Origin of the sequence: Sodalis sp. RH19 (genome assembly GCF_047324215.1) — a bacterium.
Lineage (GTDB): Bacteria > Pseudomonadota > Gammaproteobacteria > Enterobacterales > Enterobacteriaceae > Acerihabitans.
Genome location: NZ_CP178734.1, coordinates 3,453,874 through 3,569,216, shown reverse-complemented (window position 1 = coordinate 3,569,216; position 115,343 = coordinate 3,453,874). Strand labels below are relative to the sequence as shown.

Below are 115,343 nucleotides of genomic sequence, written 5' to 3'. Positions count from 1 at the left end.
CTGGCGGGCCGCACGGTCTATTTCGATATCGACGTATTGGCAATTGATCCGCAGCAGGAGGATAAACATGCGCATCTTACTGGCTAACCCGCGGGGTTTTTGCGCCGGTGTCGACCGGGCCATCAGTATTGTCGAACGCGCGCTGGAGATTTACGGCGCGCCGATCTACGTGCGTCACGAAGTGGTGCACAACCGCTATGTGGTGGAGTCGCTGCGCGCCAGCGGCGCCATTTTTATCGAGCAAATCGACGAAGTGCCCGACGGCTCTATCCTGATTTTCTCGGCCCACGGCGTATCGCAGGCGGTGCGCGCCGAGGCGAAAAACCGCGATTTGACGGTATTCGACGCGACCTGCCCGCTGGTGACCAAGGTGCATATGGAAGTGGCGCGCGCCAGCCGTAAAGGAACGGAAGCCATTTTGATTGGTCACGCCGGGCATCCGGAGGTCGAGGGCACCATGGGGCAATACAATAACCCCAACGGCGGCATGTACCTGGTGGAGTCGCCCAAGGATGTCTGGAAACTGCGGGTGAAGGACGATGCCAACCTGTGCTTTATGACCCAGACCACGCTGTCGGTGGACGATACCTCGGATGTTATCGACGCGCTGCGCGAACGGTTTCCGTTGATTATCGGACCGCGTAAAGACGATATCTGTTATGCCACCACCAACCGCCAGGAAGCGGTGCGCGAGCTGGCCGCCGATGCTGACGTGGTGCTGGTGGTCGGCTCGAAAAACTCGTCTAACTCCAACCGGCTGGCCGAGCTGGCCCAGCGGGTGGGCAAACCGGCCTATCTTATCGATACCGCGGCGGATATCCAGGAAAGCTGGCTGCAGGGTATCGATACCATCGGGGTAACCGCCGGCGCTTCCGCGCCGGATATTCTGGTGCGGGAGGTGATTGCGCGTCTGCAGGGGCTCGGTGGCGAGGGGGCGGAGGAACTGATCGGGCGCGAGGAGAATATTGTGTTCGAGGTGCCGAAGGAGCTGCGGGTGAATGTGAGGGTGGTGGAGTAAGACCGGCTTTTGCTTGCGCCGCATGCCCTGTAAATGACATTTCCAGTCGCCCGCGGCGGTTTGATGCGGCGACGCGGTAAACCTGTTCTTATCGTGCCCCAGGACGTGCAAGAGAGGGGCTTCAAATCCCTTTTGGCGATCGATCAATTTGGCGGCAGTCAAATTGATCGTATTCAATGGGATGTGCCGGTTTTTTATCCCTGTTCTACAGTCTGAACCGGTATTCCGGGGCGCCGACGGCGCTGGTATAAACATGCAGCAACGCGCCGTCGAGCGCGCCGGGAGGATCGAGATTTTTGCCGGCGCTGGTGATAAATAATTCATTACGCCCGGGGCCGCCGAAAGCACAGCAGCTCGGTTGGCGTACCGGTAACGGCAGATCCTCGATTAGCGTCAGTTCGCCATCGCCGATGGCGTAGCGGCTCAGGCAGCCATGGCCGAAGCGCGCGTTGATCAGTTCTCCGGCCGCGGTCAGCGCCGAACCGTCGGGGGTCTTGTCTCCGGCATCGAATACCCGCAGGCGGGCGGTATTGATGGCGGCGGCGTCGCTGGCGTAAAACCGCTTTTCGGCGCTGTCGGCAAACCACACCCGGTCGCCATGCCACGCCAGGGTATTGGGGATGGTGACATGGCCCATCATGCTCCGCGGCCGCGCTTCGCCGGCGGCAAAGCGGTACCAGCCGCCGATAGGACGCTCTTCCGCCAGGTCCATGGTGCTGAACCATAATGAGCCGTCGGGGGCGATGGCCGCCTCGTTTGGCCGGGTGCCGGCGGCGTCGGCCGGGTAGGGGCACAGGAGCTCAAGGCGTGGGGTATCCCGGCCGGCGCTGCTCTTTTCATAGTGATAAAGCAGTATGCCCTGCTGCGCCACGATCAGGAACTGCTCTTCCCGCTCGGTCGGCAGCGCCGCGCTGAACAGACAATCCAACCGGCGCTGTTCGACGCATCCCCGGGAGGGCCAATAGCGCAACAGGCGCTGTTGCAAAATATCTACCCACAGCAGCGATTGGCTACGGCTGCACCAGACCGGCGTTTCGCCCAGGGCGGCGCGATAATCCCCAATGGCCTGGATTGTTGAGGTAAAAAAAGGACTCATCCTGTCTCTCCGTGGCGAGTGTTCGGCTGTAGATATCCAGTATAGCCGCTTCGCGCCGGATCATCCGCGCCCGGCACCGGCCGGGAGATGAATAAACATTCATTTCTCCCGCGCTGCGGCCGCACCCGGCCCGGTCCATTGCCGTGACTGATGAAAGCCGGCTTCTGACATATAATGCTAATTCCAGGGGAAATCCGCTGGCGGCAATCCGGGACGGCGGTTACCCTAAACTGATTTTATCATGCCAACCAACAGAGAGTGTCTATGAGCGTAACACCAGTTCGCATCGCCATCGCCGGTGCGGGCGGCCGTATGGGCCGCCAACTGATCCAGGCGGTACTGCAATCGGAACAGGCGTGCCTGGGGGCGGCGCTCGAGCGCGCCGGCTCAAGCCTGATTGGCGCGGACGCGGGGGAGTTGGCCGGGCAAGGCGCGTTGGGGATAAGGGTCGGCGACAGCCTGGAAGCCATTAAAGATGACTTTGATATCTTTATCGATTTTACCCGGCCGGAAGGCACCCTGACGCATATGGAATTTTGTCGGCTGCATGGCAAAGGCATGATTATCGGCACTACCGGTTTTGACGAGGGGCAGAAGGCGCGAATCGGGCAAGCCGCCGGGCAGATCGGCATTGTCTTTGCCGCTAATTTCAGCGTGGGGGTCAACGTTATGCTGAAATTACTGGATAAGGCCGCCAGGGTTATGGGCGACTATTGCGACATCGAGATCATCGAGGCGCACCACCGTCACAAGGTGGACGCGCCTTCTGGCACCGCGCTTGCCATGGGGGAAACCATCGCCGGGGCGCTGGGCCGCAACCTCAAGGACTGCGCCGTATACAGTCGCGAGGGCCATACCGGCGAGCGTGTGCCCCATTCCATCGGCTTCGCCGCCATACGCGCCGGGGACATTGTCGGCGAACATACCGCGATGTTTGCCGATAACGGCGAACGTATTGAGATTACCCATAAGGCTTCCAGCCGCATGACCTTTGCCAATGGCGCGGTCAGGGCGGCAATATGGCTGAAAGCGCAGAAAGCGGGCCTTTATACCATGGCGGATGTGCTGGATCTGGCAAGTTTATAACTCTATTTTTTACTGCCACCTGAAGTCTGCCATTTTATCACTATGATTAAATAGAGATAATTTTATTTTATTGGAATTATCTCTTAAAAAATCGTTTTCAATGGAAATGGAGGGCCAAATGGCTTTAAGTTTGGCTTTCAGCGGTTATTTTTCTTGATGATTGCCATTCTGGGCTGATTATTGCGCTTTCGCGCCTGCGCCGGTTCCTTTTAACAAATTTCTGGCCACGCAACCGGTTACTCATGCCCTAAATGAGTGCTTTTTAGCGGTTTCAAGGTGTGTAACCGGCTTAATTGCCATTATTTAGTAAAAAACATCAGCCCGGGGTGGACAAATGACCAGCTCATCATTAAAATGCGCCCAATTTGCCGAAAATCTACCTTGAAGGTGTTTTTTGCATTGATTAAGATCGTTAAATCTGAATTAATATGCAAATACAATGACTGAATATTCCTTGGAGGGTGTTTTGATAAAGTCAGCGCTGTTGGTTCTGGAAGACGGAACCCAATTCCACGGTCGGGCCATTGGGGCAGCGGGAACGGCAGTGGGGGAAGTGGTCTTCAATACATCGATGACCGGCTATCAAGAAATCCTCACCGATCCTTCCTATTCCCGCCAAATCGTTACTCTCACTTATCCCCATATCGGCAATGTCGGCACCAACGAAGCAGATGAAGAATCGTCCCGCATCCAGGCCCAAGGGTTGGTCATACGCGATTTGCCGCTTATAGCCAGTAATTTTCGCAGTACCGGTTCCCTGTCGGACTACCTCAAGCAAAATAATATCGTCGGTATCGCCGATATCGATACCCGCAAACTTACCCGCCTATTGCGCGAAAAAGGCGCCCAGAACGGCTGCATTATCGCCGGCGACGCGCCTGACGCGGCGCTGGCCTTGCAAAAAGCGCGCGAATTCCCGGGACTGAAGGGCATGGATCTGGCCAGGGAAGTCAGCACCGCCGAGCAATACAGCTGGACCCAGGGCAGTTGGGCATTGCATGCCGGCCTGCCTGCGCCGGCCGCGCCGGACGCGCTGCCCTACCATGTGGTGGCGTACGATTTCGGCATCAAACGCAATATCATGCGTATGCTGGTGGATCGCGGCTGCCGCCTGACGGTGGTGCCGGCGCAGACGCCGGCCGACGTCGTCCTGGCGATGGATCCCGACGGCATCTTCCTCGCCAACGGCCCGGGCGATCCCGAACCCTGCGATTACGCCATCGCCGCCATCAAAACCTTTCTCGAGACCGAGACGCCGATCTTCGGCATCTGTCTCGGCCACCAACTGCTGGCCCTGGCCAGCGGCGCCAAGACCGTCAAAATGAAGTTCGGCCACCACGGCGGCAACCACCCGGTAAAGGATATTGACGCCAACCGGGTCATGATTACCGCCCAGAACCACGGTTTTGCGGTGGATGAAACCACGCTGCCGGCGAATCTGCGCGTCACGCATACCTCGCTGTTCGACGGTTCGTTACAGGGATTGCACCGCACGGATAAGCCGGCGTTCTGTTTCCAGGGGCATCCGGAAGCCAGCCCCGGCCCGCATGACGCCGCGCCGCTGTTCGACCATTTTATCGAGTTGATCAAGACTTACCGTTCCCAGGCAAAATAATCAGGAGCAAGACCATGCCAAAACGTACAGATATATCCAGTATCCTGATTCTGGGCGCCGGCCCGATTGTCATCGGCCAGGCGTGCGAGTTCGATTACTCCGGCGCGCAGGCGTGCAAGGCCCTGCGTGAGGAAGGCTACCGCGTGGTGCTGGTGAACTCCAACCCGGCCACCATCATGACCGATCCCGATATGGCGGATGCCACTTATATCGAGCCTATCCATTGGGAAGTGGTGCGTAAAATCATCGAAAAAGAACGCCCCGACGCCATCCTGCCGACCATGGGCGGGCAAACCGCGCTGAACTGCGCGCTGGACCTGGAGCGCGAAGGTGTTCTGGCGGAGTTCGGCGTCACCATGATTGGCGCCACCGCCGATGCCATCGACAAAGCGGAAGACCGGCAGCGTTTTGATAAGGCGATGAAAAAAATCGGTCTTGAGACCGCGCGCTCCGGTTTTGCCCACAATATGGAAGAGGCGCTGGCGGTGGCGGCGGACGTGGGTTTCCCCTGCATTATCCGTCCGTCGTTTACCATGGGCGGGTCGGGCGGCGGCATTGCCTACAACCGCGAGGAGTTCGAGGAAATCTGCGAACGCGGCCTCGATCTGTCACCCACCACCGAGCTGCTGATCGATGAGTCGCTGATTGGCTGGAAAGAGTACGAGATGGAGGTGGTGCGCGATAAAAACGATAACTGCATCATCGTGTGCTCGATTGAAAATATTGACGCCATGGGCATCCATACCGGCGATTCCATTACCGTGGCGCCGGCGCAAACCCTGACCGATAAAGAATACCAAATCATGCGTAACGCCTCGATGGCGGTATTGCGTGAAATCGGCGTGGAAACCGGCGGCTCGAACGTGCAGTTTTCGGTAAACCCTAAAAACGGCCGGCTGATTATCATCGAAATGAACCCGCGGGTTTCCCGCTCCTCGGCCCTGGCCTCCAAGGCCACCGGTTTCCCGATTGCCAAGGTGGCCGCCAAGTTGGCGGTGGGGTATACCCTCGATGAACTGATGAACGATATCACCGGCGGACGCACGCCCGCCTCGTTCGAGCCGTCCATTGACTACGTCGTCACGAAAATTCCGCGCTTTAACTTCGAGAAGTTCGCCGGCGCCAATGACCGCCTGACCACGCAGATGAAGTCGGTGGGCGAGGTGATGGCCATCGGCCGCACGCAACAGGAATCGCTGCAAAAAGCCCTGCGCGGTCTGGAGGTGGGCGTCACCGGTTTTGACCCCAAGGTCAGCCTGGACGACCCGGAAGCGCTGACCAAGATCCGCCGCGAACTCAAAGACGCCGGCTGCGATCGCATCTGGTATATCGCCGATGCTTTCCGCGCCGGGCTGTCGGTGGACGGCGTCTTTAACCTGACCAATATCGACCGCTGGTTCCTGGTGCAGATAGAAGAGCTGGTCACGCTTGAAAACGTGGTGGCGGAGAAGGGCGTCGGCGCGCTGGACGCCGAATTCCTGCGCCAGCTGAAGCGCAAGGGCTTTGCCGATGCCCGCCTGGCGACGCTTGCCGGCGTGTCGGAGGGGGAGATTCGCAAACTGCGCGAAGAGTACAACCTGCATCCGGTCTATAAACGGGTCGATACCTGCGCCGCGGAATTCGCCACCGATACCGCCTACATGTACTCCACCTATGACGAAGAGTGCGAATCCAATCCCAGCCGCGACCGGGAAAAAATCATGGTGCTGGGCGGCGGGCCAAACCGTATCGGCCAGGGCATCGAGTTCGACTACTGCTGCGTCCACGCCTCGCTGGCGCTGCGCGAGGACGGTTACGAGACCATTATGGTCAACTGTAACCCGGAGACGGTCTCCACCGATTACGACACGTCCGATCGCCTTTATTTTGAACCCGTTACGCTTGAAGATGTGCTGGAAATCGTGCGCATCGAGCAGCCGAAAGGGGTGATTGTCCAGTATGGCGGCCAGACCCCACTTAAACTGGCCCGGGAGCTTGAAGCGGCGGGCGTGCCGATTATCGGCACCAGCCCCGATTCCATTGACCGCGCCGAAGATCGCGAGCGCTTCCAGCAGGCGGTGGAACGCCTGGGACTCAAGCAGCCGGCCAACGCCACGGTGACCACCATCGACCAGGCGGTGGAGAAGGCGGCGACCATCGGTTATCCGCTGGTGGTGCGTCCTTCCTATGTACTGGGCGGCAGGGCGATGGAAATCGTCAACGACGATGTCGATTTGCTGCGCTACTTCCAGACCGCCGTCAGCGTCTCCAATGACGCGCCGGTGCTGCTGGACCGTTTCCTTGACGACGCGGTGGAAGTGGACGTGGACGCCATCTGCGACGGCCAGCAGGTGCTGATTGGCGGCATTATGGAACATATCGAGCAGGCAGGCGTGCACTCCGGCGATTCAGCCTGTTCGCTGCCGGCCTATACCCTTAGCCAGGAAATACAGGACGTGATGCGCCGGCAGGTCGAGCAACTGGCGTTTGAACTGCGGGTGCGCGGGCTGATGAACGTGCAGTTCGCGGTTAAGGCCAATGAAGTCTATCTGATCGAGGTCAATCCGCGCGCCGCGCGTACGGTGCCGTTTGTTTCCAAAGCCACCGGCGTGCCGCTGGCGAAGGTTGCCGCCCGGGTGATGGTGGGGCAATCGCTGGCCGACCAGGGCATTACCCAAGAGGTTATCCCGCCGTATTACTCGGTCAAGGAAGTGGTGCTGCCGTTTAATAAATTCCCCGGCGTCGACCCCATCCTGGGGCCGGAAATGCGCTCCACCGGCGAGGTGATGGGCGTGGGCCGCACCTTTGCCGAAGCCTTCGCCAAAGCCATGCTCGGCAGCCAGTCCCGCATGAAAAAATCCGGCCGGGCGCTGCTGTCGGTGCGCGCCGGCGACAAGGGCCGGGTAGTGGATTTGGCGGCGAAACTGCTCAAGCACGGCTTTGAACTGGATGCCACGCACGGCACCGCGGTGATATTGGGCGAAGCGGGAATCAATCCCCGGCTGGTGAATAAAGTGCATGAAGGGCGGCCGCATATCCAGGACCGCATTAAAAACGGCGAATATACCTATATCGTCAATACCACCGCCGGACGCCAGGCAATCGCGGACTCGAAGCTTATCCGCCGCAGCGCGCTGCAGTATAAAGTGCACTACGACACCACCATGAACGGCGGCTTCGCCACCGCCATGGCGCTAAACTCGGACCCCACCGAACGCGTGATTTCAGTTCAGGAAATGCATGCGATGCTGAAGGGATAGCGGCATATCGCCATATCCTGGCCAGGCGCGTGGCCGGGATACGGCGGCAAAATACGCTTATCCGTGCGGGACGCTCCAGGAGCGTCCCGATTTTTTTATCCCAGGGCGACCTTGATTCCCAGGGCAATCAGCACCCCGCCCAGCAGCTTGTCCACCAATTTTTGCGTTTTGGCGAGGGCGCGGCGCACGGGACCGCTTTGGATTAATAGCACCAGCAGCGGCCACCAGACTAGCGCCAGCAACAGGATAATACCCGCGTACCAGAGTTTTTCGGCAACGTCCGATTGCACCTGCAGCACTTGGGTAAACACCGCCAGGAAAAACAGTGTGGCCTTCGGATTGAGTAAGTTATTCAAATAGCCCTGGATAAAAGCGGTTTTCAGGCTTACCGGCTGATGCGGGGCATCGTTGAGGCTTATTCTGCCGGCGCCGCGGGATAGCAGCGCCTGGATGCCGATCCAGATCAAATATCCGGCGCCGGCGTATTTCAGCAGGTTAAACAGCCAGGGTGTGGTGGTAATCAGCACTGCCAGCCCGGCGACGCAATACGACATATGGGTGGCGACGCCGCAGATCACACCAAGGGATGTCATCATGGCGGCCCGTTTGCGATAGCGGGCGGCATTCCTGATCACCAGAAAAAAGTCGGGGCCGGGAGAAAGCATGCCAAGGGTGGCGATGGAGGCGACAAACAGTGAGGTTTCTAACATGACGGACTCGGCAATCAACCAGTAAGCGCTTCAGGATAACGCCGGCGCAGGGGAAGCGCACCCTCGATTTGGTTCAGCACTTATGTACCGTATCGCGGCAGCGCAGGAACGCGGCGGGACGGGCGCGATCCCGTTGCCGGGAGAACGCCGCGCCGCCGCCGGCGTTTACAGCAGATCCTCCATCCTGAAGCTAAAACCTCCCGTCCGGGACGGTGGTTCCGTCGTTTGCCCGTGTGTAGCCCTATTTTCGCCTTTAAGGATCACATCCGCCCGGCCGCGCCGGGTAACGCACAGGACTTGCCCTTGTTCCAGGGACTCAAGCGCTTGCGCCAGGTTGTTGCGCAGCGCGGTGTAACTGATGGTTTGCATATCAGCATCCAATATAATGATGAATTATCCCTTAGGTTGGCCTTGTTTTGTTCAGTTAAGCTTAACATCGGGCATTTCAAAGCGCGGCGAAATGATGCCGTATAATGTCCAGCCGAGGAACGTGACGATCGCACCCCACATCATCGCCTCTTGCCCGGAGCTGTAGAGCGCATAAAAGCTGTATAGCGCGCCGAGAAAGGCGATGCCGTTGGTGACTCGCGCCCTGGCCGGCGGCAGGCCCGCGGATTTCTGGATCACCACGGTGGCCGCCATCGACAGGATATAAGGAATAATGTTGGTGACCACCGCCAGGTTCACCAGCACGTTGAACTGTTTGTTCAGCGACGGGCTGATGGTCATCAGCGACAGACCGGTCTGGATGGCGACGATGATAAGCATGCCTTTCACCGGCGCGTCCGCCTTATTCGTGTGGGAAAACACCTTGGGAAAATAGCCGGCGTCGGCGGAGGATTTGAAGACCTGGGCGATGGTAAACTGCCAGCCCAGCAGGGAACCGACGCATGACATGATCATCAGCGCCATGATGATTTTGCCGACGAAAGGCGTAAACATATAGGAAAACGCCAGCCCGAACGGCGCGGTGGAATTCGCCAGCGCCAGGTTGGGCACGATGCCGGCGATAACATTGGTGGAGACCACATAGATAACCGCTGCCCCGAGCGTGCCGCCCAATACGGCGATCGGCACGTTGCGTTCCGGGTTTTCCACCACGTCCATATTGGCGCAGGCGGATTCCAGCCCCAGGAACGCCCAAAGCGTCATGGCGATGGAGGAGCCTATGGCCTCGAAGGTGGGGATGGCATGGGGATTCCAGGCGGCCATGTAGGCGGCGCCGCTAAACCAAAACCACCCGATCAGGGAAATGCCAACAACTGGAATAATGACGCCCCATATAGTGATACTGCTGATGTTCCCGGTAATGCGCGCGCCGCCAAAATTGGCCATGGTGGCCAGCCACAGCACCACGATGGTGGCCAGGCAGATGCCAAGCGGCGTGAGGGTTTGTCCCACCAGTTCCGTACCGTAGCCAACGGCTGAAATGGCAATGGCGACATTGGCGATCAGCAGGGAAACGCCATAGGTGTAATTGGCCATGAAGTTACCGGATTTGCCGAAGGCATATTCCGCATAGCCGCCCATCCCGCCGGGCTTGCGGCTGAACATGCCGCATTTGGCGAACGCGTAGGCCAACGCCATCGACCCCAGGGCGGTAACCAGCCAGGAGACAATGGACAGGGTCCCGACCTCCGCCAGTTTGGTGGGCAGCATGATAATGCCGGAACCCATCATATTCACGGCGGTCAGGACGGTGAGCTGCACCACGCCCATTTTATTTTTCGTTTTATTCATGATCATGGTCCTTTTTGTTTATTGTTTAACGACATAACCATAGGCGTGCTGTATTCCATCCCGATCGCGCTCAAGATAAACCCCCTGCAGCTCCGGCGAGAAGCCGGGCAGCAAATTGATGCCTTCCTCCAGCGCCAGGAAATACCGTTGCACGGCGCCGCCCCACACTTCGCCGGGCACCATGCAAAGCACTCCCGGCGGGTAGGGCAGCGCGCCCTCGGCGGCGATGCGGCCTTCCGCCTTGCTCAGCGGCACCAGTTCAACATGACCGCGCACGAACTCGCCGTTGGCATCCTGCGGATTCATCGCCACCCGCGGGAAGTTCCCCTGGCGGAACATGTCCTTTTGCAGTTGTTTAACGTCGTAACTGACATATAAGTCATGCATTTCCTGGCACAGGCGTCGCAGGGTATAACCCTGGTAGCGTTGTCCATGGCTGGCGACAATGGCGGGCAGGACGTCGGATAAGGGCGCATCTTGCAGTATAAAACGTTCAAAACGGGCGATCTGGGCGACCAGGTGCTGCATTTTAGCCATATCTTCCGCCGGCGTAAGCAGGAACAGAATGGAGTTCAGATCGCATTTCTCGGGCACGATGCCGTTTTCACGCAGAAAGTTGGCCAGGATGGTCGCGGGGATACCGAAATCGGCATACTCGCCGCTGGCGGTGTCAATACCGGGGGTGGTCAGCAGCAGTTTGCAGGGATCGACAAAATACTGGTTTGGCGCATACCCGTCGAACCCATGCCATTTTTCACCGGGCACGAAATTAAAGAAACGCAGGTCCTGCGCCATTTCGGCGGTGTCAAAATCCTGCCAGGGACGCCCTTCCACGCTTACCGGTACAAAGGGCCTGATCATCGAGCAGGTATTCAGCAGGATCTTTCGGGTCTCGATGCCCAGGGCGACACAATCCGCCCACAAGCGTCGGCCGCTTTCGCCGGCATGCATCCTGGCATTGACATCCAGCGCCGCGAACAACGGATAAAAAGGGCTGGTGGAGGCATGCAGCATAAAGGCATTGTTAAAACGCTTATGATTGCAATATCGCGCCTGCCCCTTGATATGCCGGTCCTTTTTATGAATTTGCGAGGTTTGGGAAAATCCGGCCTGCTGCTTATGCACCGACTGGGTCACGATAATGCCCGGATCGTTTTCGTTTAGCTCCAGCAGCAGCGGGGAACAATCCTTCATCATGGGAATAAACTGTTCATAGCCGACCCAGGCCGAATCAAACAGGATGTAATCGCAGAGATGGCCGATCTTATCCACCACCTGGCGCGCGTTATATATCGTGCCGTCATAGGTCCCCAACTGGATAACCGCCAGACGGAACGGCCGGGTTTCGCCGGCGCGTGCGGGGGCCACGCGGCGAATTTGCGCGCGCAGATAATCCTCCTCGAAACAGTGGGCATCGATGCCGCCGATAAAACCGAACGGATTACGGGCGGTCTCCAGGTAAACGGGCGTCGCGCCCGCCTGGATCAAGGCGCCGTGATGAACGGATTTATGATTATTGCGATCGAACAGTACCAGGTCGCCCCGCGCCAGCAGGGCATTGGTCACCACTTTATTCGATGCCGAGGTGCCGTTAAGGACAAAATACGTTTTATCGGCGTTAAAAACTTTGGCCGCATGCTGTTGCGCCGCGCAGGGCGCGCCTTCATGAATTAACAAATCGCCCAGCTTAACGTCGGCATTACACATATCCGCACGGAACAGCGTTTCGCCGAAAAAATCAAAAAACTGGCGTCCCACCGGATGCTTACGGAAAAACTGCCCGCCCTGATGACCCGGGCAGGCAAAGGAGGAATTACCCATTTCCACATATTTCTTTAACGTGGAAAAGAAAGGCGGCAATAATTCTTTTTCATATTTTGTCGCCGCGGACTCCACCTGTTTGCCGTAAAAATCGGCATTGCCGTCGCCCAGCTCAAATACGCCGTTAACCCTTGTCAGGTCATGATTCGCCAGCTCTTCGTGGCAGCCGATGGCGACAAAAATAGGGATGTCGAGACCGGTAAGTTTGATGGCGTCAATGGCGCCGCCATGGGTTTCTGATAAGGATAATACTACCGCCGCAATATCTGAGAAATCTGTATTAAGTATATCAACCGTCTCCCTTTCGCTATTAAAACATGATTTTACCGCGGCATTGGCGACAATTTTCAAGGGTTTCATTCTATTATATTCTCCTGGAACAGGGACAAAGGATTGCCTTCGGTTAAATAGGAATCGACAGTCCCATAGTTATTTTTTAAGCATAATGATGCGTAATAGTACCTGCCGTACTATTAATAAAATGATGGCCAGAATCATGGCGAATCATCATCTCACAGCCGTGGCGGGCTGAAGATCTTCCGGATGCTGTTCAGTACGGTTCATGGACAATAGCGGCCCGTCAGGATGCGTTAAAACATCTGGCTGGCGGTATTATCTATGGAGAGACGGCAATGACAGTCCCGCAGAAGAGGGTGCCATGTCCAAGGGAAATTTATCTGAAAGAGAAAAAAGAGAAAGAGAAATAGTCACGGCATCGGGGCATCATTAAATGCCTCACTCTGCGTATATGCGCCATTTTCCGGTTATTGTTTTCCATTATGGTTACCTGTTAGTGGGTAAGCAACGAACTGACAGGCGCTATACTATCGGCCATGGAGCCGTTTTCTGTGATCAATCTCATGATTATGGCGGTTCTTTATGGCCTCTATTTAGGCTTAAAAAATAAAAATCCAGCGGCGGCAAGATTGTCTTTTTTAAAACGAAATAAATGGAGCGCATGATAATTCATTTCATTTTGGCGGGGGAAATATCTGAAAAACGAGTGCGTAAATTTAAGCAGTTGAATATGATTAAAGACATGTACAGGTAAGGCATCAAAACAGGATTAAATCGCCTCAGCGCCCATGATATTGGATTATCGACCAGGCTACCGTCCCTTGGGCGGTCGCCAATGCTGTTTAACGCGTGATGCCCATAGAAGATCATCTGCATGATAATACGTAATTATTGCATATATCGGAAACAGGAATATCCAGGCTTTGGCGCTGCGCAGGCGTGGATCGGCCCACGCCGGGGGGATAACGCCACACGCCCGATAGCACGAAATGCTAAACCCTAAAACGCGCCGGTAGATCGGTGTCATGTACAGCATCGGCGTTGAGAAGAAAGCCGGAGGAGTATTGTTTGCCGGGGTAGTTAATTTTATGTAGATATTAAGTTAATTTTTTAAAAGCCCCGCGGCGAATATCACCCGCCGGTATTTAGAACATTATGGCTTTCGTCATGGCATAATTATGGCTTGCCGCCGTTTTTGTTACATGTTAAGAAAAGAGCGTCCATTAAGCGTAGGGTTATCGGAGTGTGGTTGGGTATGGTGCATGTCGATGGGTAGTGAAATAACGCAAGATCAGCAGCGGGTTATCACCCGGCTGTGTATTGAATGCGCGCTCCTGCTGCTGCAGCATGGCGCGGAAAGCATGATCGTGGAGCAGTTGTCGACACGCCTGGGGCGGGCTTTGGGTGTCCAGCGGGTGGAAAGCTCTATTTCAGCCAATGCCATAGTATTGACCACCATTATTAATGATTTTTGCCTGACATCGACGCGCAAAAATAACGATCGCGGCATTAATATGCATGTGGTCACGCAGGTGCAGCATATCGTAATTATGACCGAGCATCGTTTGCTGGATGTCGCCGACGTGACCAAACGCCTGGCCAATATCAAAGCGATGCGCTACCCCCGCTGGCTAATGGTCATCATCGTCGGCCTCTCCTGCGGGTGTTTCAGCCGCCTGAATGGCGGGGGATGGGATGCCTTTGCCGTGACGCTGTTTGCCAGCGGACTGGCCATGTACGTGCGCCAGCTGTTGACCGCCCGGCAAATGAATCCGCTGATCAATTTTTGTATTACCGCGTTTGTCGCCACCTCCGCCTCCGGGCTGCTGATGCGGCTGCCGGTGTTCCAGGGCACGTCGCTGGTGGCGATGCCGGCCAGCGTCCTGCTGCTGGTGCCGGGTTTCCCGCTGATCAATGCGGTGGCGGATATGTTCAAGGGCCATGTCAATACCGGCCTGGCGCGCTGGACCATGGCCAGCCTGCTGACGTTATCGATTTGCATCGGTATTGTCCTGGCGATGGCGGTGTGGGATTTCCGGGGATGGTCATGAATCTGTTGCTGGCGTTACTGGAGGATATGCTGCTGGCGGCCGTACCGGCCCTGGGTTTCGCCATGGTGTTCAACGTGCCGGTGAAAGCGCTGCGCTATTGCGCGCTGCTCGGGGCCATCGGCCACGGAACGCGCATGTTGCTTATCCATTTCGGCATGAATATCGAATGGGCTTCCCTGCTGGCCGCGATTCTGATAGGCATCATCGGCATTCATTGGTCGCGCTGGCTGCTGGCGCACCCGAAGGTGTTTACCGTGGCGGCCGTGATCCCCATGTTTCCCGGCATCTCCGCCTACAGCGCGATGGTGGCGGCGGTGGAAATTTCCCATTTAGGCTATAGCGACGCGCTGATGTCGATCCTGGTTACGCAATTCCTCAAGGCGGGTTTTATTGTCGGCGCGCTGTCGATCGGGTTGTCGCTGCCGGGATTATGGCTATACCGAAAACGCCCGGGAGTATAGGTGTTAGGCGCTTTCTGAATTTTGTGATGGACGTCTGCCGAGGCGCTCGACGGTCGGCGGCAGTTTCCGTATAGTGGCAGCAATTTGACAGCTTGTAAGAGTTTATATGAAAATTAGCCTGATTGCCGCGCTGGCCGTCGATCGCGTGATTGGCCTTGAGAACGCCATGCCCTGGCATCTGCCTGCCGATATGGCCTGGTTTAAGCGCAATACCCTGCATAAACCGGTGATCATGGGCAGGCGTACCTATGAATCCATCGGCCAGCCCCTGCCGGGGCGGTTGAATATCGTCCTTAGCCGCCATCCGGCGGCGGACGACCGCGTCACCTGGGTGACCACGCCGGAACAGGCCCTGGCCGCCGCCGGTGAGGCGCAGGAAGTGATGGTGATTGGCGGCGGCAAGATCTATGCGCATTTCCTGCCGCAGGCCGCGCGTCTTTACCTGACGCATATTGATGCCGAGATTGACGGCGATACCTATTTCCCGGAGTACGAACCGGATCAGTGGCAGTCCACTTTCAGCGAATTCCACGATGCCGATGAGAAGAACAGCCACAGTTTCTGCTGGGAAATACTCGATCGCCGCTAAGCGCAGACGTCGGCGTTAACGCCGAATCAACGGCCATCCGGTCGTTGATTCCCCTCCACTTACATGAGCGACGTCGCCTCGACGCCGCTCTCATCCTGGCGATTGGAGGGCTGGATAAAGTAGCGTTTATCTTCCCAGCGCAGCATGGTCAGGTGGCCGCCCCAGCAGCAGCCGGTGTCCAGCGCATACACATTCGCCGGCGTGCCTTTACCCTCAAGCGACGCCCAGTGACCGAAGGCAATGCTGTAGTTCTCCGCCACCGGTCCCGGGATCATAAACCACGGCCGCAGCGGGGCAGGGGCGCTGCCGGGCGCATCCTTGGCAATCATGTCCAGCTGGCCGTTGGGGAAACAGTAGCGCATCCGGGTCAGGGCATTGGTGCTAAATCGCAGCCGCGCCAGGCCGCTTAGCTCGGGCGACCAATTGCTGGGCATATCCCCGTACATCGCGTCCAGGAACAGCGGGTAGCTGTCGCTGCTGAGTATCGCTTCCACTTCCCGGGCGCAGGTCTTGGCGGTGTCCAGATCCCACTGCGGGGTAATGCCGGCATGGGCCATCACCAGTTTTTTTTCTTCGTCCACCTGCAGCACCGGTTGCCGGCGCAGCCAGTTGATCAGCGTATCGGCGTCGGGGGCTTCCAGCAACGGGGTAATACGATCACGGGGTTTATTACGGCTGATGCCGGCGTAGACCGCCAGCAGGTGCAGATCATGATTGCCCAGCACCATCCGCACGCAGTCGCCGAGTTCGCGCACAAAACGCAACACTTCCAGCGAAGCGGGCCCGCGCGCCACCAGATCGCCGGTGAGCCAGAGGGTATCCGCCGCGGGATTGAAGGTCACTTGGGACAACAGTGACGTCAGCTCGTCGTAGCAGCCATGAATATCCCCGATTAAGTATGTCGACATAATTAGTGTATAAGTGTTGGGATTGCTAAGCGAAAGACGGGAATGGCAATACGAAAAGACTGCCCCTCATGATCCAGCATTTCATAGTGGCCTTCCATCGTGCCCAAAGGCGTTTCGAGAATGGCCCCGCTGGTATATTGAAACTCGCTGCCGGGCAGGATGATCGGCTGCTCGCCGACCACGCCCTCGCCTTGGACCTGTGTTTCCTTGCCGTTGGCGTTGGTTATCAGCCAATAACGCCCGACCAGCTGTACGTTATGCCGCCCGAGATTACGTACGGTAATAGTATAAGCAAAGACATAACGCTCCTGTTCGGGCATAGACTGTGTCTCGACATACATACTTTGAACCTGTACACAAACGCGTGGCGAATTAATCATGACAGCTGCTCCTGTTATTCCTGTTGCGAAGGGTGCTCCGCCAGCCAGTTCGCCAGTTGGCAGTACTGCGCCACGGTAATATTTTCAGCGCGCAGGATCGGGTCGATGCCCAACGCCTTTAATTGCTCCGCGGTAAAAAGGTTACCCAGGCTGTTACGCACGGTTTTGCGGCGCTGGTTAAACGCCTGGCTGGTAATGCGCGCCAGCACCTGCAGGTCGCTGACCGGGTAGGGCAGCTCGGCGTAAGGCACCAGCCGTACCACCGCGGAGTCCACTTTTGGCGCCGGCCGGAATGAGGTCGGCGGCACTTCCAGCACGGGAATGATCTGGCAATAATACTGCGCCATCACGCTCAGGCGGCCATAGGCTTTGCTGTCCGGGCCGGCGACCAGCCGGTTGACCACTTCTTTTTGCAACATAAAATGCATGTCGCGGATTGCCTGAGTATAGCCGAAAAGGTGAAACATCAACGGCGTGGAAATATTGTACGGGAGATTGCCGAATACCCGCAACGGCTGCCCAAGCTGTCGCGACAGTTCGGCAAAATCCACCGTCATGGCATCCTGCTGCACAATGGTCAGCTTGCTGTTCAGGAACGGATGCGTCGCCAGGCGGGCGGCCAGATCGCGATCAAGCTCGATGACCGTCATATGATCGATGCGTTCCGCCACCGGTTCGGTCAGCGCGCCGAGGCCGGGGCCGATTTCCACCATGGCCTGATCGGGCAGGGGATGGATGGCGGAGACGATGGAATCGATGATATTGCCGTCATGAAGAAAATTCTGACCAAAACGTTTGCGGGCCAGATGGCCCTGGTGAACAAGTTTACTCATTACGGTTATTTATCATTTTAATGGCGAGATTTAACGCCGTTTTGATGCTGCCGGCCTCCGCCAGACCAGTGCCGGCCAGTTCCAGCGCGGTGCCGTGATCGACGGAGGTACGTATAAAAGGTAAACCGAGGGTAATATTGACCGCGCGGCCAAAACCCTGGTATTTCAGTACCGGCAGGCCCTGGTCGTGGTACATCGCCAGCACCGCGTCGGCATGTTGCAGGTATTTGGGCTGAAACAGCGTGTCGGCCGGCAACGGCCCGACCAGGTCATAGCCTTCCCCGCGCAGGGCGTCCAGCGTGGGGATGATGATATCGATCTCTTCCCGGCCCATATGCCCGCCTTCGCCCGCATGGGGGTTCAGGCCGCAGACGTAGATACGTGGACGGGGAATGCCGAACTGCGCGCGTAAATCATGATCGAGAATGGCGATCACTTCCCGCAGGGTTTGCGCCGTGATGGCCGCCGGCACCGCCGATAATGGCAGGTGGGTGGTCGCCAGCGCCACGCGCAGCGATTCGGTGGCCAACATCATGACCACCTGTTCGCGCCGGCTGCGCCCGGCGAAAAATTCGGTATGGCCGGTAAAGGCCAGACCGCCGTCGTTAATAATGCCCTTGTGCACCGGGCCGGTAAGCAGGGCGGCAAACTCGCCGTCCAGGCATCCGTCGCAGGCGCGCGCCAGGGTGTCCACAACATAGCCGCTGTTGGCGACATCCAGCGCGCCGGGCGTAACCGGGGCGGGGGCGGTAATGGCCAGTACGCTGACGCTGCCGGCAGGCCTCGGCGCCGCCGGCTGCTGCGGCTGATAAGGGTAAAGCCGCAGCGGCAGCCCGAGGCGGCGCGCGCGGGCGAGCAGGACATCCGGATCGGCGCAGACCACCAGTTCCACCGGCCAGGCCTGCTGCGCCAGCATGGCGACCAGATCGGGACCAATCCCGGCGGGTTCGCCGGGAGTGATCGCCAGCCGCGCTTTATTGCGCATCGCCATCCATGATTTTGACGTAGGCGCCGGCACGCTGTTCCTGCATCCAGGTCTGCGATTCTTCGGCGAATTTGCGGTTGAATAGCAGGCGATAGGCCTGATCTTTTTTGGTGGCGTCGGTACGGTCAACCTGGCGCGTGTCGAGCAACTGGATCAGATGCCAGCCGAAAGAAGAATGCACCGGCTGGCTGATTTCGCCTTTCTTCAGGCGCATAAGCGCGTCCTGGAACGCGGGATCGTAAGCCTGCGGAGCGGCCCAGCCCAGATCGCCGCCCTGGTTGGCGGAGCCGGGGTCCTGTGACAGCAGTTTGGCCTGGGCGGCGAAATCGGTCTTGCCGCTTTTAATCAGCGCCAGCACCTCGTTAAGCTTGGCTTCGGCCTGCTGGTCGGTCAAGACCACCGACGGGCGCAGCAGGATATGCCGGGCATGGACTTCCGTGACCGAGACCTTTTCATCGCCGCCGCGGATATCGTTGACCTTCAGGATGTGGAAGCCGACGCCGGAGCGGATCGGACCGATAACCGCCCCTTTGGGCGCTCCCTGCAGGCGTTCAGCGAACAGGCTTGGCAATTCTTCCAGCTTGCCCCAGCCCATTTGGCCGCCTTTCAAAGCCTGCAGATCCGCTGAGTAGCTGATGGCCAGCTTGCCGAAATCGGCGCCGCCCTTGATTTGCTGCACCAGCGAGCCGGCCATGGCTTCCGCTTTATCCACCTGCTCCTGCGTCGGATTTTCCGGCAGCGGGATCAGGATATGGCTTAAATTGTATTGCGCGCCGTTGCCGGTTTGCGCCGCAATCTGCTGGGCCAGGGAATCCACTTCCTGCGGCAGGATGGTCACGCGGCGGCGTACTTCGCCGTTGCGTACTTCGGCAATCAGCATCTCCTTGCGGATTTGCTTACGATAGGTGTCGTAGCTGATACCGTCATAGGCCAGGCGGCTGCGCAACTGATCCAGCGTCATTTTATTTTGCGCGGCAATGTTGGTAATGGATTGGGTCAGCTGTTCGTCCGTGACGGTAACGTTATTGCGCTGGGCGATGGACAGGATGATATTGTCCATGATCAAACGTTCGATAATCTGACGACGCAGCGTCGCGTCATCGGGCAACTGCTGTTTTGCATCCTGGGCATTGCGTTTCACCGATTGCAGCAGTCCGTCCACATCACTTTCGAGAACGACACTGTTATCGACCACGGCAGCAACTTTGTCCACCACTTGGGGCGCTGCGAACGCGGTTCCGGCGCACATCGCCATGCAGAGAATAAGCGTTCTCCAGTTTTTCATAACTTTTCCATTTATATCAGCCGCATTCGCGGATTCTAGATTAACGTTCGCTGGTCTGAAACGGCCTTAAAACGCCCGTTGGTACGGCAGTATGCCGGAACCCAGCAACTTGTCGGTACCGAGACCGTAATCGCTGCTCAGACCGCGCAGTTGTATATTAAACGTCACGGCATTGTCGTAATTACTGGTGTTACTGTTGTAGTTCCAACTGGTGATCTTGCGATCGTAGCCCACCGTCGCCGCCCAGCAACAGGTGTTGTACTGCACGCCAATCAGCTGTTCGGCGGGCTGGCTTGCCTTGGTATCATAATAATACGCGCCGACAAGCGACCACCGGTCGCGGATTGGCCAGCTGGCGATGGTGCCAATCTGCGCGATCCCCTGCTGATAGCCCGGATGCGAAATGTTGGGCAACATGGCCTGGATATATTCGGGACTGGCATAACGGTAGTTCAATTGAACCATCCGGTTATCGTCGCGACGGTATTCCAGGACCGCGTCGCCCAGCGCCACGCTGTTCAGCCGGGTATCATACTGTACGCCGCCGCGCGCGGCCCACTGGTTATTGATCTGCCAGAAGGTGTCGCCGGCCCAGACGACGCTGCCCGTTTCGGCATCCTGATCCAGGCTGCTGTTGGTCGAACCGGTGCGCGGACGGGTAAAGTAATAGATTTGACCCAGCGAAGCGTTAAAACGTTCAACCAGGGCGTCATCATAAAGCCGGGTGGTTACGCCGCCCGATACCTGGTTGGCGGAGGCGATGCGATCGAGGCCGCTGTAGCTGCGGTCGCGGAACAGGCCCGTATAGTCGGTCTGCAGCAGCGTGGAATCGTACACGTTGATATTGCTCTGGTCGCGGTAGGGCACATACAGGTATTGCACCCGCGGTTCCAGGGTCTGGGTATAATCCTGCGCCCAGTCCATATTCCGTTCAAAAATCATTTTGCCGTCGGTCTTGAACTGCGGCATCACCCGGTTGACCGTGCCGTCCAGCCGGCTGTCGGGATTATTGGTATTGTAAGTATCGAGATTGTCCTGCTGATAATGGGTGGCCATCAGCTTGGTTTCGGTGTTCAGGCTGCCCCAGCGGTTGGCCAGCGGCAGGCTGATGGTCGGTTCGACATGCAGCCGCGTGGCCTCGGGGTTATTGCTGCTGACGCTGGTAAACTTGGCGGCCTGGCTGACGATGCGGGTATCAAACGGGCCGACATCGTTCTTGTAATAGGTGACGTCAAGCTGCGGCGCCGCGCGGTAGGCGCTGCTGTCGCCGAAATTAGAGAATATCTGGAACTGCTTGCTGGCCAGGGTGACGTCCCAGTTCTCGTCGGAATAACCGACGCTGAATTTCTGCGTGGCGTAGCCGTCGGTAGTGGAACCGTACTGCGAGGTCAGATCGGTAAAATAATAGGGATCGCTGACCCGGGTATAATCGACGTTGAAACGCCAGACGTCATCCATCACGCCGTTGTGCCGCCAGTACAGCATCCAGCGGTCGGTATTGCTGTCGGAGGGATGATCGGTGGCGTATTCCGAATCGCTGGGCAACCAGTCGAACTGCACCAGGCCCATCCCCGGCGCGGTCAGGTAGCGGAATTCGTTTTGCAACTGGGTGCCGCGTTTACTCATATAATGCGGCGTAATGGTGGCGTCGTAGTTTGGCGCCAGGTTCAGGTAATAGGGGGCGGAAAATTCAAAACCGCTCTTGGTGCCGTATTTGGCATTGGGGATCAGGAAGCCGGAACGGCGCTTATCGCCCACCGGCAGCTGAAGGTAAGGGCTGTAGAACACCGGCACCTTGCCGATCCTGAAGCGGGCGTTATAGATTTCCGCCACCTGTTCTTCACGGTCGTGGATGACTTCCGAGCCTTGTACGCTCCAGCTGTCGTCCCCGGGCAGGCATGAGGTAAAGGTGCCGTTTTCCAAGACCGTGTAGCGGTTTTGGCCGCGCATTTTCATGGTATCGGCATCGCCGCGTCCCTGGCGTCCCACCATCTGGTAGTCGCCCTGGTAAACGTCGGTGTCCTTGGTATTCAGGTTTGACCAGGCCTTAGGTCCATTGAGTTTGATCTGGTTATCGCTGTAATGGACGTCGCCGGTGGCCGTGGCGGTACGCACCGGGTCTTGCTGGCCGGACTGTGTCTGCTGTAGCTCCACCTGTTTGGCATTGAGCGTGCTGTTGCCCTGTTCCACGTCCACGTTGCCGGTAAACAGCGCGTTATCCGGGTAATTGGCCGTCGTATGGTCCGCCTGGATATGCACCGGCAGTTGATTCGGGTCGCCCGTGACCAGCGGCTTGGTATAGGCAGGCACGCCCAGCATGCATTGATCGGCAAAATCCGCCAACGCATGATGGCTATAAAGCGCCGACCAGATCAGGCTGGCCAGCAATGTAGGGAAACGTTTCTTCATATGCTTTTCGGGTGTTCCGTCATCTTGGGCTTCATGCCGTCAAACGGTCAGAGACTATCTCACTCACCGGAGTTGCGCCAGTGTTAAATCCTGCCGTTTATCCGCGCACCGTTAGGCACAGCGATAAATGACAGGTATGATAAAGCAAATTTGCAGTGACGGCATGATGAATTGAGGAGTATATGCGGTATTGGGGTAAGGTGTTGGGCGTTATTCTGGGTTTTCTATCCGGAGCAGGGTTTTGGGGCGTGGTGTTAGGCTTCCTGATTGGCCATATGATTGATAAGGCGCGCGGTGCACGCGGCGGCGGCGGCGGTTTTTTCGCCGATCAGCAGACCCGGCAGAATGTCTTTTTCCGCACCACCTTTCAGGTCATGGGGCATCTTACCAAATCAAAGGGGCGCGTTACCGAGGCGGATATCCAAAACGCCAGCCTGATGATGGATCGCCTGCGGCTTGACGGCGCCGCGCGCACCGCGGCGCAGCAGGCCTTCCGTGAAGGCAAGGAAAGCCAGTTTCCGCTGCGCGCGTCGCTGCGCGAGTTTCGCCAGGTCTGCTTCGGGCGTTTTGATCTCGTCAGGATGTTCCTGGAAATCCAAATCCAGGCCGCGTTCGCCGATGGATCGTTACATCCCAACGAGCGGCAGGTGCTGTATGTGATTGCCGAGGAACTGGGCATCTCGCGGGTGCAATTCGATCAGTTCCTCAGCATGATGGAGGGCGGCCAGCAGTTTGGCGGCGGCGATTACGCGCAGGGCGGCTACCGGCCCGGCGGCGAGCGCGGTCCCACGCTTGAGGACGCCTGCAAGGTGCTCGGCGTCAACAGTACCGACGACGCCATCGTCATCAAGCGCGCCTATCGCAAGCTGATGAGCGAACATCATCCGGATAAGCTGGTGGCGAAAGGGCTGCCGCCGGAAATGATGGAAATGGCCAAGCAGAAAACGCAGGCCATTCAGGCGGCCTACGATCTGATTAAGCGCGAGAAAGGGTTTCACTGATCGTCCGCCGCATGCATTACGGCGGGCCGCTCAGAAATCCGCTTCGCAGCGGAAATGAATGGGCGAGTGGAAGGCCGGGTGGGTAATGGCCAGCTCCTGGGCATGCAACAGCAGCCGGCCGGCCATGGCCTTGGCCTGCGGCGTGGCGTAAAAACCATCGCCCAGGATCGGATGACCGATAGCCTGCATATGCACCCGCAGCTGGTGCGAGCGCCCGGTGACCGGCATCAGCAGCACCCGCGCGGTGAGATCGGCGTCATAAGACAATACCCGGTATTGCGTTTGCGCCGCCTTGCCGGTGGCAAAGCACACCTTTTGCAGCGGCCGGTTGGGCCAGTCGCATATCAACGGTAAATCAATCAATCCCTCTTCCTGGGCGGGGTGTCCCCATACCCTGGCAATATAGGACTTGCGCGGCTCGCGTTCGCGGAACTGGCGTTTCAACTCCCGCTCCGCCGCCTTGGACAAGGCCACGACCATCACGCCGCTGGTGGCCATGTCCAGCCGGTGCACGGACTGCGCCAGCGGGAATTGCGCCAGGACCCGGGTCATCACGCTGTCGTTATGCTCAGGCAAGCGGCCGGGAACCGACAGCAGGCCGCTGGGTTTGTTGACCGCCATAATATGCGCGTCCTGGTACAGGATATGCAGCCAGGGTTCGGTGGGCGGATTATAGGGTTCCATGCTGCTCCGGTTTGCCCGGGGCGTCGCCCCGGGTAGGTCATGCTTACTGATGGGTCACCACGATCAGGCGAATGGCATCCAGCCGCCAGTTTGCCTGGTCCAACTGCTCGAGCACCTGCTGGCGGTTGGACGCCAGCGTCTCCAGCTCGTCCTCGCGAATCGCCGGATTGACGGCCTTTAACGCCTCCAGGCGATGCAGTTCGGCGCTCAGGCTTTCGTCCGCCTGCCGCCGGGCGTTGTCTATCAATACCTGGGCCTGTTTCGCCACCAGCGCTTCGCTGCTTTGCAACAGCTTATGCACCTCCGGCTGCACCGCGCTGACCAGTTTACCGGCGGTATGACGCTTCACCGCGTTGAGCTGGCGATTAAACTGCTCGAATTCAACCTGGCCGGCCAAATCATTGCCGTTCTGATCAAGCAGCAACCGGACCGGCGTGGCGGGCAGGAAGCGGCTCAACTGCAGTTTTTTCGGCGCGGGCGCCTCCACCACATACACCAGTTCCACCAGCAGGGTGCCCGCCGGCAGCGCTTTATTGCGCAGCAACGATACCGCGCTGGTGCCGCTGTCACCCGATAATACCAGATCCAAACCGTTGCGGATGATCGGATGCTCCCAACTGATAAACTGGGTATCTTCCCGGGACAGCGCCTGCTCGCGGTTAAAGGTAATGGTGCATCCTTCCTCGGGCAGGCCCGGGAAATCAGGCACCAGCATATGCTCCGAGGGTGTCAGCACGATCAGGCTGTCGCTGCGATCTTCCTGGTTGATGCCTACGATATCAAATAAGTTAAGCGCGAAATTCACCAACTGGGCGTCGCTGTCCTGGCCGGCTATGGCATCGGCCAGCGCCTGCGCCTGTTCACCACCGTTGGAATGCTGCTCCAGCAGACGGTCGCGTCCCTGTTCCAGTTGCAGTTTCAACAGGTCGTGCTGGCGGCGGCAGGCGTGGATAAAGTCATCCAGGCCGTCGAGTTTGGCGGGTTCGCCCAGGTAGCCGATCAACTGCTGGTAGTATTGATCGTACAACGTCCGGCCGGTGGGACAGGTATGTTCAAACGCGTCCAGGCCTTCATGATACCAGCGGATCAGCACCGCTTGGGCCGTTTGCTCCAGATAAGGCACGAAGATCAGAATATCGTGGTTCTGGCCGATGCGATCCAGGCGGCCGATGCGTTGTTCCAGCAGGTCCGGATTGAATGGCAGATCGAACATCACCATCCGGCTGGCGAACTGGAAGTTACGGCCCTCGGAGCCGATTTCCGAACAGAGCAGCACCTGGGCGCCGTCGTCTTGCGCGGCGAAATAGGCGGCGGCGCGGTCGCGGTCGAGCAGCGACAGACCTTCGTGGAACACCGCGGCGCGGATCCCTTCGCGCTCGCGCAATACCTGTTCAAGCTGCAGCGCGGTGGCGGCATGGGCGCAGATCACCAGCACTTTCTCCTGCCGGTTTTGCAGCAGGAAATCCATCAGCCATTCGACGCGGGGATCGAAGTTCCACCAGGTGGCGTTCTGGCCCTCGAACTGCTGATAAATCTGTTCGGGATACAGCATGTTGCGCGCCCGATCGTCCAGCGTCAGTTTACCGCCCATGATGCCGGCCACTTTAATGGCGGTCTGGTATTGCGCGGGCAGCGGCAGCCTGATTTGATGCAGCAGCCGGCGCGGGAAGCCTTTCACCCCCTGGCGGGTATTGCGAAACAGCACCCGGCTGGTGCCGTGGCGATCCATCAACATAGCGATCAGTTCATGACGCGCCGCCTGGGCGCGCTCATCCTCGCCATTGGCGACGGAAAGCAGGGGTTCGATGCTTTGCTCGCCTATCATATCGGCCAGCAGGTTCTTGGCGTCCTTGTCCAGCGCCTTGCCGTTCAGCAGCAGGGTCACCGCGTCGGCTACCGGGCGGTAACGCTGTTGCTCCGCCACGAACTCCTGGTAGTCATGGAACCGATCGGGATCCAGCAGCCGCAGCCGGGCGAAATGGCTTTGCAGCCCCAACTGCTCCGGGGTGGCGGTCAGCAATAAGATCCCGGGAATACTGCGCGCCAGCTGTTCGATGACCTGATATTCGCGGCTGGGGGCCTCCTCGCTCCAGGAAAGATGATGGGCTTCATCCACCACCATCAGGTCAAAATCGGCGTCGGCCAGCTTTTCCAGCCGCTCGTGGTTACGGCGGACAAAATCCAGCGAGCACAGCACCAGTTGTTCGGTTTCAAACGGATTATCGCTGTCCTGCATGGCCTCGGAGTAGCGCTCGTCATCGAACAGCGAGAACAGCAGGTTGAAACGGCGCAGCATTTCCACCAGCCATTGATGCATCAACGACTCGGGAACGATGATCAGCACCCGCTCGGCGCGGCCGGTGAGCAACTGCTGATGGATAATCATGCCGGCCTCGATGGTCTTGCCCAGGCCCACTTCGTCCGCCAGCAAAACCCGGGGAGCGTAGCGCTGTCCCACTTCGGAGGCGATATGCAACTGGTGGGGAATCAGGTTGGCGCGGATGCCGCGCAGTCCGTTCCAGGCCTGGCGGAACTGCTCACTGTGAAACTTGCGCGCCCGATAACGCAGGGCAAAACGGTCCATGCGATCGATCTGGCCGGCGAACAGTCGGTCCTGGGGTTTGCTGAAGGTCAGCTTGCTGTCGAGCAGGACTTCCCGCAGGGCCGTATCGGCCTGGCCGTTATCCAATCGGGTGCCGATGTAGGTCAGCAGGCCGTCTTCTTCACGCACGGATTCCACGCTGAGCTGCCAGCCCTCGTGGCTGGTGATGGTATCGCCGGGATTAAATATCACGCGGGTGATAGGCGCATCCGCGCGGGCATAAAGACGGTTTTCACCGATAGCGGAAAACAGCAGGGTGACCATGCGGGCATCCTGTGCCACCACGGTTCCCAGTCCTAATTCACTTTCCGTATCGCTGATCCAGCGTTGACCTAAGGTAAAAGGCATAAATTCTCGGCTCGGTGTTATGTTAGGCAAAAATACCGGCAATAGCGCGGCTTACCGCGGCCTGGTGCCACGGCGGTGAAAAATGCGGCAAGAGTGATGCTGAGGTCTGAAAAGGCGCTATGTTAATGGATGAGTGTCGCTTCGTCACCTACCAATCCATCACTTTCGCATCAAAACAGTCCCATCTGACCTGATATAAGCGTAGCAAAGTCATCACGCAGGAAGGGGAGGATGGCATCCGCCACCGGCTGGAGCTGTTTGGCCAGGTAGTGATTATAGTCCGGCACGCTTTGCCGGATTTCCAGGGGCTCGGGACCATGGGCGGTCATGATATAGCTTATCCACCCGCCGTTTTGGTACTGCTGCTGCCGGCCGTGACGGGCGTTATACTCATCGGCGATAAGCGCCGCGCGGGCCTGGGGCGGCACGTTTTTCTGGTATTCGCTTAACCTGCGCCGCAGGCGTTTGCGATACACCAGCAGGGCGTCCAGCTCGCCGGACAGGGTGCGGCGGACATAATCGCGGACAAAATCCTGATACGGCTGGCGCCGGAAGATGCGCTCATACAATTGTTGCTGGAACTGCTGGGCCAGGGGCGTCCAGTCGCTGCGCACGGTTTCCAGGCCTTTAAATACCATGCGTTCGCCCTTGTCGTCCTGTACCAGGCCGGCATAACGTTTTTTGCTGCCCAGCTCCGCGCCGCGAATCGTAGGCATCAGGAAACGGGTGAAGTGTGTCTCGTACTCAAGTTCCAGCGCGCTTTCCAGCCCCATGGTGTCGCGCAGGTGCGTTTGCCACCATTGATTGATATCGCTGACCAGGCGTTGACCGATGGCATTGGCCGCTTCGCTATCGTGGGCGTGTTTCAGCCAGACAAACGTGGAGTCGGTATCGCCGTAGATTACCGGATAACCCCGGGCTTCGATAAGCTCGCGGGTGCGGTGCATAATGTCATGGCCGCGCAGGGTAATGGAGGAGGCCAGCCGGGCGTCGAAAAAACGGCAGCCGGGCGCGCCCAGCACGCCGTAGAAAGCGTTCATGATAATTTTCAACGCCTGGGATAAGGGCCGGTTATTTTCCCGTTTCGCCCGTTCGCGCCCGAGCCAAAGCTCCCGAACGATGTCCGGCAGGCAGTGATGGGTGCGGGAGAAGCGCGCGCCGATAAAACCCGCGACCGTCCCGTCCGGCGCGTCCCCGGCCATGCCTTCGATCAGCCCCACCGGATCAATGAGAAAGGTGCGGATAATAGAGGGATAAAGGCTTTTATAATCCAGCACCAGCACCGAGTCGTACAGGCCGGGGCGGGAATCCATGACATAACCGCCGGGGCTGGCCTGCATCGGTACATCGCCAAGATTGGGCGCCACAAAACCCGCCCGGTGCATTCTGGGCAGGTAGAGCCAGGTAAACGCGGCCACCGATCCGCCGCTGCGATCGGCGGCCAGCCCGGTGACGGTGGCGCGTTCCAGCAGAAACGCCAGCAGGCGGGTATGGTCAAAAATACGCGTCACCAGCTCACAGTCCTTGAGATTGTAGCGGGCCAGCGCCGGCTTATCTTCCTGGTACAACCGGTCGATTTCGTCCATGCGCTGGTAGGGCGTCGAGATATCCTTTCCTTCGCCCAGCAGCGTCTGCGCCACGTTTTCCAGGCTAAACGAGGAAAACTGCCAGAAGGCGGATTTCAGCGCCTCGATGCCGTCGATAATCAGGCGGCCGGCGGCGCTGGCGAAATAATGTCCCGCCTTGGCGCCATGTTCGCGCCATTCCAGCGCCGCGCCGCCGCGCCCGAGCAGCAAAGGCTGATGGTAGCGTTCCGCCTGTTTTTGCAGGATACGTAAATCGAACTGCACCAGGTTCCAGCCGATAACGGCATCGGGGTCATGGTCGGCGAACCACTGGTTCAGGCGCTGGATCAACGCCGCGCGGGTGGGTACGTATTCAAGGAATCCGGACGACCCGGCGCCGGCGGCCGGGGGCTCGCCCAGCATATAAACCCGCCGCTGCCCGCAGCCTTGCAGACCGATGCAATAGAGTTCGCCAAAACGGTTGGTTTCAATATCCAGCGAAACCAGTTTCAGCGCGGGCCGGTAATCAGGCGACGGCTTAAGCCGCGCGTGGGTGATAACGCCGTTTTCCTGCACATGGCCGTCAAACCAGACCGGGGCGGTGATAAAACGCTCCATCAGATAACGCTCCGGTGGGCGAATGTCGGCTTCATACAGCGGTATGCCGGACTCGTGGCACCGTTTTTCCAGCCGGCCTAAATCGCGATAGTGCCGGCAGTAAACGCCGACCACCGGGCGACGATGAAAGTCACGCAGCGCCAGCGGAAGCAGCTCGCAGCCGGGGATGGCGGCCGCCAGGGTTTGCGCGCGCGGCAGGCACTCCGCGGGCATAAACGCCACCGCTTGCTGCGGCGGCAGGCTGATTTTCCGCGCGCCGCCATCGGTCGCCAGCCAGAAATCGATGACGGCGCCGTCGGGAGTATCCCGCCAGTGGCGGGTAAGGACAAAACCCTGGCCGGGCAGGGATTGGTCTGGCATGGCGTCTGGATATCCGGTTAAAGTAAATGAAGCGTCGCCTTATCTCGGGCAACCTGATAATTATGATTATTTATACAGTATTTGTCCAGTTGCGCCGCGTCCGGACAAGCGCAGCCAAATCTTCATACAATTGTTACGTTGACCGGCGGGCCTTCTAGCCCTGACAATCCATCGGCTTATAGAAACCTGAGGGGGTTATGCTGGCTTTTTTCGAACACTGGGTTACGCAGTCATTGGCTTTTTCGCTTTTTGCCGTCTCGTTGGTGGCATTTCTTGAATCCCTGGCTTTTGTCGGGCTGTTATTACCGGGTACGGTGATGATGGCGACGCTGGGCGCGCTTATCGGCAGCGGCGCGATGGGATTTTATCCCGCCTGGGCGGCCGGCATTATCGGATGCTTTCTTGGCGATTGGATTTCCTATGTTATCGGCCATGGCTGTAAAAAGTCGCTGAAACGCTGGTCTTTCCTGAAAAAAAACCGCGCCACGTTGAATAAAATCGAACATGCCCTGCACCGGCATAGCGTGTTGACGATCCTGGCCGGCCGGTTTATCGGCCCTACCCGGCCGTTGGTGCCGATGGTGGCCGGGATGCTGGACCTGCCGCCCCTGAAATTCGCCTTGCCCAATGTTATCGGCTGCCTCACCTGGCCACCTGCGTATTTTATGCCCGGCATCCTGGCCGGGGTGGCTATTAATATCCCAGACGGACAGCACTCCGGGCAATTCCGTGGCCTGCTGTTAGGCGTGGCCCTGTTGGGCTGGCTGGCCGGCTGGCTTGGATGGCGCTGGTTGCGAACCGATAAACGCCAGGCCGATCGCCTCACCCGCTGGCTGCCGCTGTCGCGATTGCGCTGGCTGGCCCCCCTTTGCCTCCTGGCGATGGCGGCGGCGCTGGTTGCGCTTATCCAGCATCCGCTGATGCCGATCTACGCGGCTCAATTCTGGAAAGTGGTCAGGGTGTGACCGACGGCTTCAGTATTTGGAGAATAAGGTATATATCGCCTTACCTAAATCCGGCTGCGTTCCTATAATCGAGGAAAAATTCTCCGCCAGCACCGTTCCGGTACTGGTGAGTAATTCACGGAACTGCGGGGCGGTAAGGTTTTTTTTATTGGCGATGGCAATACTTGACAGGCATGCCGCCACACCCGCCACGATGGGATTGGCCGGCGAATTGCCGGAAAAATTATTGATGTACCAGGCATTGGTTTTATTGAGCAGCGTGGCATAACCGTATGAGGTCGTTACCACAAAATCACCCCAGCTCGAACTGTCTATGCGCGAACCAAAATTACTGTAGGCGGCCCTTAGTCCCGTCCTTGGGTCGAGGGCTCCGACAATAATAGCGCCTGAATCCCTTTGATGACGATTGAATTTGCCGTTAAGTATCGGATGGTCTAAATTAATCGCGCCATTCCCCGCCGCCTCAATAACGTGGATACCTTTGGATGTTAACGCGGAGATCATATCAAACCAGGCAGGTTCAAATTCGACCGGAAGATAACATTCCTGATTATAATAAGATCTATTTCCTCCTTGATGCTGCATACCTATTTGGATAACGTCTCCCGCCTTAAGACGGTGATAAAGGTTATAGAGATATTGCAGGCCCCGGGCGGCATAACCCACCTTCGCCCGGCTGGCGATCCCCATAATGCCATACCCCAGCTCCAGCCCCGCCATCACACCCACGGACGCGGTATTGTCGCAGCCGACGGTGACGGCGCCTTCGACAATAGCGCGCTCCGGAGGAAGGTTAATATGACCGGTGAACCAGGCATCAGGCTCGTTGGTAATGATGGTGACATTTTCGCCCCTGCCCCCGGCGTAACTTAGACCGGCGGTGCCGTCGACACCGCCGAGCCTGAAGCTATTGAAACAATGCCGGGCAGGCCAAAGATAATATTGTAAAGGGACGAAGTTATAATTTTCGACGCCGTTAAGCGTTTTTGGCTCATCATCAAGGGTGGGTTGCTCGGTGTGAAGAGCGTTATAACTTCTTGCGCCCCGTAGCGATACGGGTTCGGTAGTGGGATAAACCGTCTCGACTGAGCTGAATAGCGCAATGGCGTGAAGTATTTCATTAATATATTCAACAGCGTTGACATTCTCATTAAAAAATTTGATTTTGAAATAGCGATCCAAGCCAAATGTTTTATTCATTTCTTTGGCCGCATCATCACGGGGACTGCCGGATATGTCAAATAAAGGGGAAACTCCCATGGTTTCAAAGTTAAATTTGAGCTCGTGCTCAATTTTTTGCGCTTCTGAAAAGTAATACGCGCCGGCATTGTTTCGTTTAAGTTGAAACACGATGTTAGTGTATTTGACGCCCTGCTGGGCAAAGAAGTCAATTTTTTTAAGAATTTTGTCACTCATTATAGTTAACCCCCGATAATAAAATCGTATTTGACGGTTGACGATTCATCCCGTCATTTATGATGTTTGGTCTGATAAGAAGTAAAATTTGCACAAAGGCATTGCTGCCGCGGTGATTCAGTTTCTCCTGATGTTTAAATTAATGGTTTGCATAAATTTTTAATGAGAAAAAGATGACAGTCACTATTGTCCCTTCTTGCGCAGGGTGCATGACCTACTGTCGCGTAAAGTTAAATTCAGCTGTGTTAAATAAGATTCTTTAAAACTTAATGCAGATTGTACTCAATATACAATAATCGAAGTGGATGTTTAATAAGTGATTTTTATATATGATTTTTATTTAATATAAACTCTAATTGCAATAAATCAAACAACATTCTCAAATAATAGTGTGAAGCAAGTCAATATTTATTCTAATGTTAAATTATCTTAACTTTAAAATGCTATTTATACGTAATTTCTTATTTTTCATTAAATTCAAAGAAAAAAACATGGATAATAATAAAAAAAAGCTTATGTGTGGCGAAAAAACGGCGACCAGCAAAAGCGCAGGCCGGTTTTTCTTCCGCCGCGGAGGGACGTAACAGCAGTGGTTGTAAAACGTAATGGGGGGTGGTGTAATATGTTTGACAATATAATCATGATGTTGTGCGCGGGGTATTCAGTGGGGTGATACCGGGATGGGGCCGGATGGCGGCTTTTTGGCGTGAAAGGCCAGCATCCCAACTCCCTTATAGGCGGGCTGAAACGCTGGCGATAAAAATCACTACTCGTAAATTGCGGGCATTGCCAGGCGGCATGCGAAAACGCATGACGCTTTTCTGCCGTATCTTGATTATTTTATTTATGAGTTTCCCCAGCATTGACGATAAGCTGTTTACAAATACGTTCATTAGTACAACATAATTAAAATGCTATTACTGCCGATGCCTGTAACCACTGGGGTGCAACAATAAGCCCTTACCAATGGATGCTCTGTGGCATTTCCAGGCGACATTTAATTCCATCTCATAATAGTAACAATTTATTTGGCATAATGTGAATCGGCTCAAGAATGCTATTTTTGGCTATTTGCCGCGATCTTATTCCAGCACGCGAAGCCATCGCGTCATTATGCGGCGCCGGGCATCGGTGATGTTAATCCTCTCCGGCCAACCGCGGGCGCGGGTCCGGCGCGTGCGGCGCAATACCCAGGACGGCGGCTTCGCCGGCTTCGCCGCTCGCCAGGCGCGCGGTCGGGCCGTCGTAATAAATGCGGCCATCGACAATCAGCAGGGTGCGCGGCGCGATGCGCACGGCGTCATCCAGGTTGTGCGATACCATTAACAGGGTCAGGCCGCGGCTGGCGCACACGTCGTCCACCCGTTGCAGCATATCGACACGCAAGGCGGGGTCGAGCGCGGAAAACGGCTCATCAAGCAGCAGGATGGGGCGGTCGCGCACCAGACAACGCGCCAGGGCCGCCCGCTGCCGTTGCCCGCCGGACAGTTGCCCCGGCAGGCGGTCCAGCAGTTTCTCCAGCCCTACCTGTGCCGCCACCGCATTTAACGCTTCCCGTTGCGCCGGAGTCAACGCCAGCCCCGGATGCAGCCCAAGGCCGATGTTTTCCGCCACCGTCAGGTGAGCGAACAGGTTATGCTCCTGGAACAGCATGGAGACGGGGCGCCGGGCGGGCGGGGTGGCACTGTGATCCTGGCCGTTTAACCACAGGCTGCCGCTGTGCAGGGGCAGAAAACCGGCTATCAGGTTGAGCAGGGTGCTTTTGCCGGCACCGCTGGGGCCCAGGACGGCGACCTTTTCTCCCGCCGCCAGCCGCAGGTCAAAACGCATCGGCAAATGTTGGTAAAGATAGGTCGCTTTATCCAGTTTTATCATGCAGCCCCGTGAGTTTCTCGATTAGCGTAAATAATAAAAAGCACAGCGCCAATAGGAACAGCGCGGTAACGGCCCCGTCCTCGCTGCGATAAGCGCCGATTTGCTGGTAAAGATAGAGCGGCAGGGTCCGGAAATGTTCATTGCCGAACAACGCTACCACGCCAAAATCACCCAGCGACAGGATAGAGGCGAACGCCATGGCGCGGCCAATCGGCTGGCGCAGCGCGCGCCATTCCACCCAATGTAGCCGCGTCAGGCCGCGCATATCCAGGGACAGGCATAAACGATTATACCTTTCCGCCAGGTCCAGCATCGGCGTTTCCAGAATTTTCAGGGCGTAGGGAATGGCCATCAGCGCATTGGTCAGTATGACCAATGCATAGGGGGAGCGGGGCAATCCCAGGGTATGGGTGGCGATCAGGAAGAAACCGGTGGCCAGCACAATGCCCGGCATCGCCAGGATCAGCATGCCGCTAAGATCGAGCAGTTGCGCGGACCAGGGACGTTGACGCAGCCTCAGCTCGCGGCTGCTCCATAGCAGCATCAGCGTTAGCACCACGCACAGCAGGCCCGCGCCCAGGGCAATGCGCAGCGACGTCAGCAATGCCGACCACAGCGCCGGCTGCGACAGGACCCGCGCCATGCCCGTATTGACACCGCCGGCCACCACGGCCAGCAGGGGCGGCGCCAGCAGCACCAGCGCCAGGACAATAACCAGCGCGTCGGTCAAACGGCGCGCCAGATTATCGCCGGGATTGCGCCACTGGGAAAAATGCGTCGCGCCGACGGGAAACGCGCGGGTCAGCCGTTGGCTGGACAAGACCAGCCCCAGGCAACAGATCATTTGCACCAGGGCCAGCAGCGCCGCGCGGCCGGGATCGTAGTCATAGCTTAAGGCCTGGTAAATCGCCAGCTCAATGGTGGTCGCCCGCGGTCCGCCGCCCAGCGACAGCACCGTGGCAAAACTGGCGAAACACAGCATAAATATCAGCGCCGCCGCAGGCAGCAGTTGACGGCGCAGATAAGGCCACTCAAGAATGCGGAAGAAATGCCAGCCCGCCATGTCCAGCTGCGCGGCCAGCTGGCGCTGCTCCACCGGAATGCCTTCCAGCGCCTGCAACAACAGGCGGGTGGCCAACGGCAGGTTAAAAAATACATGGGCCAGCAGGATCCCCCGCAGGCCGTAGGGTGAAAAACCGTAGGGAATATGCAGCCAGAGGCATAGCTGCGCCAGCCAGCCGTGGCGACCATACACGCTCAGGATGCCGAACACGGCCACCAGCACCGGCAGCACCAGCGTCATGGCGCAAAAGCGCAGCAACAGCAGGCGTCCCGGAAACCGCCGGCGGTAAAGCGCCCGCGCCAAAAAAACGGCGGGCAGCACCGATAGCAGCGCCGACAGCAGCGCCTGCCAAAAGGTAAAACGCAGGACATGCCACAGATAGCTGTCCGACAGCACGTCGCGCCATTGGAGCGTCGGCGCGTTCAGCCACAAGGCGCCGACCGCCGTCAGGGCCACGGCCGTAAGCATCAGCGCGGCCAGCAGTCCCGGCCATAACCAGCGCGGTATCATCGGCCAGGCATCATTGGCTGACGGAACGCAACCAATCCTGGGTCCACGCGCCGCGTTTGGCCGCCACGTCATCCGCGCTGAAATTCAACGTCTTGGCCGGCAATACGTCAAAGCCGGCCGGCAGCGCGGTTTTGATCACCGGATACATCCAGTTGCCGGTGGGAATGGTCTGCTGGAAAGCCGGGGAAACGACAAAACGCATAAACTGCTGCGCCAGCTGCGGATTTTTACTGGCGGCTAATTGTCCGGCCACCTCGACCTGGAGATAGTGGCCTTCGCTGAAGGTCGCCGCCGCATAGTTATCCTTCTTTTCCTCGTTGATATGATAGGCCGGCGACGTGGTATAGCTGAGCACCATGTCCGCTTCTCCTTTCAGGAATAAGCCATAGGCTTCGCTCCAGCCCTTGGGCACGGTAACGGTTTTTTTCGCCAGCCGTTGCCAGGCCTGGGGCGCTTTATCGCCATATACCTGCTGCACCCAGAGCAATAAGCCCAGTCCCGGGGTACTGGTGCGCGAATCTTCGTAAATGATTTTCAGCGCCTGCGGCCCGTCTATCAGTTCATGCAGGCTTTTGGGCGGATTTTTCAGCTTGTTCTTGTCATAGACAAACGCAAAATACCCGTAATCAAAAGGCAGGAAGGTGGGATCATGCCACGCCTGCGGCAAGGTCAGATGAGCGGTGTCGACGTTATGCGCCGTAAAGAGATGCGTATCCTGCGCGGGCTTAAGCAGGTTGTTATCCAGGCCCAGCACCACATCCGCGTCGCTGTTCTTGCCTTCGATGCGCAGACGGTTGAGCAGGGCGACGCCATCTTCCTGCACGACATATTTCAGCTCGCAGCCACAGTCTTTTTCAAAGGCGGTTTTTATCGCCGGCCCCGGGCCCCATTCGGAGGCAAAGGAATCATAGGTATAAACCGTCAGGACGGGTTTTGCCAACGCCGGGGCGGCGGCGAGCAATAGCAGGCAGGGTAACCATTTTTTCAACACTTTGCGCTCCTGGAAAAAAAAGGCGGCAAAGGCGTTTGAGGCGGCAGCGGGACGCACTCTCAAATCCCTTCGCCGGTATTAGCCGGATCAGGTTCGACGGGTATACTCTCAGCTTGCGCGCCGGCTAACGCTATGCCGGACGCTTCGCACCCCGTTGAGAACAAATGCAAGTGTAATGGTTTTATCCCTGGCTTAACAGCCTGTCTTACGTGTCTTATGTGTCTTGCGGGTCCGGCGGGGCGAACCAGGCGGATTTGAAATCAAACCATCCCAGCGTATTCATCCTGACCCCGCGCATGCTGCGCTGGCCCTGTAGAATCAGCCAATGATGGAACAGCGGGTGCAGGCGATGGCCGGTGATAAGCGATTGGCACCATTGCGCCATGGACAGGCCCTTGCCGCGCCATTTCTCCAGCGCGTCGCTAAGGTCGGCCGGCAGGCAATGATGCATCAGCGGCATCTCGTAAAAGCTGGCGAACAGGGAATAATCCAGCGGCAGGTAAAAATTAGCGCTGCCGAGCCATAAATCGCTCTCGGCCTCACCGTTATGCCAGGCGGCATAATCCACGGTATTGATCACCAGCGCGATGTCCTGCCGGGCCAGCACCGCACCGAGCGCGCGGCAAAGATCATCGAATTCCGAATGGGCGCGATAAACCGTCAGGGTGATGCTGCGCAGCTCCGCGGGCCTTGGCCGCGGTTGCGCGACCCGGCTATGGCGCCAGCGCGGCAGGATACCGTAGGCCGGCGACCAGTAATGCTGGTAGACCGATCCCGCCTCGGTCAGCATGGCGATGGGATCGATATTTTCACTCAGCCAGCGGCGGGTATCATCGTTTTGCATCAGCGGCGAACGGGCATCAAACAGCAGGAAATAGCAGCCTTCCTCCAGCCGGGTTTCCAATTGACCCGGGGTGCTGTTATCCGCCTGGAGCTGGACGCCGGAATAGCTCAGCTCGGCGGTGAGTTCCGGCAAGATCCAGATATTCACTTCATCAATCAGTGCGCGATAGCCGAAATAATCATCAAAGGCGCGAATCTTCAATAAGCTTTCCCGGTTGTCGATCACCGCATAGGGTCCGGTGCCGACGGGACGGCGGACGAAGTCCGGCATCGTCTCCCATTCCTGCGGCAAAATCATGGCCGGCACGCTGCCCAATAGCCAGGGCAGCCAGTCGTCCGCGGCGGTCAGGGCGACATCAACGGTATTGGGGATGGCGGACGAGACGGCTTTTATATGGCAAAACAGCGGATTTCCCCGCAGGCGCAGCAGCGAGCTGCACACATCCTGCGGCGTCAGTTCCCGCCCATGATGAAAATGGATCGCCGGACGCAGGTAAAAGCGCCATAACAACGGCGAAATTTGCTGCCAATGATGGGCGAGGTCCGCTTCCAGTTCCCCATTTTCCTCATTTATTTTGGTCAGGCCGCTGAAAATCTGCCGCACGATGTGGTTCTCAGAACGCCGCAAAGGACTGCCGGGCAGCAGGTTCAGCAGCGGGCGATAATACAGTACCCGCAATATGTGCTTGCCCTGGCGGAAGCTGCGGCCCAGATGGGAAAGCAGCATCTGGCGTACCCTGTCCTTATCGCCCACCAGTTGGACCAACTGCTCGATGCGATCCTGCTCCAGCAGATCCTCCGCCCGCTGCTGTTGCAACGCCAGGCCGGTATAGTGAAAGGTCAGCTGCGAGCGCTTGCCGCGCCCGGCTGTCGCCTGCCACTGCAGCCAGCCCATTTCCTGCATGGTTTTCAGCAGCGTACGCACATGCCGGCGCGTACAGCTCAGCGCCTGCGCCAGTTCGTTCAGGGTGGTTTCCTGTGTCTTGCCCTGGCAGCTTTGCCACAGGCGGATAAATTGTTGCTGCAGGCGTGGCGAGGACATAAAAGAGGAACACTCCTTAAAAAGTCATCTGTTTTTCTTCCGGTATCTTAAGCCGATACTGGTCGTGTCGAAAGGGCAGAATAGGGATTGTAACGATGAAAATAGCCAATTTGCGCCGGTTTTATCAGCATTATTTTATCGCCATCTGCGGGCGCGGCGTGATCCGTCCCGACAGGGGCCGCAGCGGACAGCGCATGGCGCTGTTGTTACAGGTAACCCAATGGCATACGGATTCACTGTCCGAGCAGGAATACCGGGAGTGGATGTGATGTCTCGTGGCGGGGGGTGATATAAAAGTCCTGCGGTATTTTCGCTTGCCGTAAGTTTGGTTTTATATGTTGAGCCGGGCGCTGGCAAGCGACAAGGGATGGCAGTCGCGCCATCCCCTTGACCCCGCGCTCCCGGCAGATCGCGCGCCGCAAGCGGTACCTTCCTGCGCCGGATCCACCTTTTCGCACCGGCCCGTATGCGCTCCCGGCGCGAACGGGCCTCTCGCCGCGTCCAGCGGCTCGTGCCGGTGGAACCGGCTCCGTCAGCGCGCTCAATGCCGGCCAAAGGGCCGCTCCCCTTATCACCGGCGTTCACATTCCAGGCATTTAAGTTACCGGCGTACAAATTCCCGGCGTTCAAATAAAGACTTTTTAATTACAGACGTTGGTTTTGACGTTGTACCGGGATATTGTGACGCCAGGGACCGCGCAGCGGCGCACGATCTGCCGGAAGCCCGGGAGTCAAGAGGGATGGGCTAGCATCCCTCTTGTCGCTTGCCTGCACCAGGCAACAGGGAACGCCGCTGCTAGCGGCAAGAGAAACCTGCTCCCAGCGTACCCACGCCGTCGCCAGCAATCGACACTTAGTGCAAAAACGCCGGCTGGCTCGCCTCATAATCCGCAATCGCGCCTTCATGCTGCAACGTCAGTCCGATACTGTCCAGCCCGTTGATCATGCAATGCTTGCGGAACGCATCGATCTCGAACGGATAGCTCTTCTCGCCGGCAATGACCCGCTGGTGTTCCAAATCCACCGTGAAGGTGATGCCTTCATTGGCCGCGACCAGGAGGAACAGTTCATCCACCTGCTGCGGCGACAACGTAATGGGCAGCAGTTGGCTGTTAAAGCTGTTGCCGTAAAAAATATCGGCAAAGCTTGGCGCGATGATCGCCTGAAAGCCGTAATCGGCCAACGCCCAAGGCGCATGTTCACGCGACGAGCCGCAGCCGAAGTTTTCCCGCGCCAGTAAAATGCTGGCGCCGCGATAGCGCGGTTTATTCAGTACAAAGTCGGGATTGGGCACCTTGCCGGCGTCGTCGAGAAAACGCCAGTCATTAAACAGATGCTGGCCGAAACCGGTGCGGGTGACCTTTTGTAAAAACTGTTTCGGAATAATGGCGTCGGTATCCACGTTAGCGGCATCCAACGGCGCCACCAGCCCGGTATGTTGGGTAAATTTTGCCATAAAACTGTCTCCTTAATTCAATTCGCGAATGTCGGCAAAATGACCGGTAACCGCCGCCGCCGCCGCCATGGCCGGACTGACCAGATGAGTTCTGCCGCCGCGACCCTGGCGCCCTTCGAAATTACGATTGCTGGTGGATGCGCAACGCTCGCCTGGGTTAAGACGATCGTTATTCATGGCCAGGCACATGGAGCAGCCGGGTAAACGCCATTCAAAGCCGGCGTCCAAAAAGATTTTGTCCAGGCCTTCGGCTTCCGCCTGGGCCTTGACCGGTCCGGAACCCGGCACCACGATGGCCTGTACGCCGGTGGCGACGCGGCGCCCCTTGGCTACGGCGGCGGCCGCGCGTAAATCCTCGATGCGCGAGTTGGTGCAGGAACCGATAAACACTTTATCGATAGCCACGTCGGTCAGGCGGATGCCGGGCTGCAAATCCATATAAGCCAGCGCCTTGGCGGCGGAGTTGCGTTCCGCCGGATCGCTGAACGAGTCGGGCGACGGGATTATCTGGTTAATGGCAATCACCTGACCCGGATTGGTACCCCAGGTGACCTGCGGAGCGATATCGTCGGCGCGCAGGGTGACCACGCTATCGAAGACCGCGTCGTCGTCGGACTTCAGGGTATTCCAGTAGGCGATCGCCTGCAGCCAGTTATCGCTTTTCGGCGCGAACTGGCGGCCTTGCAGATAGGCGTAAGTCGTGTCGTCCGGCGCCACCAGACCGGCCTTGGCGCCCATTTCTATCGCCATATTGCACAGCGTCATGCGGCCTTCCATGCTCAGGGAGGTGATCGCCTCGCCGCAGAATTCCACCACATGGCCGGTACCGCCGGCGGAGCCGGTTTTACCGATGACCGCCAGCACGATATCCTTGGCGGTAATGCCGGGGGCGGCGCGGCCGGTAACCTCAATCTTCATGGTCTTGGCCCGGCCCTGTTTCAGGGTCTGGGTGGCCAGCACGTGCTCCACTTCCGAGGTGCCGATGCCGAAGGCCAGCGCGCCGAAGGCGCCGTGGGTGGCGGTATGGGAATCGCCGCAGACGATGGTCATGCCCGGCAGCGTCATGCCCTGCTCGGGACCGATCACATGTACGATGCCCTGGTAGGGATGGTTCAGGTCATACAGCTGGACGCCGAATTCCGCGCAGTTTTTTATCAGTTCCTGCATCTGGATACGGGCCATCTCGCCGCTGGCGTTAATGTCCCTGGTTTGGGTGGAGACATTATGGTCCATGGTGGCAAAGGTTTTTGACGGCTGGCGCACGGGACGGCCCATGGCGCGCAGGCCGTCGAACGCCTGCGGCGACGTCACCTCATGCACCAGGTGACGATCGATATATAATAAAGGCGTTTCTTCCGGCGCTTCGTAGACGACGTGCGCATCATATAATTTTTGATATAACGACTTGCCCATACTCTTCATGCCCCCTGGGTAATATAACCGGCGATAATACTGCCCATCTCATCGGTGCCGACCGCGGCGCCGCTGCCGGCCAGATCGGCGGTACGGTGTCCGGCTTCCAGCGCCTGGTTGACCGCCCGCTCAACGGCGGCGGCGGCTTCATCCAGGCCCAGGCTGTAGCGCAGCAACAGCGCGGTGGACAGGATTTGCGCCACCGGGTTGGCCAGGTTTTTGCCGGCGATATCCGGCGCCGAACCGCCCGCGGGCTCGTAGAGACCGAAACCTTGTTCATTGAGGCTGGCGGAGGGCAGCATGCCCATCGAGCCGGTGATCATCGCGCATTCATCGGACAGGATGTCGCCGAACAGATTGGAGCACAGCAGCACGTCAAACTGGGACGGGTCCTTGATCAACTGCATGGTGGCGTTATCAATATATAAATGCGCCAACGCCACGTCCGGATAATCCTGGGCGATTTCAGTGACGATTTCGCGCCACATAATCGAGCTTTGCAGCACGTTGGCTTTATCGATCGAGGTCACTTTGCCGCGGCGCTTGCGGGCGGATTCAAAGGCGATGCGGGCGATGCGCTCGATTTCAAAGCGGTGATAGACCTCGGTATCGAACGCGCGCTCATGCATGCCGCTGCCTTCCCTGCCTTTCGGCTGGCCGAAATAGATGCCGCCGGTCAGCTCGCGTACGCACAGGATATCAAACCCGCGGGCGGCGATATCGGCGCGCAGCGGACAGAAATCCTCCAGACCCGGATACAGCCGCGCCGGACGCAGGTTGCTGAACAGTTTGAAGTGTTTACGCAGCGGCAACAGCGCGCCGCGCTCGGGCTGCTGGGCCGGCGGCAAGTGTTCCCATTTCGGGCCGCCCACCGAGCCGAACAGAATGGCGTCGGCCTGCTCGCAACCGTTGACCGTGGCGGCGGGCAGCGGGCTGCCGTGGCGATCGATGGCGGCGCCGCCGACGTCGTATTCGCTGGTGGTGATGCGTACGTCGAAACGCTGGCGCACGGCGGTTAAAATTTTGTAGGCCTGCGCCATGACTTCAGGGCCAATGCCGTCGCCCGGCAATACCGCTATATGATATGTCTTGCTCATGTTCACACCGTTTCCTGGTAATCCCGTTTATTGTTTTGCCCTTGCAGACGCTGCAGTTCGATTTCGACCTGCCGCGCGCGCCAGATATTGTTCATCACGTGTATCATTGCCTTGGCCGAGGATTCGATGATATCGGTGGTCAGGCCGACCCCGTGGAAGCGGCGTCCGTGATAATCCACCACGATATCCACCTGGCCCAGCGCGTCGCGGCCGTGGCCTTTTGCGGTCAGCTGATATTTCTGCAGCGTGATGGGATAGTCGGTGATCCGGTTCAGCGCCTGGTAGACCGCGTCCACCGGACCATTGCCGGTTGCCGCTTCGGATTTGGTTTCCTCGCCGCACACCAGCTTGACCGACGCCGTGGCCATATCGTTGGAGCCGGACTGGACGCTGAAATAGTCCAGGCGGAAATGTTCGGGTTCTTCCTGTTGCTTGCTGATAAACGCCAGCGCCTCCAGGTCGTAATCGAATACCTGGCCTTTTTTGTCCGCCAGCTTGACGAAGGCGGCATACAGTTCGTCCAGATTATAATCCTGTTCCTGGTAGCCCATTTCCTGCATGCGATGCTTCACCGCCGCCCGGCCGGAACGCGAGGTCAGGTTTAACTGCACTTCCTTCAGACCGATGGTTTCCGGCGTCATGATTTCGTAGTTCTGGCGGTTCTTCAGCACGCCGTCCTGATGGATGCCGGAGGAGTGGGCAAAGGCGTTGGACCCCACCACCGCCTTGTTGGCCGGGATGGGCATATTGCACAGCTGGCTGACAATCTGGCTGGTACGGTAGATTTCCTGATGATTGATATTGGTGTGCACGCCCAGGATATCGGCGCGCACTTTAATCGCCATGATCACTTCTTCCAGCGCGGTGTTGCCGGCGCGCTCGCCGATGCCGTTCAGGGTGCCTTCGACCTGCCGGGCGCCGGCCTGCACCGCGGCGATGGAATTGCCGGTCGCCATGCCCAGATCGTCGTGGCAATGCACCGAGATAATGGCTTTATCAATATTGGGCACGCGTTCATACAGGGAGGTGATGATGCCGCCGAACTGCACCGGGGTGGTGTAGCCGACGGTATCGGGAATATTGATGGTGCGGGCGCCGGCGTTAATCGCCGCTTCGACGATACGGCACAGGTTATCGATCGGGGTCCTGCCGGCGTCTTCGCAAGAGAATTCCACATCGTCGGTGTAGTTGCGCGCGCGTTTGACCGACTGCACCGCCATCTCCATCACCTGTTCGAAGCTGCGCTTGAGCTTGGATTCAATATGCAGCGTGGAGGTCGCCAGGAACACATGGATGCGGAACGCCTCGGCGACGCGCAAGGCTTCGGCGGCCACATCGATATCTTTTTCCACGCAGCGGGCCAGGCCGCAAACCCGGCTGTTCTTGATTTGACGGGCAATGGTCTGGACCGACTCAAAGTCGCCGGGAGAGGACACCGGGAAACCCACTTCCATTACATCGATGCCCATTCTTTCCAGAGCCAGGGCGATTTGCAGTTTCTCTTTCACACTCAGGCTGGCCTGCAATGCTTGTTCACCGTCGCGCAGCGTGGTATCAAAAATTATAACTTGTTGGCTCATGATTAATCCTATCTTCGTTTTTGGACGCGGTTTCTGGGCACGTTGCGCGGGCAAAAAAAAACCCGCGCCATGCGCGGGTTCTTTATCTGGGACGTATGAGTCAGCTCTGAACTCCGTGTACCAGCGTACCGCGCATCGACAGTGCGAGTAGTAGTAGGCCTAGTAGACGGAAAGAAGCGAACATTTTAGAGCGGCGTCCCAGTTCATGAATGAGTCATTGTATTTATAGGTACAGGATTCATTGGCGGGTGTCAACCATTCATACGCAATGCTTATCACCGCGCGCATTTCGCGGTTAATCCATGCAAATGTTAAGATGCTGTAATTATCCCGTCCAGCAGCGCGGTGGGTTTTGTGCCGCGTTAAAAGCAGTGTTTTATAGCGTCAATCTCGAGAACGGTAGCGTAAAAATTATTAGCGCCGCCGCGGTGCTGATTTTTGCTATTTGCCTGCCTTATCATCTGGCGTTATCGTTACCGGTCATAAATTAATAACAAAAATATTTCAGGGGCAGCTTTTCCCATCCCTGTGCCAAGCGACAGCGGCCTGTTGCTGCTGCGAAGAACCTACGTAAGCCTGGAGGCAAACCCATGGAGATGTTGTCAGGAGCCGAGATGGTCGTCCGATCGTTAATCGACCAGGGCGTGAAGCATATATTCGGTTATCCCGGCGGGGCCGTGCTGGACATCTACGATGCGCTGCATACGGTAGGCGGGATCGATCATATCCTGGTGCGTCACGAGCAGGGCGCGGTGCATATGGCCGACGGCTATGCGCGCGCCACCGGCAAGGTGGGCGTGGTGCTGGTGACCTCCGGCCCGGGCGCCACCAATGCCGTGACCGGCATTGCCACCGCCTATATGGATTCCATTCCCCTGGTGGTGATTTCCGGCCAGGTGGCCAGTTCGCTTATCGGTTTCGACGCTTTTCAGGAATGCGATATGGTGGGCATTTCCCGCCCGGTGGTGAAACACAGCTTTTTGGTGAAGAAAACCGAAGATATCCCCGGTATCCTGAAAAAAGCCTTTTACCTTGCCGCCACCGGCCGTCCCGGCCCGGTGGTGATTGACGTGCCCAAGGATATCGTTAATCCGGCCAATAAATTTCCCTATCTTTACCCGGACTCGGTATCGCTGCGTTCCTATAATCCGACGGTACAGGGCCATAAAGGGCAAATACGCCGCGCGCTGCAAACCCTGCTGGCCGCCGAGCGTCCGGTTATCTATACGGGCGGCGGGGCGATAACCGCCGGTTGCCATCAGGAGCTGCGTCTGCTGGCCGAAAAACTCAATATACCGGTGACCAGTTCTTTGATGGGATTGGGCAGTTTCCCGGGTACACATCGCCAGAGCCTGGGCATGCTGGGGATGCACGGCACTTATGAAGCCAATATGGCGATGCATCGCGCCGATGTGATTTTTGCAGTCGGGGTGCGTTTTGACGATCGCACCACGAATAATTTATTAAAATACTGTCCGGATGCCACGGTGCTGCATATCGATATCGATCCGGCCTCGATTTCCAAAACCGTTACGGCGGACGTGCCAATAGTCGGCGACGCCCGCCAGGTGCTGGTGCAAATGCTGGATCAGTTGGAGCAGGGCGAGAATACGCAGCAGTTCGACGCGTTGCGCGACTGGTGGCAGGATATCGAACAGTGGCGCGCCCGCCATTGCCTGGACTACGATCACCGCAGCGGCAAGATCAAGCCGCAGGCGGTGATCGAAACCTTGTTCCGCCTGACCGGCGGCAAGGCGTATGTGACTTCGGATGTCGGCCAGCATCAGATGTTCGCCGCGCTCTATTATCAATTTGACCAGCCGCGCCACTGGATTAACTCCGGCGGCCTGGGCACCATGGGCTTCGGGTTGCCCGCCGCGCTTGGCGTGAAGTTGGCGCTGCCCGACGAAACGGTGATTTGTATTACCGGCGACGGGAGTATCCAGATGAATATTCAGGAGCTGTCCACGGCGCTGCAATATGATCTGCCGGTGGTGGTGGTGAGTCTGAACAATCGTTATCTGGGTATGGTGAAGCAGTGGCAGGATATGATCTATTCCGGCCGTCATTCCCAGTCCTATATGGAATCGCTGCCGGATTTCGTCAAGCTGGCGGAAGCCTACGGCCATGTGGGCATTTCCATCCAGTCGCCGGATGAGCTGGAAAGCAAGCTGGCCCAGGCGCTGGCGCAAAAGAATCGTCTGGTGTTCGTGGATGTGATGGTTGACGGTACGGAACATGTCTATCCCATGCAGATTCGGGGCGGCGGCATGGACGAAATGTGGTTAAGCAAAACGGAGAGGACCTGATCATGCGCCGGATTTTATCAGTATTGCTGGAAAACGAGTCGGGCGCGTTATCGCGGGTGATCGGGTTGTTTGCCCAGCGCGGTTACAATATCGAGAGCCTGACTGTGGCGCCGACCGACGATCCCACGTTGTCGCGCATGACCATCCAGACCATGGGCGACGCCAAGGTGCTGGAGCAAATCGAGAAACAGCTGCATAAGCTGGTGGATGTGCTGCGCGTGAGCGAGCTTGGGCAAGGGCAGGGTACTCATGTCGAGCGGGAAATCATGTTGGTGAAGGTTCAGGCCGAGGGCGGCGCGCGCGAGGAAGTGAAGCGCTGCGCCGATATTTTCCGCGGGCAGATCGTGGATGTGACCTCGTCGCTGTATACCGTTCAGCTGGCGGGGACCAGCGATAAGCTGGATGCTTTTTTGTCCACTATTCGCGACGTGGGCAGTATCGTCGAAGTGGCCCGGTCAGGGATCGTCGGGCTGGCGCGCGGCGATAAGGTGATGCGCTGAGCATCGAGTCGTAGGGGCGCTCTCCCTTTAACACGCTTTATGCGGCATCGGTGATGGCGGGCATAGCCTGCCATGGGGCCCCGGTCGGGCGGGCACACCACGCCCGATTCAACCCCATCGGCATGCTCTCCCTTTAACAGGTTTTATGCGGCATCGGTGATGGCGGGCATAGCCTGCCATGGGGCCTCGGTCGGGCGGGCACACCACGCCCGATTCAACCCCATCGGCATGCTCTCCCTTTAACAGGTTTTATGCGGCATCGGTGATGGCGGGCATAGCCTGCCATGGGGCCTCGGTCGGGCGGGCACACCACGCCCGATTCAACCCCATCGGCATGCTCTCCCTTTAACAGGTTTTATGCGGCATCGGTGATGGCGGGCATAGCCTGCCGTGGGGCCTCGGTCGGGCGGGCACACCACGCCCGATTCAACCCCATCGGCATGCTCTCCCTTTAACAGGTTTTATGTGGCATCGGTGATGGCGGGCATAGCCTGCCATGGGGCCTCGGTCGGGCGGGCACACCACGCCCGATTCAACCCCATCGGCATGCTCTCCCTTTAACAGGTTTTATGCGGCATCGGTGATCGCAGGCATAGCCTGCCATGGGGCCTCGGTCGGGCGGGCACACCACGCCCGATTCGACCCCCTTGGCACGCATTTCCTTGAACACGTCTGCTTTACGTTTGGTGTTGGCACGCTCTTCCTTGAACAAAACGGTTTATGCTTTGTGTACCGCCATTTCCCCGCCTTACTCGCGCGTCTATTCGCTTCTTGGCGTTTTATGCTGATAAAAGTTGTAGCATAATGATATACCCCGATGAGAATATGGATATATTGGGTCACTGTTAAATCTTTCAGCGCAAAGGAGTCTCTGTGAAACTGGATGAAATCGCGCGCCTGGCAGGCGTTTCGCGCACAACCGCCAGTTATGTGATCAACGGTAAAGCGAAACAATACCGCGTTAGCGATAAAACCGTGGAAAAGGTGATGGCGGTGGTTCGGGAACATAACTACCATCCCAACGCGGTTGCCGCCGGTCTCAGGGCAGGGAGGACGCGTTCCATCGGCCTGGTGATACCCGATCTGGAGAATACCAGTTATACCCGCATCGCCAACTATCTGGAGCGCCAGGCGCGCCAGCGCGGCTATCAGTTGCTGATCGCCTGTTCCGAGGATCAGCCGGATAATGAAATGCGCTGCATTGAACATCTGCTGCAACGGCAGGTGGACGCCATTATCGTTTCCACGGCCTTGCCGCCGGAACATCCATTTTACCAGCGCTGGGCCACCGATCCTTTTCCTATTATCGCCCTCGATCGCGCGCTTGATCCCGATCATTTTATCAGCGTGGTGGGTGCGGATCAGGATGATGCGGAAATGTTGTCGCGGGAACTGCGCAGTTTTCACGGCGCGTCGGTTTTGTATTTAGGCGCTTTGCCCGAGCTGTCGGTGAGTTTCCTGCGCGAGCAGGGCTTCAGGCGCGGATGGGAAGGCGACGCCAGGCAGCCTGATTTCCTGTATGCCAATAGTTATGAGCGCTCGTCTTCGGCGGCGTTGTTCAGCCAGTATCTGGAGAGCCATGACATGCCGCAGGCGATTTTTACCACGTCGTTTTCCCTGCTGCAGGGCGTGATGGACGTGACATTAAAGCGTAGCGGCAGGCTGCCGCCCGATTTGGCGATCGCCACTTTCGGCGATAATGAACTGCTGGATTTCCTGGAGTGTCCGGTGCTGGCGGTGGCGCAGCGTCATCGTGAGGTGGCGGAGCGGGTGCTGGAATTGGTGCTGGCAAGCCTGGACGAGCCGCACAGGCCGAAACCGGGATTGACCCGTATCAGGCGCAGCCTGTTTCGCCGCGGCTCGCTCAGCCGCGCCTGAGGGCCTTGCCCGCCCTCGCCCGCAAGGTGGTTAAGCCCGGTGAAGCCGGGCTGTCGGGTTCCGGCCCGGCGCCAATGCTGCCGGACCGGGTTTGCGGGGTAAATCAGTTAACGTAGCCTTTCACGTGGAACAGCCGGCGGCAATACTCAAGAAAATAGCCATATGCCACGCCCAGAATCATCGACCCTACCGCATTGGACGTGACCGCCGTCAAAATCTGTTGTGAATCCGCGCCGACCGCCAGCAGGATCAGGACATACACCGGCGATTGAAAACTGACATAGGCCAGCAAATCGGCAATGTTACGCGCCCAGAACCGGTTCGGGCCGTGACGGCGCGCCAATCTCAGCACCGCATCGCGATACTGGCCGAACGGCCAGGCAATGACAATGTTGACCGGAACGGAAAGCAATCTGGAGGATAAGGATTGTTGAAGTGTCATGCCGGACAGCAACACCTCAATAAACATCCCCGCGATAAAGCAATACACCACCAAAGCAAATGTGTCAGCCGCAGCCATGCGCAGACGAGATGAGCGCGAAAACATAACGGGTAGCTCCAAAGGAAAAAGGTCGCCGGGTGATGCGTTTACGCATCGGTGATAGTGTTTTGTGGTGTGTATTCTATGTGGCATAGAGTACATCACTGGATGTAAGTAGTTAACTAGCTAATAGTTTTTATTTCAATCATATGAGCAGCTCCTTATGCTTAATTTCCAGCGTTGATGTTCACGTTAAGCTATTTCATTCGGCCTGGAAACTTTAATGATTTATTTTCAATAAGTTATGTAGCGGTCGTTGGCGGAAGGTTTGGATTTGGCGGCAACTGTTCGCGAAATAAATGACAGTGAGCCAATTTTTACAGGCAAAATTTGTGTTAGGAATATTCTGGATTGGCTAATTAAGCTGGACATTCATAAATAAAATTGCGGATAAAATCGCCAGTTTTATCGGTAAATAAAAGTAAAGACCACATTATTAATGTCGGCGCATCTTTATATTTCAAAGCCTGTTTAGGATGGCTTGCGCGACGGCAATTATAAAAAAATTGCGCTAAAACAAATGCACCGCCGTCCAGGCCGATCTGGCGATTGAGCGAGGCGCCGCGGTAAGCGTATAATCGGCGCCGGCGACCCGACGCTCCCTCAGGCGGCTTGGTCTGGGTTTATATCAAAAAATTGCTAATTTTTAATCGAAACACCGCATTTATGAATATCATGATGTTATTAGTGTACTTTTTTGCCCCTCTGCAACTAATTCCCGTCAGAGTTTCTTAATTGATGCATAAATAATCCCATTCTTGCTCGTTAGTAGCTTGACAATGTTTTAATACCATTCGTACACTCTTTTGCGTGGGAATAAGTGGGGTTTCGTGGTGAAAAGGGTTTTTCGGGGGTAAATCGACATATGTTCCGTGGGGCAACGTTGGTTAATCTCGACAGTAAAGGCAGGCTAGCCGTGCCAACCCGCTACAGGGAAAAGCTGATCGAGGAAACGGAAGGATTGATGGTGTGTACCATCGACCTCCACCAACCATGCCTATTGCTTTATCCCCTGCCGGAATGGGAAGTGATTGAACAGAAGCTTTCCCGTCTGTCGAGCATGAACCCCGCCGAACGCCGAGTGCAGCGCCTGTTGCTGGGACATGCCAGCGAATGCCAGATGGATGGCGCCGGGCGGCTGCTTATTGCGCAAACATTACGGCTCCACGCCGGACTTACCAAAGAAGTGATGCTGGTTGGACAATTCAATAAATTTGAATTGTGGGATGAACAGACCTGGTATCAACAAGTCAAGGATGATATCGACGCTGAACTGTCGGCGCAGGAACCACTCTCTGTGCGACTACAAGACTTGTCACTATAGCTATGGCAGAAACTTACCAACATACCACCGTCTTGCTGGATGAAGCGGTTAACGGCCTGAACCTGCGCCCCAATGGCATTTACATTGACGGCACGTTCGGTCGCGGTGGTCATTCGCGCCTGATCCTGTCCCAATTGGGGGCGGAGGGACAACTGCTGGCTATTGATCGCGATCCCCAGGCCATTGAAGCCGCCCGCGCCATAGACGACCCCCGGTTCAGCGTTATCCACGGCCCGTTTTCCGCCATCGCGGACTATATGTCCGAGCGCGGGCTGACCGGCCGCGTGGACGGCATCCTGCTTGATTTGGGCGTGTCGTCGCCGCAGCTTGACGATCCGCTGCGCGGGTTTTCCTTTATGCGCGACGGTCCGCTGGATATGCGCATGGATACCTCCCGCGGGCTGTCCGCCGCCGAGTGGCTGGCCAAGGCCGGCGCCGACGATATCGCCTGGGTGTTAAAGACCTTCGGCGAAGAGCGCTTTGCCAAACGCATCGCCGAGGCCATCGTGGAAAAAAGCAAGCAGTCGCCGATGACGCGCACCCATGAACTGGCCGAGCTTATCGTTAACGCCAGCCCGTTTCGTGAAAAGCATAAGCATCCGGCGACCCGCAGCTTCCAGGCGATCCGCATTTATATCAATAGCGAGCTGGAAGAACTCGAACGGGCGCTGGATAGCGCCCTTGGCGTATTGGCGCCCGGCGGGCGCCTGTCGGTCATCAGCTTTCACTCGCTGGAAGATCGGCTGGTCAAACGTTTTATCCGCGACCATAGCCGCGGACCCCGGGTGCCTGCGCGCATGCCGTTGACCGAAGCGCAGATCGCCGAGCAGGGCGGCCAGGCGCAGCTTAAGCCGGTGGGCAAAATGCAGCCGTCGGAGCGGGAAGTGGCGGATAACCCGCGCGCGCGCAGCTCGGTGTTACGTTTTGCCGAGAGGCTGCCGTCATGATCGGCGGCGAACGGCACGGCCTGGTCGGCATTATCGGCGGCGATCTGCTGCGCCAGGGGAAAATCCCGTTTATTTTGCTGGTCGCCGTACTGGTGTCCGCGATTCTGGTGGTGACGACCACCCATGAAACGCGGCGCCTGACCGCCCAGCGCGAGCAACTGGTCCTGGAACGGGACGCGCTGGATATCGAATGGCGCAACCTGATCCTGGAGGAAAACGCCCTGGGCGACCATAGCCGGGTCGAACGTTTCGCCACGGAAAAACTGATGATGCAGCATGTGGATCCTTCACAGGAAAATATTGTGGTTCAACCTTAACGCAACCGGATAACTAAACATTTAATGAAAGCCGCGCGAGCGATAAAATTGAAACGCTATGTAGATCAGGCCAGCTTTGTCAGCTGGCGTTTTGCGTTGTTGTGCGGCTGTATTTTACTTGCGTTGCTGGGTCTGGTTTTTCGCGTGGGCTACTTGCAGGTTATCAATCCGGACATGCTGGTGCGCGAGGGCGATATGCGGTCGCTGCGTGTGCAGGAAGTGCCCACCGCGCGCGGCATGATAAGCGACCGTGCCGGGCGCCCCCTGGCGGTCAGCGTGCCGGTCAACGCCATTTGGGCCGACCCGAAAGAAGTGAACGAACATGGCGGCATCACCGTCGACAGCCGCTGGAAGGCGCTGTCCGACGCGTTATCCATCCCCCTCGATCAGATGTCCTCGCGCATTAACGCCAATCCCAAGGGACGCTTTGTTTACCTGGCGCGTCAGGTCAATCCGGCCATTGGCGACTATATCCACAAGCTGAAGCTGCCCGGTATTTATTTGCGCCAGGAGTCGCGGCGTTACTATCCGGCGGGGCAAGTTACCGCCCACCTGATCGGTTTTACCAATATCGACAGCCAGGGCATCGAAGGGGTGGAAAAAAGCTTCGACCGCTGGCTGACCGGCCAGCCCGGCGAGCGCACGGTGCGCAAAGACCGCTTCGGCAGGGTGATCGAGGATATCTCCACCGTCGATAGCCAGGCGGCGCATAACCTGGTCCTCAGTATCGACGAACGGCTCCAGGCGGTGGTCTACCGGGAATTGAACAACGCGGTGGCCTTTAATAAAGCCGAATCGGGCACCGCGGTGCTGGTGGATGTCAACACCGGCGAGGTTCTGGCGATGGCCAACAGCCCTTCCTATAACCCTAATAACCTGAGCGGGACGACCAAGGACGTGATGCGCAACCGCGCCATCACCGATATTTTCGAACCGGGTTCCACGGTGAAGCCGATGGTGGTAATGACCGCCTTGCAGCGCGGCGTTATCAAGGAAAATAGCGTACTCAATACCGTGCCTTATTACATCAACGGCCATGAGATCAAAGACGTGGCCCGTTATGCCGAGCTGACCCTGACCGGGGTTTTGCAAAAATCGAGTAACGTCGGCGTTTCCAAGCTGGCGTTAGCGATGCCCTCCTCGGCGCTGGTAGATACCTACTCGCGTTTTGGCCTGGGTAAGGCGACCAATTTGGGGTTGGTCGGAGAAAGCAGTGGCTTATTTCCCCATAAACAACGGTGGTCTGACATAGAGAGGGCCACCTTCTCTTTCGGCTACGGGCTAATGGTAACGCCGTTACAGTTAGCGCGTGTCTATGCCACGGTCGGCAGCCTGGGCATTTTGCGCCCGCTGTCGATTACCAAGGTCGATCCGCCGGTGGCGGGCGAGCGTGTATTCCCCGAGACCCTGGTGCGCACCGTGGTGCATATGATGGAAAGCGTCGCGCTGCCCGGCGGCGGCGGCACCAAGGCCGCCATCAAAGGCTATCGCATCGCCATCAAGACCGGCACCGCGAAAAAGGTCGGTCCCGACGGACAATACATCAATAAATACATCGCCTATACCGCGGGCGTGGCGCCGGCCAGCCAGCCCCGCTTCGCGCTGGTGGTGGTTATCAACGATCCGCAGGCCGGCAAATACTACGGCGGCGCCGTATCCGCGCCGGTGTTCGGCGCCATTATGGGCGGCGTGTTGCGAACGATGAACGTGGAACCGGATGCACTTCAGACCGGAGATAAAAATGACATGGTAACTAATCGAAAAGAGGGATCAGGTGACCGATCGTAATTTGCGCGAATTGCTCGCTCCGTGGGTGCCCCAGGCGCCGGAGCGCGCGCTGAGGGAAATGACGCTGGACAGCCGCACGGCGGCTGCCGGGGATCTGTTTGTGGCCGTAGCCGGCCATAAAGCGGACGGGCGCAGCTATATTTCCCAGGCTATTGCGCAAGGTGTTGCCGCCGTGGTGGCGGAAGCCGACGGCGAGGCCGCGGATGGCGAGCTGCGCGAGCAGCATGGCGTCCCGGTTATCTACCTTGCCGGACTGAACGCGCGGTTATCGGCCCTGGCCGGCCGTTTTTACGGCCAGCCGTCGCAGGCGCTACGGCTGGCCGGCGTCACCGGCACCAACGGTAAAACCACCACCACCCACCTGCTGGCGCAATGGGCGCAGCTGATGGGTGACACGAGCGCCGTCATGGGCACCGTGGGCAACGGTTTATTCGGCCAGGTCGTCCCGGCGGAAAATACCACCGGCTCGGCCGTTGATGTGCAGCAGACGCTGTATCAGCTACATCAGCAGGGCGCGGAGTTCGCCGCCATGGAAGTCTCTTCCCATGGCCTGGTGCAGCACCGGGTGGCCGATGTGCATTTCGCCGCCGCCGCGTTTACCAACCTGAGCCGCGATCACCTGGATTACCATGGCGATATGGCCCATTACGAAGCGGCTAAATGGCAGCTGTTCGCCAGCCCTAATGTGGCGCAGCGCATTATCAACGCCGACGACGAGGTGGGCCGGCGCTGGCTGGCCCGGCTGCCTGAGGCGGTGGCGGTATCCGTCAGCCAGCGCCTGCCGTCGCCCTTGCCCGCCCGTTGGCTGCAGGCCACCCGGGTGCAGTATCACGCCACCGGCGTGGAAATCCAGTTTGATTCCAGCTGGGGCGGCGGGCAAATCCGCAGCCGGCTGATTGGCGAGTTTAATGTCAGCAACCTGCTGTTGGCCTTTGCCACCCTGCTGGCGCTGGGCTATCCGCTGGCTGAACTGGCCCGCAAAGCGGGGCAGTTACAGTCGGTAAACGGCCGTATGGAAGTATTTCATGCCGCCGGCAAACCTACGGTGGTGGTGGACTACGCCCATACGCCGGATGCGCTGGAAAAGGCGCTGGCGGCGGCCAGGCAGCACTGCCACGGTAAACTGTGGTGCGTGTTCGGCTGCGGCGGCGATCGTGATAAAGGTAAGCGCCCGCTGATGGGCGGCATCGCCGAACAATACGCCGATCGGGTGGTGATCACCGATGACAATCCACGCGGCGAGGCGCCGATGACCATCATCAACGATATCCTGGCGGGGCTGCTGAATGCGGGCGGCGCCACGGTGATCCCGGGCCGGGCCGAAGCGGTAACCAGCGCCGTGATGCAGGCCGGCGAGCAGGACGTGGTGCTGGTGGCGGGCAAGGGCCATGAGGATTACCAGCTGATCGGCAAGCAACGCCTGGATTACTCCGATCGTACCACCGTGGCGCGTTTATTGGGGGCGCTCGCATGATTAGCGTATCCCTCGCAACGCTGGCCCCGGTGCTGAACGCGGAATTTATCGGCGCGGACAGCGCGTTGGACAGCGTTATCAGCGCCGTATCCACCGATTCGCGCGCCGTGGCGCCGTCCGGTTTATTCGTGGCGCTCAAGGGCGAGACGTTCGATGCCCATGATTTTGCGCGGCAGGCTATTGCCGGCGGGGCTATCGCCCTGCTGGTGAGTAAGCGCTTACCGGTGGACGTGCCCCAACTGCTGGTGGCCGATACCCGCCGCGCCCTGGGATTGCTGGGCGCCTGGGTGCGCAGCCAGGTGCCCGCGCGGGTCGTGGCCCTGACCGGCTCGTCCGGCAAGACGTCGGTCAAGGAAATGACCGCCGCCATCCTGCGCCAGTGCGGACGGGTGTTATATACCGACGGCAATTTCAACAATGACATCGGCGTGCCGCTGACGCTGCTGCGCCTGACGCCCGCGGATGATTTTGCGGTTATCGAGCTTGGCGCCAACCATATCGGCGAAATCGCCTATACCACCGATCTGGTCAGGCCGGAAACGGCGCTGGTAAACAACCTGTCCGCCGCGCATCTGGCGGGTTTCGGTTCGCTGAGCGGCGTGGCGCAGGCCAAAGGCGAAATTTTCGGCAGCCTGCCGCCCCAGGGCCGGGCCATTATCAATGCCGATAGCCACGATTGGCCGCACTGGCAGGCGCTGCTGCAGCATAAGCAGGTATGGCGCTTCTCGCCGCAGGCGGGCGACGCGGTGGATTTTTACGCCAGCGACGTTTGCGCTACCCAGGGCGGAGTCGATTTTACGCTGCATTGCCCGTTGGGCGAATGCCGGGTGAAACTCCCCTTGCCGGGGCGCCATAACGTGGCGAACGCGCTGGCGGCCAGCGCGCTGGCGCTGTCGGTCGGCGCCACCCTTGAAGCCGTGGTTCTCGGCCTGGCGCAGCTGAGCGCCGTGCCGGGCCGGCTGTTTCCCATTACGTTGGGCCAGGGCCGGTTGTTGCTCGACGACAGCTATAACGCCAACGTCGGCTCGATGACCGCCGCGGCGCAGGTTTTGGCCGACATGCCGGGTTACCGGGTGATGGTGGTGGGCGATATGGCCGAGCTGGGCGACGGGGAAGAAGAATGCCATCGCCAGGTGGGCGACGCCATACGTATGGCGGGCATTGACAAAGTTTTAAGCGTCGGCAGGCTGAGCCAGGCAATAAGCGAAGCCAGCGGCCGTGGCGAACATTTCCAGGATAAAGCGTCGCTGACTTCCCGTCTGACGCAGTTACTGTCTGAACATGCGGTAATTACCCTATTAGTCAAAGGTTCACGTAGTTCCGCAATGGAGCAGGTAGTGCGCGCGTTACAGGAGAAAGCAACATGTTAGTTTGGCTGGCCGAACATTTGGTCCAATTTTATTCGGGCTTTAACGTCTTTTCGTATTTGACGTTCCGCGCCATCGTCAGCCTGCTGACCGCGTTATTTATTTCGCTGTGGATGGGACCGCATCTGATCGCCTGGCTGCAAAAATTGCAAATCGGCCAGGTGGTGCGCAGCGACGGACCGGAGTCGCATTTCAGCAAACGCGGCACTCCCACCATGGGCGGGCTGATGATTTTAACCTCCATCACCATTTCGGTGCTGATGTGGGCTTACCCGTCGAATCCGTATGTATGGTGCGTGCTGTTTGTGCTGCTGGGTTACGGCGTGGTCGGATTTATCGATGACTACCGCAAGGTGGTGCGCAAGGATACCAAGGGACTGATTGCCCGCTGGAAGTATTTCTGGCAGTCGATCATCGCCATTGCGGTGGCGTTTACCATGTACCAGGTGGGCAAAGGGACGCCGGCCACCCAACTGGTGGTGCCGTTTTTCAAGGACATCATGCCCCAGCTCGGGCTGCTGTATGTCCTGCTGGCCTACTTCGTCATCGTCGGCACCAGCAACGCGGTAAACCTGACCGACGGGCTGGACGGCCTGGCGATCATGCCGACGGTGTTTGTCGCCGCCGGGCTGGCGCTGGTGGCCTGGGCCACCGGGAATATGAATTTCGCCAACTATCTGCATATCCCCTATATCCGTTACGCGGGGGAACTGGTGATAGTCTGTACCGCCATCGTCGGCGCCGGGTTGGGTTTTTTATGGTTTAACACCTACCCGGCCCAGGTATTTATGGGCGATGTCGGCTCACTGGCGCTGGGCGGGGCGCTTGGCACCATTGCGGTACTGTTGCGCCAGGAGTTCCTGCTGGTGATCATGGGCGGCGTGTTTGTCATGGAGACCATGTCGGTGATCCTGCAGGTGGGGTCGTTTAAACTGCGCGGCCAGCGGATTTTCCGCATGGCGCCGATTCATCATCATTATGAGCTGAAAGGCTGGCCGGAACCGCGCGTGATCGTGCGCTTTTGGATAATCTCGCTGATGCTGGTCCTGATTGGACTGGCGACGCTGAAGGTGCGGTAACTATGATGACCGACTATCGGGGTAAAAATGTTGTCATTATCGGGTTGGGACTGACCGGTCTCTCCTGCGTTGATTTTTTTATCAGCCGAAACGTCACGCCCCGGGTGATGGACACCCGTTTTACACCGCCAGGGCTGGATAAGCTTGCCGATAAGGTGGAACGGCACCTGGGCGGCCTGAATGAAGACTGGCTGCTGGAGGCGGATCTGATCGTCGCCAGCCCCGGCATCGCCCTGGCGCATCCGGCCCTGGCCGCCGCCGCCGCCGCGGGCGTGGAAATCGTCGGCGATATTGAACTGTTTTGCCGCGAGGCCCGGGCGCCTATCGTGGCGATTACCGGTTCCAACGGCAAAAGCACCGTCACCATGCTGGTGGGCGAGATGGCGAAAAGCGCCGGCTGGCACGTGGGCGTGGGCGGTAATATCGGCTGGCCGGCGCTGATGCTGCTCAACGAGCCTTATCAGCTGTACGTGCTGGAACTGTCGAGCTTCCAATTGGAAACGACCTCCAGCCTGCGCGCCGCCGCCGCCACCATCCTCAATGTTACCGAGGATCATATGAACCGTTATCCGCTGGGTATGCAGCAGTACCGCGCGGCCAAATTAAAGATTTACGAACAGGCGCGGGTCTGCGTGGTGAATGCCGACGACGCCCTGACCATGCCGGTGCGCGGCAATGACCCGCGCTGCGTCAGTTTTGGCGTCGGCGCCGGGGATTACCGGCTCGATCTGCGTCCGGACGGCCAATGGCTGAGCGTCCGGGGCGAGGATGTGCTCAATACCGCCGCGATGAAGCTGACCGGACGCCATAACCATACCAACGCCCTGGCGGCGCTGGCCCTGGCCGATGCCGTATCCGTCCCGCGCGCGGCGAGCCTGAAGGCGCTGGAGACGTTTACCGGCCTGGCCCATCGTTTCCAACTGGCCTATGAACACCGCGGCGTGCGCTGGATCAATGACTCCAAGGCCACCAATGTCGGCAGTACCGAGGCGGCGCTGCATGGCCTGGCGGTCGACGGCACGCTGCATTTATTGCTGGGCGGCGACGGCAAATCGGCGGACTTTAGCCCGCTGCTGCCGCTGCTGCAGGGCGAACGGATAAGACTGTACTGCTTTGGCCGCGACGGCGCGCAGCTGGCCGGCCTGCGTCCGGAAGTCTCGACGCTCACCGAGACCCTGGAACAGGCGATGAAACTGATTGCCGGCCAATGCGGGGCAGGGGACATGGTCCTGCTGTCGCCGGCGTGCGCCAGCCTCGATCAATTCCGTAGTTTTGAACATCGCGGCGATGAATTCGTGCGGCTGGCAAAGGAGTTAGGCTGATGCATATGCCGGGGCTGAGCCGTTTTGGCGGACTGAAAGATTGGATTATGGGCGTGCGCGATGTCGAGGCGCCCACCAACGTGCTCTACGATCGCACTTTGCTTTGGCTGACGCTGGGCCTTGCCTGCCTCGGTTTTATCATGGTCACCTCGGCGTCGATGCCCATCGGCCAGCGGCTGTCCGACGACCCGTTTTATTTTGCCAAGCGCGATGCCTTTTACCTGGCGCTGGCGTTCGGCCTGTCGCTGGTGACGTTGCGCATACCGATGGAAGTCTGGCAGCGCTACAGCTCGGGCATGCTGCTGATCACCATGGTGATGCTGCTGGTGGTGTTGGTGGTGGGCAGTTCGGTCAACGGCGCCTCGCGCTGGATAGCGCTGGGACCGCTGCGTATCCAGCCGGCGGAATTATCCAAACTGTCGCTGTTTTGCTATCTCGCCAGTTACCTGGTGCGCAAAGTGGAAGAAGTCCGTACCAACTTCTGGGGCTTTTGCAAACCGATGGGCGTGATGGTGGTTCTGGCGGTGCTGCTGCTGGCGCAGCCCGACCTGGGCACCGTGGTGGTGCTGTTCGTGACCACGCTGGCGATGCTGTTTTTGGCCGGCGCGAAGCTGTGGCAGTTCCTGTCGATTATCGGCTCGGGCATTTTTGCCGTGGTGCTGTTGGTTATCGCCGAACCCTACCGTATGCGCCGCGTCACCTCGTTCTGGGATCCCTGGCAGGACCCCTTCGGCAGCGGTTACCAGCTGACCCAATCGCTGATGGCGTTCGGCCGCGGCGAATTCTGGGGACAGGGGCTGGGGAACTCGGTACAGAAACTGGAATATCTGCCCGAGGCGCATACCGACTTCATCTTTGCGATTTTAGGTGAGGAACTGGGGTATTTCGGTGTGGTTTTGGCGCTGTTGATGGTATTCTTCGTCGCTTTTCGCGCCATGTCCATCGGGCGCAAGGCGCTGGAGATCGATCAGCGCTTCTCCGGATTCCTGGCCTGCGCCATCGGGATCTGGTTCAGTTTCCAGGCGTTGGTCAACGTGGGGGCGGCCGCGGGCATGCTGCCCACCAAGGGGCTGACGTTGCCGCTTATCAGTTATGGTGGGTCGAGTTTGCTGATTATGTCTACCGCCATCGTATTATTATTGCGTATCGATTATGAAACGCGCCTGACCAAGGCGCAGGCGTTTGCAAGGGGGCCCCGATGACCGGCAAAACCAGGCGTTTAATGGTGATGGCCGGTGGTACCGGCGGCCATGTATTCCCGGGGCTGGCGGTGGCGCATTATCTGATGGCGCAGGGCTGGCAGGTACGCTGGCTGGGCACCGCCGATCGCATGGAAGCCGATCTGGTGCCGAAAAACGGTATCGACATTGATTTTATCCGCATCAGCGGATTACGCGGCAAAGGATGGCGGGCACAGCTGTATGCGCCGGTGCGCATCTGGCGGGCGGTGCGGCAGGCGAAAGCCATTATGCGCGCCTACCGGCCGGATGTGGTGCTGGGCATGGGCGGTTATGTTTCCGGTCCCGGCGGCCTGGCGGCGTGGCTGTGCGGGGTGCCGGTCGTCCTGCATGAGCAAAACGGCATCGCCGGCCTGACCAACCGCTGGCTGGCGAAGATAGCGACAAAAGTATTGCAGGCGTTTCCCGGCGCGTTTGCCAACGCCGACGTGGTGGGCAACCCGGTGCGCACCGATGTGCTGGCGCTGCCGTTGCCCGCGGAACGCCTGCGGGACCGGCAGGGACCGGTGCGGGTGCTGGTGATTGGCGGCAGCCAGGGCGCGCGCGTTTTGAACCAGACCATGCCCGGCGTGGCCGCCCGGCTGGGCGAGCGCATCACGCTTTGGCACCAGGTGGGCAAAGGCGCGCTGGACGAAGTAAACCAGGCTTATGCCGCGCTGGGACAGACCGGGCATAACGTGACCGAATTCATCGACGACATGGCGGCGGCTTACGGTTGGGCGGATGTGGTGGTTTGCCGCTCCGGCGCCCTGACGGTAAGTGAAATCGCCGCCGCCGGCCTGCCCGCGATTTTTGTGCCGTTTTTGCATAAAGACCGGCAGCAGTACTGGAACGCCCGTCCGCTGGAACAGGCGGGCGCGGCGCGGATTATCGAACAGCCGCAGTTCTCGGTGGACAGCGTGAGCGAGACGCTGGCCGGATGGGATCGATTGACGCTGCTGGCGATGGCGCAGAATGCCCGCAAAGCGGCGATTCCGGACGCGACGGAGCGGGTGGCGCGGGAAGTGGCGGCGGCGGTGAAGGCGGATAACCGCTACGCGCCGGCAATGTGACATTAACCGGACGGGGCCATGGCGCCGTCTGTTGAGAAATCATAATACTTTAAGTGGTTAAAACGTGAATACACAACAACTGGCGAAACTGCGAACTTTTGTACCCGAGATGCGGCGTGTGCGGCAAATCCATTTTGTCGGCATCGGCGGCGCGGGTATGGGCGGTATCGCGGAAGTGCTGGCGAACGAAGGCTATCAAATCAGCGGCTCCGATCTGGCGCCGAATGCCGTGACGCAGCAATTGACGGAACTGGGGGCCACGATCTTTTTTAACCACCGCCCGGAAAATATCAGCGAGGCAAGCGTCGTCGTCGTCTCCAGCGCCATCGCCAGCGACAATCCGGAAATCGTGGCGGCCAAAGAGGCCCGGATCCCGGTTATCCAGCGCGCGGAAATGCTGGCGGAGCTGATGCGTTTTCGCCATGGCATCGCCATCGCCGGCACCCATGGCAAGACCACCACCACCGCCATGGTGGCCAGTATTTACGCCCAGGCCGGGCTGGACCCGACCTTTGTCAACGGCGGGCTGGTAAAGGCGGCCGGCGTGCACGCCCGGTTGGGGTGCAGCCGCTACCTGATTGCCGAAGCGGATGAAAGCGACGCCTCGTTCCTGCACCTGCAGCCGATGGTGGCGATTATCACCAATATCGAAGCCGACCATATGGATACCTACCAGGGCGATTTCGAACTGCTGAAACAGACGTTTATTACGTTTTTACATAATTTGCCGTTTTATGGCCGCGCGGTGATGTGCATGGACGATCCGGTGATTCGCGAGCTGCTGCCGAAAGTGGGCCGTCATATCACTACCTACGGCTTCAGCGATGACGCGGATGTGCGCATCACCGATTACCGCCAGCAGGGGGCCCAGGGCAGCTTTAATCTCCATCGGCAGGATAAGCCGGTGCTGGCGGTAACCCTTAACGCGCCGGGCCGCCACAACGCGCTCAACGCGGCGGCGGCGGTGGCGGTGGCTACCGAGGAAGGCATTGAGGACGACAGTATTTTGCAGGCGTTGTTCCAATTCCAGGGTACGGGGCGCCGTTTTGATTTCCTCGGCAGCTATCCCCTGGATAATGTGAACGGCAAGACGGGCGAGGTGATGCTGGTGGATGACTATGGCCACCATCCGACCGAGGTGGACGCCACCATCAAGGCGGCGCGCGCCGGCTGGCCGGATAAACGCCTGGTCATGGTGTTCCAGCCGCACCGGTATACCCGCACCCGCGATTTATATGAGGATTTCGCCAACGTGCTGTCCGGGGTGGATGTGTTGCTGATGCTGGATGTCTATCCCGCCGGCGAGTCGCCAATCCCGGGCGCCGACAGCCGCTCATTGTGCCGGACCATCCGTGGACGGGGAAAGATCGACCCCATCATGGTGCCGGACATGGAGTCGCTGCCGGAAATGCTGGCGCTGGCGTTGCAGGATAATGATCTGGTGCTGATGCAGGGCGCCGGAACCGTAGGCAAAATCGCGCGCAAAGTGGCCGATAACCATTTGCAGCCCCGACCAATCGCAGAGGGACGACATGCCTGATAACAACCATCCGCCGGGCGGCGTTTTCGTCAACCACCGCGTGCCGTTGCGGCCCGCAGATAGCGTGGCGGGCTGATATATGTCCCAGGCAGCGATAAACATCCGCAGCCGCGAGGCTGAAAGCGCCGCCACAGGGCGCAGCAACGGCGGCCAGCTGGCGGGGCTGATATTCCTGATGATGGTGCTCGCCACCATCGTCTGGGGCGGCTGGATGGTGGTCGGCTGGATGAAAGACGCGCATCGTCTGCCGCTTTCCCGGCTGGTGGTTACCGGACAACGTTATTACACCACCAACGATGATATTCGCCAGGCGATACTGGCGCTGGGCGCGCCGGGCACGTTTATGACCCAGGACGTCAATGTCATCCAGCAGCAGATAGAACGGCTGCCGTGGATCAAGCAGGCCAGCGTGCGCAAGCAGTGGCCCGATGAACTCAAAATCCACCTGGTGGAATATGTACCGGTGGCGCGCTGGAACGATTTGCATATGCTGGACGCCAGCGGCAAGGCCTTCAGCGTTCCCGCCGAGCGTATCGGCAACCAGCCCATGCCGATGCTGTACGGACCGGAAGGCAGCGAACAGGATGTGCTGACGGGTTACCGCACCATGAATGAAGTGATGACCGCCCATAAATTTCAGTTAAAAACGGTCAGTATGAGCGCCCGGCACTCCTGGCAGCTGACGCTTGCGGATGATATCCGGCTGGAATTGGGCCGCGACGACCGGGCCCGGCGTTTGCAGCGCTTTATCGGGATTTATCCGGTTCTACTCCAGCAGGCCCGGACCGATAACAAACGCATCAGCTATGTGGATTTGCGCTATGACGCGGGAGTCGCGGTAGGCTGGGCGCCGGCGTTTATCGATCAGCAGCAAAATAGTATTTCGCAACAGAATCAGGTACAGGCTAAATAATAATGATCAAGTCGACGGACAGAAAACTGGTAGTTGGACTGGAGATCGGTACGGCAAAGGTCGCCGCATTGGTAGGGGAAGTTCTGCCCGATGGCATGGTCAATATTATCGGGGTGGGCAGCTGTCCTTCCCGGGGTATGGATAAAGGCGGCGTAAACGATCTCGAATCGGTGGTGAAATGCGTCCAGCGCGCCATCGATCAGGCCGAGCTGATGGCGGATTGCCAAATCTCCTCGGTTTACCTGGCATTATCCGGCAAGCATATAAGTTGCCAGAACGAAATAGGGATGGTTCCTATTTCAGAAGAAGAAGTTACGCAGGAAGATGTGGAGAATGTGGTGCATACCGCCAAATCCGTGCGGGTGCGCGACGAACACCGGATTTTGCATGTGATACCCCAGGATTATGCCATCGACTACCAGGAAGGCATCAAAAATCCGGTCGGTTTATCCGGCGTGCGCATGCAGGCTAAGGTTCATCTGATAACCTGCCATAATGATATGGCGAAGAACATTGTTAAAGCCGTCGAGCGCTGCGGCCTGAAAGTGGATCAGCTGATTTTCGCCGGCCTGGCGTCCAGCTACGCGGTACTGACCGAGGACGAGCGCGAACTTGGCGTCTGCGTGGTGGATATCGGCGGCGGCACCATGGATATCGCGGTCTATACCGCGGGCGCCCTGCGGCATACCAAGGTGATACCGTACGCCGGCAACGTGGTGACCAGCGATATCGCCTATGCCTTCGGTACGCCGCCGGCCGACGCTGAGGCCATCAAGGTGCGCCACGGCTGCGCCCTGGGCTCGGCGGTCAGCAAAGACGAAACCGTCGAAGTCCCAAGCGTTGGCGGCCGTCCGCCGCGCAGTCTGCAACGGCAGACCCTGGCGGAAGTGATTGAGCCGCGTTATACGGAATTATTGAACCTGGTGAACGACGAAATCCTGCAACTGCAGGAGCAGCTTCGCCAGCAAGGGGTTAAGCATCATCTGGCCGCCGGTATCGTGTTAACCGGCGGCGCGGCGCAAATCGACGGCCTGGCGGCCTGCGCCCAACGGGTGTTCCATACGCAGGTGCGTATTGGACAACCGCTGAATATTACCGGTCTGACGGATTATGCGCAGGCACCGTACTATTCTACCGCTGTCGGGTTATTGCATTACGGTAAAGAGTCTCATTTGAGCGGTGAGATTGAAGTGGAAAAACGTACCTCGGTAAGCAACTGGGTCAAACGCATCAGCAGCTGGCTGAGGAAAGAGTTTTAATTGTTTACTTGCGGGGTCATGCTGTGCAGGCGGCTGGCTCCGATGCGACAGGCACAAAACGGAGAGAAACTATGTTTGAACCTATGGAATTAACCAACGACGCGGTGATTAAAGTCATCGGCGTCGGCGGCGGCGGCGGCAACGCCGTTGAGCATATGGTGCGCGAACGCATCGAAGGCGTGGAATTTTTTGCGGTCAACACCGATGCCCAGGCATTGCGTAAAACCGCGGTCGGCCAGACCATCCAGATTGGCGGCGGCATCACCAAAGGTCTGGGTGCGGGCGCCAATCCCGAGGTGGGTCGCAATTCCGCCGAGGAAGATCGCGAAGCGCTGCGCGCGGCGCTGGAAGGCGCGGATATGGTGTTTATCGCGGCCGGCATGGGCGGCGGCACCGGCACCGGGGCTGCGCCCGTGGTGGCGGAAGTGGCCAAGGAATTGGGCATTTTGACCGTGGCCGTGGTGACCAAACCGTTTAATTTCGAAGGCAAGAAGCGCATGGCGTTTGCCGAGCAGGGGATCGCCGAGCTGTCCAAGCACGTGGACTCGCTTATCACCATCCCTAACGACAAATTGCTCAAGGTGCTCGGACGCGGTATTTCGCTGCTGGACGCCTTCGGCGCCGCCAACGACGTACTGAAAGGCGCGGTGCAGGGTATCGCGGAATTGATCACCCGTCCCGGTCTGATGAACGTCGACTTCGCCGACGTGCGCACCGTCATGTCCGAAATGGGCTACGCCATGATGGGCTCGGGCGTTGCCAGCGGCGAAGACCGCGCGGAAGAAGCGGCTGAAATGGCGATCTCCAGCCCGCTGCTGGAAGATATCGATTTGTCCGGCGCGCGCGGCGTACTGGTCAATATCACCGCCGGCTTCGACCTGCGTCTGGATGAGTTCGAAACCGTGGGTAACACTATCCGCGCGTTCGCCTCCGACAACGCGACCGTGGTTATCGGCACCTCCCTTGACCCGGATATGAACGACGAACTGCGTGTGACGGTGGTGGCCACCGGTATCGGCATGGACAAGCGTCCTGAAATTACCCTGGTGACCAACAAGCAAAACAGCCAGCCGGTAATGGAAAACCGCTATCAGCAGCATAATCACGGCATGTCGCCTATACAGCAAGAGCAGAAAATTGCGGCCAAGGCGGTCAACGAGCAAAACTCGCAGGCCGGCAAGGAACCCGATTACCTGGATATACCGGCGTTTTTGCGCAAGCAGGCCGACTAAATCAGACGAAATTGGGAATCTCCGCTCTTTGTGCTAAACTGCCCCACCGACGTTAGCCTATAATGTGTCGGTGGTATGGATAACATTGCGAGATAAACTGATGATCAAACAGCGGACACTGAAACGTATTGTGCAGGCCACAGGCGTTGGTTTACATACCGGTAAAAAGGTAAAACTGACCCTGCGCCCTGCATCGGCTAACACCGGGGTCATCTATCGCCGCACGGATTTGAATCCTCCGGTGGACTTCCCGGCGGATGCTAAATCGGTGCGGGATACCATGCTTTGCACGTGTCTGGTCAATGAGCATGATGTTCGTATCTCCACCGTCGAACATCTTAACGCCGCATTGGCAGGTTTGGGCATCGACAACATCATCGTTGAAGTCAATGCGCCTGAAATTCCTATTATGGACGGCAGCGCCAGCCCCTTTGTCTATCTGCTGATGGACGCCGGAATCGAGGAGCTTAACTGCGCCAAGAAATTCCTGCGCATCAAGGACAAGGTTCGCGTTGAAGATGGCGATAAATGGGCTGAACTGACGCCGTTTAATGGTTTCAAGCTCGATTTTACCATTGATTTCAAACATCCTGCGATCGATGCAAGCTCGCAACGTTATTGCCTGAATTTTTCCGCCGAGTCTTTCGTGCGGCAAATCAGCCGCGCGCGCACCTTCGGGTTTATGCGCGACATCGAATACCTCCAGTCCCGGGGCCTGTGCCTGGGCGGTAGTTTCGACTGCGCCATCGTGGTTGATGATTATAAAGTGCTGAACGAAGATGGGCTGCGTTTTGAGGATGAGTTTGTCCGCCACAAAATGCTCGACGGTATCGGCGATCTGTATATGTGCGGCCACAATATCATTGGTTCGTTTACGGCGTTCAAGCCGGGCCATGCATTAAATAACAAATTGCTGCAGACCGTCCTGGCCCGCCAGGAAGCCTGGGAAATGGTGACCTTCGAAGACGAAGCCGAAATGCCGCTGGCATTTGCCGCGCCCTCGTTTGTGATTGCCTGACGCACGGGTATTTAGCGCTGTAACGGACTGTTATTTCCCACGACGGGTGGGGTTGGCACCTTCTCCGGCCAGCCCTGCCAGCCGTTCGAGCAGCTTTTGCAGCTTCTCGGGGCTGCGGGCCGCCAGGTGGCGAATCGCCTCGGCGCTCTGCGGGCTTAGCCTGCGTCTTTTTATGTCCTCCCCCTGATCTTTTTTCTGCCGCTCGCTGCTGTTTTGCGTGATCAAATGCCCTTTTGTTGCCAGTGTCGGGTTAATCCTGATGTCGATGGATGACAATGATGGTAGAATCTGCGCTCGTAAAGCGGATAATAACCGTGATTGTTCATAGCGTAACCTCATCATCCAACTGGCATTGGCGGTTTCAAGCACCAATACCCCTTGCCTGAAATTGGCTACGCGACACCAGGGTTTCATCGGCGCGGGAAGCAGCGCGGCCACGGCCTGGTTCAGCTTTAACAGCGCCACGGCGCGTTGCTGGATTTGCTGCAGGGTCTGGCGCTCCGGCGTCGCAAGAACAGTAAACAGGGTATCAATGGATTGTGGACGACTGTCGCGCATAACAACTCCGGCGGAATGCATTAAGTAATGGGTATTTTAAATTGTTGGCGACAATTTGGCAGACGTTATTTCTGGCCGCATCTCCTGTTGGGGATGGTCGCGGCCGGCTTTGGCGTGCCTTATGCCCTCAACAGCGGGCAGGAGCAGGCGCAGCTCGCCAATACCCTGCCAAGCCTGAGCCGGCAAAACGCCTGTCACGCCGGCTTTACCCACCTGGCCCTGCTGAAGGATGCGCAGCGCCGTCCGTCGTTTACGGTGGATTATTGGCATCAGCATGCCATTCGCACGGTCATCCGCCATTTGTCCATTGCCTGGGTGGCGCAGCACGCCGGCGTTCCCGCATTGACGGCGGACAATGCCGCCCCGTTAAACCTGCAGCGCCAGGTCCTGTTAAGCTCCCTTAGCGCCCTGCTGACCCACGAGCCCAAGCTGCCCGCCGTCATTCGTCATATCGCCCGGGCGGACTACCGGCCCGTTATCGATCATCGTACAGGAATTCGCCTGGCTCAGGTACAGGGAATTCGCGCCGGACCCCTCCGCCTCAGCTAACCGTATATCACGGACTTTTTATACCCCTTACGCATCTATTGGCCGCTGCCTGATAATCAGCGCCGGCCGTGACGAGATTTAAATAATTATGTTATCTAAACTGCTTACAAAAGTTTTTGGTAGTCGCAACGATCGTACCCTGCGCCGCATGAGCAAAACCGTTGAACTGATTAACCGGATGGAGCCGGAGCTGGAAAAGCTGAGCGACGCGCAGCTGGCCGCCAAGACCGTGGAGTTCCGCGCCCGTCTGGAGAAGGGCGAGAGCGTTGACAGCTTACTGCCGGAATCCTTTGCCGTGGTGCGCGAGGCCAGTAAACGCGTCTTCGGCATGCGCCACTTCGATGTCCAGCTACAGGGCGGCATGGTGCTTAACGACCGCTGCATCGCGGAAATGCGCACCGGTGAAGGTAAAACGCTGACCGCCACCCTGCCGGCGTACCTGAACGCCCTGAGCGGCAGGGGCGTCCATGTGGTCACGGTCAATGACTACCTGGCCCAGCGCGATGCCGAAAACAACCGTCCGCTGTTTGAATTCCTCGGGCTGACCGTCGGCATCAACCTGCCGAATATGCCGGCTCCGGCCAAACGCGCCGCCTATGCCGCCGATATTACCTACGGCACCAATAACGAATACGGTTTCGATTACCTGCGCGACAACATGGCGTTCAGTCCGGAAGAGCGCGTACAGCGCAAACTGCATTACGCGCTGGTGGATGAGGTCGACTCCATCCTTATCGATGAAGCCCGTACGCCGCTGATTATCTCAGGCCCGGCGGAAGACAGCTCCGAAATGTATATCCGGGTGGATAAACTCATTCCCCACCTGATCCGCCAGGATAAAGAAGACTCCGACTCGTTCCAGGGCGAGGGGCATTTTTCGGTGGATGAAAAATCACGCCAGGTCAATCTCACCGAGCGCGGCCTGGTGCTGATTGAAGAACTGATGGTCCAGGCCGGTATTATGGAAGAGGGCGAGTCGCTCTATTCCCCGGCCAATATCATGCTGATGCATCACGTCACCGCCGCGCTGCGCGCCCACGTGCTGTTCTCGCGCGATGTGGACTATATCGTCAAGGACGGCGAGGTGATCATCGTCGACGAACATACCGGCCGCACCATGCCGGGACGCCGCTGGTCCGACGGGCTGCACCAGGCGGTGGAGGCCAAGGAGCATGTGGCGATCCAGAACGAAAACCAGACGCTGGCCTCCATCACGTTCCAGAATTACTTCCGCCTGTATGAAAAACTGGCCGGCATGACCGGTACCGCCGATACCGAGGCCTTTGAATTCAGCTCGATCTATAAGCTCGATACTATCGTGGTGCCGACCAACCGGCCGATGATCCGCAAGGATTTACCGGATCTGGTCTATATGACCGAAAAAGAAAAGATCGACGCCATCATCGATGATATCAAGGCCTGCTCCGCCAAAGGGCAGCCGGTGCTGGTGGGGACCATCTCCATCGAAAAATCCGAAGTGGTGTCGCGCGAGCTGGAAAAAGCCGGCATCGAGCATAAGGTGCTGAACGCTAAATTCCATGCCATGGAAGCGGATATCGTGGCCCAGGCCGGTTCGCCCTTTGCCGTGACCATCGCCACCAACATGGCCGGTCGCGGTACGGATATCGTGCTCGGCGGCAGCTGGCAGGCGGAGATTTCCCACCTGGAGAACCCGAGCGAAGAGGACATCGCCGCAATCAAAGCCGCCTGGCAGATTCGCCACGACGCGGTGCTGGCCTCCGGCGGCCTGCATATCATCGGTACCGAACGCCATGAATCGCGCCGTATCGATAACCAGCTGCGCGGCCGTTCCGGCCGTCAGGGCGACGCCGGCTCCTCGCGTTTCTACCTGTCAATGGAAGATGCCCTGATGCGTATCTTCGCGTCCGACCGCGTCACCGGCATGATGCGCAAGCTGGGCATGAAACCGGGCGAGGCCATCGAGCATCCTTGGGTGACCAAGGCTATCGCCAATGCGCAGCGCAAGGTGGAAAGCCGCAACTTCGACATCCGTAAACAGCTGCTGGAATACGATGACGTCGCCAACGACCAGCGCCGGGCTATCTATAGCCAGCGCAACGAACTGCTGGATGTGGCCGATATCAGCGAGACCATTATCAGCATCCGCGAGGACGTGCTGAAAACCGTGCTCGACAATCATATCCCGCCGCAGTCCCTGGAAGAAATGTGGGACGTGCCGGGACTGGAAAAACGGCTGAAGGACGATTTCGATCTGGATATGCCGATTGCGGAATGGCTGGATAAAGAGCCCGGCCTGCACGAGGAAACCCTGCGCGAGCGCATCCTGGAACAAACGCTGGAACAGTATAAGCGTAAAGAGGAGGTGGTCGGCACCGAGATGATGCGCAGCTTTGAAAAAGGCGTGATGCTGCAAACGCTTGATTCCTTATGGAAAGAACATCTGGCTGCGATGGACTATCTGCGCCAGGGTATCCATCTGCGTGGTTACGCCCAGAAAGATCCCAAGCAGGAATACAAGCGTGAATCTTTCGCCATGTTTGCCGCCATGCTGGAATCGCTGAAATATGAAGTCATCAGCACCCTGAGCAAGGTCCAGGTGCGCATGCCCGAGGAAGTGGAAGCCCTGGAGCAGCAGCGTCGTGAAGAGGCGGAGCGCCTGGCGCGCCAGCAGCAGCTTAGCCACCAGCCCGAGCCGATGCTTGCCGACGTGGGTGCCTTGGCCAACACGCCGGTGCATGAGGGACGCAAGGTCGGGCGCAACGATCCGTGCCCCTGCGGTTCCGGTAAAAAATATAAGCAATGCCACGGCAAATTACAGCAATAATATAATAGTGATAGGCTAGGGACGCTGTCGCCTTAGGGTGACGGCGTTGAGCCGTGCTGAGATGATTTTATCGGAGTACCTGTGACAATAACTATTCGCACCATTGCCGTAGGCATTATCCGTAATGCGCAACAGCAGATCTTTATCGCCCAGCGGCCGGCGGACTCGCATATGGGCGGTTTCTGGGAATTCCCCGGCGGCAAAATGGAAGAGGGCGAAACCCCCGAGCAGGCGTTAAAACGGGAACTGCTGGAAGAGACCGGCATCAGGGTCGAACGGGCCGAACTGCTGGCCACCAGCCAGCACCAGTTTGCCGATCGGGATATGGCCTTCTATTTTTTCCTGGTCGAGGACTGGCAAGGCACGCCGTACGGCAAAGAGGGACAGCCGGTGCGCTGGTGCCCCCAGGCGGAACTGCGGGCCGATGAATTCCCGCCCGCCAATGCGTCAATCATCCGCCAGCTTATCGCCGCGACCTGACCTGCATCCGGCCCCGCTCCGGGGCCATATCACTTTCAGCGCTGATCTTCGCTCCAGTCTTCGCTATCGGTAAGCTGCGTATCGCTGGGGATAACTTTTTCCTCATCGGCCCATTCGCCGAGATCAATCAGCTGGCAGCGTTTACTGCAAAAAGGCCGGAACTTGCTCTGCGCAGTCCACTCAACGTCCGCGCCGCAGGTGGGGCAGTTTACTACCATGATATCGTCACTCAATGTTAACTCCTGAAACCTTGCAAATCGGGTCGGCTGTCACGCCAACCGGTGCTCGACCCGTTATCTTAACGCAATTGATCAACAGCAGGCCAATTCAAAGGACAAACGGTTCGGCACCACGCCGTTTTCGCTGTCCAGAGATAAGAACCGGATGGCGTAGCGGGTTTTATGGCCGGAAACCTGCGGGTAAAGCTGGGACACCAGCGGGATGCGCATACGCAGCAAATCGGCGTCCTCGGCGTTATCCTGGAAAAAGCCGTTCAGGCTGATCTGGTTTTTAAAGGGTTCCGAATGCCGGACCAAATCCAGCGTAATGGTTAATGCGCTGTGCAGCGGGTCAAATGTTTTCAGCCACAGATTCACCTGCTGATCGCGCACGGTCTGCGGCAGATGAAGCCAGATATGCAGGCCGGGCAAATCAAAGCTGCAGCAACCGCCGGGAATGGACAGGCGCTGGCGCACCGAGCCGATTAAACGGTCCTCGCGTACCGCCTGTCCCAGGCGCGGCGCGGCCATCAATACTGCGGCGCACTGTTTGAGTTCGCTGCGCAGCGCCCTGACGCGCTCACTGTCGACGCCGGGCACGCCGTCCCACTGCAGCATTTTCTGCTGCTGGCGGTCCAGTTCCTTGAGCATTTCAGTGCGTACATCGCCACGCTCAAGCACATCCAGCAAATCGGAGACGCTGCGAAAAAACGGCAACGCGCTTGAGATGTCAGTCAACGTCGGATAGTTATACAGTTGCTGCAGTAAAAATTCCAAACGCAGCCAGGTGCGCATTTTTTCATTTAACGGATGCTCAAACAGCACCGTGGTCGAGTAGACGTCACTCATTTTAATTCATCCTGTCGGGTTGCTGATGCCGCAAGCTGAAGGTAACGGCGGTGCAGTTTTGCCACCTCGGCCGTTAGCGCTTCGGGACGCCCGCTATTATCTATAATATCGTCGGCACAGGCCAGACGCTGCTGGCGTGAAACCTGCGCGGCAAGAATGCTTTTGACCTGGTCGGGGCTGATGCCGTCGCGGCTTAGGGTGCGGGCAATCTGGATCTCTGTCGGCACATCGACCACCAGTACCCGGTCCGCCTGGGACTGCAATTGGTTTTCAATTAACAGCGGCACCACCCATAATACGTAATGTCCATCGGCGCGGGCCAGTTGTTGCCGGGTTTCTTGTTGGATAAGCGGATGCAGCAAACGGTTAAGCCAGTCCTTGTCGGCGGGTGAACTGAACACGCGCTGGCGCAGCAATGAGCGGTCAAGTCGTCCGTCGGGCAGCAGGATCCCGGCGCCAAAACGGGCCTGTATGGCACGCAGCGCGTCGCTGCCCGGTTCTACAACCTGGCGGGCGATAACATCGGCGTCGACAATCGTGGCACCCAGTGCGGCGAAGGCATTGGCCACGGTACTTTTGCCACTGCCGATTCCCCCTGTTAATGCAACAATATAACGCATACAGTCTACTGACTCCTTACTGTATTCCTTTCTGCCCGTTTGCAGGTAAATTGCTACGATTGTAGCGTATATCGGGCGGTTTTCGCAGTCTTGCCGTAAGAATAATCCGGCGTATGATACCGTCACTGGAATTGGCATTCTGTACCCGAAACTTATAAGCGACCCGTCGCCATTGACCAGGAAAAACCGTTATGCGTATTGAAGAAGATATCAAGTTAGGTTTTAAAGACGTCTTGATCCGCCCCAAGCGTTCTACCCTCAAGAGCCGCTCCGACGTCGAACTGCAGCGTGACTTTACCTTTAAGCACCCTGGGTGCTCCTGGTCGGGCGTGCCCATCATCGCCGCTAATATGGACACCGTCGGCACCTTTCGCATGGCGGAAGCCCTGGCATCCTTTGATGTCGTGACCGCGGTACATAAACATTATAGCGTGGAGCAATGGCGCGCTTTTGTTGCGCGGGCCCCTGAATCGGTATTGCGGCATGTCATGGTCTCGACCGGCACCTCGGAAGCGGACTTCGTGAAAATGAAGCATATCCTGGCCCTGTCGCCGTTATTGACCTTTATCTGCATCGACGTGGCGAACGGCTATTCCGAGCATTTCGTTAATTTTGTGCAAAAAGCGCGCGCGGCCTGTCCCAATAATGTCATCTGCGCCGGCAACGTGGTCACCGGTGAAATGGTGGAGGAATTGATCCTGTCTGGCGCCGATATCGTCAAGGTGGGTATAGGACCGGGCTCGGTATGCACCACCCGCGTCAAGACCGGCGTAGGGTACCCGCAATTGTCGGCGGTGATTGAATGCGCGGACGCCGCCCATGGCTTAAGCGGCCAGATTGTCAGCGACGGCGGCTGCTCGGTGCCGGGCGACGTGGCGAAAGCCTTCGGCGGCGGGGCGGACTTTGTCATGCTGGGCGGCATGCTGGCCGGCCATGACGAATGCGAGGGCACGCTGGTGGAGGAAAACGGCGAAAAATTCATGCTGTTTTACGGCATGAGCTCCGAGTCGGCCATGAACCGCCATGTGGGCGGCGTGGCGCAGTACCGGGCGGCGGAAGGTAAAACCGTCAAGCTGCCGCTGCGCGGGCCGGTCGAACACTCCATACGCGATATCCTGGGCGGATTGCGCTCGGCCTGTACCTATGTCGGCGCGTCCCGCTTGAAAGAACTGACCAAACGCACCACCTTTATCCGCGTGGCCGAGCAGGAAAACCAGGTGTTTACCCAGCTGTAGCCTGTTGCGGTCCTATAGATGGCTATCATGCGAATGATAGCCATCCTGCGGCCCCACGCCTTAAGTCTGCATCCGCCTGCCTCAGATCCGGTCCGGCGTGTTCCTGCGTATTACCATCCCATCACCGGGACGGCGTCAGCCGTGGCCAAACAGATCGCCCATTTGCAGCAGCGGCAGATAAAGCGCCATCACCAGCGCGCACACCAGAGCGCCCATGATCAACAGCAGCAGGGGTTCGGCCAGCTGCGCCAGCGCGTCGGCGCGCCGTTGCGCCTGTTCCTCATGCATGCTGGCCAGCCGGCGGAATACCTCGTCCAGCGTGCCGGAAAACTCGCCGGTCTTGATAAGCTGGTGGCAATGGCGCGGGAACAGGCGATGGCGATAAAACGCCTGATGCAGCGCATATCCCCGCTGTATATGCCGCCGTAATTGCAGCGCCGCCTCGCGGTACAAGGGATGGCCGAGGGTGCGCGCGGCAATCTCCAGGCCATTATCCAGCGGCACGCCGGCAGGGTGGGTCATGGCCAATGTCTGGAACAACTGGTAGAGCGCGTGATGACGCAGCAGCGTCCCCACCGCGGGCAAATATAACACCCCCGCCTGGAGGCGCCGCCGCCATCGGTCATGGTAATGGCAGAACCGCCGGTAAACCAGGGACAGCAGCGCTACTCCGGTAAACAATGCCGGCGCATGCTCTTCCACGCCTGCCGCCGCGGCCAGCAGGCAGCGGGTCGGCCAGGGCAGGGGCAGATTGATGGCGGCATAGAGCCGGGAGAATTCCGGCAGAATCCATGCCAGGAGCAATCCCATGACCATCGTTGCCATCAGCAGGATAAACGCCGGATAGCGCAGCGCGCCCGTCACTTTTTTTGTTAACCTGCCGAGCCGTTCCTCATGGTCGGCGAGCGCCAGGCAGCAGCGATCCAGCCGGCCGGTCAGCTCGCCGAGCGCCATCATGGCGCAATAAACCGGTGGGAAGACCTGGGGAAAGTCGGCCAGGGCCTGGGACAGGGTGTGGCCCTGCTCGATCTTTTCGCCCAGCAGGCGCAGCAGGCACCGCCAGCCGGCGCGCGGGTGATCTTCCGCCAGCAGCTCCAGACTCTCGCGCAGCGGCAGCCCCGCGCCGAGCAGCGTCGCCAATTGGGCGGTCAGCGCGGCAAGCTGATGCCTGCGCCAATAGCCGGCCCCCAGATAGCCGGCGGTACGCAGGTGAAACGGTTGCAGATCCCGGCGGATCAACTGCCGGCGCGCCGAGGTTTTATCCCGCCCGAGGATCTGCCCGGCACAGGCTTCCCCGGCGGAGGTAACGCCGCGCCAGGAGTAAAGCCAGAAGCCGGTCATGCCGGTTCACCCAGTACCCGCGCCAGCTCATCAAGGGAGGTCACTCCCCGCGCCGCCAATACCAGGCCCGCGCGCCAAAGTCCCGAGGGACCTGGCCGGCCTTTGCGGTTGAACGCCGCGTCGTTCATGGCGCGCCCTGCCGCCTGTGCGGCATTGCATGGGCCGCTTTGGCGACTTTCCCCGGGGTACGCACCGTCATGGGGGGAGGGCTGCGCCGGCAACAAATGAAAAATGCCGCGCCGGCCGGCATAACCCTGGTGGCACTGTTCGCAACCCACGGCATGCCATTGACGGCGAGGCGCCCAGCCCGGCGGCAGCCGCAGCGCCGTTTGTTCCGGCGCGCCTGCCTCGCGGCGGCATAGCGGGCAGAGCTGCCTGACCAGCCGCTGCGCCATCACCAGCAGCAGGGCGGAGCGCGCCAGCTCGGCGTCCAGCCCGAACTGGCTAAGACGGGCCACGGCATCCGCGGCGGAGCGGGTATGCAGGGTTGCCAGTACCAAATGACCGGTCTGGGCGGCGTTAACCGCCATGGCGGCGGTCGCGCGATCGCGGATTTCACCCACCATGACCACATCGGGATCCTGGCGGAGCAGGGCGCGCAGCAACGCCGGAAAATCCAGCCTGGCCTTGGCGTTGACCTGGCATTGGGTCATGCCCGGCAGCGACATTTCCACCGGATCCTCCACGCTGCAAATATTCAGCCTGTCGCGCGCCAGGGTATTCAGCGCGCTGTAAAGCGTCATGGTTTTACCGCTGCCGGTCGGCCCCGTGAGCAGAATCAATCCCTGGGGACGGTGCAGCAGGCGCAGGAACCGCCGGCGCAGGGCCGCCGGCATGCCCAGTCGCTCCAGGGCGAGATCTTCCGGCGCCCCGCGCAACAGACGCAGCACCAGCTTCTCGCCGCGCAGCGTCGGCAGTGTGGAGAGCCGGCACGAGCAGTGCCTGTCAGGCGGTCCGAAGACAAATTGCCCGTCCTGGGGCAGGCGCCGCTCGGCGATATCCAGCCGGGCCATCATCTTTAAGCACACCAGCAGGCGCGCAGCAAGTATTGGCATGCAATGGGCGCTTTCCCGCAGCAGGCCGTCTACGCGCAACCGGATGCGATACTCGGCCGCGCCCGTGGGTTCGATATGGATATCCGACGCCTTGAGCGCTTGTGCCTGGTTGAGCAGCGCGTCGATATAATCCCGCAGCGCCGTGTCATCGTAGGTTGCCGTCACCCGCTACTCCTCCGCGCCATCCATGTGAAACAGCGCCTGGCAAGGCCCGAGCAGATGCCGGGCGTTCTCCATGGCGCGGCAGTCGCTGCCCCAGCGCAACCCGTCGCCGTGCCGTTTGGGCGTCAAGGCCAGGGTCAGGCCCTTCAGCGCCTGTCTGCCGGTCAGGCTGATGACGCCGTCCTGCACCGTGACCCGGTCGACATAACGCGAGGCCATGCCCTCGGGTATGCCGTCCTGGCCCGCCTGGCACTCCCGGACCTCGCCGCGCTGCAACGCGCACAGCTCCACCGCCGATTTATAGGGGGCCAGCATCTGCAGCATATCCGTCATGGCGGCTTTATCCAGATAGCGCTGGTAGCCGGGCAGGCCGATAGCGCTGAGCATGGCGATAATGGCGATTACCACCATTAATTCCACCAAGGTAAATCCCTGTTGATTAAACATGCGTTTCCCTCGCAGCCGATCCTGCCCCGACCTTACCGGCAACGCCTTCGGCCGGCCAGCGGCGGGTCGCCATACGGGATAATGGTTGGCAAAAAAAACGCGATGAGTGACCTGATGTTTAGGAATTTTGCGTAGGATGCCGCAAAATTAAGGATAAGGAGGGGGGAAAGGCCTTCGGAGATGACCGAAGGCCTGTGGTATGGGATGCCCGGCTACTGGAACCGCATCGACAAGTCCAGCGCGCGGATATGTTTGGTCAGCGCGCCCACGGAGATATAGTCCACCCCGGTTTGGGCAAATTCACGGAGCGTGTCCAGCGTGACATTGCCCGAGACTTCCAGCAGGGCGCGCTTTTGTGTGGCCGCCACCGCCCGCTGCATATCGGCCGGCGTAAAATTATCCAGCATGATGATATCGGCGCCGGCGTCCAGCGCCTGGCGCAGCTCGTCCAGGGTTTCCACTTCCACCTCCACCGGCACATCGTCGCGCAGGGCCAGTGCGTTGGCCACCGCGTTGGCGATAGAGCCGGCGGCGATGATATGGTTTTCCTTGATCAGGAAGGCGTCCGCCAGCCCCAGGCGGTGATTGCCGCCGCCGCCGCACAGCACGGCGTATTTCAGCGCGGTGCGCAGGCCGGGCAGCGTCTTGCGGGTATCGAGCAGTTGGGTCCCGGTGCCGGCCAGAAGATCAACGTAACGTTTGACCTCGCTGGCCACCCCGGACAGCGTCTGCACAAAATTCAGCGCGGTGCGCTCGCCGGTGAGCAGCAGATGCGCGGGGCCGCTTAAACGGCACAGCGGCTGGTTGACGCGGATCGCATCGCCGTCCTGTACCTGCCACGCGACGGAAACACCGCCGCCGAGCTGGGCAAAGACTTCCTCAAGCCAGCGCTGGCCGCAGAAAATACCGTTTTCCCGGGTGATGATAACCGCGCTGGCCTCGCTCTCCTGCGCAAGCAAACGGGCGGTGATATCGGCTTTGGCGTCGGTGGTGCCGCCCAGGTCTTCGCGCAGGGCCTGGGTGACGGATAAGGGGATATCATGCTGAATACGCTCAAGCAATTCGGCCCGGCGGCGTTCGACGTTATAACGGCGTGTCGGCATAAAAAACTCCGAAATAGCGGATAAAGGGAATCGGAGAAACATGCTACTCTGTTGCTGGGATAAGTACCACCGCCGGTCTGCGCGAGGTGAATAATGCGGTTGGAAAATGGCTGGGTGCGGGGGGTCAGGCACGTGTTGTCGCCGCATTGCGATGAGCGGCCCGCGCACGAGGCGCCATCGCTATTGGTCGTGCATAATATCAGCCTGCCGCCGGGCCGCTTCGGCGGCGGGGATATCGACCGGCTCTTTACCGGCACGCTCGATCCCGCGGCGCATCCCTTTTTCCGCCAGGTTTATCAGTTGCGGGTTTCCGCGCACTGCCTGATTCGCCGCGACGGCGAAATTGTCCAGTACGTGCCGTTTGATAAACGCGCCTGGCATGCGGGCGTATCGACGTTCGACGGCCGGGAACGCTGCAATGATTTTTCCATTGGTATCGAGCTTGAAGGCACCGATAATATCCCTTACACCGACGCGCAGTACCACCGGCTGGCCGCGCTGACCGCCTTGTTGATGCGGCATTATCCGATTACGCCGGCGCGCATTACCGGCCATAGCGCTATCGCCCCGGCGCGTAAAACCGATCCCGGGCCGTCGTTTCGGTGGCAACATTACCTGCGGCTGGTTGCTGCGCGCTGCGGGGACATAAAGAAGGAGAGTCAGGGTTCATGACGCTGTTTACGCTACTATTGGTTTTGGCCTGGGAACGCCTGTTCAAGCAGGGCGAGCACTGGCAACTGGATCACCATCTGGAACGGGTGTTTGTCCGCATCCGTCATGCCTCCCTGGCCCTGACCGTTTTAATGGCCCTGGGCTGGATGATTATCGTGGCGCTGTGCCTGCGGCTGCTGGCTAACTGGTTTTTTGGCGTGCCGTTGCTGGTGCTGTGGATCATCATTTCCCTGTTATGCATCGGCGCCGGCGGCATCCGTAAGCACTATCGGGCCTATTTGCGGGCCGCGGCCGCCAGCGACGGCCACGCCTGCGACGCCATGAGCGAAGAACTGGCCTTGATCCACGGCCTGCCGGTGGATTGCGATAAAGAGGAGCGTCTGCGCGAACTGCAGAACGCCCTGTTGTGGATAAACTTCCGTTTTTACCTGGCGCCGCTGTTCTGGCTGGTGGTCGGCGGCCCGTACGGTCCGGTGGCGCTGGCCGGCTATGCTTTCCTGCGCGCGTACCAAACCTGGATGGCGCGCCGCTCCACGCCACTCAAGCGCGCGCGTTCCGGCATCGATATGCTGTTGCACTGGCTGGACTGGATTCCGGTGCGTCTGGCGGGGGTGGCCTACGCGCTGCTGGGACACGGTGAAAAAGCGCTGCCCGCATGGTTTGCGTCCCTGGCGGATGTGCATACCGGCCAATATCAGGTATTAACCCGGCTGGCACAGTTCTCGCTGGCGCGGGAACCGCATCTGGACGACGTGCTGACGCCGCGCGCGGCGGTATCGCTGGCGAAAAAAATCACCCAGGTGATTGTGGTGGTGGTGGCGCTGCTGACCATCTACGGCGCGCTGGTTTAACGCCGTCAGCGCCACCGCCCGGCGTGGTTATCCGCCCGGCTAACCCGCGGTGTCCGCCGGTGGTTCGCCAAAGCGGGGCATGCCGTCCTCATCCCAGTCAAAGGCTTTAACCCGGGTATGCCGGTTGGGGTCGTACAACGGATCGCCGGTAATTTCCGTATACGGGCGGGCGTGATAGACCAGCACATCCTCGCCCCGTTCCCCAATGGTAAAGCTGTTATGGCCCGGCCCGAACTGCCGGTGTCGCCTATGGGTGCGGAACACCGGCTGCGGCAGCTTATGCCACTGCGCCGGGTCGGTAATATCGGCGTCAGCGTCGGCCCACAGCAAACCGATACAATAATTCTCGTCGGTGGCGCTGGCCGAATAGGTAATAAACAGCCGTCGCCCGTGGCGGATAAACGCCGGCCCCTCGTTAACCCAAAAACCGATGGTTTCCCACGGCAGTTCAGGACGGCTAATCATCACCGGCGCGGTGTTAAGCGAGGTGGGCGTCGCCAGTTCGGCCAGGTAAAGATTGGAGTTGCCCCGAATAGCCGGATCTTTCTGCGCCCACAGGTAATAATGCTTGTCCCGGTGGACAAAATGCGTCGCATCCAGCGAAAAGGTATCGAGCGGCGTTATGATGCGGCCTTTTTCACGCCATCGCCCGGTTAATGGATTGTCATCGGCGCACTCCAGCGCAAACATACGATGCTGGAACAGCCCGTCGACAATGTCAGGCGTTTTGGCGGCGGCAAAATAAATAATCCATTTCCCGTCGATAACATGCAGTTCAGGCGCCCAGATCAACGCGCTCATTTCGCCGGTGGCCGGCTTGCGCCATATCACCGCCGGCTCGGCCCGCGCCAGGCCGGCAAGCGTGGTCGCGCGGCGGATCTCCAGCCGGTCGTATTCCGGCACCGAGGCGATAAAATAGTAGTACCCGTCGTGATGGCGGTAGATAAAGGGGTCGGCGCGCTGCTCTATCAGTGGGTTCGGCCAATGTCCTTCGGTCATGATAGCGTCTCCTGTTTATTCTGCGGTTTACGGATGTTTGGTTTCCAGCAGGGAGTCCTCGCGCCAGGCGCCCAGTTCATGATAATTCTCCCGGCGTTTTTCCAGATCGTCCTGGATTTGCCGCATCAGTTGCCGATCCACTTTCAGCAGCCTGACCACGCCCGCGGTGATAAGATAACCGACGCCCGGGATCACGGTAAACAGCAGCACGATGCCCTGGACGGCGCCGGGACTTTGCGTGATGGCGTCACCGCGATAGCCATAGGCGGACAGGATAAAACCGACAAAGGCGCCGGCCACTGCCAGTCCGACCTTCAGGAAAAACAAATTGCCGGAAAAGCTGATGCCGGTAATGCGTTTGCCGGTTTTCCACTCGCCGTAGTCATCGACGTCCGCCATGAGCGACCAGTGCAACGGCGAGGGGATCTGGTGCAGGATATTGAGCAGGAAATACATCACCAGGATAAGCGTGGTCAGATGCGGATCAAGGAAATAGAAACCGCAGGAAAACAGCGCCAGGATAATATTGGTCCAGAAAAATACCTTCAGCTTGCAAAAGCGGTCGGTCAACGGTTTGGCCAGCCAACTGCCGATCATCATGCCCACGACCCCCAGGCTGATAAACATACTGGCGAACCCGGAGGTTTTATCCATGGCATAGGTCACGTAGTACATGGTGGCCGCCATGCGGATAAAACCGGGACAAACGTTAAAGAAGGTCAGCAGCAGAATGCGTACCCATTGGTCGTTTTTCCAGATATCGCGCAGATCGGCCTTCAGCGCGTCATGGGTCGGGATCGCCGGTTTAACGCGTTCGCGCACGGTGGCGAAGCAGAATAAAAACATCAGGCAACCGATAATCGATAACACCGTCATCGCCCATTGAAACCCCTTGGCCCGGTTGCCGCCGCCAAACCAATCCACCATCGGCAGCAGGGTGAGCGAAATAATCAACGTCGCCACGCCAACCAGGATAAAACGCCAGGACTGGCAGGAGACCCGCTCCTGCGGATCGCTGGAAATCACCCCGCCGAGTGAACAGTAGGGAATATTAATGGCGGTGTAAATCAGCGACATCAGGAAATAGGTGGCGAAGGCATACACCACTTTGGCGCCGTAGCTCCAGTCCGGCGTGGTGTACATTAAAATGCTGAACACCGCGAACGGCACCGACAGCCACAGCAGATAAGGCCGGAACCGGCCCCATTTGGAGCGCGTGCGATCGGCGATGGCGCCCATGATCGGGTCGGTGACCGCGTCGATAATGCGCACCGACAGCAGCAATACGCCCACCAGGGCCGGCGCCAGGCCGAAAACGTCGGTGTAAAAATAGGCCAGGAACATGGTAATGGAACCCCATACCATATTGCAGCCGGCATCTCCCATGCCGAAACCCATTTTTTCCGTTAATGACAAAGCCTGTGTTTTCATGGATCTACTCTCCGTTGTAAACAAGACATGAAGTACAACAGGCAGTATTGGCCTATTCGGCGTGAAAGGATCGGCAGGATCGGGTTGATGAAATGGACAAACGGGTCATAACGGGAAATTTGTGAAGGCGCCGGCATTTTGTCGCGCAGGCCGGCGGAAAGAACTTTGCGCGGCCAGCCAGGCCGCGCAGAAGGCGGCTTAACGGCTCAGTTCGCCGGACGCGCGCTGATTTTTCTGTTTAAAATAAAAGCCGATGCCGAGCAGGCAAAGCCACACCGGGATCAGGTAGACCGAAATTTCCATGCCGGGGGTCATCAGCATCACCACCAGGATCGCCGCCATAAACAGCAGGCACAGATAGTTGCCGAACGGGTACCACAGCGCCTGGAATTTCGTCACCCTGGCCTGGCGGGCCATGGCGCGGCGAAACTTCAGGTGCGCCAGGCTTATCATGCCCCAGTTGATGACCAGGGCGGAAACCACCAGCGCCATCAACAGGCCGAAGGCTTTTCCGGGCATCAGATAGTTGATCAGCACGCAAACGGCGGTCGCCAGGGCCGACACGCCGATCGCCATGACCGGTACGCCACGACGATCGACCGCCGCCAGCAGCCTTGGGCCGTTGCCCTGGCGCGCCAGGCCGTACAGCATACGGCTGTTGCTGTAGACGCAGCTGTTGTATACCGATAGCGCAGCGGTCAGCACCACCAGGTTAAGGATGGTCGCCACCCAGTCGCTGTTGAGCGCATGGAAAATCAGCACAAAGGGACTGCCGCCTTCCACCACTTTGCTCCAGGGATACAACGACAGCAGAATAGCCAGCGAGCCGATATAAAACAGCAGGATGCGATAGATGACCTGGTTGGTGGCTTTGGGTATGCTTTGCTCCGGGTTATCGGCTTCGGCGGCGGTAATGCCCACCAGCTCCAGGCCGCCGAACGAAAACATGATCACCGCCATCGCCATAATCAGGCCGCTGACGCCATTGGGGAAGAACCCGCCCTGGGCCCAGAGGTTGGTCACGCTGGCGTCCGGGCCGCCGTGGCCGCTTATCAGCAACCAGGCGCCAAACACAATCATCGCGATAATGGCGACGACTTTGATAATGGCAAACCAAAATTCCATCTCGCCGTACACCTTGACGTTGGCGAGGTTGATGACGTTAATGACGATAAAAAATAGTGCCGCTGAGATCCAGGTCGGCAGGCCCGGCCACCAGTAATTCATATAAATGCCCACGGCGGTCAGTTCCGCCATGGCGACCAGTACGTACAGCACCCAGTAATTCCAGCCGGAAGCAAAGCCGGCAAAATCGCCCCAGTATTTATAGGCAAAATGGCTGAACGAACCGGCTACCGGTTCCTCGACCACCATTTCCCCTAATTGACGCATAATGAGAAAGGCGATAAAGCCGCCGATGGCATAGCCCAGGATCACCGACGGACCGGCCATTTTAATCGTTTGGGCAATCCCCAGGAACAAGCCCGTGCCGATCGCGCCACCTAAGGCAATAAGCTGAATATGGCGGTTTTTTAGCCCGCGTTTCAGCGTCTCTCCGCGCTGTTTACCATCCATCGAAAATCCTCTTTTAGTACGGTCTGCGGACCATCCCAGTGTAAAATTGCGGTCTGTAATCCCTGCATTACGTTTTATGTACGTTATATTTTACGTTAGCCGTCGAGCTATTTTTTGTCGCGGGCTGTCGTTGGCACAAGAATAGTGGTATGCAAAAAAGTTTGCACCTGATTTATGGGGTCGGACGGGAAAATACAAAACCCGCATGATCTGACGCATTTTCCAGGAGAAGCGGTAAAAAACGGATGTTGTAAAAAAAGATGTAGCAACAATGTTATGGTTACACTTTGCCAGGCAATATTTGCTTATTATTTAATCTAAAATATTGGCTCAAACGGTTCAGCTTGGCGGATTGAACGTTGCAAAATGGTTAAATATGTCATTTCTCAAATTCAGTGGATGGAACTGGATAGTTATCAAATTGCAGCACAAGCTTAGTGCAATTGTTTAAATGTGCGGTGTTTCATGATTTAGGTCAAAGCCGTCATGGACAGGAGGTGAATACTTTGTTACTTTAGCGTCACGTTTATGAAATTGGTATTACCAATTGACTCCGCGCCAATCGCAAAGATGATTATAAATGGCCTATAGTAAAATCCGCCAGGCAAAACTTTCGGATGTCATCGAGCAGCAACTGGAATATTTGATTCTGGAAGGGACGTTGCGTCCCGGTGAAAAGCTGCCGCCGGAGCGCGAACTCGCCAAACAGTTCGACGTTTCCCGTCCCTCCCTAAGGGAAGCCATCCAGCGTCTTGAAGGCAAAGGCCTGCTCCTGCGCCGCCAGGGCGGCGGGACATTTGTTCAAAGCAATCTTTGGCAAAGCTTCAGCGACCCACTGGCTGAACTGCTGGCCGAACACCCGGAATCACAATACGATCTGCTGGAAACGCGCCATGCCCTCGAGGGGATTGCCGCTTATTACGCCGCGCTGCGCGGTACGGAAGAGGACCTCGACCGCATTCGCGATTGCCACCAGATTATCCAGCAGGCCCAGGAAAACGGCGATCTCGACGCCGAAGCCGATGCCGTACTGCAGTATCAAATCGCCGTCACCGAAGCCGCCCATAATGCGGTTTTATTGCATTTGGTGCGCTGTATGGGGCCGATGCTGGAAAAAAACGTACGTCAGAATTTTGAATTGCTCTACTCGCGCCGGGAAATGCTGGCGCAGGTGAGCAGTCACCGCGCCGGGATCTTCGCGGCGATAGTGGCACGCGAGCCGGAAAAAGCGCGCGAAGCTTCTCACCGCCATCTGGCGTTTATTGAGGAAATTTTGCTGGACCTCAGTCGGGAACACAGCAGGCGCGAACGATCGCTGCGCCGGCTCCAGCAACGCAAGGACTAAGCCTCCGGCGACGGGAGCTATGCCCTAAATAATTCGAGTTGCAGGAAGGCGGCGACACAGCGAATCCCCGGGAGCTTACTCAAGTAAGCGACCGGGGTGAGTGAGGAATGCCAACGCACCTGCAACTTGAAGTATGACGGGGATAAAACGGCAACGAAATAATGAGCCTGTCTTCGTGTGTTCTAACGCATCGGCGCCAACGAGCACAGGAAGACAGGCTCCAACTAAATCAATTTAATAGCGATAGATAAGGAACACCACCATGTCAGAACGTTTATACAATGACGTGGATCCGATCGAAACACGCGACTGGCTACAGGCGATCGAATCGGTTATCCGTGAAGAGGGTATTGAGCGCGCACAGTTCCTGATTGATCAGGTACTTGATGGCGCGCGTAAAGGTGGCGTCAGCATCGCTGCCGGTGCCTCGGGCCGTAATTATATCAACAGCATTCCGGTTGAAGACGAGCCTGAGTATCCCGGCAATCTGGAATTGGAGCGCCGCATTCGCTCCGCTATCCGCTGGAACGCCGTTATGGCGGTACTGCACGCATCGAAGAAAGATTTGGATTTGGGCGGCCACATGGCGTCGTTCCAGTCGTCCGCCACCATTTATGAAGTCTGCTTCAACCACTTCTTCCGTGCGCGCAACGATCAGGACGGCGGCGATCTGGTGTACTTCCAGGGCCATATTTCCCCCGGGATCTACGCCCGCGCCTTTATCGAAGGCCGCCTGACCGAAGACCAGATGAATAATTTCCGCCAGGAAGTCCACGGCAAAGGCCTGCCTTCCTATCCGCATCCCAAGCTGCTGCCTGAGTTCTGGCAGTTCCCGACCGTTTCCATGGGCCTGGGGCCGATCAGCGCCATCTATCAGGCTAAATTCCTCAAATACCTCAACCACCGCGGCCTGAAAAACACCACCGCGCAGACGGTATACGCTTTCCTGGGCGACGGTGAAATGGACGAACCGGAATCCAAGGGCGCGATCACCATCGCCACCCGCGAAAAGCTGGACAACCTGGTCTTTATCATCAACTGTAACCTGCAGCGCCTGGACGGCCCGGTTACCGGCAACGGCAAAATCATCAACGAGCTGGAAGGTATCTTCGGCGGCGCCGGCTGGGAAGTCATTAAGGTCATCTGGGGCAGCCGTTGGGATGAACTGTTGCGCAAGGATACCAGCGGCAAGCTTATCCAACTGATGAACGAAACCGTCGACGGCGACTACCAGACCTTTAAATCGAAGAACGGCGCCTATGTGCGCGAGCATTTCTTTGGTAAGTATCCGGAAACCGCCGCGCTGGTCAAGGATATGAGCGACGACGAAGTCTGGGCATTGAACCGCGGCGGCCACGATCCGAAAAAAGTTTTCGCCGCGCTGCAAAAAGCGCAGAAGACCACCGGCAAGCCTATCGTCATCCTGGCCCATACCATTAAAGGCTACGGCATGGGCGAGACCGCGGAAGGCATGAACATTGCCCACCAGGTCAAGAAAATGAACATCGACGGCGTGCGCTATTTCCGCGATCGTTTCAATCTGTCCCCGGTGGTGTCCGATGAGACCATCGAGCAACTGCCCTATATCACCTTCAAGGAAGGTTCGGAAGAGTATGAATACCTGCATGCCCGCCGCAAGGCGCTGCACGGTTACCTGCCGACCCGCCTGAAGAACTTTACCAAGCCGCTGGAGCTGCCGACCCTGGCGGACTTCGGCGCGCTGCTGGAAGAACAGAAAAAAGAAATCTCCACCACCATCGCTTTTGTCCGTGTACTGAACGTGATGCTGAAGAACCCGTCGATCAAGGATCGCCTGGTGCCGATTATCGCCGATGAAGCGCGTACCTTCGGTATGGAAGGGTTGTTCCGCCAGATCGGCATCTACAGCCCGAACGGCCAGCAGTACACCCCGCAGGACCGTGAGCAGGTCGCTTATTACCGTGAAGACGAGAAAGGCCAGATTCTGCAGGAAGGGATTAATGAACTGGGCGCGGCGTCGTCCTGGCTGGCGGCGGCAACGTCCTACAGCACCAACGACTTGCCGATGATCCCGTTTTATATCTACTACTCCATGTTCGGCTTCCAGCGTATCGGCGATTTGTGCTGGGCGGCGGGCGACCAGCAGGCGCGCGGCTTCCTGATCGGCGGCACGTCGGGGCGCACCACCCTGAACGGCGAAGGTCTGCAGCACGAGGACGGCCATAGCCATATCCAGTCGCTGACCATCCCGAACTGTATCTCCTACGATCCGGCGTACGCCTATGAAGTGGCGGTCATCATGCATGACGGCCTGACCCGTATGTACGGCGAGGCGCAGGAAAACGTCTATTACTACCTGACCACGCTGAACGAAAACTACCATATGCCGGCCATGCCCGAAGGCGCGGAAGAGGGGATCCGCAAGGGTATCTATAAACTGGAAACCCTTGACGGCGCCAAAGGCAAGGTTCAGCTGATGGGCTCCGGCGCCATCCTGCGCCACGTGCGCGAAGCCGCCGGGATCCTTTCCCGGGACTACGGCGTCGGCTCCGATGTCTATAGCGTGACCTCCTTTACCGAACTGGCGCGCGACGGGCAGGATTGTGAACGCTGGAACATGCTGCACCCGGCTGAAAAACCGCGTGTGCCTTATGTCGCCCAGATCATGAGCGATGCGCCGGCGGTGGCCTCCACCGACTATATGAAACTGTTTGCCGAACAAATCCGCAACTTTATCCCGGCCAGCGAATTCCGGGTATTGGGTACGGATGGCTTCGGTCGTTCCGACAGCCGCGAAAACCTGCGTCATCATTTTGAAGTGGATGCGTCTTACGTGGTCGTGGCGGCGCTGGGCGAACTGGCCAAGCGTGGCGAAATCGACGCCGATGTGGTCGCCAAGGCGATCGCCAAGTTCGGCATCGACGCGGACAAAGTTAACCCGCGTTTGGCATAAGAGGTAGAGAAATCAATGGCTATTGAAATTAACGTACCGGATATCGGTACCGATGAAGTTGAAGTCACCGAAGTGCTGGTCAGCGTGGGCGACAAGGTTGATGCCGAACAATCGCTTATCACCGTCGAAGGCGACAAGGCCTCTATGGAAGTACCCTCGCCGCAGGCGGGGGTGGTCAAAGAGCTGAAAGTGGCGGTGGGCGATAAAGTCACCACCGGCAAGCTTATCATGGTCTTTGAAGACCAGGGCGGCGCGACGGAAGACAGCGCGCCGGTCAAGGCCGAGGCGTCAAACGATGCCAAGCCCGCCGAGGCGAAACCGCAGTCGGGCGGCGCAGCGGAAAGTAAAAATGTCGAGGTGCCGGATATCGGCGGCGACGAAGTGGAAGTGACCGAAGTGCTGGTCAAGGTCGGCGATACCGTGGCGGCCGAACAGTCGCTGATCACTGTCGAAGGCGACAAAGCCTCGATGGAAGTCCCGGCGCCGTTTGCCGGTAAAGTCACTGAAATCAAGGTCAATACCGGCGATAAAGTCAGCACCGGTTCGTTGATTATGGTGTTTGAAGTGGCGGGCGCGGGTGGCGCATCCGCCGCGCCGGCCCAGGACAGCAAGCCGGCCGCTGCCGCGCCGGCTCAATCCGGCGGCACGAAAGACGTCAATGTGCCGGATATCGGCGGCGACGAAGTGGAAGTGACCGAAGTGATGGTTAAGGTCGGCGACAAGGTCAGCGCCGAGCAGTCGCTGATTACCGTTGAAGGCGATAAAGCCTCGATGGAAGTCCCGGCACCGTTCGCCGGCACGGTTAAAGAGATCAAAATCAGCACCGGCGACAAGGTTAGCACCGGTACCCTGATCATGGTCTTTGAGGTGGAAGGCGCGGCTCCGGCCGCGGAGAAGACCGAGACCGCCGCCGCCGCCGCGCCGGCGCCCGCATCGCAGGCCAATAAAAACGCCGCGGCGGCGGCCCAGCCTAAAACCGAGGGCAAGAGCGAGTTTGCCGAAAACGACGCCTATGTGCACGCCACGCCGGTTATCCGCCGTTTGGCGCGTGAGTTCGGCGTTAATCTCGGCAAGGTGAAGGGGACCGGACGTAAAGGCCGTATCCTGCGCGAAGATATCCAGGCCTACGTCAAGGATGCGGTAAAACGCGCCGAGGCCGCTCCCGCAGCCGGCGCCGGCGGCTCTCTGCCGGGCCTGCTGCCGTGGCCGAAGGTGGATTTCAGCAAATTCGGCGATACGGAAGAAGTCGAACTGGGCCGCATTCAGAAAATTTCCGGCGCCAACCTGCATCGCAACTGGGTCATGATCCCGCACGTCACGCAATTCGACGAGGCGGATATCACTGAAGTTGAAAACTTCCGTAAACAGCAGAACGCCGAAGCGGAAAAGAAAAAGCTGGATGTGAAAATCACCCCGCTGGTGTTTATCATGAAGGCCGTGGCCAAGGCGCTGGAGGAACTGCCGCGCTTTAACAGCTCGCTGTCCGAGGATGCGCAGAAGCTGACGCTGAAGAAATACATCAATATCGGCGTGGCGGTGGATACGCCGAATGGCCTGGTGGTGCCGGTGTTCCGCGACGTGAATAAGAAGGGTATCTTTGAGCTGTCGCGCGAACTGGCGGAGATCTCGAAAAAGGCGCGTGACGGTAAACTGACGTCCTCCGATATGCAGGGCGGATGTTTCACCATCTCAAGCCTTGGCGGCATCGGCGGCACGGCGTTTACGCCTATCGTCAACGCGCCGGAAGTAGCGATCCTCGGCGTGTCCAAATCGGCGATGAAACCGGTATGGAACGGTAAGGAATTTACGCCGCGCCTGATGCTGCCGCTGTCCCTGTCCTATGACCATCGCGTCATCGACGGCGCGGCGGGTGCCCGGTTTATCAGTTTCATCAACAACGTAATGTCCGATATTCGTCGTCTGGTGATGTAAGCCCGAGGCCGGCCCCAGGGCCGGCCTGATTGTTTAATGTGACGCTGCCGGTTGGGCGCATTTTCCCCCGGCAGGGCAAACAGGTCACGCGCCGTCCGAACCCGCTTTGCAGATTATTAACATTTCTGTAAACTGGTTTTGATGGAGGCGTCCCGGTGGTATCGGCGCGTTATGCCTTTAATTCGTCAGAAAATTAACGCCTTACCGCTGGTCAAACAACTAAGAGGTCATGATGAGTACTGAAATCAAAACCCAGGTCGTGGTACTTGGGGCGGGCCCGGGGGGATATTCCGCCGCCTTCCGTTGCGCCGATTTAGGTCTGGAGACCGTGCTGGTCGAACGTTACGCGACACTGGGCGGTGTTTGCCTGAACGTGGGCTGTATTCCTTCCAAGGCGCTGCTGCATGTCGCCAAGGTGATTGAAGAAGCAAAAGCGCTAAGCGAAAACGGCATCACCTTTGGTGAACCGAAAACCGATATCGATAAAGTACGTACCTGGAAAGAACGGGTTGTCAACCAGTTGACCGGCGGACTGACCGGTATGGCCAAAGCCCGTAAAGTGAATGTTGTGCACGGCGTGGGTAAATTTACCGGCGCCAACACCCTGGTGGTGGAGGGCGAAAAAGGCACCACCACCATCAATTTCGACAATGCGATCATCGCCGCCGGCTCGCGGCCGATCACCTTGCCGTTTATTCCCCATGACGACCCGCGCGTATGGGATTCCACCGACGCGCTGGCGCTGCGCACCGTGCCGGAAAAGCTGCTGGTCATGGGCGGCGGCATTATCGGCCTGGAAATGGCCACGGTGTATTATGCGCTCGGCTCCAAAATCGACGTGGTCGAAATGTTCGATCAGGTGATCCCGGTGGCGGATAAGGATATCGTCAAGGTCTACACCAAACGCATCAGCAAGCAGTTCAACCTGATGCTGGAAACCAAGGTGACCACGGTGGAAGCCAAGGAAGACGGCATTTACGTCACCATGGAAGGCAAGAAGGCGCCCGCCGAGCCGCAGCGCTACGATGCGGTGCTGGTGGCTATCGGCCGCGTGCCGAACGGCAAGCTGCTTGACGCCGGCAAGGCCGGGGTGGAAGTGGACGATCGCGGTTTTATCCGCGTCGATAAACAGCTGCGCACCAATGTGCCGCATATCTATGCCATCGGCGATATCGTCGGCCAGCCGATGCTGGCGCACAAAGGCACTCACGAGGGCCACGTGGCGGCGGAAGTTATCGCCGGCAAGAAACATTACTTCGATCCCAAGGTCATCCCCTCGATTGCCTATACCGAGCCGGAAGTGGCCTGGGTCGGCGTGACCGAGAAAGAAGCGAAGGAAAAAGGCATCAGCTACGAAGTGGCCACCTTCCCCTGGGCGGCGTCCGGCCGCGCCATCGCTTCCGACTGCCAGGACGGCGTCACCAAGCTGATATTCGATAAAGAAAGCCATCGGGTGATCGGCGGCGCGGTGGTCGGTGTCAACGGCGGCGAGCTGCTGGGCGAAATCGGCCTGGCCATCGAGATGGGTTGCGACGCTGAGGATATTGCGCTGACCATCCATGCCCATCCGACGCTGCACGAATCGGTCGGCCTGGCGGCGGAAGTGTATGAAGGCAGCATTACCGACCTGCCGAACGCCAAGGCCAAGAAAAAGAAATAATCAAGTCTGATTAAGATTGGCTGATGGCTCCCTCAGCTCAGGAGCCGCGCCGGAAATCTAGAAAAATTTTTATACTGTGCAAAAATCCGGGAAAGTTTGCGTTCCTGGATTTTTTTACGCCTATTTTGCCTGGTCCTGCTCTTATCCCCCTTGGAAGCTACCCGAAATCCTCTCTTTGATTAAAGGTTTTCAAGATTATTAAAGATCGGGCAGCGGGCCTTGGAACATACATTTCAATAAACCAGGCATCCGTGGCATAACAGCACATCACTCCCGGCAAGCGTGGCCTGACCTTGCATGACATAGCCATGCAGGTTTTACCACCACCCGACGCATCTGCAAATACTGTTATTTTTCAGTGGAATCGCAGCGCAGATATATTAAGAGAAGTCGAAATCCATAATCAGGCTGGATGCCGGTTATACTTGGCCTCCGGGTAATAAAGGTCCGAGCGCCACTAATTTAGCTAACGCATTCCGGAGAAGCGTCCAATCTGAATACAGAATAGTTTTGTCTCTGATCACAAATTTAAGCATGATCGTCTCGAATTGCATATATTAGCAGAGGATAACATAGAGATACTAAATTTTGAAATTGATTAGAATGCAACCAAATGCCATACTCACTGAATATAAACACTTAATATAGCCATGGAATATAAGCACTGTCATATGCCTTTATCCATCTATTTAATTAGAGATGTTATATGAGGTAAGCATAATGGAAATATTAAATAACTTTGCATTTGATGAATTACCGGCAACAAGTGATCTCACTGGTAATTTTGAAGCCAGAATATGTTATGCGCAAAATATTACGTTGTATCAAAGAGCAACCCCGCATGATATCCGTCCGCGTTTGGTGGCCCAACGAGATACCCTATTACTGGTACAGCCCCGAGTAACGCTTCCGCCATCGATTTCCGTAACTGGAACGCGTGCTGATGGCGTTAGACTCGGTGTTTTGGACCTGGTACCCCCTGCTCAGTTGCCGACGGTTGATTCACCTGCGATCACAAATATAATTTATGCTCGCAATATGTGGTCGGTTATATTACCCGCGACTTGGATAAACCCTGGTCTAAGGCTTTTATTTGAAGCCGGCAATCAATCTGGTAGTCTAAATAATATTGTTATTGGTGCTCCCAATGAAGTGATTATCCAAACAATCGATATCGGAATGTTGGTAACCCCCCGCGATCGTTTTGATTTTGCTAATCAGCCCAGTTTACATCGAGATTATTATCAAAAAATTCCCGTTAGCCGTCTTATTGTTGGAGAATACGAACCCATCCATCTTACACGTGTAGTCATGCCAAATGGTGTCATCTATACAAGCCAATCGGCGGACAATGGTAGTTGGCATACAGGGGATATGCGTGAATATATTGGTAAGTTTCTGATATCCCAAGGTATCAATTGCGCAAATTATGGTATTAATAGCTCTGATGGGTCTATTGAAATACCGGATAATTATGTTGCATTTCAAATTACTGCGCATAATTCACGTGGGCGCTATCAGAATGGAATTATAGTACATGGTGGAAGCGGTGGAAATGGAATGCTTACTATCGAAGATTCTTCAGGAGAAGAATGGAGTCATGAAGCAGGCCACGCATATAGCCTCGGTCATTATCCTGGACAATGGCGAGGTTCATCCCATCAACGCCCTAGTGTTAATGGTGTTAACGCCGCATGGGGTTGGGATCGCGATCTTAACCGATTTATCGCCAACTTTTTCTGGGATAAAGGAGGAAACCAAAATTGTTGCGGCGGTAGTATTCCCCCCTTCCAAGGCAACCGTTTTAATACTGATGTGATGGCATCAGGACATGCAAGTTCTCCTTTATCTTATTATGCGTTACATACGCCATATGTCCTTAATGTCATACAAAATTTTATTGAGCGGCACGCTGTTTTCTCAAGCAGTTCACCGACTGGTTTTAAAATTTGGGATCCACAAAGTCTGAGATATATTAATTACGTTAACTATGTCAGGCCACCTAGTGTTATTATTTCCCATCAAGCGCAGTTTAATGCTATAGCCAATGATACCAGTGGCAACTTTATCAGAACACAGCTTATACGCATGGGCATTGTGCAACTAATACCCAGTAACGGTAATTGGATTCGTAATGTTCATCTCCCTACGGCAGACGCACAACTCGAGGGTAGCATCGTTTGGGTAGATAGTGATGCACAATCAGATATGTTTATTATTATTGGTAATCAATCTCATCGAGTCTCATACAGGAATAGTAGTATTTTTATAGTAAGAAATAGGAATTGGATAATACTCGCTGACAATTTACCCTTTAACTCGAATACTCTTGAGATTATTTTACAACAAGAAGAAAAGAGAGCGTGCCCCCATCGTAATAAAAATAATTGTGAAGATAAATGCGATTGTGAGCGTGGCTGCGGTTCAGTGTCAAATAAAAATGAAGGAGATTTTGAAAATGCCAATTGTGGCGTTAAAACTGTAAATGGCTTAATTGATCCAAATGTCATGTTGCCCTTTTATCCACCTATTTACACAGATGATACTATTTATCGCATCGACACTCAACAACAATTGACGCGGCTGGGGAATGATCCTTCTGGTGCTGAACTAAGCACTATTTTACAAAGATTTCAAGAAGTTGAAATTATAGTTCGTGATGGTGCATGGACCAGTAATATTAGCTTTCCTGCTGCAAGAGCGATTAGCCTTGGTCGGATTATTTCTTTCACTAACCGGGCAACATGGGACGTGACGGTGATGGTTAATAATACTCCCATTATCTATAGAACTGGGGATTCGACACGCTATGTGGCTGACAATAATCTTTGGCACTCGCGTGAAAAAAATGATGCGTTAGGAACGCGGGTACCTCGCCAATTTGGCGTTCCGGTAACGACGGTAGTGGGTTATTATGACCCCGAGAGAATTCTACCTACAACTATTTATCCTGCATTGCATGGTGGTTATGGTTTTATTTATTCTTCCTCCCAAAATGTCAGTCCGCTTGAATGCTATTTGCGGGTGACTACGTCAACAGATATTATTCATTATCAATTAGCAAGAGGCCGTATTAACCCTGCTGGAATGAATAAATTCCATATCAATATCAGGCAGATAGACCGGACCGTCAGAGCGGATATTATTATAAGAAATGTTATTGTTACCTCGTTAACGCTCAACCCTCCAACAACCAGATTGGGTTACACAGTCAATGGATTATCCTCTCGTTCAATGAAGTTTATAAATGGCAAGGCTAATATTAATGAATTAAATAATTTCCCGGAGAAATTATTTGGTTACTTAGCGGAAAATTTTACTGTCAATATTCAGCTCACTAAGACCGATCGGTTGGATATGTTGAAATTGCCTCCTTTCGCGTACAATGGTCAACGTGTGGAGATCGCAGGAAATTCGGGTTCTCCAACAAACGTGATTTTAGACGATAAACAGCAATATATTATTGCGCGTGGTGAAGTCGCAAAATTTATTTTTATAGAGGATGCCTGGCAAAAGGAGATAGATAGCCCAATGAGTTCTCAGGAAAACGCCGCTCTGAATACTGAAAATGATTTATCGTCAGATACCTAAAATCGGCACTCATAGCCGACAACTTCGGGTATATTGGCTGCGATGAGTGCATTTTAATTCAGGTCAAGACTTTTTAAAAACTAACTGAGGTAAATTTTGAATTAACGCACTTATCCATTTTTTGTGGCATCCAAAAATTCGATGCTGCCTATGTTGCTTTCGGGTAGGCGTCCACATCGTATTTTTGGCAACGGTCTGTAGTTGTAACTATAAAATAGTGTTAATTTAACACAGTAAAATCAGCGCCATAACCTTAACGTTTCAGCTAAAAATTATGTTGCTTAGTTGTAAACAAATTAACAGTGCGGTTAAATTCTGATAGACTGCCGAGAGCAATAAAAGTGAGCAATGACTTATTAAAGCGAGGAGATCGTCGTGCTAGAAGACTACCGTAAGCACGTGGCCGAACGTGCTGCCCAGGGGATTGTGCCAAAACCTCTTGACGCTGCGCAAATGGCGGCGCTGGTGACACTGCTGAAAAATCCGCCGACCGGCGAAGAAAATTTTTTACTGGATCTGTTAACTAACCGTGTTCCCCCAGGCGTAGACGAAGCGGCCTATGTCAAGGCCGGTTTCCTGGCCGCCGTCGCCAAAGGCGACGCGCACTCTCCGCTGCTTACGCCCGCCCGGGCGGTTGAATTGCTCGGCACCATGCAGGGCGGATACAATATCCAGCCGTTGGTTGACGCGCTGGATAGCGAGACCCTGGCGCCGATTGCCGCCGATGCGTTGAAACACATGCTGCTGATGTTTGACAGCTTTTTTGATGTTGAAGCCAAGGCCAGGGCCGGCAATGCCCACGCTCAGCGGGTAATGCGGGCCTGGGCCGACGCCGAATGGTTCCTGTCGCGCCCTGCGCTCGCGGAAAAAATCACCGTGACGGTATTTAAAGTCACCGGTGAAACCAATACCGATGACCTGTCGCCGGCGCCCGATGCCTGGTCCCGGCCGGATATTCCGCTGCACGCCCTGGCGATGCTGAAAAATGCCCGCGACGGTATCGATCCCGATCAGCCCGGCAGCGTCGGACCTATCAAACAAATTGAAGCGCTGAACCAGAAAGGCTTCCCGCTGGCCTATGTGGGCGATGTGGTCGGCACCGGCTCCTCGCGCAAATCCGCCACCAACTCGGTGCTGTGGTATATGGGCGACGACCTGCCTTACGTGCCGAATAAGCGGGGCGGCGGCGTGGTGCTGGGCAGCAAGATTGCGCCGATTTTCTTTAATACCATGGAAGACTCGGGCGCGCTGCCCATCGAGGTTGATGTCTCCGAGCTGAATATGGGCGACGTGATTGATATCTATCCGTTCAAGGGGGAGATTCGCGCCCATGATACCGACCGGCTGCTGGCCACCTTCGCGCTCAATACCGAGGTGCTGGTGGACGAAGTGCGCGCCGGCGGCCGCATTCCGCTTATCATCGGCCGTGGATTGACCGCGCGCGCCCGTGAATCCCTGGGCCTGCCGCCCAGCGAAATATTCCGCCATGCCCGGGCCGTGGTCGCCAGCGACAAGGGATTTACCCTGGCGCAGAAAATGGTCGGCCGCGCCTGCGGCGTGGAGGGCATCCGCCCCGGCCAGTATTGCGAGCCTAAAATGACCTCCGTCGGCTCGCAGGATACCACCGGCCCGATGACCCGCGATGAGCTGAAGGATCTGGCCTGCCTGGGCTTCTCCGCCGATCTGGTTATGCAGTCGTTTTGCCATACCGCCGCCTATCCGAAACCGGTGGATGTGGAGACCCACCATACCCTGCCGGACTTTATCATGAACCGCGGCGGCGTTTCGCTGCGCCCCGGCGACGGTATTATCCACTCCTGGCTGAACCGTATGCTATTGCCCGACACCGTCGGCACCGGCGGCGATTCCCATACCCGCTTCCCCATCGGCATTTCGTTCCCGGCGGGTTCCGGCCTGGTGGCGTTTGCCGCCGCCACCGGCGTCATGCCGCTGGATATGCCGGAATCGGTCCTGGTGCGTTTCAAGGGGAAGATGCAGCCCGGCATCACGCTGCGCGATCTGGTGCACGCCATTCCGTATTATGCCATTCAGCAGGGACTGCTGACGGTGGAAAAGAAGGGCAAGAAGAACATCTTCTCCGGCCGTATTTTGGAAATCGAGGGCCTGCCGGAGCTGAAGGTGGAACAGGCGTTTGAACTGGCGGACGCCTCGGCGGAACGTTCGGCGGCGGGTTGTACCATCAAATTGGATCAGGCGCCGATCGTCGAATACCTCAGTTCCAATATTGTGCTGCTGAAGTGGATGATAACCGAAGGCTACGGCGATCGCCGCACCCTGGAGCGCCGCATCAAGGGCATGGAAAGCTGGCTGGCCGATCCTCATCTGCTGGCGGCGGATGCCGACGCGGAATATGCCGCCGTGATTGAAATCGATCTGGCGGATATCAACCAACCGATCCTGTGCGCGCCGAACGACCCGGACGATGCCCGTCTGCTCTCCGAGGTGGCCGGCAATAAAATCGACGAAGTGTTTATCGGCTCCTGCATGACCAACATCGGCCACTTCCGCGCGGCGGGTAAATTGCTTGACCAGCACAAAGGCCAGCTGCCGACCCGTCTGTGGGTGGCGCCGCCGACCAAAATGGATGCCGCCCAGTTAACGGAAGAAGGCTATTACAGCATCTTCGGCAAAAGCGGGGCGCGCGTCGAGATCCCCGGCTGCTCATTGTGCATGGGCAACCAGGCGCGTGTGGCCGAAGGCGCGACGGTGGTTTCCACCTCTACCCGCAACTTCCCCAACCGATTGGGCAACGGCGCGGATGTCTACCTGGCTTCGGCGGAACTGGCGGCGGTAACCGCGCTGCTGGGACGTTTACCAACGGTGGAGGAATATTTGCAGGCCATTGCTCTGGTGGATAAAACCGCTGCCGATACGTATCGCTACCTGAACTTTGACCGGTTGACGGAGTATACCGACAAAGCCGACGAGGTGATTTTCCAGACGGCGGTGTAACTGGGTAATGCCTGGGATACGCAAACGTAACCCCCGGCGCTTCGATCCCACGGCCAGCCATTGCGGCTGGCCGTTTTTTTAGGGTTGAAAAGCAGAAGCGACTTTAAATTTTCAACGTAAGCTATGTGAAACAACCACCGCAATTCTAAAGTGGGCAAATAGGGTTTATATTTTATGTCACTTTTGATTTACCCGATAAAGTGCAAGGCACGGAGGTCTCTCTATGAATGCAGGCGTTTATCCTTGTTTATTAGCGAACGGCGCAAATTGCGCGCTGGGCGATAATTCCGCACAAAGTTATACCGGCGTTAATCGAATAGGGAATATTTTGAAAAATGTTTCCCATTCTGCAATTTCCTTGCAAAACCTGCCGGTCTCTTTTCCTTTTACTCTGCCGGACGCGCCACCTTGCGCGACGCCCGGAAATGATCACCATGAAGCGACCTCCGCTATGCCGCTGGATCCTGACGCGATGGCGGAAATAGTATTAGCCCGCAAAGATAAAATTATGTATGCCGGGCATTATGCCGCAAGAGGGCGTAAGCAGAAAAGAGAAACCGAGTTGGAAGCAGCCCTGGCGCTCGCCAATAATAATCCGTACGGAGAAGTACCGTTAATTTATGCGGCCAGCGTGGGCATGGGCGAAGTGGTCAAAATGTTTATATCGCAAGGGGTAAGCGTTGAAATAGCCGCAATCAGATGGCCGCATAAAGGGATGTTGCCGATACATGTCGCCACGGTTAATAACCAAAGTGCAGTGGTGGAAATATTACTGGATGCCGGCGCTCAGATCAATGCATGCTGGGTGGGGATGACGGCGTTAATGCTTTCTGAAGAATTCGCCGAGAGTGATATTTCAGTCACCCGGCTGCTTCTGGACAGAGGCATCGATTATGACGCCAGGGATTTTAAGGGCAACACCGCCCTGATGTATGCCGCGCGCTTGAATCTTTATGATCATTTTATGGCGATATTCGCTGCAGGCGCGGACCTTTGGTTGCTGAATAACCGTGGCGAGAGCGTATTTTTGGTGGCTTCACGCGCCTGTGATATGCGCATTGCCGCTTTTTTGCTGGCGCAAGGCGCGGATGTCAATGAAACCGACAATACCGGTTCGACGGCCATGGATTCCGCAAGGGCCATGCATCAGCTGGATATGATTACGCTATTGACGCAAGCGTATCAGAGTAATGACGCGGCGCCGGCGACGGCCGCTGTCGAGACCACCCGTCGCAAGCCGCCGACCACCAGCGCGCCTGCGCCGCCGCAGACTATCCTGCGCCCGCGCGGACGCTCCCCCGGCATTGTACCGCAAACCGGGCTGCCCCATACCCCGGCCAGGCCCGGCATAAGCGACGATATTCCAGACCGGCCCGCGGAACCGCTGACCCCTTTTATGATGGCGGCGAAAAAAGACGATTTGAAATTGATCGATGCCCTGCTGGCAAACCGGACGGATATTAACGAAGTTAACGCCATTGGCCGTACGGCGCTGATGCAAAGCGCCGAACGCGGCGCCAAGGTGACGGTCAATGCGCTATTGCTACGCGGCGCGAACGCTACGCTCGTTGATAATAACGGCCGGGACGCACTATTTTACGCCGCGCGGCGCGGTCATACGCCGGTTATGGCGTTGCTGCAACATCATAGTGCCGCGACGTCCGGCGCCGCGGGTCCCTCCGGCATTAACGGCATAAGGTTTGCTAATTTAATCAATAAAATAAAGCGTTTGAGCCAGTTATTTTTCCAGTAGCTGTGGCTTTTTTCAGGGATAGGTTTTTGTTCGCGGCCAAACGGGTTATACCAATGGTTTATACCTGGCGATGTGGCTGAAGGGCGGGCCGGCGCGTCATTCTCCGCCCTTTAACGCTCACGAGCGCGGTAAAACACAACATAGCTAACGATCTTATGCCGGTAAACGGGTAAAATAACCGTTACTGTACGGGCCTGCGCAGAAATTATCTGCCATCTCCCGCAATTGGCTGAGTATGGGCGGACGGCTATGGATTACGCATTTCAACGGGATATCACCGGTCAGGTAAGAGTGACCTTTTCCATGGGGCATGAAGCCGTGGGACATTGGCTTAACGAAGAGGTCAAGGGCAATCTCGTGTTATTGGACGAGGTGGAGGGGCATATCAAGCGGTTGGCCGGCGGCCAGGACAGTTGGCAATGCGTCGGGCATGAGTACACTTTCTGGACCGATGGCGATGAGGTGATAATCCGCGCCAATGAACTTGCCTTTGTGAACGACGAACTGGAGGAAGGCATGAATTATTATGATGAAGAAAGCCTGTCGTTATGCGGGACCGATGATTTTTTGCAGGTTTTACGGCATTATCGCGATTTTAGTCTGTCCCGCTAACCCGCTGGGTATCATCCGATCCGGCTGCGACGTCGTTTGTTTTATTTATAAATAAGAACGTAACGATAAAAGTTATTCCCAGATTATCCGCCATGGCAACGAGTAGTGAAATTCAAAAAATAGTGTGCCTATGACATGATGGCGATGAAAAAATGATCATCAGGTGTCGCTATGAATTCTAACTCAATTAATTCAGGTGAAATTAATCAAGCTCACTTGGAAGGAACATATCATTCTGCTGATGGCGAAAAGCCAGAAAAAGCATATTGGACAAAATTAAAGAAGCTTTCCGCCTGTGTTAATTTGTCTGTCAACGTACACACAGTAACAAACCCTCCTGCCGGTAATGATGGCGCACATCCGCTTAACCTTTGCCACGACGGCGGTCTAAAACGTCCCGCCGTCGTGGCGCCGGCGGCGCCCGCCGTTTCTTGCGCCGTGACGGCGCAAACGCCATGCGTGCCTGACCACTCGCCCGCCAAAAAAAACAGGCTTGGCCAACCCACGGCGCCGCCCGGTGTGCAGCACCGCGGCCAACAGGTCAATATTGCCCGCATAACGCCGTTGACCGGCCAACCCTCTCCCCTATTCCCGCCTGTGGAGGGGACCTTGCCGGCCTTGAGGGGGGAGCATCGCCAGGAAAAAAGCCTGAGTGTGCTCGTGGCGGCGGCCTATCTGGGCAGGGCGGATATTATCGCGGACATGGATAACCATGGCGTCAACCCCGAGATTTGGCATGGTCTGTTAAGGCGGGCGTTGTGTCATGCCTGCCTCTGCGGCGATGAGGCCTTGGTCCGCTTGTTCCTGAGTCATGCCGGTGCGGAAATCATCAATAGACCTGACTGCGAGGGTATAACGCCGCTGATGTATGCGATTTCTCACAATCAAATACCGGTGGTACGCCTGTTGCTGGCAAACGGGGCTAATCCAGATGCTAAAACCAAACAGGGGTTGACGGCCATGATGTTGGCCACCATGACCGGCAACGATAAGATAGTAGGTTATTTATTGGATTATCACGCCGACATCAACGCCGTTAATTTGATGGGCGCCTCGGCGCTGATGATATCTATTCAATATAATACTGAGCAACTTTTTTATTTATTACTGTCACAGGGTGCCGACCCTTTGCAAAGCGATTACCTGGGCCACGACGCTATGATATATGCCGCCATTTATGGTCGGCCAAGCATAATGATTCATTTGCTTAATAAAAATATCCGCCCTGACATGACGGATAGGAGGGGGTTTACACCTTTAATGCATGCCATTGGTCAGCATCAGGAAACAATAGTAAAAATATTGATAAGCAATGGCGCCAATGTGAATGCGCAGGATATTTTAGGCACCACGCCTTTGATGTTGGCGGCTCATGCCTCCTGTGAAGATATCATCAAAAGACTTATCGAACACCAGGCCGATGTTTCCCTGACGGATTGTCTAAATCGCACGGCGCTGATGTATGCCGCCGTCAATGTCAATGACGTCATTTTAGCTACCCTTTCGCGTCAACCCTGCAATATCAATGCCGGCGATATCTATGGTGACACGGCGCTGGCATTTGCTTTGCAGCGCGGCGATGCCGCGATCATTAATGTCTTGTTGGAACGCGGCGCCGACCCCTTTATCAAAAACGCTTTCGGCTATACCAGCCTGATGTATGCGGCGCGCTATGGTGATAGCGACATTGTCAGGTCACTGCTGGACCGGAATCTTAACGTCAATGATATCGGCTGTGATGGCAGGACGGCGCTTAGCATTGCCGCTGCGCGGGGACATGTCGATATTGTCCGGCTGCTGATTGCGCACGGCGCCAACGGCGCAATAGCCGATAGCCATTGCCAGACCGCCATGGATTATGCCCGCTGTTATGGCCATAGGGCAGTGATTAAATTGCTGGCGGCAGGGGCTCCGGAGAGCGCAGGTAGGGAGGAATATTCCGGCTACGAAGCCTGAGCCGGTCCGAACACCTACCGGCGGGTCATACCACCGGCAGGTTGCGTCCGTAATAAATTTCCCGCATTTCTTTATACAGCAGGTCCGTGATCTCCTTGCGTTCGCTGGGGCTCAGATCTTCCGGCCTGGCATTGAACAGATAATGCTTTAAATCAAAATCCTTCAGCATCATCTTGGTATGGAAAATATTTTCCTGATAGATATTGACGTCCATCATGTGATACTGCGCCTTCATATCTTTCGATAGAAAGTTCTGTATTGAATTGATTTCATGATCAATATAATGTTTTATGCCATTGATATCCCGGGTAAAGCCTCTCACCCGATAATCCATGGTAACGATATCCGATTCTAATTGATGTATCAGGTAATTGAGCGCCTTCAACGGCGAAATCACGCCACAGGTTGAAACTTCAATATCGGCGCGGAACGTGCAAAGGCCGCCTTCCGGATGGCTTTCCGGATAGGTATGCACGCAGATATGGCTTTTATCCAGGTGCGCCACCACCGATTCCGGCAACGGCCCCGGGTGCTCCGATTTATCGATGCTGAGCGGATCGATAGGATCTTCGCTGACCAAAATGGTGACGCTTGCGCCTTGGGGTTCATAGTCCTGCCGCGCGATATGCAGGATGTTGGCGCCGATCATCGCGCAGGTATCGCTCAGGATCTCAGTCAGGCGATTGGCATTATATTGTTCGTCAATGTAAGCGATATATCCATCACGGTCGTCCGCCGTTTTGGCATAACAAATATCGTAAATACAAAAACCCAGGCTCTTGGTTAAATTATTAAAGCCGTGTAGTTTTAACTTCTGCAATTGAGTTCACCCCCTTATGGCTTGCGTCTCAGCGTGCTGACGACAAGGCATTGAGTAAATACTGCGGCAGGGCAAAGCTGCCGTGATGAATAGCTGCATTATAATAGCGGCATTCCAATTTCGCAGCGGAGAAGCGCGCCTTCAGCGTGGCGGCGTCCAGCTGGCGCAGCGCCGGGTCCTGACTGGCCCAGGCGAAGGTCATCAAACCGCCGTAATAGGTCGGTATCGCCGCCTGGTAGAAGCTGACATCGCTGAAGTAATGGCTGAGTTTGCGGTGGCTGTGTACCGCCTCGTCCTGCTGTAAAAAACACACCCCGTTTTGGGCGACAAAAATGCCGCCTTCATTCAGGCACCGCGCGCAGCCCTGATAAAAATCAGACGTAAACAGGCTCGATCCCGGCCCGATAGGATCGGTACAGTCGGAGATGATCACATCAAAGGTGTCGTCGGTGGCGCCGACAAAATTCACGCCGTCGTCGATAACCAGATGAAAACGCGGATCGTCGAACGAGCCGGCGTTGTGCCCCGGCAGATATTGCCGGCAGAAGGTGACGACGCCGGCGTCGATTTCCACCATGGTCACGCTTTCTACGCCGGGGTGCCGGCAGACTTCACGCAGCATGCCGCCGTCGCCGCCGCCGATAATCAGCACCTTGCGGGCGTTGCCGTGGGCGATAAGCGGTACGTGGGCCATCATTTCGTGATAGATAAATTCATCGCGTTCGGTGGTTTGCACCACGCCGTCCAGCGCCATAACGCGGCCAAACGCGGCGTTGGCGAAAATCACCAGATCCTGATGCGCGGTTTTTTCCCGGTACAAGATAGCGTCCACGTGAAAATACTGCCCGAAATTATCATGCAGCGTTTCGTACCAGATGTCGTGTTGTGGCATGTTGGGATGTGACATGTTGAGCTAACCCTCGGCGAAAACCGCCATGAGAAAACGGCGCAACATAATAGCTAACTCCGCCCCACCTTGCACGGATGATTTTCACACAAACAGGATTTAAAACTCTTTATTTTGCGTAGGCGAGCAAACTAAGGGAATTTGTCGCCAGGCTTTCGCATTTCTTCGGCGTGGGAATGGCGATGCCGCTAAGATCGCGATAGCTGTCTTCTCCCAGGGCGCGCATGTCGAAACTGGCATAGTTGCTGAGGTCCCAACGGTTTTGTTGGGCAAAAATCAGGATGGCACGCCGGATTTGTTCATTGGGCATGTCGGTATAACCACAGTTGTTCTTCAGATAAACAAACACGGCGGTTAAATCGGCCATGTCTTCGGCTTCGGGTTCGGATAAGGCTTGTGACGCGGTTGAAAAACCCAGCAGCCCGAGCAACAGCGTCACCAATAGGGTGTATTTCATGTGAAAACCTGAATCATTCGTTATAGGTTGACGTTATCATATTTAATGATTTTCGCCCTAAGTTTTATTCTGCAGCCGCATTTTTGGCGGTGAAAACCGCTTGATGAAAGTATGGAGCAAACCTGGCGGATTGTCCCGCGCGCGGTGGGTAAAACCGCTAAGATTGCTGATACGCGCGGTGGGCTTGAGCGGGAAGGGCGGGCACGAAGAGCCGTGCAAACCTTGTGTCCGCGCATCGCATGCGCCTGGCGGTTATGCTAAAATTCGCCTCTTTTCAACTTTCTGTAATGTGATCCCGCTATGAAACACACCGTGGACGTCATGATTTCCGCCGGGGAAATCGCTGACCGGGTCGCGCAGCTTGGCCATGATATCAGCCTGCATTACCGCGACAGCGGCAGTGAGATGGTCCTGGTCGGCCTGTTGCGCGGCTCTTTTATGTTTATGGCCGACCTTTGCCGCGCCGTGACGGTGCCGCATGAAGTGGATTTCATGACCGCCTCCAGCTATGGCAGCGGCATGAGCAGCACGCGCGACGTTAAGATTTTGAAGGATCTTGATGAGGATATCCGCGGCAAGGATGTGCTGATCGTGGAAGATATCATTGATTCCGGCAACACGCTAAGTAAAGTGCGCGAGATCCTGCAACTGCGCCAGCCGAAATCCCTGGCTATCTGCACCTTGCTTGATAAGCCGGATCGCCGCGAGGTGCAGGTGCCGGTGGAGTGGGTGGGCTTTGCCATCCCCGACGAGTTCGTGGTGGGATACGGTATCGATTACGCGCAGCGCTACCGGCATTTGCCTTTTGTCGGCAAGGTCGTGCGTCAGGATTGACCGCCAGGCGGCGGTCCTTGGCGGTCTCAGGGATGACGCACGGGTAGCCGGCTATTTGCCGTGCTGTTGCAAAAGCGTGGCGATGCCCTGGCGGTAGCGCTGTTCCAGCGTCTCCCGGCTGGTGGCGGAGACGTCCATATTACGCAGCAGGCCGTCGTGTATGCTGTATACCCAGCCGTGCAGCTGCACCTTCTGGCCACGTTTCCAGGCCGAGCGCATAATGGTGGAGTGCCCCAGGTTGTAGACCTGCTCGATAACGTTGATTTCACATAAGGTGTTGAGGCGATCCTCGGGATGAAGCTCCCCCAGCATTGAGCTATGCTTGTACCACAAATCGCGGATATGCAGCAGCCAGTTGTCGATCAATCCCAGTTCCGGATTGTCGATGGCGGCCTGTACGCCGCCGCATCCGTAATGGCCGCAGATAATAATATGCTCGACTTCCAGTACGTCCACGGCGTACTGCACCACCGACAGGCAGTTGAGATCGGTATGGATAACCAGGTTGGCCACGTTGCGGTGCACAAACAGCTCCCCCGGCTCCAGACCGGTCAGCCTCTCCGCCGGCACCCGGCTATCGGAACAGCCTATCCAAAGGAATCGCGGCTTCTGGGCCAGCGCCAGACGCTCGAAGAAACCCGGGTCTTCTTCTTTGAGATGCTTAGACCAGGTTTGGTTGTTGCTGATAAGGTCCGTGATGTCTTTCATTGTGGTTTTTAGCCCGTAACGACGTAGTGCGATGCGTTAATATAGGTCAACCGTGCGTTTTTTTAAATCAGTTCGTCACATCCATTGAGAATAAGGTAAGTCGTTATCTATGACATATGCATTGGAGTTGGAGAAGTTGACCAAGACCTACGCAGGAGGCGTACAGGCGCTAAAAGGGATAGACCTTAATGTGGAAGCGGGGGATTTTTATGCGTTGCTGGGACCCAATGGCGCGGGTAAGTCCACCACCATCGGCATCATCAGCGCGCTGGTCAATAAAACCTCCGGCAAGGCGCGCGTATTCGGCTACGACATCGATAAAGATATTGTGAATGCCAAACGCCAGCTGGGCCTGGTACCGCAGGAATTTAATTTTAATCCGTTTGAAACCGTCTGGCAGATTGTGGTTCACCAGGCCGGTTATTACGGCGTGGAACGCAAAGTGGCGGAGAAGCGCGCCGAGAAATACCTCAACCAGCTGGATTTATGGACCAAGCGCGACGAGCGCGCGCGCATGCTTTCCGGCGGGATGAAACGCCGCCTGATGATCGCCCGCGCCCTGATGCACGAGCCTAAGCTGCTCATCCTCGATGAACCCACCGCCGGCGTGGATATCGAGCTCAGGCGTTCGATGTGGGGTTTCCTGCGCGATTTGAACGGCAGCGGCACCACCATCATCCTGACCACCCATTATCTGGAAGAAGCGGAAATGCTGTGTCGCAATATCGGCATTATCCAAAGCGGCGAACTGGTGGAAAATACGTCTATGCGGCTGCTGCTGTCCAAGCTGAAATCAGAAACCTTTATTCTCGATCTGGCGGCCAAGAGCCCGTTGCCGCAATTACAGGGGTATCGCCATCAGCTGCTGGACACCAGCACCCTGGAAGTGGAGGTGATGCGGGAACAGGGGCTGAACAGTTTGTTCGGCCAGCTCAGCTCCCAGGGGGTGCAGGTGTTGAGTATGCGTAATAAAGCCAACCGGCTGGAAGAGCTGTTTGTCACGCTGGTAAAAGACGACCGGGCCAGCAGGAGGGCCAAATTATGATGCATCTTTATTGGATCGCCTTAAAGAGTATCTGGCGTAAGGAAATAAACCGCTTCGGCCGGATCTGGATCCAGACGCTGGTGCCGCCGGTGATTACCATGGCATTGTATTTTATTATTTTCGGCAATCTTATCGGATCGCGCATCGGCGAAATGCATGGCTTTTCGTATATGCAATTTATCGTGCCGGGCCTGATTATGATGGCGGTGATTACCAATGCCTATACCAATGTCGCCTCCTCGTTCTTCAGCGCCAAGTTCCAGCGCAATATCGAGGAACTGCTGGTGGCGCCGGTGCCCACCCATATCATCATCGCCGGTTACGTGGGCGGCGGGGTGGCGCGCGGTATTTGCGTCGGCATTTTGGTTACCGCGATTTCGTTGTTTTTCGTGCCTTTCCATGTGCATTCATGGTGGGTGGTGGCGGTGACGCTTATTTTGACGGCGGTGCTGTTCTCGCTGGCCGGCCTGCTGAACGCGGTGTTTGCCAAAAGCTTTGACGATATCAGCCTGATCCCGACCTTTGTGCTGACGCCGCTGACCTACCTGGGCGGGGTGTTTTATTCCCTGACGCTGTTGCCGCCCATATGGCAGGCCATATCCAAGCTCAACCCCGTCGTCTATATGATAAGCGGCTTTCGTTTCGGTTTTCTGGGCATCAGCGACGTGCCGCTGGCGTTTACGCTGTCGGTGCTGGTGGTGTTTATCGTGGTGTTTTATGCCTGGTGCTGGTATTTGATCCAGCGCGGCAGCGGGCTGCGGACATAGGTAAAGGACGGCGGCGCATTTTTGCCAGAGGATGCGCCGCCGGGCGGCATCAGGCCACCTGTACCGGTACCGCCTTGGCTGTGCGTTTCAGCTGGTTCTGGTCGTCGAAATAGGCCACCAGAGGCCGATGGCCGCGCGCCTCTTCATCCGGCATCTGCACGTAGGCGCAAATGATCAGCAAATCGCCGACGCAGGCGCAGCGGGCGGCCGCGCCGTTGACGGAAATAATGCGCGAGCCGCGCTCGGCGGCGATGGCGTAGGTGGAAAACCGCTGGCCGTTGTCGACGTTGTAGATATCGATAGCCTCATACTCCAGGATACCCGCCGCTTCCAGAAAGTCCTGATCGATGGCGCAGGAGCCTTCATAGTGCAAATCCGCCTGGGTCACGTGGACCCGGTGCAGCTTACCTCTTAGCATGGTGCGTTGCATAACGTTAAACCTTTGTACTTTCCCCGCCGGGGAGTGAAAACGCAAAATCGCCTTGGGACATCCACGCCAGTATTGACGATAGCCTCCCGGCTGTCCACAGGCCTGAGTGCTGCCCCATTACAACGTTAAATCCACCTGGGCGTTGTCAATTAAACGCGCCTTGCCCAGCCAGGCGGAAAACAGCACCACCGCGCGCGCGCTGTCCACCGTGAGCGGCTGCAAGGTATCGGCGTCGCGAATATCCAGGGCATCCGGCTGCAGGCCGGCCTGGCGCAGCCGTTCCGCCGCCTGTTGCAGCAGGGTATCGGTTTGGCGTTCGCCGTTTTTCATCTGCCCGATAAGCTGTTCCAGCACGCTGTGCAACCGGGGCGCTATCTGGCGCTCCCCGGCGGTGAGATAGCCGTTGCGCGAGCTTAGCGCCAGGCCGTCGGCGGCGCGCACCGTCGGTACGCCGACTATCTCGATGTCATAGCCCATATCCTTCACCATTTGGCGTATCAGCGCCAGCTGCTGGTAATCCTTCTGGCCGAAACAGGCGATATCCGGCTGCACCAGGTTAAACAGCTTACTGACAATGGTGGCTACGCCGCGGAAATGGCCCGGGCGGATGGCGCCTTCCAGAATAGCGGAAAAACGCGGCACATCCACAAACGTCTGGCTGGCGAGTCCGTCCGGATAAATCACCGCCGCCGCCGGCGCAAACACCGTATCAACGCCGCGTCGGGTCAGCTTTTCGCAATCTTCCTGCAGCGTGCGCGGGTACGCCGTGAGATCTTCGGGGCGATCGAATTGCATCGGATTGACGAAGATACTGACGATAACAATATCGGCACGGGCGCGGGCTTCATCCACCAGGGACATATGCCCATCGTGCAGATTCCCCATGGTCGGCACCAACGCAATACGTTTACCTTCCTGCCGCCACTGCTTAACAGCCTGACGCAGTTTCGGCGGGGTTTCGATAATCAACACGCCTATCTCCTGTCGTTATTGAAAACTGTGTTCCAGGCCGGGGAAAATACCCTGCTCGACCTCTTCGATATATAAACGCACCGCCGGGCGGATATCACCTGCCTGGGCCAGGAAATTCTTGACGAATTTTGGCGTCCCTTGGCCGGTAATGCCCAACGCGTCCTGCATCACCAGGATTTGCCCGTCGGTGACATTGCCCGCGCCGATGCCGATCACCGGTATGGCCAGCGCCTCGGTGACCCGCTGCGCGAGCGCCACGGGCACGCATTCCAGCACCAGCAGCTGCGCGCCGGCCTGCTCAAGCGTCAGCGCGTCCTGTAATAACCGTTCCGCGCTGTCGCTGTCGCGGCCCTGCACTTTATACCCGCCGAAGATATTCACCGATTGCGGCGTCAATCCCAGGTGGCCGCACACCGGCACCGCCCGTTCGGTCAAACCGCGCACGGCGTCAGCCAGCCAGCCGCCGCCCTCCAGCTTGACCATATTGGCGCCGGCACGCATCAGCACGGCGGCGCTGTCAAAGGCCTGCGCCGCCGTCGCATAGGACATGAACGGCAAATCCGCGAGCAGCAGGCACTGGGGCGCGCCGCGGCGCACGCACCGGGTATGGTAGGCAATCTCTTCCACCGTCACCGGCAGCGTGGAAGTCTGGCCCTGCATGGTCATGCCCAGAGAGTCGCCCACCAGCATGACCTGAATGCCTTCTTGCTCAAACAGGCGGGCAAAGCTGGCGTCATAGGCGGTCAGGGTGGCGAACTTGCGTTGCTGCTGTTTCCAGGCGCGCAGATGCGAAATGGTGGTCGGTTTCATCATAACCTCGGTCAGGCCGGTAACGCATAATTGAAATGAAGTGGCGCGTTATTCTAAATGAAGGCGGGGACAGGAGATAGTATTGTCTGAGCAAAACGTGCGGCAATGGAGGGGATGCGCGGAGAAGGGGAGCTTACCAGCGGCGCGCCCGGTGTTCATTATCCCAGAATTCCAGGCCGTTGCGCCCGATGCGCGCCAGCAGGTCCGCCAGCGCCTCGCCGTCGGGCAATACCAGGTCGGGGGCGAGCTCCGCCAGGGGATAAAGCACGAATTCACGGTGCTTCATATCATAGTGCGGCACCGTCAGCCGGGCGGTATGAAGCCGCAGGCCGCCGAACAGCAGGATATCCAGATCGAGCGTGCGCGGCCCCCAGCGGTCGGCTTTGCGCACCCGCCCCTGCCGCCGTTCGATGCGCTGGGTGTGATCGAGCAGCTGTTCCGGCGTGAGCGCGGTGTCAAGGGCGACGACGGCGTTGAGGTAATCGGGCTGGTCCTGCGGTCCCAGCGGCCGGCTGCGGTAAAAAGAGGAGCAGGCGTTCAGCCGGGTTTGCGGCAATTGGGCGAGGGCGTCCAGCGCGGCGTTAACCTGGTCAAGCGGATCCGCCAGGTTGCTGCCGATAGCCAGCCAGACTCGCGTCATCGGCACGCCGGACAGCGGCGCTGCGCCAGCCATGGTTAAGCCGGATCGCGATGCGGCGTGCGGCGGCGCGGACGGCGCGGACGCGGACGGGCGGTGGCGTCGTCGTCAAGGGTGGTGAGCAGGGACTTCTGCCGCGGCGGCGCGGCTTCCTGGAACTCGCGCCACCATTGGGTCAGCCGTTGCAATTCGGCGCTGTTTTCGACGTCGGCGCGCAGCGCCAGCAGATCGAAGGCCGCGCGGAATTTTGGATGCTCCATCAGCTTGAAGGCGCGTTTGCCCTGGCGGCGCGACAGGCGCAGCTGCAGCTGCCAGATATCGCGCATCAGCGTGGTCAGGCGTTTGGGAATGGCGAGCGAGCGGCACTGTTCGTCAAGAATATCGTTCAGCGCCAGCGAAAACGCGTCGAAATAGGCCAGGCCGCCTTCCTGCGTCAGCTTCTGCGCCTGTTCGAGCAGGGGATACCACAGCATGGCGGAGAACAGGAATGCGGGATTGACCCGCATGTCGTTCTGGATGCGATGATCGGTGTTTTTCAGTACCTGGGTGACCATCTGCTCCATAAAACTGTCACCCTGTTCGGTGAAGTTGCGGCTGATGAGCGGAAACATGGGCTGGAACAGCTGATATTCGCACAGCAGGCGGTAGGTCGGTTCGCCGTAACCGGCCTGCAGCAGTTTAAGCGATTCCTCGAACAGCCTGGCCGCCGGGATATCGCGCAGCAACGACGCCAGGCGCGGGATCGGCTCGGCGGTGGCCGCATCGACGGTCATGTTCAGCTTGGCGGCAAAACGCACCGCCCGCAGCATGCGCACCGGATCCTCGCGGTAGCGGGTTTCCGGATCGCCAATCAGGCGCACCACGCCTTCCTGCAAATCGCGCAGGCCGCCGGTATAGTCGCGCAGCGTAAAGTCGGCCACGCTGTAATAGAGGCTGTTGATGGTGAAATCGCGGCGCTGGGCGTCTTCCTCGATGGAGCCGAAGATATTGTCGCGCAGCAGCATGCCGTTTTGTCCTTGCAGCGCGGCGGCGGGGGCCTGCACCGCCGACCCGGCATCAACGTCATCGGGCACGTGGGTCAGATGATGGCCGCGAAAGGTCGCCACTTCGATGATTTCCGGTCCGAACATGACATGGGCGAGGCGAAAACGCCGGCCCACCAGACGGCAGTTGCGAAATAACTTGCGCATCTGTTCGGGGGTGGCATCGGTGGTAATGTCGAAATCCTTCGGTTTTCTACCCAACAGCAGGTCGCGCACGCCGCCGCCGACCAGATAGGCCTCGTATCCCGCTTTATTCAAGCGGTAAAGCACTTTCAGTGCATTTTCACTGATCTCTTTACGGGAGATGGTGTGCTGGTCGCGCGGGATAATCGTCAAAGGGCGTCTATCCTCTGGTGCCGCCGCCACGGTTTCCCGGCTCAGCACCTTACGGCAGAAGTTGGCTACTCGGGTAAAAATAGTACACCTCAATAGTAACAAATAAACGGGAGCAACAAAAAACAGCGGCTAATCATAGCTCACCCCGGGTGTTTTGAGAACGTCTGGGGCGCATGTCGTGCCCGATGGCGAAATCGGTATGGATGCCAGGGACCAATGCATAATAGCCCAGTCTAACATACTCTCAAGGGTCAAATCCCGCCACCCTTGCGCTACCGGTTGATTTAAAAAAACTAATGCGTCGGCAAGCGTTGGCCGGGGGTCCCCCTGCGGCAACGGCGGCGCATGATTCTGCTTGGATAATTTGGCGCCCGTGGGCGTCAACGCCAGCGGTAAATGAATATATTCCGGTTCTTTATAACCTAATTGACGGTAGAGTGCCAATTGCCGCACGGTAGGCTCGATTAAATCGGCCCCGCGCACGATTTCGGTCACGCCGAGCGCCGCGTCGTCCACCACGACCGCCAGATTGTAGGCAAACAGACCGTCGCGGCGGCGGATAATAAAATCTTCCCGGGCCAGATCGGGGTCGGCGTAGATATCACCGCGCAAACGGTCATGGAAATGTGACACGGGGGCTATCTGGCGCAGGCGGATGGCGGCATTTTGCGCCGGCAGGCCGAGCGTGCGGCAATGACCGTCGTAAATGCCGCCCAGTTCCTGAATGCGGGCGCGGGTGCAGCGGCAATGATAGCTTAGCCCGCGCGCGCGCAAATCCGCCAGGACGTCAAGGTAAGCCGCGTGGCGTTGGGATTGGAAGCATACGGGGCCGTCCCAGTGCAGGCCGTAATGGGCCAACTGGCGTAAAATGGTATCGGCGGCGCCGGGGACTTCGCGGGGAGGATCGATATCTTCGATACGCACTCGCCACTGCCCATGCGAGGCGCGGGCCTGGAGAAAACTCCCCAGGGCCGCGACAAGCGAGCCAAAATGCAAGGCGCCTGAAGGCGAGGGGGCAAAACGCCCCATGTAGGTGCTGTGCGCAGCCATAACTCAGGAAAGGCGAATCCGTACAGTTACCGCGATGCCGTGGTCCGTTCCATGGGCGACATCGCGGCAATCTGGATTGATTTTACCCTGCCATCTGCTTTTCGCGGATTTCAGCCAAGGTCTTGCAATCAATGCATAAATCAGCGGTCGGCCGCGCTTCCAGGCGGCGAATGCCGATTTCCACGCCGCATGAGTCGCAGAAGCCGAAATCTTTGTCTTCTACTTTCTTCAGCGTTTTTTCGATCTTCTTGATCAATTTTCGTTCCCGATCGCGGTTACGCAGTTCAAGGCTGAATTCCTCTTCCTGCGCGGCCCGGTCCACGGGATCCGGAAAGTTGGCCGCTTCATCCTGCATATGCGAAACGGTACGACCCACTTCATCTCTGAGCTGGTTGCGCCATGCGTCGAGGATGCGCTTGAAATGCAGCAACTGGGCCGCATTCATATACTCCTCGCCCGGTTTCTGCTGGTACGGTTCCACCCCGGCGATGGCGAGAATGCTCAAGGAGGATGTCTTACGGTCTTGCCCTTCTTGCATGTTGCTTCTCCTTCATAACACGCACTATCGATCCCCAACGTGGGGAAAAAAACAGGCCGCTATAAATAACAGATGACGTTGAGGTTGGCAATTATTCCTGACGCCTACTTGACAAGAGTGTGAAGAAAGGCGTATCTGGCGGGCGGTTAAACTAAGGAAAAACGGGATGATTTATCCTTTTTTTCCAGAAAAGCCGCCTACGAAATAAATAACGGTAAAGCATTTTTCAGCACAATACCGTCCGGGGATAACTGCGCGCCATAGCAAAATACTTCCACGCCATGTTGCTGCGCCTGCAATACTAAATCGGCATAATGGGGGTCGATGTGCCGGGCGGGCGCCACCCGGGTGATTCCGGAGTGCAACACCGCAAAAAACAGTACGGCACGGTGACCCATTTCTGCCATTGCTTGTAGTTCTCGTAAATGTTTTTGTCCGCGTATCGTTACCGCATCGGGAAAATACCCCCACTCCTGTTGCAGTAATGTGACGGATTTCACCTCAATATAGCAGTTTGCGCGATTTTCCGCTGCTAATAACCAATCAATCCGACTATTTTCTACGCCATAACGCACTTCGGCAGTAAGTGTAGTATAGCCCGACAATTCGGGAACGGCGTCGGCGCGCACCGCCTCCGCCAGCAGGGCGTTGGCGCGCAGAGTATTCACTCCTATCCATTGACCACCGGCGGTTTCAGTTAGTTCCCAGCTATGCGGATATTGACGTTTACGGTTGTCTGAAGTCGAATACCACACTGTATCCCCGGGCACGGCGCAGCCGGTCATGGCGCCGGTGTTGGCGCAATGGATAGTCAGCTCCTCGCCCTCCGGGGTGACCACATCCGCCAGGAAACGTTTATAGCGCCGCACCAGGCGGGCGGATTTTAATTCTGGACTGAATCGCATGACATTTCCGTATAAGAGTTTTGCCGTCTCCCCCTCTCGCCAGGTCAGGCGAGCGGCCAGCTATCGAGCAGCATATAGCGGGCGCGCCCGTTGTCAAATAGCGAGGCGTACAGGCCGAAACTCCCGACCGCCATTTCCCATCCCGGCGTGCCGGACGGCAGCGCCACCGCCTGATGGGCCTGGCGCAGCAGCGTGACATGGGGATGGTACGGCAGCGGGCTTTGATAGCAGCCGTTGCGGGCCGCCTGCGCGCGCAGCCACTGCGCCAACTGCAATAACCCGCGCGGCGCGCGCTTCATGCCGAGCCACACCACGCCGGAGCCGGGCCA

At 57.5% G+C, this 115,343-nt stretch carries 96 protein-coding genes and 1 riboswitch (2 of these 97 only partly in view); of the genes, 47 read left to right on the top strand and 49 right to left on the bottom strand.

Annotation, left to right across the window (positions count from 1 at the left end; genetic code table 11):
• Positions 1-87: the final stretch of an FKBP-type peptidyl-prolyl cis-trans isomerase gene (fkpB, locus tag ACL2XF_RS16165; RefSeq protein WP_410016461.1), read on the top strand. It extends 384 nt beyond the left edge of the window; only the last 87 of its 471 coding nucleotides appear in the window; the start codon falls outside the window, past its left edge; it ends in the stop codon at positions 85-87.
• On the top strand, positions 68-1,018 hold the full coding sequence (ispH, locus tag ACL2XF_RS16160) for a 4-hydroxy-3-methylbut-2-enyl diphosphate reductase (protein WP_410016460.1): 951 nt from the start codon (positions 68-70) through the stop codon (positions 1,016-1,018). The genes fkpB and ispH overlap by 20 nt, the downstream gene beginning before the upstream one ends.
• 205 nt (positions 1,019-1,223) lie before the next feature.
• Here the strand turns inward: ispH and ACL2XF_RS16155 are convergent, their stop codons facing one another.
• A complete protein-coding gene (locus ACL2XF_RS16155; protein WP_413722119.1) occupies positions 1,224-2,114 on the bottom strand; it encodes an SMP-30/gluconolactonase/LRE family protein in 891 nt (296 codons plus the stop codon).
• A gap of 264 nt (positions 2,115-2,378) precedes the next feature.
• Between ACL2XF_RS16155 and dapB the strand changes: the two genes are divergently transcribed.
• The 3 genes from dapB (at position 2,379) to carB (ending at position 8,054) form a co-directional block, all read left to right on the top strand.
• Positions 2,379-3,200, top strand: coding sequence for a 4-hydroxy-tetrahydrodipicolinate reductase (dapB, locus tag ACL2XF_RS16150; RefSeq protein ID WP_413727163.1), 822 nt, complete (start codon positions 2,379-2,381; stop codon positions 3,198-3,200).
• Between the two features lie 466 nt (positions 3,201-3,666).
• Complete coding sequence (carA, locus tag ACL2XF_RS16145) at positions 3,667-4,815, top strand: glutamine-hydrolyzing carbamoyl-phosphate synthase small subunit (protein WP_410016457.1); 1,149 nt, start codon at positions 3,667-3,669, stop codon at positions 4,813-4,815.
• Between the two features lie 14 nt (positions 4,816-4,829).
• Entirely contained in the window at positions 4,830-8,054 is a 3,225-nt protein-coding gene (gene carB, locus ACL2XF_RS16140) for a carbamoyl-phosphate synthase large subunit (protein ID WP_413727162.1), read from the top strand.
• 95 nt (positions 8,055-8,149) lie between these two features.
• Here carB and ACL2XF_RS16135 read toward each other — a convergent pair whose 3' ends face one another.
• The 5 genes from ACL2XF_RS16135 to speFL all read right to left on the bottom strand — a co-directional run bounded on the left by ACL2XF_RS16135 (position 8,150) and on the right by speFL (position 13,082).
• Entirely contained in the window at positions 8,150-8,764 is a 615-nt protein-coding gene (locus ACL2XF_RS16135; RefSeq protein ID WP_410016455.1) for a LysE family translocator, read from the bottom strand.
• Positions 8,765-8,929: 165 nt separating this feature from the next.
• The gene (locus ACL2XF_RS16130; protein ID WP_413727161.1) at positions 8,930-9,133 is read right to left on the bottom strand and encodes a type II toxin-antitoxin system Phd/YefM family antitoxin; all 204 of its coding nucleotides are present in this window, start codon (positions 9,131-9,133) and stop codon (positions 8,930-8,932) included.
• Positions 9,134-9,184: 51 nt separating this feature from the next.
• On the bottom strand, positions 9,185-10,504 hold the full coding sequence (gene potE / locus ACL2XF_RS16125) for a putrescine-ornithine antiporter (protein ID WP_410016453.1): 1,320 nt from the start codon (positions 10,502-10,504) through the stop codon (positions 9,185-9,187).
• Positions 10,505-10,522: 18 nt separating this feature from the next.
• Positions 10,523-12,685 carry an ornithine decarboxylase SpeF gene (gene speF / locus ACL2XF_RS16120; protein ID WP_413727160.1) on the bottom strand — a complete coding sequence of 721 codons (2,163 nt, stop codon included), beginning with the start codon at positions 12,683-12,685 and terminating at the stop codon, positions 10,523-10,525.
• A 313-nt stretch (positions 12,686-12,998) separates the two neighbouring features.
• Positions 12,999-13,082, bottom strand: coding sequence for a leader peptide SpeFL (gene speFL, locus ACL2XF_RS16115; RefSeq protein WP_410016626.1), 84 nt, complete (start codon positions 13,080-13,082; stop codon positions 12,999-13,001).
• Positions 13,083-13,884: 802 nt separating this feature from the next.
• On the opposite strand from speFL, the gene ACL2XF_RS16110 reads away from it, so the two are divergent.
• From ACL2XF_RS16110 to folA, 3 genes are all read left to right on the top strand, one after another.
• On the top strand, positions 13,885-14,673 hold the full coding sequence (locus tag ACL2XF_RS16110) for a threonine/serine exporter ThrE family protein (RefSeq protein WP_410016451.1): 789 nt from the start codon (positions 13,885-13,887) through the stop codon (positions 14,671-14,673).
• Complete coding sequence (locus ACL2XF_RS16105) at positions 14,670-15,134, top strand: threonine/serine exporter (protein WP_410016450.1); 465 nt, start codon at positions 14,670-14,672, stop codon at positions 15,132-15,134. The genes ACL2XF_RS16110 and ACL2XF_RS16105 overlap by 4 nt, the downstream gene beginning before the upstream one ends.
• 106 nt (positions 15,135-15,240) lie before the next feature.
• The gene (folA, locus tag ACL2XF_RS16100) at positions 15,241-15,723 is read left to right on the top strand and encodes a type 3 dihydrofolate reductase (RefSeq protein ID WP_410016449.1); all 483 of its coding nucleotides are present in this window, start codon (positions 15,241-15,243) and stop codon (positions 15,721-15,723) included.
• Between the two features lie 59 nt (positions 15,724-15,782).
• On the opposite strand, the gene apaH is transcribed toward folA, so the two are convergent.
• The 6 genes from apaH to lptD all read right to left on the bottom strand — a co-directional run bounded on the left by apaH (position 15,783) and on the right by lptD (position 22,523).
• Positions 15,783-16,631, bottom strand: a complete 849-nt coding sequence (gene apaH, locus ACL2XF_RS16095; protein WP_410016448.1) for a bis(5'-nucleosyl)-tetraphosphatase (symmetrical) ApaH — start codon at positions 16,629-16,631, stop codon at positions 15,783-15,785.
• A gap of 2 nt (positions 16,632-16,633) precedes the next feature.
• Positions 16,634-17,011 carry a Co2+/Mg2+ efflux protein ApaG gene (apaG, locus tag ACL2XF_RS16090; protein WP_410016447.1) on the bottom strand — a complete coding sequence of 126 codons (378 nt, stop codon included), beginning with the start codon at positions 17,009-17,011 and terminating at the stop codon, positions 16,634-16,636.
• 14 nt (positions 17,012-17,025) lie between these two features.
• Positions 17,026-17,844, bottom strand: a complete 819-nt coding sequence (gene rsmA, locus ACL2XF_RS16085) for a 16S rRNA (adenine(1518)-N(6)/adenine(1519)-N(6))-dimethyltransferase RsmA (protein WP_410016446.1) — start codon at positions 17,842-17,844, stop codon at positions 17,026-17,028.
• Positions 17,837-18,829: a 4-hydroxythreonine-4-phosphate dehydrogenase PdxA gene (gene pdxA / locus ACL2XF_RS16080; RefSeq protein ID WP_413727159.1), complete on the bottom strand. Its 993-nt coding sequence runs from the start codon at positions 18,827-18,829 to the stop codon at positions 17,837-17,839. Before pdxA ends, rsmA begins: the two co-directional genes overlap by 8 nt.
• On the bottom strand, positions 18,819-20,114 hold the full coding sequence (gene surA / locus ACL2XF_RS16075) for a peptidylprolyl isomerase SurA (RefSeq protein WP_413727158.1): 1,296 nt from the start codon (positions 20,112-20,114) through the stop codon (positions 18,819-18,821). Before surA ends, pdxA begins: the two co-directional genes overlap by 11 nt.
• Positions 20,115-20,180: 66 nt before the next feature.
• On the bottom strand, positions 20,181-22,523 hold the full coding sequence (gene lptD, locus ACL2XF_RS16070) for an LPS assembly protein LptD (RefSeq protein ID WP_410016443.1): 2,343 nt from the start codon (positions 22,521-22,523) through the stop codon (positions 20,181-20,183).
• Positions 22,524-22,705: 182 nt separating this feature from the next.
• Between lptD and djlA the strand changes: the two genes are divergently transcribed.
• Positions 22,706-23,524, top strand: a complete 819-nt coding sequence (gene djlA / locus ACL2XF_RS16065; RefSeq protein WP_413722127.1) for a co-chaperone DjlA — start codon at positions 22,706-22,708, stop codon at positions 23,522-23,524.
• Between the two features lie 30 nt (positions 23,525-23,554).
• On the opposite strand, the gene rluA is transcribed toward djlA, so the two are convergent.
• The 3 genes from rluA to ACL2XF_RS16050 all read right to left on the bottom strand — a co-directional run bounded on the left by rluA (position 23,555) and on the right by ACL2XF_RS16050 (position 29,701).
• A complete protein-coding gene (gene rluA, locus ACL2XF_RS16060; protein ID WP_410016441.1) occupies positions 23,555-24,208 on the bottom strand; it encodes a bifunctional tRNA pseudouridine(32) synthase/23S rRNA pseudouridine(746) synthase RluA in 654 nt (217 codons plus the stop codon).
• Positions 24,209-24,251: 43 nt separating this feature from the next.
• Positions 24,252-27,158, bottom strand: a complete 2,907-nt coding sequence (rapA, locus tag ACL2XF_RS16055; RefSeq protein ID WP_410016440.1) for an RNA polymerase-associated protein RapA — start codon at positions 27,156-27,158, stop codon at positions 24,252-24,254.
• A 170-nt stretch (positions 27,159-27,328) separates the two neighbouring features.
• Entirely contained in the window at positions 27,329-29,701 is a 2,373-nt protein-coding gene (locus ACL2XF_RS16050) for a DNA polymerase II (protein WP_413727157.1), read from the bottom strand.
• 197 nt (positions 29,702-29,898) lie between these two features.
• On the opposite strand from ACL2XF_RS16050, the gene ACL2XF_RS16045 reads away from it, so the two are divergent.
• On the top strand, positions 29,899-30,666 hold the full coding sequence (locus tag ACL2XF_RS16045; protein ID WP_410016438.1) for a DedA family protein: 768 nt from the start codon (positions 29,899-29,901) through the stop codon (positions 30,664-30,666).
• 9 nt (positions 30,667-30,675) lie between these two features.
• On the opposite strand, the gene ACL2XF_RS16040 is transcribed toward ACL2XF_RS16045, so the two are convergent.
• From ACL2XF_RS16040 to sgrR, 5 genes are all read right to left on the bottom strand, one after another.
• Positions 30,676-32,082 (bottom strand): S8 family serine peptidase, encoded by a 1,407-nt coding sequence (locus tag ACL2XF_RS16040; protein WP_413727156.1) that lies wholly within the window; start codon positions 32,080-32,082, stop codon positions 30,676-30,678.
• Between the two features lie 1,137 nt (positions 32,083-33,219).
• The gene (gene thiQ / locus ACL2XF_RS16035) at positions 33,220-33,957 is read right to left on the bottom strand and encodes a thiamine ABC transporter ATP-binding protein ThiQ (RefSeq protein ID WP_410016436.1); all 738 of its coding nucleotides are present in this window, start codon (positions 33,955-33,957) and stop codon (positions 33,220-33,222) included.
• Positions 33,941-35,530 carry a thiamine/thiamine pyrophosphate ABC transporter permease ThiP gene (gene thiP, locus ACL2XF_RS16030; protein WP_413727155.1) on the bottom strand — a complete coding sequence of 530 codons (1,590 nt, stop codon included), beginning with the start codon at positions 35,528-35,530 and terminating at the stop codon, positions 33,941-33,943. Before thiP ends, thiQ begins: the two co-directional genes overlap by 17 nt.
• A gap of 10 nt (positions 35,531-35,540) precedes the next feature.
• Entirely contained in the window at positions 35,541-36,521 is a 981-nt protein-coding gene (gene thiB, locus ACL2XF_RS16025; RefSeq protein ID WP_413727154.1) for a thiamine ABC transporter substrate binding subunit, read from the bottom strand.
• Positions 36,522-36,567: 46 nt separating this feature from the next.
• A riboswitch (TPP riboswitch) is annotated at positions 36,568-36,685 on the bottom strand.
• A 50-nt stretch (positions 36,686-36,735) separates the two neighbouring features.
• On the bottom strand, positions 36,736-38,406 hold the full coding sequence (gene sgrR / locus ACL2XF_RS16020) for an HTH-type transcriptional regulator SgrR (RefSeq protein ID WP_413727153.1): 1,671 nt from the start codon (positions 38,404-38,406) through the stop codon (positions 36,736-36,738).
• A 95-nt stretch (positions 38,407-38,501) separates the two neighbouring features.
• Here sgrR and sgrT point away from each other — a divergent pair, with 95 nt between their 5' ends.
• A complete protein-coding gene (gene sgrT, locus ACL2XF_RS16015; protein ID WP_413727152.1) occupies positions 38,502-38,675 on the top strand; it encodes a glucose uptake inhibitor SgrT in 174 nt (57 codons plus the stop codon).
• A 584-nt stretch (positions 38,676-39,259) separates the two neighbouring features.
• Here sgrT and leuD read toward each other — a convergent pair.
• From leuD to leuA, 4 genes are read right to left on the bottom strand one after another with little or no spacing between them, the layout of a single operon-like run.
• Complete coding sequence (gene leuD / locus ACL2XF_RS16010; RefSeq protein WP_410016431.1) at positions 39,260-39,862, bottom strand: 3-isopropylmalate dehydratase small subunit; 603 nt, start codon at positions 39,860-39,862, stop codon at positions 39,260-39,262.
• 12 nt (positions 39,863-39,874) lie between these two features.
• Positions 39,875-41,275 carry a 3-isopropylmalate dehydratase large subunit gene (gene leuC / locus ACL2XF_RS16005; RefSeq protein ID WP_410016430.1) on the bottom strand — a complete coding sequence of 467 codons (1,401 nt, stop codon included), beginning with the start codon at positions 41,273-41,275 and terminating at the stop codon, positions 39,875-39,877.
• Positions 41,276-41,280: 5 nt separating this feature from the next.
• Positions 41,281-42,372 (bottom strand): 3-isopropylmalate dehydrogenase, encoded by a 1,092-nt coding sequence (gene leuB / locus ACL2XF_RS16000; protein ID WP_410016429.1) that lies wholly within the window; start codon positions 42,370-42,372, stop codon positions 41,281-41,283.
• Positions 42,373-42,374: 2 nt separating this feature from the next.
• The gene (gene leuA / locus ACL2XF_RS15995) at positions 42,375-43,952 is read right to left on the bottom strand and encodes a 2-isopropylmalate synthase (RefSeq protein ID WP_410016428.1); all 1,578 of its coding nucleotides are present in this window, start codon (positions 43,950-43,952) and stop codon (positions 42,375-42,377) included.
• A 590-nt stretch (positions 43,953-44,542) separates the two neighbouring features.
• On the opposite strand from leuA, the gene ilvI reads away from it, so the two are divergent.
• The 3 genes from ilvI (at position 44,543) to cra (ending at position 48,639) form a co-directional block, all read left to right on the top strand.
• The gene (gene ilvI / locus ACL2XF_RS15990) at positions 44,543-46,261 is read left to right on the top strand and encodes an acetolactate synthase 3 large subunit (protein ID WP_413727151.1); all 1,719 of its coding nucleotides are present in this window, start codon (positions 44,543-44,545) and stop codon (positions 46,259-46,261) included.
• A gap of 2 nt (positions 46,262-46,263) precedes the next feature.
• Positions 46,264-46,761: an acetolactate synthase small subunit gene (gene ilvN / locus ACL2XF_RS15985; protein ID WP_410016426.1), complete on the top strand. Its 498-nt coding sequence runs from the start codon at positions 46,264-46,266 to the stop codon at positions 46,759-46,761.
• A gap of 873 nt (positions 46,762-47,634) precedes the next feature.
• On the top strand, positions 47,635-48,639 hold the full coding sequence (cra, locus tag ACL2XF_RS15980) for a catabolite repressor/activator (protein WP_410016424.1): 1,005 nt from the start codon (positions 47,635-47,637) through the stop codon (positions 48,637-48,639).
• A 103-nt stretch (positions 48,640-48,742) separates the two neighbouring features.
• Here the strand turns inward: cra and ACL2XF_RS15975 are convergent, their stop codons facing one another.
• On the bottom strand, positions 48,743-49,186 hold the full coding sequence (locus ACL2XF_RS15975) for an L-alanine exporter AlaE (RefSeq protein WP_410016423.1): 444 nt from the start codon (positions 49,184-49,186) through the stop codon (positions 48,743-48,745).
• 859 nt (positions 49,187-50,045) lie between these two features.
• On the opposite strand from ACL2XF_RS15975, the gene mraZ reads away from it, so the two are divergent.
• From mraZ to lpxC, 15 genes are all read left to right on the top strand, one after another.
• The gene (mraZ, locus tag ACL2XF_RS15970; protein WP_331119622.1) at positions 50,046-50,504 is read left to right on the top strand and encodes a division/cell wall cluster transcriptional repressor MraZ; all 459 of its coding nucleotides are present in this window, start codon (positions 50,046-50,048) and stop codon (positions 50,502-50,504) included.
• A gap of 2 nt (positions 50,505-50,506) precedes the next feature.
• The gene (gene rsmH / locus ACL2XF_RS15965; RefSeq protein ID WP_413722140.1) at positions 50,507-51,451 is read left to right on the top strand and encodes a 16S rRNA (cytosine(1402)-N(4))-methyltransferase RsmH; all 945 of its coding nucleotides are present in this window, start codon (positions 50,507-50,509) and stop codon (positions 51,449-51,451) included.
• On the top strand, positions 51,448-51,768 hold the full coding sequence (gene ftsL, locus ACL2XF_RS15960) for a cell division protein FtsL (RefSeq protein ID WP_410016421.1): 321 nt from the start codon (positions 51,448-51,450) through the stop codon (positions 51,766-51,768). The genes rsmH and ftsL overlap by 4 nt, the downstream gene beginning before the upstream one ends.
• A 24-nt stretch (positions 51,769-51,792) precedes the next feature.
• Positions 51,793-53,556: a peptidoglycan glycosyltransferase FtsI gene (locus tag ACL2XF_RS15955; protein ID WP_410016420.1), complete on the top strand. Its 1,764-nt coding sequence runs from the start codon at positions 51,793-51,795 to the stop codon at positions 53,554-53,556.
• Entirely contained in the window at positions 53,543-55,030 is a 1,488-nt protein-coding gene (gene murE / locus ACL2XF_RS15950; protein ID WP_413727150.1) for a UDP-N-acetylmuramoyl-L-alanyl-D-glutamate--2,6-diaminopimelate ligase, read from the top strand. The genes ACL2XF_RS15955 and murE overlap by 14 nt, the downstream gene beginning before the upstream one ends.
• On the top strand, positions 55,027-56,400 hold the full coding sequence (gene murF / locus ACL2XF_RS15945) for a UDP-N-acetylmuramoyl-tripeptide--D-alanyl-D-alanine ligase (protein ID WP_413722142.1): 1,374 nt from the start codon (positions 55,027-55,029) through the stop codon (positions 56,398-56,400). The genes murE and murF overlap by 4 nt, the downstream gene beginning before the upstream one ends.
• A complete protein-coding gene (gene mraY / locus ACL2XF_RS15940; protein ID WP_410016417.1) occupies positions 56,394-57,476 on the top strand; it encodes a phospho-N-acetylmuramoyl-pentapeptide-transferase in 1,083 nt (360 codons plus the stop codon). Before murF ends, mraY begins: the two co-directional genes overlap by 7 nt.
• Positions 57,477-57,481: 5 nt before the next feature.
• Entirely contained in the window at positions 57,482-58,798 is a 1,317-nt protein-coding gene (gene murD / locus ACL2XF_RS15935; RefSeq protein ID WP_413728822.1) for a UDP-N-acetylmuramoyl-L-alanine--D-glutamate ligase, read from the top strand.
• Positions 58,798-60,000, top strand: a complete 1,203-nt coding sequence (gene ftsW, locus ACL2XF_RS15930) for a cell division protein FtsW (protein WP_410016416.1) — start codon at positions 58,798-58,800, stop codon at positions 59,998-60,000. Before murD ends, ftsW begins: the two co-directional genes overlap by 1 nt.
• Positions 59,997-61,088, top strand: coding sequence for an undecaprenyldiphospho-muramoylpentapeptide beta-N-acetylglucosaminyltransferase (murG, locus tag ACL2XF_RS15925; RefSeq protein ID WP_410016415.1), 1,092 nt, complete (start codon positions 59,997-59,999; stop codon positions 61,086-61,088). Before ftsW ends, murG begins: the two co-directional genes overlap by 4 nt.
• A gap of 64 nt (positions 61,089-61,152) precedes the next feature.
• Positions 61,153-62,628, top strand: coding sequence for a UDP-N-acetylmuramate--L-alanine ligase (gene murC, locus ACL2XF_RS15920; RefSeq protein WP_410016414.1), 1,476 nt, complete (start codon positions 61,153-61,155; stop codon positions 62,626-62,628).
• A gap of 79 nt (positions 62,629-62,707) precedes the next feature.
• A complete protein-coding gene (gene ftsQ / locus ACL2XF_RS15915; RefSeq protein ID WP_413727149.1) occupies positions 62,708-63,541 on the top strand; it encodes a cell division protein FtsQ in 834 nt (277 codons plus the stop codon).
• Between the two features lie 2 nt (positions 63,542-63,543).
• Entirely contained in the window at positions 63,544-64,800 is a 1,257-nt protein-coding gene (gene ftsA, locus ACL2XF_RS15910) for a cell division protein FtsA (RefSeq protein WP_162363969.1), read from the top strand.
• 71 nt (positions 64,801-64,871) lie between these two features.
• Entirely contained in the window at positions 64,872-66,032 is a 1,161-nt protein-coding gene (gene ftsZ, locus ACL2XF_RS15905; RefSeq protein ID WP_413727148.1) for a cell division protein FtsZ, read from the top strand.
• Between the two features lie 100 nt (positions 66,033-66,132).
• A complete protein-coding gene (gene lpxC / locus ACL2XF_RS15900; RefSeq protein ID WP_410016411.1) occupies positions 66,133-67,050 on the top strand; it encodes a UDP-3-O-acyl-N-acetylglucosamine deacetylase in 918 nt (305 codons plus the stop codon).
• Positions 67,051-67,080: 30 nt separating this feature from the next.
• Here lpxC and ACL2XF_RS15895 read toward each other — a convergent pair whose 3' ends face one another.
• Positions 67,081-67,608 (bottom strand): DUF721 domain-containing protein, encoded by a 528-nt coding sequence (locus ACL2XF_RS15895; RefSeq protein ID WP_413727147.1) that lies wholly within the window; start codon positions 67,606-67,608, stop codon positions 67,081-67,083.
• A gap of 27 nt (positions 67,609-67,635) precedes the next feature.
• Between ACL2XF_RS15895 and secM the strand changes: the two genes are divergently transcribed.
• The 3 genes from secM to mutT all read left to right on the top strand — a co-directional run bounded on the left by secM (position 67,636) and on the right by mutT (position 71,443).
• Positions 67,636-68,157, top strand: coding sequence for a secA translation cis-regulator SecM (secM, locus tag ACL2XF_RS15890; protein WP_413722143.1), 522 nt, complete (start codon positions 67,636-67,638; stop codon positions 68,155-68,157).
• 88 nt (positions 68,158-68,245) lie between these two features.
• The gene (secA, locus tag ACL2XF_RS15885) at positions 68,246-70,963 is read left to right on the top strand and encodes a preprotein translocase subunit SecA (protein WP_410016408.1); all 2,718 of its coding nucleotides are present in this window, start codon (positions 68,246-68,248) and stop codon (positions 70,961-70,963) included.
• A gap of 87 nt (positions 70,964-71,050) precedes the next feature.
• Positions 71,051-71,443 (top strand): 8-oxo-dGTP diphosphatase MutT, encoded by a 393-nt coding sequence (mutT, locus tag ACL2XF_RS15880; RefSeq protein ID WP_410016624.1) that lies wholly within the window; start codon positions 71,051-71,053, stop codon positions 71,441-71,443.
• A gap of 35 nt (positions 71,444-71,478) precedes the next feature.
• On the opposite strand, the gene yacG is transcribed toward mutT, so the two are convergent.
• From yacG to coaE, 3 genes are all read right to left on the bottom strand, one after another.
• Positions 71,479-71,661 carry a DNA gyrase inhibitor YacG gene (yacG, locus tag ACL2XF_RS15875; RefSeq protein ID WP_410016623.1) on the bottom strand — a complete coding sequence of 61 codons (183 nt, stop codon included), beginning with the start codon at positions 71,659-71,661 and terminating at the stop codon, positions 71,479-71,481.
• Between the two features lie 93 nt (positions 71,662-71,754).
• Positions 71,755-72,510 carry a cell division protein ZapD gene (gene zapD, locus ACL2XF_RS15870; RefSeq protein WP_410016407.1) on the bottom strand — a complete coding sequence of 252 codons (756 nt, stop codon included), beginning with the start codon at positions 72,508-72,510 and terminating at the stop codon, positions 71,755-71,757.
• Positions 72,507-73,130: a dephospho-CoA kinase gene (coaE, locus tag ACL2XF_RS15865; RefSeq protein ID WP_413727146.1), complete on the bottom strand. Its 624-nt coding sequence runs from the start codon at positions 73,128-73,130 to the stop codon at positions 72,507-72,509. The genes zapD and coaE overlap by 4 nt, the downstream gene beginning before the upstream one ends.
• A gap of 191 nt (positions 73,131-73,321) precedes the next feature.
• Here coaE and ACL2XF_RS15860 point away from each other — a divergent pair, with 191 nt between their 5' ends.
• Positions 73,322-74,365: a GMP reductase gene (locus tag ACL2XF_RS15860; protein WP_410016405.1), complete on the top strand. Its 1,044-nt coding sequence runs from the start codon at positions 73,322-73,324 to the stop codon at positions 74,363-74,365.
• Between the two features lie 135 nt (positions 74,366-74,500).
• Here the strand turns inward: ACL2XF_RS15860 and hofC are convergent, their stop codons facing one another.
• The 4 genes from hofC to nadC form a co-directional block, all read right to left on the bottom strand.
• Positions 74,501-75,706, bottom strand: a complete 1,206-nt coding sequence (hofC, locus tag ACL2XF_RS15855) for a protein transport protein HofC (RefSeq protein ID WP_410016404.1) — start codon at positions 75,704-75,706, stop codon at positions 74,501-74,503.
• Positions 75,703-76,926, bottom strand: a complete 1,224-nt coding sequence (locus tag ACL2XF_RS15850; RefSeq protein ID WP_410016403.1) for an ATPase, T2SS/T4P/T4SS family — start codon at positions 76,924-76,926, stop codon at positions 75,703-75,705. Before ACL2XF_RS15850 ends, hofC begins: the two co-directional genes overlap by 4 nt.
• A gap of 3 nt (positions 76,927-76,929) precedes the next feature.
• A complete protein-coding gene (gene ppdD / locus ACL2XF_RS15845) occupies positions 76,930-77,370 on the bottom strand; it encodes a prepilin peptidase-dependent pilin (RefSeq protein WP_410016402.1) in 441 nt (146 codons plus the stop codon).
• A gap of 212 nt (positions 77,371-77,582) precedes the next feature.
• The gene (nadC, locus tag ACL2XF_RS15840) at positions 77,583-78,473 is read right to left on the bottom strand and encodes a carboxylating nicotinate-nucleotide diphosphorylase (RefSeq protein WP_410016401.1); all 891 of its coding nucleotides are present in this window, start codon (positions 78,471-78,473) and stop codon (positions 77,583-77,585) included.
• 93 nt (positions 78,474-78,566) lie between these two features.
• Here nadC and ampD point away from each other — a divergent pair, with 93 nt between their 5' ends.
• Positions 78,567-79,145, top strand: coding sequence for a 1,6-anhydro-N-acetylmuramyl-L-alanine amidase AmpD (ampD, locus tag ACL2XF_RS15835; RefSeq protein ID WP_410016400.1), 579 nt, complete (start codon positions 78,567-78,569; stop codon positions 79,143-79,145).
• Positions 79,142-79,996: a beta-lactamase regulator AmpE gene (ampE, locus tag ACL2XF_RS15830; protein ID WP_410016399.1), complete on the top strand. Its 855-nt coding sequence runs from the start codon at positions 79,142-79,144 to the stop codon at positions 79,994-79,996. Before ampD ends, ampE begins: the two co-directional genes overlap by 4 nt.
• Positions 79,997-80,035: 39 nt before the next feature.
• On the opposite strand, the gene ACL2XF_RS15825 is transcribed toward ampE, so the two are convergent.
• From ACL2XF_RS15825 to ACL2XF_RS15815, 3 genes are all read right to left on the bottom strand, one after another.
• Positions 80,036-80,995 (bottom strand): family 43 glycosylhydrolase, encoded by a 960-nt coding sequence (locus ACL2XF_RS15825; protein WP_410016398.1) that lies wholly within the window; start codon positions 80,993-80,995, stop codon positions 80,036-80,038.
• A 27-nt stretch (positions 80,996-81,022) separates the two neighbouring features.
• Entirely contained in the window at positions 81,023-82,426 is a 1,404-nt protein-coding gene (locus ACL2XF_RS15820) for a glycoside-pentoside-hexuronide (GPH):cation symporter (protein WP_413727145.1), read from the bottom strand.
• A gap of 198 nt (positions 82,427-82,624) precedes the next feature.
• The gene (locus ACL2XF_RS15815; RefSeq protein ID WP_410016396.1) at positions 82,625-84,001 is read right to left on the bottom strand and encodes an amino acid permease; all 1,377 of its coding nucleotides are present in this window, start codon (positions 83,999-84,001) and stop codon (positions 82,625-82,627) included.
• Positions 84,002-84,581: 580 nt separating this feature from the next.
• Here ACL2XF_RS15815 and pdhR point away from each other — a divergent pair.
• From pdhR to ACL2XF_RS15770, 9 genes are all read left to right on the top strand, one after another.
• Entirely contained in the window at positions 84,582-85,346 is a 765-nt protein-coding gene (pdhR, locus tag ACL2XF_RS15810) for a pyruvate dehydrogenase complex transcriptional repressor PdhR (protein ID WP_162363949.1), read from the top strand.
• Between the two features lie 262 nt (positions 85,347-85,608).
• Positions 85,609-88,278, top strand: a complete 2,670-nt coding sequence (aceE, locus tag ACL2XF_RS15805) for a pyruvate dehydrogenase (acetyl-transferring), homodimeric type (protein ID WP_410016395.1) — start codon at positions 85,609-85,611, stop codon at positions 88,276-88,278.
• Between the two features lie 15 nt (positions 88,279-88,293).
• The gene (aceF, locus tag ACL2XF_RS15800) at positions 88,294-90,210 is read left to right on the top strand and encodes a pyruvate dehydrogenase complex dihydrolipoyllysine-residue acetyltransferase (protein ID WP_410016394.1); all 1,917 of its coding nucleotides are present in this window, start codon (positions 88,294-88,296) and stop codon (positions 90,208-90,210) included.
• 232 nt (positions 90,211-90,442) lie between these two features.
• Positions 90,443-91,870: a dihydrolipoyl dehydrogenase gene (gene lpdA / locus ACL2XF_RS15795; RefSeq protein WP_413723545.1), complete on the top strand. Its 1,428-nt coding sequence runs from the start codon at positions 90,443-90,445 to the stop codon at positions 91,868-91,870.
• Positions 91,871-92,590: 720 nt separating this feature from the next.
• Positions 92,591-95,461: a M66 family metalloprotease gene (locus ACL2XF_RS15790; protein ID WP_413727144.1), complete on the top strand. Its 2,871-nt coding sequence runs from the start codon at positions 92,591-92,593 to the stop codon at positions 95,459-95,461.
• 375 nt (positions 95,462-95,836) lie between these two features.
• Positions 95,837-98,434: a bifunctional aconitate hydratase 2/2-methylisocitrate dehydratase gene (gene acnB / locus ACL2XF_RS15785; RefSeq protein WP_413727143.1), complete on the top strand. Its 2,598-nt coding sequence runs from the start codon at positions 95,837-95,839 to the stop codon at positions 98,432-98,434.
• 451 nt (positions 98,435-98,885) lie between these two features.
• Positions 98,886-100,187: an ankyrin repeat domain-containing protein gene (locus ACL2XF_RS15780; RefSeq protein ID WP_413727142.1), complete on the top strand. Its 1,302-nt coding sequence runs from the start codon at positions 98,886-98,888 to the stop codon at positions 100,185-100,187.
• Positions 100,188-100,436: 249 nt separating this feature from the next.
• Complete coding sequence (locus ACL2XF_RS15775; protein ID WP_410016390.1) at positions 100,437-100,799, top strand: YacL family protein; 363 nt, start codon at positions 100,437-100,439, stop codon at positions 100,797-100,799.
• 171 nt (positions 100,800-100,970) lie between these two features.
• Positions 100,971-102,755: an ankyrin repeat domain-containing protein gene (locus ACL2XF_RS15770; protein WP_413727141.1), complete on the top strand. Its 1,785-nt coding sequence runs from the start codon at positions 100,971-100,973 to the stop codon at positions 102,753-102,755.
• Between the two features lie 25 nt (positions 102,756-102,780).
• Here the strand turns inward: ACL2XF_RS15770 and speD are convergent, their stop codons facing one another.
• The 3 genes from speD to ACL2XF_RS15755 form a co-directional block, all read right to left on the bottom strand.
• Positions 102,781-103,575, bottom strand: coding sequence for an adenosylmethionine decarboxylase (gene speD, locus ACL2XF_RS15765; protein ID WP_413722151.1), 795 nt, complete (start codon positions 103,573-103,575; stop codon positions 102,781-102,783).
• 28 nt (positions 103,576-103,603) lie between these two features.
• Positions 103,604-104,467 (bottom strand): polyamine aminopropyltransferase, encoded by an 864-nt coding sequence (gene speE, locus ACL2XF_RS15760; protein WP_410016622.1) that lies wholly within the window; start codon positions 104,465-104,467, stop codon positions 103,604-103,606.
• Positions 104,468-104,591: 124 nt separating this feature from the next.
• Positions 104,592-104,939: a YacC family pilotin-like protein gene (locus ACL2XF_RS15755; RefSeq protein WP_410016387.1), complete on the bottom strand. Its 348-nt coding sequence runs from the start codon at positions 104,937-104,939 to the stop codon at positions 104,592-104,594.
• 300 nt (positions 104,940-105,239) lie between these two features.
• Here ACL2XF_RS15755 and hpt point away from each other — a divergent pair, with 300 nt between their 5' ends.
• Positions 105,240-105,773: a hypoxanthine phosphoribosyltransferase gene (gene hpt, locus ACL2XF_RS15750; RefSeq protein ID WP_410016386.1), complete on the top strand. Its 534-nt coding sequence runs from the start codon at positions 105,240-105,242 to the stop codon at positions 105,771-105,773.
• A gap of 51 nt (positions 105,774-105,824) precedes the next feature.
• On the opposite strand, the gene can is transcribed toward hpt, so the two are convergent.
• Positions 105,825-106,481, bottom strand: coding sequence for a carbonate dehydratase (gene can / locus ACL2XF_RS15745; protein WP_410016385.1), 657 nt, complete (start codon positions 106,479-106,481; stop codon positions 105,825-105,827).
• A 109-nt stretch (positions 106,482-106,590) separates the two neighbouring features.
• Here can and ACL2XF_RS15740 point away from each other — a divergent pair, with 109 nt between their 5' ends.
• Positions 106,591-107,526, top strand: a complete 936-nt coding sequence (locus ACL2XF_RS15740; RefSeq protein ID WP_413722152.1) for an ABC transporter ATP-binding protein — start codon at positions 106,591-106,593, stop codon at positions 107,524-107,526.
• Entirely contained in the window at positions 107,526-108,293 is a 768-nt protein-coding gene (locus tag ACL2XF_RS15735; protein ID WP_410016621.1) for an ABC transporter permease, read from the top strand. The genes ACL2XF_RS15740 and ACL2XF_RS15735 overlap by 1 nt, the downstream gene beginning before the upstream one ends.
• A 49-nt stretch (positions 108,294-108,342) precedes the next feature.
• Here the strand turns inward: ACL2XF_RS15735 and panD are convergent, their stop codons facing one another.
• The 9 genes from panD to thpR all read right to left on the bottom strand — a co-directional run.
• A complete protein-coding gene (gene panD / locus ACL2XF_RS15730; protein ID WP_410016383.1) occupies positions 108,343-108,723 on the bottom strand; it encodes an aspartate 1-decarboxylase in 381 nt (126 codons plus the stop codon).
• Positions 108,724-108,840: 117 nt separating this feature from the next.
• Positions 108,841-109,695 carry a pantoate--beta-alanine ligase gene (gene panC / locus ACL2XF_RS15725; RefSeq protein WP_410016382.1) on the bottom strand — a complete coding sequence of 285 codons (855 nt, stop codon included), beginning with the start codon at positions 109,693-109,695 and terminating at the stop codon, positions 108,841-108,843.
• Positions 109,696-109,710: 15 nt separating this feature from the next.
• Complete coding sequence (panB, locus tag ACL2XF_RS15720) at positions 109,711-110,505, bottom strand: 3-methyl-2-oxobutanoate hydroxymethyltransferase (protein WP_410016620.1); 795 nt, start codon at positions 110,503-110,505, stop codon at positions 109,711-109,713.
• Positions 110,506-110,638: 133 nt separating this feature from the next.
• Positions 110,639-111,145, bottom strand: a complete 507-nt coding sequence (gene folK / locus ACL2XF_RS15715) for a 2-amino-4-hydroxy-6-hydroxymethyldihydropteridine diphosphokinase (RefSeq protein WP_413728821.1) — start codon at positions 111,143-111,145, stop codon at positions 110,639-110,641.
• Positions 111,146-111,180: 35 nt separating this feature from the next.
• A complete protein-coding gene (pcnB, locus tag ACL2XF_RS15710; RefSeq protein WP_410016618.1) occupies positions 111,181-112,602 on the bottom strand; it encodes a polynucleotide adenylyltransferase PcnB in 1,422 nt (473 codons plus the stop codon).
• 48 nt (positions 112,603-112,650) lie between these two features.
• Positions 112,651-113,571, bottom strand: a complete 921-nt coding sequence (gene gluQRS, locus ACL2XF_RS15705; protein ID WP_413727140.1) for a tRNA glutamyl-Q(34) synthetase GluQRS — start codon at positions 113,569-113,571, stop codon at positions 112,651-112,653.
• An 82-nt stretch (positions 113,572-113,653) separates the two neighbouring features.
• Complete coding sequence (gene dksA / locus ACL2XF_RS15700; RefSeq protein ID WP_162363932.1) at positions 113,654-114,109, bottom strand: RNA polymerase-binding protein DksA; 456 nt, start codon at positions 114,107-114,109, stop codon at positions 113,654-113,656.
• A gap of 197 nt (positions 114,110-114,306) precedes the next feature.
• On the bottom strand, positions 114,307-115,014 hold the full coding sequence (gene sfsA / locus ACL2XF_RS15695) for a DNA/RNA nuclease SfsA (RefSeq protein ID WP_410016380.1): 708 nt from the start codon (positions 115,012-115,014) through the stop codon (positions 114,307-114,309).
• Positions 115,015-115,058: 44 nt separating this feature from the next.
• A protein-coding gene (gene thpR / locus ACL2XF_RS15690) for an RNA 2',3'-cyclic phosphodiesterase (RefSeq protein ID WP_413722154.1) crosses the window boundary here: on the bottom strand, positions 115,059-115,343 show its 3' portion. It continues 243 nt past the right edge of the window; only the last 285 of its 528 coding nucleotides appear in the window; its start codon lies beyond the right edge, outside the window — the gene reads right to left on this strand; its stop codon occupies positions 115,059-115,061.

What these genes read in the sequence shown, in the direction of transcription:
- ispH (WP_410016460.1), top strand. Translation starts at nt 68, where the DNA reads ATGCGCATCTTACTGGCTAACCCGCGGGGTTTTTGCGCCGGTGTCGAC.
- ACL2XF_RS16155 (WP_413722119.1), bottom strand. Translation starts at nt 2,114, where the DNA reads ATGAGTCCTTTTTTTACCTCAACAATCCAGGCCATTGGGGATTATCGC.
- dapB (WP_413727163.1), top strand. Translation starts at nt 2,379, where the DNA reads ATGAGCGTAACACCAGTTCGCATCGCCATCGCCGGTGCGGGCGGCCGT.
- carB (WP_413727162.1), top strand. Translation starts at nt 4,830, where the DNA reads ATGCCAAAACGTACAGATATATCCAGTATCCTGATTCTGGGCGCCGGC.
- ACL2XF_RS16135 (WP_410016455.1), bottom strand. Translation starts at nt 8,764, where the DNA reads ATGTTAGAAACCTCACTGTTTGTCGCCTCCATCGCCACCCTTGGCATG.
- ACL2XF_RS16130 (WP_413727161.1), bottom strand. Translation starts at nt 9,133, where the DNA reads ATGCAAACCATCAGTTACACCGCGCTGCGCAACAACCTGGCGCAAGCG.
- potE (WP_410016453.1), bottom strand. Translation starts at nt 10,504, where the DNA reads ATGAATAAAACGAAAAATAAAATGGGCGTGGTGCAGCTCACCGTCCTG.
- speF (WP_413727160.1), bottom strand. Translation starts at nt 12,685, where the DNA reads ATGAAACCCTTGAAAATTGTCGCCAATGCCGCGGTAAAATCATGTTTT.
- speFL (WP_410016626.1), bottom strand. Translation starts at nt 13,082, where the DNA reads ATGGCGCATATACGCAGAGTGAGGCATTTAATGATGCCCCGATGCCGT.
- ACL2XF_RS16110 (WP_410016451.1), top strand. Translation starts at nt 13,885, where the DNA reads ATGTCGATGGGTAGTGAAATAACGCAAGATCAGCAGCGGGTTATCACC.
- ACL2XF_RS16105 (WP_410016450.1), top strand. Translation starts at nt 14,670, where the DNA reads ATGAATCTGTTGCTGGCGTTACTGGAGGATATGCTGCTGGCGGCCGTA.
- folA (WP_410016449.1), top strand. Translation starts at nt 15,241, where the DNA reads ATGAAAATTAGCCTGATTGCCGCGCTGGCCGTCGATCGCGTGATTGGC.
- apaH (WP_410016448.1), bottom strand. Translation starts at nt 16,631, where the DNA reads ATGTCGACATACTTAATCGGGGATATTCATGGCTGCTACGACGAGCTG.
- apaG (WP_410016447.1), bottom strand. Translation starts at nt 17,011, where the DNA reads ATGATTAATTCGCCACGCGTTTGTGTACAGGTTCAAAGTATGTATGTC.
- rsmA (WP_410016446.1), bottom strand. Translation starts at nt 17,844, where the DNA reads ATGAGTAAACTTGTTCACCAGGGCCATCTGGCCCGCAAACGTTTTGGT.
- pdxA (WP_413727159.1), bottom strand. Translation starts at nt 18,829, where the DNA reads ATGCGCAATAAAGCGCGGCTGGCGATCACTCCCGGCGAACCCGCCGGG.
- surA (WP_413727158.1), bottom strand. Translation starts at nt 20,114, where the DNA reads ATGAAAAACTGGAGAACGCTTATTCTCTGCATGGCGATGTGCGCCGGA.
- lptD (WP_410016443.1), bottom strand. Translation starts at nt 22,523, where the DNA reads ATGAAGAAACGTTTCCCTACATTGCTGGCCAGCCTGATCTGGTCGGCG.
- djlA (WP_413722127.1), top strand. Translation starts at nt 22,706, where the DNA reads ATGCGGTATTGGGGTAAGGTGTTGGGCGTTATTCTGGGTTTTCTATCC.
- rluA (WP_410016441.1), bottom strand. Translation starts at nt 24,208, where the DNA reads ATGGAACCCTATAATCCGCCCACCGAACCCTGGCTGCATATCCTGTAC.
- rapA (WP_410016440.1), bottom strand. Translation starts at nt 27,158, where the DNA reads ATGCCTTTTACCTTAGGTCAACGCTGGATCAGCGATACGGAAAGTGAA.
- ACL2XF_RS16050 (WP_413727157.1), bottom strand. Translation starts at nt 29,701, where the DNA reads ATGCCAGACCAATCCCTGCCCGGCCAGGGTTTTGTCCTTACCCGCCAC.
- ACL2XF_RS16045 (WP_410016438.1), top strand. Translation starts at nt 29,899, where the DNA reads ATGCTGGCTTTTTTCGAACACTGGGTTACGCAGTCATTGGCTTTTTCG.
- ACL2XF_RS16040 (WP_413727156.1), bottom strand. Translation starts at nt 32,082, where the DNA reads ATGAGTGACAAAATTCTTAAAAAAATTGACTTCTTTGCCCAGCAGGGC.
- thiQ (WP_410016436.1), bottom strand. Translation starts at nt 33,957, where the DNA reads ATGATAAAACTGGATAAAGCGACCTATCTTTACCAACATTTGCCGATG.
- thiP (WP_413727155.1), bottom strand. Translation starts at nt 35,530, where the DNA reads ATGATACCGCGCTGGTTATGGCCGGGACTGCTGGCCGCGCTGATGCTT.
- sgrR (WP_413727153.1), bottom strand. Translation starts at nt 38,406, where the DNA reads ATGTCCTCGCCACGCCTGCAGCAACAATTTATCCGCCTGTGGCAAAGC.
- sgrT (WP_413727152.1), top strand. Translation starts at nt 38,502, where the DNA reads ATGAAAATAGCCAATTTGCGCCGGTTTTATCAGCATTATTTTATCGCC.
- leuD (WP_410016431.1), bottom strand. Translation starts at nt 39,862, where the DNA reads ATGGCAAAATTTACCCAACATACCGGGCTGGTGGCGCCGTTGGATGCC.
- leuC (WP_410016430.1), bottom strand. Translation starts at nt 41,275, where the DNA reads ATGGGCAAGTCGTTATATCAAAAATTATATGATGCGCACGTCGTCTAC.
- leuB (WP_410016429.1), bottom strand. Translation starts at nt 42,372, where the DNA reads ATGAGCAAGACATATCATATAGCGGTATTGCCGGGCGACGGCATTGGC.
- leuA (WP_410016428.1), bottom strand. Translation starts at nt 43,952, where the DNA reads ATGAGCCAACAAGTTATAATTTTTGATACCACGCTGCGCGACGGTGAA.
- ilvI (WP_413727151.1), top strand. Translation starts at nt 44,543, where the DNA reads ATGGAGATGTTGTCAGGAGCCGAGATGGTCGTCCGATCGTTAATCGAC.
- ilvN (WP_410016426.1), top strand. Translation starts at nt 46,264, where the DNA reads ATGCGCCGGATTTTATCAGTATTGCTGGAAAACGAGTCGGGCGCGTTA.
- ACL2XF_RS15975 (WP_410016423.1), bottom strand. Translation starts at nt 49,186, where the DNA reads ATGTTTTCGCGCTCATCTCGTCTGCGCATGGCTGCGGCTGACACATTT.
- mraZ (WP_331119622.1), top strand. Translation starts at nt 50,046, where the DNA reads ATGTTCCGTGGGGCAACGTTGGTTAATCTCGACAGTAAAGGCAGGCTA.
- rsmH (WP_413722140.1), top strand. Translation starts at nt 50,507, where the DNA reads ATGGCAGAAACTTACCAACATACCACCGTCTTGCTGGATGAAGCGGTT.
- ftsL (WP_410016421.1), top strand. Translation starts at nt 51,448, where the DNA reads ATGATCGGCGGCGAACGGCACGGCCTGGTCGGCATTATCGGCGGCGAT.
- ACL2XF_RS15955 (WP_410016420.1), top strand. Translation starts at nt 51,793, where the DNA reads ATGAAAGCCGCGCGAGCGATAAAATTGAAACGCTATGTAGATCAGGCC.
- murF (WP_413722142.1), top strand. Translation starts at nt 55,027, where the DNA reads ATGATTAGCGTATCCCTCGCAACGCTGGCCCCGGTGCTGAACGCGGAA.
- mraY (WP_410016417.1), top strand. Translation starts at nt 56,394, where the DNA reads ATGTTAGTTTGGCTGGCCGAACATTTGGTCCAATTTTATTCGGGCTTT.
- murD (WP_413728822.1), top strand. Translation starts at nt 57,482, where the DNA reads ATGACCGACTATCGGGGTAAAAATGTTGTCATTATCGGGTTGGGACTG.
- ftsW (WP_410016416.1), top strand. Translation starts at nt 58,798, where the DNA reads ATGCATATGCCGGGGCTGAGCCGTTTTGGCGGACTGAAAGATTGGATT.
- murG (WP_410016415.1), top strand. Translation starts at nt 59,997, where the DNA reads ATGACCGGCAAAACCAGGCGTTTAATGGTGATGGCCGGTGGTACCGGC.
- ftsQ (WP_413727149.1), top strand. Translation starts at nt 62,708, where the DNA reads ATGTCCCAGGCAGCGATAAACATCCGCAGCCGCGAGGCTGAAAGCGCC.
- ftsA (WP_162363969.1), top strand. Translation starts at nt 63,544, where the DNA reads ATGATCAAGTCGACGGACAGAAAACTGGTAGTTGGACTGGAGATCGGT.
- ftsZ (WP_413727148.1), top strand. Translation starts at nt 64,872, where the DNA reads ATGTTTGAACCTATGGAATTAACCAACGACGCGGTGATTAAAGTCATC.
- lpxC (WP_410016411.1), top strand. Translation starts at nt 66,133, where the DNA reads ATGATCAAACAGCGGACACTGAAACGTATTGTGCAGGCCACAGGCGTT.
- ACL2XF_RS15895 (WP_413727147.1), bottom strand. Translation starts at nt 67,608, where the DNA reads ATGCGCGACAGTCGTCCACAATCCATTGATACCCTGTTTACTGTTCTT.
- secM (WP_413722143.1), top strand. Translation starts at nt 67,636, where the DNA reads ATGGGTATTTTAAATTGTTGGCGACAATTTGGCAGACGTTATTTCTGG.
- secA (WP_410016408.1), top strand. Translation starts at nt 68,246, where the DNA reads ATGTTATCTAAACTGCTTACAAAAGTTTTTGGTAGTCGCAACGATCGT.
- yacG (WP_410016623.1), bottom strand. Translation starts at nt 71,661, where the DNA reads ATGGTAGTAAACTGCCCCACCTGCGGCGCGGACGTTGAGTGGACTGCG.
- zapD (WP_410016407.1), bottom strand. Translation starts at nt 72,510, where the DNA reads ATGAGTGACGTCTACTCGACCACGGTGCTGTTTGAGCATCCGTTAAAT.
- coaE (WP_413727146.1), bottom strand. Translation starts at nt 73,130, where the DNA reads ATGCGTTATATTGTTGCATTAACAGGGGGAATCGGCAGTGGCAAAAGT.
- ACL2XF_RS15860 (WP_410016405.1), top strand. Translation starts at nt 73,322, where the DNA reads ATGCGTATTGAAGAAGATATCAAGTTAGGTTTTAAAGACGTCTTGATC.
- hofC (WP_410016404.1), bottom strand. Translation starts at nt 75,706, where the DNA reads ATGACCGGCTTCTGGCTTTACTCCTGGCGCGGCGTTACCTCCGCCGGG.
- ppdD (WP_410016402.1), bottom strand. Translation starts at nt 77,370, where the DNA reads ATGTTTAATCAACAGGGATTTACCTTGGTGGAATTAATGGTGGTAATC.
- nadC (WP_410016401.1), bottom strand. Translation starts at nt 78,473, where the DNA reads ATGCCGACACGCCGTTATAACGTCGAACGCCGCCGGGCCGAATTGCTT.
- ampD (WP_410016400.1), top strand. Translation starts at nt 78,567, where the DNA reads ATGCGGTTGGAAAATGGCTGGGTGCGGGGGGTCAGGCACGTGTTGTCG.
- ampE (WP_410016399.1), top strand. Translation starts at nt 79,142, where the DNA reads ATGACGCTGTTTACGCTACTATTGGTTTTGGCCTGGGAACGCCTGTTC.
- ACL2XF_RS15825 (WP_410016398.1), bottom strand. Translation starts at nt 80,995, where the DNA reads ATGACCGAAGGACATTGGCCGAACCCACTGATAGAGCAGCGCGCCGAC.
- ACL2XF_RS15820 (WP_413727145.1), bottom strand. Translation starts at nt 82,426, where the DNA reads ATGAAAACACAGGCTTTGTCATTAACGGAAAAAATGGGTTTCGGCATG.
- ACL2XF_RS15815 (WP_410016396.1), bottom strand. Translation starts at nt 84,001, where the DNA reads ATGGATGGTAAACAGCGCGGAGAGACGCTGAAACGCGGGCTAAAAAAC.
- pdhR (WP_162363949.1), top strand. Translation starts at nt 84,582, where the DNA reads ATGGCCTATAGTAAAATCCGCCAGGCAAAACTTTCGGATGTCATCGAG.
- aceE (WP_410016395.1), top strand. Translation starts at nt 85,609, where the DNA reads ATGTCAGAACGTTTATACAATGACGTGGATCCGATCGAAACACGCGAC.
- aceF (WP_410016394.1), top strand. Translation starts at nt 88,294, where the DNA reads ATGGCTATTGAAATTAACGTACCGGATATCGGTACCGATGAAGTTGAA.
- lpdA (WP_413723545.1), top strand. Translation starts at nt 90,443, where the DNA reads ATGAGTACTGAAATCAAAACCCAGGTCGTGGTACTTGGGGCGGGCCCG.
- ACL2XF_RS15790 (WP_413727144.1), top strand. Translation starts at nt 92,591, where the DNA reads ATGGAAATATTAAATAACTTTGCATTTGATGAATTACCGGCAACAAGT.
- ACL2XF_RS15780 (WP_413727142.1), top strand. Translation starts at nt 98,886, where the DNA reads ATGCCGCTGGATCCTGACGCGATGGCGGAAATAGTATTAGCCCGCAAA.
- ACL2XF_RS15775 (WP_410016390.1), top strand. Translation starts at nt 100,437, where the DNA reads ATGGATTACGCATTTCAACGGGATATCACCGGTCAGGTAAGAGTGACC.
- ACL2XF_RS15770 (WP_413727141.1), top strand. Translation starts at nt 100,971, where the DNA reads ATGAATTCTAACTCAATTAATTCAGGTGAAATTAATCAAGCTCACTTG.
- speE (WP_410016622.1), bottom strand. Translation starts at nt 104,467, where the DNA reads ATGCCACAACACGACATCTGGTACGAAACGCTGCATGATAATTTCGGG.
- ACL2XF_RS15755 (WP_410016387.1), bottom strand. Translation starts at nt 104,939, where the DNA reads ATGAAATACACCCTATTGGTGACGCTGTTGCTCGGGCTGCTGGGTTTT.
- hpt (WP_410016386.1), top strand. Translation starts at nt 105,240, where the DNA reads ATGAAACACACCGTGGACGTCATGATTTCCGCCGGGGAAATCGCTGAC.
- can (WP_410016385.1), bottom strand. Translation starts at nt 106,481, where the DNA reads ATGAAAGACATCACGGACCTTATCAGCAACAACCAAACCTGGTCTAAG.
- ACL2XF_RS15740 (WP_413722152.1), top strand. Translation starts at nt 106,591, where the DNA reads ATGACATATGCATTGGAGTTGGAGAAGTTGACCAAGACCTACGCAGGA.
- ACL2XF_RS15735 (WP_410016621.1), top strand. Translation starts at nt 107,526, where the DNA reads ATGCATCTTTATTGGATCGCCTTAAAGAGTATCTGGCGTAAGGAAATA.
- panD (WP_410016383.1), bottom strand. Translation starts at nt 108,723, where the DNA reads ATGCAACGCACCATGCTAAGAGGTAAGCTGCACCGGGTCCACGTGACC.
- panB (WP_410016620.1), bottom strand. Translation starts at nt 110,505, where the DNA reads ATGAAACCGACCACCATTTCGCATCTGCGCGCCTGGAAACAGCAGCAA.
- folK (WP_413728821.1), bottom strand. Translation starts at nt 111,145, where the DNA reads ATGACGCGAGTCTGGCTGGCTATCGGCAGCAACCTGGCGGATCCGCTT.
- gluQRS (WP_413727140.1), bottom strand. Translation starts at nt 113,571, where the DNA reads ATGGCTGCGCACAGCACCTACATGGGGCGTTTTGCCCCCTCGCCTTCA.
- dksA (WP_162363932.1), bottom strand. Translation starts at nt 114,109, where the DNA reads ATGCAAGAAGGGCAAGACCGTAAGACATCCTCCTTGAGCATTCTCGCC.
- sfsA (WP_410016380.1), bottom strand. Translation starts at nt 115,014, where the DNA reads ATGCGATTCAGTCCAGAATTAAAATCCGCCCGCCTGGTGCGGCGCTAT.